Raw genomic sequence first — 92144 nt, 5'->3', positions numbered from 1 at the left:
GGTGATAATACAGTTACTCTTACCGTAACTGATGTTAATGGAAATAGCGCTAAAGCTACTGCTGTTGTAACTGTGGAAGATAACATTGCGCCTATAGCAAGTTGCTCAGCTCCATTTACAATTCAATTGGATGAAACTGGAAGTGCAACTATTACTGTCGATGACATAAACAATGGCTCTTCAGATAATTGTGAAATTGAAAGTTTAACTATAGATACTACTAATTTTGATTGTTCAAATATTGGTGATAATAATGTAACTCTTACTGTAACTGATGCTTATGGTAATAGTTCTTCTGTCACAACTGTGGTTACTATTATTGATGTAACTGATCCAATAGTAATTACTCAAAATATTTCTGTAGAGCTAGATGAAACTGGAAATGCTACCATTTCAGCTGAAGATATAGATGACGGTAGTTTTGATGCTTGTGGAATTGCAACACTAAGTTTGGATCAAACTACGTTTAGTTGCCCAACCTTAGGCGATACTACAGTAACCTTAACGGTTATTGATAATAATGGAAATTCAGCTTCGGAAATGGCTATTGTAACGTTTACTTCTGATGATCTAGATAACGATGGCATTGCTGATGTATGTGATGATGATTTAGATGGAGATGGAGTTGATAATGATATTGATAATTGCCCTACGGTTTCAAATCCTAATCAAGCGGATATAGACCGTAATGGTATTGGAGATGTATGTGACCAGGGTGAGTTAGAAATACCGAAAGGTTTCTCTCCTAATGGAGATGGGGTTAACGATGAGTTTATCATTGCAGGACTTCATAAATACCCAAATAACAGTATTCAAATCTATAACAGATACGGTAATATGGTATACGAATCCAATAACTATCAAAATTATTGGGATGGTGTTTCCTCTGGAAAAACCCGAAAATTACCAGCAGCTCCTTACTTTTATGTATTAAGTATTAATGGCGGTACTCAAATAGTTAAAGGCTGGTTATACATCAATTATTAAAAAAAATTATGAAAAATATATTTAAAAACTCAGTACTTGTTTTAATATTAGCAATCGGATTTGAAAGTTTTGCACAGCAAGATCCACTATACACTCAGTATTATAATAACTTTAGCTTAATCAATCCAGCCTATGCAGGTAGTCACGGATTGTTTACTGCTACGGCTAATATTCGTAGTCAATGGGCAGGTGAAGCAGGCAGTCCAGAAACACAAACACTTTCTTTACACGGACCTGTTGGTAAAAATGTAGGTTTGGGACTCTCTATTTTAAACGACAAGGTGTTTGTACTGAGTGAAACACACGTATATGCCGACTTTTCGTATTCTATTTATCCTTCAGAATATTCTACACTGGCTTTTGGTTTAAAAGTTGGAGGTAGTTTCTTAGATGTAAATTTACTAGAACTGGGAATTGAAAATGACAATTTATTTAGTGAAAACTTAAATGAATTTAATCCAAACATAGGCGCTGGTGCATTTTATTATACAAATCGCTTTTACGCAAGTGTATCTACGGTTAATATTTTACAAACCAAACATTATAACAAAAGTAATGCTGTTGTATCAAGTGCTTCTGATGAAATGATATTTTACCTTTCTTCGGGATATGTTTTTGATTTAAGTGATGATTTTAAAATTAGACCTTCTGTAATGTTAAGAGTTGTAAATGGAAGTCCGCTTTCTACAGATATTTCTACAAGTGTACTTTGGCTTGACAAATTAGAGTTTGGAATTTCACATAGAATTAATGAATCTATCTCAGGACTTTTTCAATTACGTTTAACCAATAATTTAAAAGTTGGTTATACATACGATGCTATTACATCTAACCTGTCAAATTACAATAATGGTTCACACGAGTTTTCTATTATTTTAAATATTGGTAAAAATAAAAACACCAGAAAACCCCCTTTTTATTGGATGAAAAATAAAAACTCTGAGGAAATCTTGAAAATGGAGAACGAAAATTAATTGTTTAAAATTTAATCGAAAATTTTTATTAATGAAAGAGCCACTCAATGAGTGGCTCTTTTTTGGTTTTTTTTGAGGTTTACTTTGAAACTTCTAAAACATCATTAATAATTTGTTCAAATTGGTGCTTAGGTAAAGCACCTTGCGCCATTTGAGGCTCAGCATTTTTTGGAACAAATAATATTGATGGAATACTTCTAATTCCAAAAGCAGCAGCTAATTCTTGTTCAGCTTCGGTATCAATTTTATAAACATTTACTTTCCCTTTATAATCATCACTTAATTCTTCTAAAATAGGAGCAACCATTTTACAAGGTCCACACCAATCTGCATAAAAATCTATAATACAAGGCAAGTCACCTTCAAATTTCCACTCTTTATTTTTTTCGAAATTAAAAACTTTTTCTAAAAAAGTTTCTTTTGTTAACATTTCAGTCATTTTTGTATTTTTAATATTAATAAATCAGCTTTTAAAGCTTTGTTATTTGACAACAAAGTGACACATAAACTTACAATTTTACAGTAACTTAAGTTACATCTGTAATTTATATTGTACATTAACGTCCAATTTAACTCAATATTAACTAAAACATTAAATTATGAATTCAAAATTACAAAAAGTCCTGAGGGTTGTATTGTCAATAATTTTATTGGTTTTTGGATTGAATAAGTTTTTTAATTTTATACCAATGGAAGCGCCTCCGGAAGGAAGTTTTATGCACGCTTTACTACAAACAGGCTATTTAATGCCGTTAATTGCAATTTCAGAAATTATACCAGGAATATTATTATTTATCAATAAGTGGACAGGATTGGCTTTGGTTTGGTTAGTGCCAATTTCAATAAATATTGTGCTTTTTCATTTAAAATATGATATTTCAACTATTGGTCCAGCAGCTTTAGTGGCAATTTTAAATGCAACATTAATTTATGTAAACTGGCGAAAATTTAAGACTCTCTTTTAATTTAAAAATATTCATCACATGAAAAATGAGTATTAATTGCAATGATTTGAGCGTTTATTATTTCTTGTAAAAACGATTCATCTCAAAAAACTCCTGAAAAATTGAACTATCCTACAACAAAAAAAGTTGATACTATAACTAACTATTTTGGAACTGAAGTTAAAGATTCGTACCGTTGGTTAGAAGATGATATGTCTGAAGAAACAAAAAATTGGGTTACCACTCAAAATGAAGTGACTTATAATTATTTATCAGAAATTCCTTACAGAGAAGAATTAAAATCAAGATTAGAAAAACTTTGGAATTATGAAAAAATCGGATCGCCATTTAAAGAAGGTGATTATACGTATTTTTTTAAAAATAATGGGTTACAAAACCAAAATCTTTTATACAGATTTAAAAATGAGGAAGAGCCAGAAGTATTTTTAGATCCAAATACTTTTTCTAAAGATGGCACCACTTCTTTAGGCGGTTTGTCTTTTTCTAAAGATGGGAAAAAATTAGCGTATTCAATTTCTGAAAGAGGAAGTGACTGGAGGAAAATTATTCTTATGGATGCTGAATCAAAAGAAATTTTAGAAGACACTATTATTGATGTGAAGTTTAGTGGAATAGCTTGGAAAGGTGATGAAGGCATTTTTTATTCTAGTTACGAAAAGCCAAAAGGAAGCGAACTTTCTGCAAAAACGGATCAACACCGTTTGTTTTATCATAAGTTAGGAACTGCTCAAAAAAACGATCCAATTATTTTTGGTGATATCGTAAAAAGAAGATATATAAACGGTTCAGTTACAGAAGATGGTAAATATTTAGTGATTTCAGCTTCAGAATCTACTTCTGGTAACGAATTATATATTAAAGATTTATCTAAAGAAGATAGTAAAATAATCACTGTTGTAAACAATTTTGAAAACGATACGTTTGTGCTAGATAATATTGGTGAAACACTGTTGTTAGGCACAAATTTAAATGCACCAAATAAACGAATTGTAAAAGTTGAAGCCGCTAAACCAACACCAGAAAATTGGGTTGATGTAATTCCTGAAACCAACAATGTACTGTCGCCATCTACAGCTAATGGTTATATTTTTACAAATTATATGGTAGATGCAGTTTCGCAAGTAAAACAATATGATTATACCGGCAAATTAATTCGTGAAATTGAATTGCCAGGCATTGGATCTGCAGGTGGATTTAGTGGTAAAAAAGATGAGGAATTAATTTATTATTCATTCTCAAACTATATCAATCCAGGATCAATTTATTCTTTTCAAACCGTTTCTGGAACATCTGAATTATACAAAAAACCAGCCATAGATTTTAATTCAGATAATTATGAATCGCATCAAGTATTTTATACTTCAAAAGATGGAACTAAAATTCCTATGATTATTTCCTATAGAAAAGGAATAATTTTAAATGGTAAAAACCCAACAATTTTATATGGTTATGGCGGATTTAATATTAGCTTAACTCCAAGTTTTAGTATTACAAATGCTGTTTGGATGGAACAAGGTGGTATTTATGCCGTTCCAAATTTACGTGGCGGTGGAGAATATGGAAAAGCGTGGCATAATGCCGGAACTAAAATGCAAAAACAAAATGTATTTGATGATTTTATTGCTGCAGCGGAATATTTAATTGCAAATAAATACACTTCTGCCGATTATTTAGCAATTAGTGGTGGCTCTAACGGTGGTTTATTAGTTGGCGCAACAATGCTACAAAGACCAGATTTAATGAAAGTTGCATTGCCCGCAGTTGGGGTTTTAGATATGTTACGTTACCACACATTTACAGCTGGTGCAGGTTGGGATTACGATTATGGAACTGCCGATGATTCTAAAGAAATGTTTGAGTATTTATTAGCTTATTCACCTGTACATAATGTAAAAGAAGGAGTTAATTATCCAGCTACTTTAGTTACTACAGGAGATCACGATGACAGAGTTGTACCTGCACATTCATTTAAATTTGCTGCAGAATTACAAGCAAAACATACTGGAAATAATCCAACTTTAATTAGAATTGAAACTAATGCCGGACACGGAGCTGGAACACCAGTTTCTAAAACTATTGAGCAATATGCAGATATATTTGGATTTACTTTATACAATATGGATTATAAAGATTTGCCAAATAAAACAAAAGTGAAAGGATAAATTTCCTTTTAAATAATTTTAAAAACCGCTCATTAGGGCGGTTTTTTTATGCGATATCTAAAATCTCAGCAGCATTAAATGGAATAATTTCACCAGTTTTTTTACCCAACAATTGTTTTCCAATAGGTGATTCTGTTGAAACAACAAAATAAGTTTCTTTATCAATAGTTACTTGTCCAACGCTTATTGCTAAAAAATAAGTTCCTTTTGTGGTTGTTACTAAACTACCAAGTTTTACGTTTTTAGTAGCATCTTCAATAGTTAATCGTTGCAAAGTTTCTTTCATCTGGTTTACAATTACTAATTGCTGACTGGCTTTTTCCATTTCTAATTGCAACATGGTGCGGCCAGTTTCGTGTTTATCACCTGCAGAACTTTTGGTTTCAGAAAATAAATCGTTTTTGTTAGAAACCATTGTTTCTAAAATTACCGTTTCCTTTTTTTGAACAAAATCAACACAAGTTTTAAGTAAAGTCTTTTTAATATTTTGAGAAGTGTCTTTCATAATTTTAATGGTAAAAATAACGCAATCCAATTAGTTTTAATAATTTTACGCCATGCAATTTACTGGAAAACGCTATTTAGATTATTCTTCATTTATAAGAGCTACGTTTGGAGAACGTGTTCAAAAAATATCATTAGACATCGGTTTTTCTTGTCCAAATAGAGATGGTTCAAAAGGCTATGGTGGATGTACATATTGCAACAATAACACGTTTAATCCGGATTATTGTGAACCTACTAAAAGTATTAAAGAGCAGTTAGAACAAGGCATTGCTTTCTTCGGAAAAAAATACAAATCAATTCATTACTTGGCTTATTTTCAAGCATATACAAACACGTATTCTGATATTGATTCACTGAAAAAAATGTATGAAGAAGCGTTAAATGTTTCTGGAGTTATTGGTTTGGTTATTGGAACAAGACCTGATTGTATTTCAGATGAATTGATTGATTATTTTGCATTTTTATCAAAAAAACACTTTATTTCATTAGAATTTGGCGTTGAAAGTACCAATGAAAAAACATTGTTAACAGTAAACAGATGTCATACTTTTGAAGAAACCAAAGCAACTTTTGAAAAATGCAAAAACAAAGGATTTCATTTAGGTGCACACATTATTTTAGGATTGCCTGGAGAAGATAAAAACGATTTACTAAATCATGCGAAAGAAGTTTCAAAATTACCTATTGACACCTTAAAAATGCATCATTTACAAATTGTGAAAAATGCTGTAATGGCTGTTCAATATAAACGGAATCCTGAAAAATTTAACTTATTTTCTTCGGAAGATTATATTGATTTTATCACCGATTTTATTGGAAATTTACGACCAGATATTATTATTGAACGCTTTATTAGCGAAACGCCACACAACCTTTTAATTGCTCCTAAATGGAATAATTTAAAAAACTTTGAAGTGGTTGCTAAAATTGATAAAAAACTAATGGAAAAAGATAGTTGGCAAGGAAAGTTTTATACCGCAAACTAATTTATTTTCCACCATTTGCGCGAAGGTCTTCAATACAAAAAGTACCTAATTGTGGAATTTGTTCTCCACCCAACCAATTAGAAAATTTAGTACCATTTTCAATTTGATAATTCATTAAACAATTTTCTGTTGTGCAATGTGCGCCATGAGTAGAATCTTGATGATTGTTAACCACTGAAGTTCCTATGTTTACCAATCCTAACAAATGACTAAATTCATGTAAAATTACAGTAGTTTCTAATACGTTTCTACTGGGTTCAAAGGCGCTATCTGAAAATGAATGTATAGTTTCTTCAAAAATTACAAAAGAAGTATTTCTGTATGCAGTACCTAATACAACGGATGTTTCTGTGTTGTTTATAGAATTTCCATTTAAAAAAATTGCCGAAATAACCAATTGGTTATCATTTGTAAATAAAGTTCTATTTGTATCCTCAATTTCTCTAACATCATCAATTGAATAGGCTTCCTTAGTTGTAATATTAATTAATCTTTCTTCTATAACAATATTAGTTTTATAACATCGGGCACTTATAAAGTTTTTAAGATTTGTTAACGTTGCTGATCTTGGCTTAAATCCATCAACATACATTACTTCTATTAAAATATTTGTATACAAATTGTTTGATAAGATATCATTAGCTGAATAACCAACTTGTTGTTTGTAAGGATAATTATCACTTATAAGATTGTCTAAATTTTCATTTTTTGAACAACCAAAGCTAAGAAAGATTAGGAGGGCAATACCGCTAAAAATATGTTTCATGTTGATAGTAGTTTTTATTTAATTACAATTGCTAATTATAGATTTAAACTGACTGTCATTAATTACTTCAATTGAAATATTATTATTTACAATTGCGTTTATTGGATATTGAACACTGTACACTTGTTGGTCTGATAAAGTATTTGTAAAACCAAACAACTCCTGATCGTTTTTTATAATGACATTTGAGGTTTGATCATTACTAATGTTAAATAAAGAAATAGTAATTGGGTAAACCAAATCTACACAAGTAATTGCATTTAAATTACTTGATATTAAATCACCACAACTATTGGCTAAATTATTTAATTGTTCTTGACTAGTAATTGTTGATTGTGTGTAATCATAATTTATAATGGTTATTGGGAAATTAAATTCAATTACATCAACATCAAAAGGAAATTGATTAAAAATATTTTCAACTAATTGATAATCGGTTGTATTTATAATATTTAACGCTATTCCGTTAGCCTTTAAAGAAACTGGTAATTGTACTGAAAAACAAGAAGTATTGTCAAGTAAATCATCAAAAGAACCATTATACATTCCAACTCTTTTATAATAATTGGTAGTTTCTGAATTGTTGTTGTTTGTATTTGGATCAGATCCTTCATTAACATCAATTTCTTGTTGGCAACTAATTATAAGAATTAAAAATAGATATACGAGAGATTTTTTAGCTATTGAACTCATTTTCAGTTTTGAAATTTAGAACAAATTTAAATATTAATTGATTAAATTTTAATTATTCCCCTTTAAGTTGATAAACTTGTAGACACTTACCATACAAAAAGGGGAATTTGGGGACTTATATTTTGATTAAAATATAAATCCTAATGACAGTTGTAACACATTGTTATATTCATTGGTGTTTTCATACAATTTTCCTAAACCATAATGATATCTTGCGCCTAGTATTAAACCTGTTTCAGTTTTAAACCCAAGCCCAATATTAGTCCCCCAATCTAAAGAGTGAGGATCAAAATTACTGTTACTGTCACCTATAAAAGTTTCTATATTTTCTTTATGAGATATTACATAACCAATTTGTGGCCCAGCTTCAAAATAAAAAGTTTTAGTAGGATATAATTTTAACATTAAGGGTATATTTAAATAATCAATTTTTTGAGTTAATTTAAAGTTGCTGTTTTCAACTACATATCCTTGTTGAGAGTAGGTTAACTCAATTTGTAAAGCTAAAAATTTAGTAATATTTGATTCTCCAAAAAAGCCAACATGTAAACCTTGTCGTTGATCGGTTTCATTTCCTTCTGAATTTCTAACCGACGTTAAATTATAACCTCCTTTTAAACCGAATGCTGAATTATTTTGTTCTTGTTTGTTTTCTTGCGCATGTATATTAAACGATACGATAAATGTCAAAATTATAAGTAAATTTTTCATAATAATTGTTTTAAATACTGGCTACACTTTTGTATGTAGCCAGTTGGTAATTGTTTTGATTTTAATAAACTTTTATTAACTTTTAGCTTTAAGTTTTACGGCAATATTTATGTTTAATGAAGTGTCTACTGAAATATTGCTTAAGTCAATTCCTGTAAGAGATTCTGCTTCTAAAAGTGTAGAAAACTCTAATTTTCCGTCATCATCTTCATCAGTATAAGATGCATAATGTAATTCGTAATCACCTGCTGCTAAAAAGTTTAATTCATATTTACCAGTAAAACTATTTACACTTGCGCTATTAAGTGCATTGGCAAATAATACGCCACTTCCTTGAGCTTTTGTTTCTTTTGATAAATTAAAGGTTCCTTTTGCATAAGCATATACAATTATTTTATCTGAAGTATTCTCGGTATCATTTACACTCCCTTTAATTTCTCCAGCTTCGGCTTCATTTATAGTTCTAATACTGTTAGCTAATTCACTTTTTGTAACAAATTTAAATTCATTTGATCCTTCAGCAACAATTGCTTTTCTTACATCAAAATCTAATACAATATTGTTTGTACTTGTTGCGAGTACTTCAAAAGAATCGTTAATTTTAATACTGTTAGAAGCATTTTGTAATGCTTTTACAGTTCCATCTATCATTAATACATACGAACCTGGCGCATTTCCATTTGCATCAGTTTCATTATCTAGTTCTAATGTAATGTTAGAATAAGTTCCTGCGTTTAATTCTAAATTACCTAATAATTTAGTCATACCATTTTGGTATTGCATTAAATCAACTGTAGTTTTTGAAAAACCTTCAATAGAAACTCCATTTACTTTTACATCTGCAACAGTTACAATTACGCCTTTAACATTTGTGTTATCGGTTGGCGCATCAGTAATATAAAAATTGGTAGCACTTTTTTCTCCTGATGGATAATTGTCATTATTATCATTTGAACATGACATTATAAAAGTTGTAAGCACTAATAAACTTGCAGCAATTGTTAAATTTAATTTTTTCATGATTCTTGATTTTTTAGTTATTATTGTTTTTTTAGTTATTAATTAAAACTCATTTGCGAGTTACACTAATAAGACAACACACTTTTAAAATACCCTACCTCATATTTTAAATTTTTTATTTTATATCATTATTTTATTTCTATTTTTACCATTATTACTTAATAAAAAACTTATGGATTTCAGCAATTTATGCGATGAAAAACAGTTTGATATTTTTTATAAACAACAGATTAACAATGTTTTTAGATTTATTCTTATAAAAAGTAAAGACAATGATGAAGCACTTGATATTGTTCAAGAAGCTTTTATAAAAATTTGGGAAAATTGCAATAAATTTAAGCTGTCTAAGGCAAAATCGTATTTATTTTCTATTGCAAATAATTTGTTTTTGAATGTAAAAAAGCATGAAAAAGTGGTAAGAAATTACGAAAACACTTCAACCAACCTTTATATTGATGCCGAAACACCTGAAGATACATTAAGAGGAAAAGAGTTTAAAAATAAGTTAGAAAAAGCCTTAAATGAATTAACCGATGGACAACGTGAAGTTTTTTTATTAAATAGAGTGGAAGGAAAAAAATACAGAGAAATAGCCGAACTACTAAACATTTCTGTTAAAGCTGTTGAAAAAAGAATGAGCAGTGCTTTAGTAGTTTTAAGAACTAAAATTGAAGAATTAAAATAATTAAAGTAGGGTAAAGCTAAATTTGGTTGTCATATATATAGTATGAAAAATAGTAAAAACATATCAAAATGGTTAAATAATGAAATGTCTGAAGAAGAATTCTCAGCTTTTCAAACTACCGACGACTATACGTTATATAAAGATATTGTTGAAACAGGTTCTAAAATTAAACTAACTTCTATCAATGAAGAGGTTGCATTAAAAGATTTTAAAGCTCGAATTAAAACTAGAACTAAGAAAAAACCACAGGTAATTTCATTAAAAAACAACTTTATTTTTAAAGTAGCAGCAAGTATTGCATTGTTAGTTGCCGTTTCTTATTTTCTATTAAATAACAGTCAAACAACTTTAAAAACCAATTATGCTGAAAATAAATCATTTACATTGCCCGATGAATCTATTGTTGATTTAAATGCTGTTTCAACCATAACTTATGCTAAATCGTTTTTAAAAAATAGAGAATTAGAATTAGAAGGAGAAGCTTATTTTAAGGTTAAAAAAGGAAGTTCTTTTACGGTAAATACAAGTCAAGGTTCCGTACAGGTTTTAGGAACAAAATTTAATGTAAAAAACAGAGAAAAAGCATTCAATGTTTTTTGTTATGAAGGTCGCGTAGAAGTAAAACACGGGACTGATAAAATTATTTTAACAAAAGGTGAAGGTGTTCAACTTGTAAACAACAACAAACTTATTAAAATTAATAACACAAGCCTAAATGAACCTTTATGGTTAAACAATGAAAGTTATTTTAACCAAGAAATTTATGATGAGGTTTTAGCCGAGTTTGAACGACAGTTTAATGTGAAAATTATAACTAACAATATAGATACCGGAGAGCTTTTTACTGGAGGATTTAATAATAACAATTTGGAAACAGCTCTTAAATCTATTACATTACCTTTTAATATCAACTACCAAATAAAAGATAATGAAATTGTTTTATCAAAATAAATTTTGGATAACGCTATTTATTTTTATCACTTGCTTTTTAAAAGTAAACGCACAGCAAAGTTTTTCTTTTTTACAAGAAATACAACAGCTTGAAACAAAGTTTGATGTTAAGTTTTCCTACGCAATTACAAGTATTGAAAATATTCAACTTCAACAAAAAATTTCAACTTCAACAACCTTAAATGAAGCGTTAATTTACATAAATATGCATACGCTTTTGGTAGCTGAAAAAATTGATGATCGGTTTATTTCTATTGCTCCGAAATTAGAAAACATAAAAGTTTGCGGTTTTATACTTAATAAAGAATCCAAACCCATTAGCAATGTGTCAATCTTAATTTCAGGTAAATTTTACGGAACAGTTTCTAAAGATAGTGGAGAATTTGTTTTAGAAAATTTAAAAATTACAGATATTATTGAGTTTCGATATTTGGGCTTTGCTACCCTTAAAAAAAATGTAAATGAATTAATTGCTCCAAATTTAAATTGTGTAACTATTATATTGTTTGAAGATGAAGTTGAACTAACAGAAGTTTTTATTCAAAATTATATCACCAAAAACTTATCAAAATCTAACGATGGAACTATTAGTTTAGATACAAAATCGTTTAATACACTTTCCGGACAAGTAGAGCCAGATTTGTTGCAAACATCTCAAATTCTTCCAGGTATTGAAAGTCCAAACGAATCTATTTCAAATATAAATGTAAGAAATGGAGTAAGCGATCAAAATGTTATTTATTGGGATTATATTAAAATGTACAATCCAACGCATTTTTTTGGACTTATTTCAGCCATCAATCCCAACTTAACTAAAAAAATTTCAATTATTAAAAATGGCACAAGTGCCAAATATATTGGTGGTGTTTCTAGCACTATGTTATTAGAAACTAACGCAACAATTTCTGATAATTTTAGCGGTGGAGCAGGTTCAAATTTTATTTATTATGATGCTTTTTTTAACATTCCAATTTCCAATAAAATTGAATTAAAAACGTCCTTTAGAAACTCTAATAATAATTGGTTTAACACACCAACTTATAAATCATATTTTAATAAAACATTTCAAAATACCGCTATAAACAATAATCAATCTAATTCTAATTTTAACTTTTATGATGTAAATGTGAGCGTATTATATACACCTACAAAATTTAGTTCAATAAAAGTCAATTACATAAAAATAAACAACAATCTTGATTATAATGAGTTTAATAACAACAATTTAACTGATAAAATAAATCAAAATTCAGATGCAATTGGAGTTCATTATGATTTTAAAGTAAATGAAAAAATGAATGCTTCGGTTTCAAGTTATTATTCAAAATATTCGTTGTTTTCTAACAATTATCAAAACAATCAAGAGCAGTTTGTAAATCACGAAAACGAAGTGCTTGAAAATTCTATTAAAACCTCTCTAAAATATCTTTTTAATAAAAATTTAAGTTTTGAAACAGGTTATCAATTAAATGAAACGGGCGTATTAAACAAAACGTATGTTAATATTCCGTTGTATAATAGAATTGAAAAAAATGTAATACTAAATCACGCTGCTTTTGCTGAAGTTAATTACCAAAATAATAATTGGTTTTTACGCTCAGGTATAAGTTTCAACTATTTTAGTAAAATAAATGAAACCTCTATTGAACCACGATTAAATTTGAGTTATTCGCTAGATAAAACTATGAGTTTAAATGCTCAATTTGAAAATAAATCGCAAAATACTTCACAAGTAATTGACTATTTAGATGATTTTTTAGGTGTTGAAACCAGACGTTGGGTTATTGCTGATGAAACTATTCCACTAGTAAAAAGCAATCAATTTTCTGTTGGAGGAACATATAAAAAAAATAATCTTTTAATCGATTTAAGCGTATTTTATAAAACTATTGATGGTATATTAATATCAGGTCAAGGTTTTCAAAATCAAGTAATAAACAAAAGATTAAGTGGTGAACAAAAATCGAAAGGCATTGAAATATTGTTGAACAAAAAAACAAAAAAAGCAGATTTTTGGATTGCCTATACTTTTAGTAAAAGTGATTTATTTTACAAACAGCTAAATCAAAATTATTTTCCGAGTAATAATGATATTAGGCACTCATCAACCCTCGGTTTAAATTATTATTTTAATAAGTATTTGAGTACTTCTATTAGTGGTATTTTAAAATCGGGAAAACCGTATACTACAATTAATAATCAAAATCAAACTATTGAAAATAATGGATCTGTAACCGTTAATTACAATATGCTAAACAGCGAACGATTAAAATCATATAATCGGCTAGACTTTTCCGTAAACTACCAATTTTTAGATTTTAAAAAAATACAATCAACCATAAAATTAGGGGTTTTAAATGCACTTAATAAAAGAAAAGATTTAGATGTATATTATGTTGTTGATAAAACCGATACTACAAAAGCCACAGAAATTACTGTTAAATCTATGGAGTTTACGCCTAATGTTTCTTTAAGAATTAATTTTTAGTTGCTTGTACTTTTATTGTAACTTTAATTGAAGTTTCAGTTAAAGCATTTTGGATTATTTACTATTATTTATTTTATTAGCACTAATTGCTGAAATATTTGGAACCATTGGCGGATTTGGTTCTTCGCTATTTTTTGTGCCAATAGCCAGTTTTTTTCTAGATTTTCATTCGGTTTTAGGAATCACCGCCATATTTCACGTATCAAGCAATATTACTAAAATTGCATTTTTTAGAAAAGGTTTTGATAAAAATTTGGTTATTTGGGTTGGTATTCCTGCTGTTATTTTTGTAATGATTGGAGCCTATATTAGTAAGTTTTTTCAAACAGTACTATTAGAAATACTATTAGCTATTTTTTTAATTATAATAAGTTTAGGATTTATAATTTTTAAGAATTTTTCCATTAAACCAACTATCAGAAATTCTATTTTTGGTGGTATTTTTTCAGGTTTAATTGCCGGTATTGTTGGAACTGGAGGTGCAATTAGAGGGATTACTTTGACTTCTTTTAATTTATCAATTCAAACATTTATTGCAACTTCTGCCATAATAGATTTAGGAATTGATGCTAGCCGAAGCGTTATTTATTATTTAAACGGTTATGTTCATAATCACGATTTGTATTTAATTCCAATTTTATTAATTACAAGTATATCAGGAACTTATATAGGTAAATTAATTTTAAATCATATTTCACAAGAAAAATTTAAACTTATTGTATTAATATTAATACTTGTAACTGGAGTAATTACATTTTTCAAATTTGTGTTTTTTTAATTGAACAAAATGGTTTCTTTTGTCAAAATATATTGTAATTTTAGTTACTAAATTCTTACATCTTCAGCAAGAATTTTAAATTCAAATTTTTATTTTTAATATTTCTTTTATGAGCAAAATACTTGTTTTAGGTGCCGGAATGGTTGGTAGCGCAATGGCTATTGACTTATCAAAAAAATATGATGTTTCTATTGCAGATTTTAACAAAAAAGCATTGTACAAAGTGTTAAAAAAATGCGGCGATTTAAACACCATAATTCTTGATTTTTTAAACATAGATGAACTTCAAAAAACAATTAAGCAGTTTGATTTAGTTGTTTGTGCCGTTCCAGGATTTTTAGGTTACCAAACTTTAAAAGCTATTATTGAAACTAAAAAAGATGTTGTTGACATTTCATTTTTTTCAGAAAATGCTCTAGAACTAAATGATCTTGCAAAAAAAAATAATGTCACAGCAATTGTAGATTGTGGTGTTGCTCCAGGAGTTGGAAATATTATTTTAGGGTATTACAATGAAAAACTAAAATTAACCGATTTTGAATGTTTGGTTGGCGGTTTACCTAAAGTTAAAAAATGGCCATTTAGCTATAAAGCACCTTTTTCTCCTATTGATGTAATTGAAGAATATACGCGACCTGCACGTTATATTGAAAATGGAAATATTGTAGTTAAAGAAGCGCTTTCAGATTGCGAATTTGTTGAATTTGATAAAGTAGGAACATTAGAAGCTTTTAACTCAGATGGTTTGCGATCTATTATTTATACAATGCCACATATTTTAAATATGAAAGAAAAAACCTTGAGATATCCTAATCACGTAGAGTATATTAAAGTTTTAAAAGCAAGCGGATTTTTTAATAATGAACCTATAAAAGTTAATGGCAAAAAAGTAATTCCATTAGAAATTTCATCAGCTATTTTATTTAATGAATGGAAACTAGAAAATAACGAAGAAGAGATTACTGTGATGCGTATTTCTTTAGATGGTTTTGATGAAAATGGTCGTTTTAAAAAAGTTGTATATAATTTACACGATGAATATTGCCATAAAACCAACACTTCATCTATGGCAAGAACCACAGGTTATACAGCAACTGCTGCCGTAAATTTAATTTTAAACAATATTTTCAATGAAAAAGGTGTTTTTCCACCAGAACTTGTAGGAAAACATGAAAATTGTTTCAACTTTATTTTTGACTATTTAAAAGAACGAAACGTTCTCTATACCAAGACAGAAAATTAATTTTTTTTATAATTATTTGGAGATTTAAAAAAATGCAATACATTTGTTGACTGATTAGTCAATTTAAAATGGACAAACGAGAATTATTATTAGAAGCAGCAACCAAACTTTTTGTTGAAAGAGGTTTACATGCTACTCCAACATCAGCAATTTCAAAAGAAGCGGGTGTTAGTGCAGGAATTTTATTTCATTATTTTAAAACCAAAGATGATTTAATTGATGAATTATATGTTTCCATAAAAAAGGAATTTACTGCTACTATATTAAATAATTTAGATAAAATAAATGCTGATCTTGGAAAATTGCGTTTAATCTGGTCAAATTCTTGGAATTGGGGGTTGGATAACGATTTGAAATTCAAGTTTTTATTACAATTAGACAATACAAGTTGTTCTGTAAGAGTAAAAAGTCATCCTGAAATTATTGAAAAGTATGAACTATTCAATAGTTTAATTCAACAATACATTAATAAAGAGTTGATTAAAAATATGGATACTCATTTTATTATGGGTACTATGTTTGGTTTAATTACGTCTATGATTACTTATTTAACGCAATTTCCTGAAAAAAGAAACGATCAAGTATTTATAGAACAAGCTTGGGAAATGTATTATAATTATTTAAAAGCATAAAAAAATTTGAACATTGTATTGAGTAAATAGTCAGTTTAATCAAAAAACAACATAATATTATGATTACCAAAACAGCTTTAATAACAGGCGCAAGTACTGGAATTGGAAAAGAGTTAGCTACTATTCATGCTTCAAAAGGAGGGAATTTAGTAATTGTTGCTCGTAATAAAAGTAAATTAAATCAACTTAAAACCAATTTAGAAAAGCAGTACAATATAAAAGTTATTGTAATTGCTAAAGATTTAAGTAATTTAAATGCGCCTCAAGAAATTTATAATGAAATAAAACAACAAGGTATTGAAATAGATTATTTAATAAATAATGCTGGTTTTGGAGCTTTAGGTAAATTTCACGAATTAGATTTAGCGCGACAAATTGAAATGATTAACTTAAATGTTACTTCATTAACAGCTTTAACACATTTATTTTTACCAGAATTTGTAAAACGGAACAGTGGTAAAATATTAAATACATCATCTACAGCTAGTTTTATGCCTGGTCCGCTACAAGCTGTTTACTTTGCAACAAAAGCGTATGTTACATTTTTTTCAAACGCACTTTCAGAAGAGTTACATGATACTAATATTACCGTTACCAATTTAATGCCGGGTGCTACCGAAAGTGAATTTGGAGCAACATCTGGTATGGATAAAACTGAAATGTTTACAAAAACAGCCACTGCATATTCGGTAGCTTTAGATGGTTATAACGGTATGTTAAAAGGAAAAATTGATGTTATTTCTGGGTTAACATTGTCTCAAAAAATAATGATGGCTTTCATACCTTTTATGCCTAAAAAAATGGTATTAAAGCAAGTTCGTAAAATGCAAGAGGTTAAATAATGATTAAATATATATTTAAAATTATTAAAAGAATTATGATAGGAATATTATCAGTTGTTGGTGTCATCACTTTAGTGGGGGTCACTTTTATAAATGTAAGTCCACAGTTTGGTGCAGGTGCAAAAGACTTAAGTTTAGAGCGCATTAGAAAATCTCCAAATTTTTTAAATGGCACATTTATTAACTCAGAAAAAACAGTTCAAAATACAGGTTTTAAATGGAGTACTATTCCAAAGTTTTTTACAGATGGTAATAATAAAAAACCTTCAAAAGATTTGCCAATGCAAAAGTTAACAAAAAGCTATTTTGAAAACAAACCGCAAAAACCAAGAATAACTTGGTTTGGTCATTCAGCCACATTTGTGGAATTTGAAGGTTTAAATATTTTTATTGATCCAATGTTAGGTGATGTTCCTGCACCACATCCATTACTGGGTTCAAAACGGTTTCAAAAAGAATTACCAATATCAATAGATTCTTTACCAAAAATAGATGTCGTGTTAATTTCTCACGATCATTATGATCATTTAGATTATGGTTCTATTATTAAGTTAAAAGAAAAAGTAACTAAATTTTATGTTCCTTTAGGTATTAAAGCACATCTAATTTCGTGGGGAATTTCAAAAGAAAAAATTACTGAATTTGATTGGTGGGAACGTATAAATTATAATAGCGTTGAGTTTATTTCAACTCCTGCACGTCATTTTTCGGGACGAGGAATAACTAATAGAAACAGTACTTTATGGTGTTCTTGGGTATTGAAATCTGAAAATTCAAATATATTTTTTAGTGGCGATAGTGGCTATGGAAAACACTTTAAAGAAATTGGCTCAACATATGGTCCTTTTGATTTTGCGATGCTAGAATGCGGACAATATAACGAACAATGGTCACAAATTCATATGACTCCAGAAGAAACCATACAAGCAAGTATTGATGTAAAAAGCAAGTTAACTATGCCAATTCACTGGGGAAGTTTTAATTTGGCGTTACATAGTTGGGACGATCCAATTGTAAGAGCTTCAAAAAAAGCTTACGAATTAAATATTAAATTAACAACACCAAAAGTTGGTGAAGCTATTGTTTTGGATGAAAGTAATTTCCCTTCTGAAAAATGGTGGAAATAAAAGATATTTTTAAATAAAAAAAGCAACTCAGTAAAACTGAATTGCTTTTTAGAAAAAAGAAAATTAGTTGTTAGTTTACTGCTACAATTTTTTCTTCAACATTTATAATTTTATTGTTATCATAAGTTACTAAATTTACTTTGCCGTCTTTAAAATAAGACCAAACGCCGTCTTTTTTACCATTGTTATAATATGCTATAGCTATTTTGTTTCCTTGCACATCATAACTCACCCACATTCCTTGTAATTTTTCATTTTTATTAAAAAATCCCTCTCTCTCAATTACTGTGTTATTATCGGCAAAATAATAGGTAGCTTTAATTAAATCATTATCTACTTTTTTAAATTCAACCTTTTGCTCTTGTGAAAATGCTGCTACACAAAACAACATTAAAATAATATTTACAACTGTTTTCATAATATATTTTATTAATAATTAACTCATTTTAAACTACATATCAAATGTAGTTTCTTTACTTTATATTAAGAATTAATTAACGTTAAGTTTACATTAAGTTTTTTAAAAAGTAATTTAAATAACTGATAATCAAACATATAATACATATTTCAAATGCACTCAAAAATTTGCATTATTCAAAAGCTTGTTTTATAAGTTTGTAAATTTTTGTTTAAAATTAAAAATTACTTGCGTTAAACTTTATTTATTAAATAACATCCACTTAACTTTAAATTAACATTAACATTGGTTATTTGCACTGACAAAAACTAATACATATGAACTGTAAAGCATTTTTTACACACTTTACTTTTTTAGATACTTCCATTTTAATTTTAAATGGTATGTACTTCTTTTTATGTTTTAATTTTTTCAAAAAAATAAAATAGACACTTATAATTAAGTGCTATTCGTTTAATTAAAATTTTAAAATATTTTCGTTTTAAACACGAAAAAAATTAAAACAGTATTACAATGAAAAAACAATTATTATTATTATTAAGTGCAATGCTTATTTCTATAGCTGCAATTTCTCAAAATTCTAGTGAAGATTTTAAACCAAGTGGTGATATTCAGTTTAAAGTATTTTGGAATTATCACGCAGATTTTAGTGACAACGCGACTAAAACAAGTGCTTTTGAGTTAACGCGCTCATATTTAGGTTATAAATATGCATTCACTAAAGATATTTCGGCAAAAATAACTTTTGATGTTGGTAGTAACTCTGCAGGAAGTGAATACACTGCATTTTTAAAAGCTGCTCAATTAGATTGGAAAGTTGCTAGTAGTGTAAAATTAAGTATGGGTTTAATTGGAATGAAACAATTTAATGATCAGGAAGATTTTTGGGGATATCGTTATTTGTTTAAATCTTTTATGGATGAAAATAGTTTTGGAAGTAGTGCAGATTTAGGTATTAATGCTGAGTTTTCACTAAGCAAAAATTTAAAAGCAAATTTTCTAATAGCAAATGGAGAAGGCTATAAAAAATTACAAGATACAGATGGGTATCAAAAATTTGGAGGAAGTTTGGTATTTACTCCAATAGAAGGTTTAACAACCAAAATTTATGCAGATAGTCAAAAATCTGCTACATCAAAAGCACTAACATCTGTGGCATTATTTGTAGGTTATGAAATGTCTAATTGGAGATTAGGAGCAGAGTTTAATAAATTACAAAATGGTAAAAAATACTCAAGCCCAATAGACAATCATAATTTAGATGGAGTATCATTTTATTCAACCTATGTAATTAATAAAAAAGTTGAAGTATTTGGACGTTTTGATCAACTAAGCTCTAATACTTTATCAGGTGAGTCAACTGCTTGGAATACTTCAAATGATGGAAACCAAATAATAGCAGGTATACAATACGCTCCAATTAAAGGATTAAAATTTGCATTAAACTACCAAGGGTTTAGTTTCGACAATGCTTCTTTAGATAATGAATCTTTACTGTTTTTAAATGCAGAATTTAAATTATAGTCAAATTAACGTAAAGAAATCAATATCAAACAAATAATTTTCAGTTAACTTAAACTTAACAATCAAATCATTCCTTTGTAAAACAATTAAAGAATATAAAAATGAAAAAATTAGTATTTATCATCTCTCTAGCAATTTTAGCAGTTTCTTGTGGAGAAAAAAAAGCAGAAAAAACATCAGAATTAACAGGGTCAATTGCAATTGATGGATCTGGAACAGTTTACCCAGTTTCAGAAGCAGTTGCAGAAGAATTCTTAAAAACGGAACCTAAAGTAAAAGTAACGGTAGGTGAATCTGGAACAGGTGGAGGATTTAAAAAATTCGCAACTGGAGTAACAGATATTAGCGATGCATCAAGAGAAATTAAAGGGAAAGAAATTGAACTTTGTAAAGAAAATGCAATTGAATATATTAAATTAACAGTTGCTTTAGATGGTATAACTGTTGTAATTAATAAAGATAATACTTGGGCTAAAAGTATGACTACTGAAGAACTTAAAAAACTTTGGGAACCAAACAGTACTATTAAAAAATGGAATGAAATTAGAGCTGAATGGCCAAATGAAGAAATCCATTTATACGGACCAAACACATCTCACGGAACGTATGATTTTTTTACAGAAGTAATTATGGGTGAATCAGGTGCAAGTAGAACAGATTATAATGCTGTATCAGATTACAATGTTGCAGTACAAGGAATAGAAAAAGATGTAAATGCTTTAGGTTACTTTGGATTATCGTACTATGAAGAAAATAAAGATAAATTAGGTGTTGTAGGTATAGACAACGGAAGTGGTGTTGTATTGCCAAGTATTGAAACTGTTGCAAACAACCAATACGCACCTTTATCAAGATCATTATTTATTTTTGTAAATACAAAATCAGCACAACGTCCAGAGGTTGAGAAATTTGTTAAATTTTATTTAGAAAATGCTCCACAATTATCGAAAGAAGTTGGTTATGTTCCAATGCCACAAAGTGGTTACGATGAACAAAAGGCTGCTTTTGAGGCAATTTTAATAAAAAAATAATTATTCAATTTAAATAAATATATGCCGATAAGTTTGCTTATCGGCTAATGTATTTTATGAAAATTAAAGAAAAAATAATTGAATTAGTTTTAAAGTTTTTTGCTTCTATTACAATTTTGACAACTGTTGGAATTATAGTGGTGCTACTTTTTGAAAGTATTGCTTTTTTTAAAAGTGTTTCTATTTTAGACTTTTTAACAGACACTCAATGGACACCACTTTATAGTGAAAAACATTTTGGTATTTTAGCGTTAGTTTCTGGAACTTTTTTAACTGCAGCAATAGCCATAGCAGTAGCTTTACCAATTGGACTAACAATTGCTATTTATTTAAACATGTATGCGCCAAAAAGTTTTAGAAAAGTATTAAAACCTTTTTTGGAAATTTTAGCGGCTATACCAACTGTTGTTTATGGTTTTTTTGCTTTAACCATTGTTACACCTTTTTTGCAAACTATTTACCCAGATTTAGAAACGTTTAATTCATTGTCTGCCGGAATTGTAATGGGAATTATGATTATTCCTTTTATTTCTTCATTAAGTGAGGATGCATTGCACGCAGTACCTAAATCGTTAAAATTAGCCTCTTTCGGAATGGGCGCTACTAGGTTTCAAACGGCTTTTAAAGTAATGGTTCCTGCAGCTTCATCAGGTATAATTGTTTCTATAATATTAGCAATTTCAAGAGCTATTGGCGAAACAATGATTGTTGCAATTGCAGCGGGCCAACAACCGCAATTAACATTAGATCCAACAGTGCCAGTTCAAACAATTACATCGTACATTGTACAAGTGAGTATGGGTGATGCACCTCAAGGCTCTATTGAATATAAAACAATATTTGCGGCAGGATTAACCTTATTCCTATTTACATTTATTTTAAATAGTATTAGTTTTTATATTAAGAAAAAATACCAGGAAAAATATGAATAATCTTCAGAAAAATAGATTTATAGATCAGGTGTTTAAAATATTAGGTATTTTATTTACAATGCTTGGGATTTTTATTTTAGGTGTTTTAATTTATAATATTTTAAAAGTAGGTGTCACTAGAATTAATTGGGATTTTTTAACTAGTTTACCTTCTAGAAGACCTGAAAAAGCAGGGATTTATACGGCTATTATTGGTACTTTAGATTTAATGTTATTAACCATAATATTTGCAATTCCAGTAGGAGTTGGTGCTGGTATTTATTTAGAAGAATATGCTAAAAAATCTAAATTTTCATCATTATTAGAAATTAATATCTCCAACTTAGCAGGGGTACCATCAATAATTTATGGACTTTTAGGTTTGGGAATTTTTGTTCGCTTTTTTGGGCTTGGTGGTAGTATTTTATCAGGTAGCTTAACTTTATCATTATTAATATTACCAATAATTATTGTAGCAACGCGTGAGGCTATAAAAGCTGTTCCACATTCTTTAAAAGAAGCGTCTTATGGTTTGGGTGCTTCTAAATGGCAAACAATTAAAAATGTTGTATTACCTTCATCTTTCGGAGGAATATTAACCGGTATTATTTTATCTTTATCAAGAGCAATAGGTGAAACAGCACCTTTAATTGTGGTTGGTGCCATGGCTTATGTGCCGTTTGTACCACATTCAGTTTTTGATACGTTTTCAGTACTTCCAATGCAAATTTTTAGCTGGACCACAAGGCCACAACAAGGATTTGCAATTGCAGCATCTGCAGCTATCATCATATTATTAATTATAACATTTGTAATGAATGGAATTGCTGTTTACTTTAGAAACAAATGGCAAAAGAAATTGAAATAACAATGGAAAACATAAAAAGCACAAAAATAGATTCACCTGAAATAGTGGATGAATCAACCCAGCAAAATGCTTCTAGAATTGAAACCAAAGGTGTAAAAGTTTGGTATGATGATTTTATGGCAATTAAAGGAATTGATATGGTTATTAAACCAAATACAATTACTGCATTTATTGGACCTTCTGGCTGCGGAAAATCTACATTTCTTCGTTTATTTAACAGAATGAATGACTATGTTGAAGGTTTTAAAATGGAAGGTAAAATAAAAATTGATGGCGACAATATTTATAAGAAAAAAGTAAATGTTGAACAGTTGCGTAAAGAGATTGGAATGGTATTTCAAAAACCAAATCCGTTTCCAAAATCAATTTTTGATAACGTTGCTTATGGTCTTCAAATTCAAGGAATAAAAGATAAAAAACTAATTAACGAACGTGTTGAAAAAGCATTAAAACAAGCCGATCTTTGGGAAGAAGTTAAAGATAATTTAAAAAAATCTGCCTTGGCTTTATCTGGTGGTCAGCAACAACGTTTATGTATTGCGCGCACACTTGCAGTACAACCTTCTATTTTGTTAATGGACGAACCAACATCGGCATTAGATCCTATTTCAACAGCAAAAATTGAAGAGTTAATTCATCATTTAAAAGAAGAATACACCATAATTATTGTAACACACAATATGCAACAAGCCTCTAGAATTAGTGATTATACAGCATTCTTTTACTTGGGTGAATTAATTGAATATGATAAAACGCGAAAGATTTTTACAAATCCAGAGAAAAAACAAACAGAAAATTATATTACAGGTAGATTTGGTTAAAAAATTATATTATGATAAATATTGAAGAACAAAGAGTTACTTTAAGTAAAATTGGAGAAGAAATGTTAAACTTGTGTCAAAACCAAGTAGAACAATCTTTTGAAGCATTTATCACTTTTGACACTGATATTGCAGAAGAAGTAATTTTAAAAGAAAATAGAATTAATGCGCTGGATTTAAAAATTGAAAGAGATTTAGACAATTTTATTGCATTAAATAATCCTGTAGCTACAGATTTGCGTTTTGCATTAGCATTGCTAAAAATTAATTATAATCTTGAACGCATTGGTGATCAGGCTTTTGATATTGCAAATCATACCATAGATTTAAACCAAAAATTAGCACCTGAATTAGTAGAAAAACTACAATTTAAAGTAATGTTTGAAACTTTAGAAAGTATGTTTAAAGATATTGTAACAGCATATACTGATGAAAACTTAAAAGCAGCCAGAAAAGTATTTAAAAAAGATAAAGTTATCAATCAAATAAATGCAAATACTTTTATTGTTGTTGAAGAAGAAGTTACCAAAAATCCCGCATTGGTAAAACAATATTTAATGGCCTTAGTTGTGATGAAAAAGTATGAAAAAATAGGAGATTTGTTAAAGAATATCTCTGAAAGCATTATTTATTATATTGATGCTAAAATATTGAAACACAAAAAGAAAAAGTAGTTTAAAAAGAGCGCAATTAAGCGCTCTTTTTTTATCTATAAAGTTTCCATTTTCAAATAAAGTATCTTTAGAACTATACAATAATTCGGCGACCTCAATAGTTTTTTTATAAAATCATTTACGTTAGAATAATCGTTAAAAATTGAAGAAGCCATTTCAAAAGTTATTAAATCTTTTCGTATTAATTTATCAATAAATTTATTATTTTGTTTAAATCTTTTACGTCTTTAATAATTTCCTCCATTTTTCTGTGGGCAATTTTTATTTCAGTAATAATATTATTTTGCTTTTTATTTATTTTTAAATCGTTTTGAGCCGTTGCAGCATAATCTAATAATTTCTCCACAAATATTTTTTACTTTTTTTAAATATACAGCATCAATACTTATTGGTAAATCCTGGATAGATTCATTAAACAAATAAAATGATGGCTAAAGCAATAAAAAAAGAAATTTTCGAATCATATTTTTTACAAAAGTAGAAGTAAACATACATTTTTTAATGATTAAATAAAAGACAATTTTTAAATGATAGTTTAAATAAATTTTAATAATTACTTAATATTTACATTACATGAAACTGTTTTAAATTTTCGAATTTTGACAAGAATTATTAGCTATAATAATTCCTTCATTTCATAAAGTCTATTAGTTTTTGTCAACAAGATTTTGAAATGCTCTGGCTACCAATTTCTTTGGTAGCCTTTTTTTATTTCATTACATAAAATAACATAATGTTAACATTAACTTAACATTAGAGTAGGTTCTTTGCAACGACAAAAACTAATAAAAAGTAGAGATAACATATTGTAAATAAACACAAAATCAGTTATTTCTAAAAAAACAATAAAACTAATTTATGGATAATATATATTTATTAATGATTATTGCCCTTGCTGTATTAGCGGTTGCCGATTTAGTTGTAGGGGTTAGTAATGATGCTGTAAACTTTTTGAACTCTGCAGTTGGTTCTAAAGCGGTATCAATGAAAACAATTATGATTGTTGCCAGTATTGGAATTGCGCTTGGTGCTATTTTTTCAAGCGGAATGATGGAAGTTGCGCGAAAAGGCATTTTTAACCCTAACATGTTTATGTTTGCGGACATTATGGTCATATTTATGGCAGTAATGATTACCGATATTTTATTGCTAGATTTCTTTAATACCATTGGTATGCCAACTTCAACAACTGTTTCAATTGTTTTTGAATTATTAGGTGCGGCAGTTGCAATTGCTTTGGTTAAAATTTATGCAGGTGGTGGCGGTTTTTCGGAAGTTGTAAATTATATTAACACCTCACAAGCCACAGAAATTATCATTGGAATTTTATTATCAGTAATAATTTCGTTTACTGTTGGGGCAATTGTACAGTATGTAGCACGATTATTATTGTCTTTTAATTACGATAAAAAAGCTGCTTGGGTTGGTGCTTTATTTGGCGGTATTGCATTAACATCTATGGTGTATTTTATTCTTTTAAAAGGAATTGGAGGAACAGGAATTGCCAAAGCTAGCTTTGCCATAACTGAAGGGAAAACTATCAAAGAATTTTTAGAAATACATGCAGTGCCAATTATTGCAATTAACCTAGCATTTTGGTCTGCATTCTCTTTTGTTATAATTCAGTTTTTAAAAGTTAACATTTATAAAATAGTTATTATTGTTGGAACTTTTGCTTTGGCATTAGCGTTTGCTGGTAATGATTTGGTGAATTTTATTGGAGTTCCAATCGCGGCATGGCAATCATATCAAGTTTGGGCTGTTTCAGGAATTCCAGCAACAGAATTTGGAATGTCCTTTTTAGCAGATAAAGTTCCAACACCAACATTATTACTTTTTATATCGGGAATTGTAATGGTGTTAACATTGTGGTTTTCAAAAAAAGCAAAGTATGTTGCGCAAACAGAAATCAACCTATCAAGAGAAGGAAATTCAAAAGAACGTTTTGAACCTAACTTTTTATCAAGAGTTTTGGTAAGAAGTTCAAAAGCTATCGCATTTTATTTTGATGCAAAAACCCCAAAATCAATTCAAGATAAAATTGAAAAACAGTTTGAAAAACCGCAAATTCAGATAGAGCATGCGAAAAATAAAGATTTACCTGCGTTTGATTTAGTTAGAGCCGCAGTAAATTTAATGGTAGCCGGAATTTTAATATCTATTGCTACTTCATACAAATTACCCCTGTCTACAACGTATGTAACTTTTATGGTTGCTATGGGATCATCATTATCAGATAGAGCTTGGGGAAGTGAAAGTGCTGTTTACAGAGTTGCTGGCGTAATGAATGTAATTGGCGGATGGTTTTTTACAGCTATAATTGCTTTTATTGCAGCAGCTACAGTTGCATATCTAATTCATATCGGTGGATCTGTAATGATAAGTGTTTTATTGCTGTTTTCAATATTAATTATTGCAAGAAATTCTTTAAACTATTTAAAAAAATCTAAAGAGCTTAAAGCTGAAGATAGTTTAAACAATGCCGAAAGTAATTCTGTTCAAGGAGTTATTGAAGAAAGTGCAAATAATATTTCAAAAGTATTAAAACGCGTAGACAAAATACAAAGTACTGCTATTGATGGGTTGGTAAAGGAAGATTTAAAAAAGCTTAAAAAAGCTAAAAATGATGTAAGTAAACTAGAAACTGAAATTGAAGATTTACAAAATAATATTTTCTATTTTATTAAAAACTTACAAGAATCATCCATTAGCGCTAGTTCTTTTTACATTGATGTAATAAAAACATTGCAAGATATTGCACAATCTATAGGTTTTATTTCAAAAATAAGTTATAAACATATTCATAATAACCATAAAGCTTTAAAAGAAAATCAAGCAAGTGAGTTAAAAGAAATTGAGTTACAATTAAATGAGATGTTTTCAAAAACACGCTCAGTATTTGAAACGCATTCTTTTAATCAAATACCATATTTAATTGAAGAACTTGAAAACCTTTTGGCAGAAGTTGGTAATTACACTCAAAAACAAGTTGAAAGAACTAGAACCACAGAATCTAGTCCTAAAAACACAACGTTATATTTTAGTATTTTACTTGAATTTGAAGATTTACTAAAAGCAAAAATAAATTTACTTGAATTATATACAAAAGTATAATTTTATAAAACTTTTTTAGAAGATTATTTAAGGGATTTAGGAAACTAAATCCCTTATTTGTTAAGAAATTATTAATAAAAAGGAAGTTTTAAATAGTATTAAAAAGAATTACTTACTATTTTTACCAAAATATAAAAAATCAACTAATTATATGGATAATTTATACTTATTAATGATTGTTGCATTAGCAATTTTAGCCATTGCCGATTTGGTAGTTGGTGTTAGTAATGATGCGGTAAATTTTTTAAATTCTGCAATAGGATCAAAAGCAGTTTCATTTAAAACAATTATGATTGTTGCCAGCATTGGTATTGCTTGCGGTGCCATTTTTTCAAGTGGAATGATGGAGGTTGCAAGAAAAGGTATTTTTAATCCTGGAATGTTTATGTTTAGCGATATCATGGTCATTTTTATGGCCGTAATGATTACCGATATTTTACTACTCGATTTTTTTAATACGCTTGGTATGCCAACTTCAACAACGGTATCAATAGTGTTTGAATTATTAGGAGCTGCTGTTGCTGTTGCATTAATAAAAATTGGCGCAGATTCAGGTAATTTTGCTGATGTTGTTACTTATATTAATACTGAAAAAGCAACGCAAATTATTTTTGGTATTTTACTCTCTGTAGTCGTCGCATTTTCCGTTGGAGCATTAGTTCAATATTTATCCCGTTTATTATTATCATTTAATTTTGAAAGAAAACCAAATTGGGTGGGCGCATTATTTGGCGGTATTGCATTAACCTCAATTATGTATTTTATTTTAATGAAGGGAATAGGTGGAACCAATTATGCAAAACAAAGTTTCGATTTTATTGGAGGAGAAACAATTAAAGATTTTTTAGAACATTATGTATTTGCAATTGTTGGGGTAAATTTAATAATTTGGTCTGCGTTAGCTTATGTGTTAATAGCATATTTTAAAACCAATATTTATAAAATAATTATTATTGTAGGAACTTTTGCTTTGGCATTGGCTTTTGCAGGAAACGATTTGGTAAACTTTATTGGAGTTCCGATTGCTGCGTGGCAATCTTATGAAGCCTGGGTTTCTTCTGGTGTTCCAGCCACTGAATTTGCAATGACAATTTTAGGTGAAAAAGTACCAACGCCAACTGTTTTATTATTTATTGCAGGAATGGTTATGGTTGTAACTTTATGGTTTTCGTCAAAAGCAAAAAGTGTTGTAAAAACATCTATAGATTTATCTAGTCAAGGTGAAACTAAAGAACGTTTTGAGCCAAACTTTTTATCAAGAGTACTGGTGCGCGGTTCTATATTAACTTCAAAATATTTTTCTGTTATTGTTCCAAATTCACTTCAAGAAAAAATTGAAAAACAATTTGAAAAACCTGTAATTGAATTAGTTCAAGGAAAAAAACATGAATTACCAGCGTTTGATTTAGTGCGTGCTGCTGTTAATCTAATGGTTGCAGGTGTATTAATATCAATTGCAACATCATACAAATTACCATTATCAACAACCTATGTTACATTTATGGTTGCCATGGGTTCGTCTTTAGCAGATAGAGCTTGGGGAAGTGAAAGTGCTGTTTATAGAGTTGCGGGTGTACTAAATGTAATTGGTGGATGGTTTTTTACTGCAATAAGCGCTTTTATTGCTTCTGGAGTTGCAGCATATTTAATTTATTTAGGAGGAGCCACTATGATTGCTATTTTGTTATTAATAGCCGTTGCCTTACTAATAAGAAACTCATTAAGTCATCTTAAAAAATCTAAAGAAATAAAAGCTGAAGATAGTTTAAACAGAGCTGAAAGTAAATCGGTTCAAGGAGTAATTGAAGAAAGTGCTGATAATATTGCAAAAGTTTTAAAACGTGTTAGTAAAATTCAGGAAAACACTATCAACGGTTTAATAAAACAAGAATTACCAACGCTTAAAAAAGCAAAAAATACTGTTGGAAAATTAGAATCTGAAATTGAAGATTTACAAAATAATATTTTCTATTTTATTAAAAATTTAGATGAATCGTCAGTAAGCGCTAGTACTTTTTATATTGATGTAATTGGAGATTTACAAGATATTGCACAATCTGTTGGATTTATTTCAAAAGTAAGTCATAAACATATTCATAATAATCATAAAGGGTTAAAAGTTAATCAAGCTAAAGAATTAAAGGAAATCAGTGAGAAACTGAATCACTTATTTGGTAAAATGAGAGAAATTTTTGATACGAGATCTTTTAATAAAATTGGAGCTATTATTGAAGAGAAAAAAGAGTTATTGATAGATGTTTCAAAATGTGCTCAAAAACAAGTTGAAAGAACTAGAACAACGGAATCTAGTCCTAAAAACACAACGCTTTATTTTAGTATTTTGTTAGAAACAGAAGATTTAATTAAAGCTACAATGAGCTTGTTAGAATTGTATGCAACTAAAAACAAGAAAAAATAGGTTTTAAATACCCTTATAAATTCAAAAACCCTTATCATTTAATTTGATAAGGGTTTTTTAGTCTTTGGGCAAAAAATATTAATATGATTATGAACCGCACATTTCACAATCATCAGGATTGTTTTGTGAAGCTATTAACATAGCTTTTAATTCTTCAGGTGTTAAAGGAATATCTTCTACTTTCTTTTCTTTTGAAACTGTAAATTGAATAGCGTTTACGGCACTTTTTGTACGTAAATAATACATTCCGGTTTTTAAACCACTTTTCCAAGCATAAAAATGCATAGATGTTAATTTGGCATAATTAGCGTCTTGCATAAACAAGTTTAAGGATTGCGATTGGTCAATAAAATAACCACGTTGTCGCGACATATCAATAATGTCTTTCATACTCATTTCCCACACAGTTTTATACAAATCTTTTAAGTTTTGAGGAATCACATCAATATGCTGAATAGATCCGTTAGCACGCATAATGCTTTCTTTCATTTCATTATTCCATAAACCTAATTCTACTAAATCTTCTAGCAAATGTTTGTTTACTACAATAAACTCACCACTTAAAACTCTACGTGTGTAAATGTTTGAAGTGTAGGGTTCAAAAGCTTCGTTATTTCCAAGTATTTGCGATGTAGAAGCTGTTGGCATTGGTGCTACTAATAATGAGTTTCTAACACCATTTTTTAGTACTTTTTTACGCAATGCTTTCCAATCCCAGCGTCCGCTTAAATCATCTTCTGAAACTCCCCACATATTAAACTGAAATTCACCTAAAGATATTGGCGATCCTTTATAAGTAGCGTAAGTGCCTTTTACTTTCGCCATTTCCATAGACGAAGTTACAGCAGCAAAATAAATGGTTTCAAAAATTTCTTCGTTCAATTTCTTAGCCTCATCACTTGTAAAAGGTATACGCAGCATAATAAATGCATCTGCTAATCCTTGAATTCCTAATCCTATTGGTCTATGACGGAAATTAGAATTTTCAGCTTCTTTTACTGGATAATAATTTCTGTCAATTACAGTATCTAAGTTTTTTGTGATTTTTTTTGTTACTGTAAATAGTTTTTTATGGTTGAAAAACTTTTCTCCTTTTTCATTCTCTTCTACAAACATTGGAATAGCAATAGATGCTAAGTTACAAACAGCAACCTCATCTTTTGCGGTATATTCCATAATTTCAGTACACAAGTTAGAGGAACGAATGGTACCTAAATTCTTTTGATTGGATTTTCTGTTTGCTGCATCTTTATACAACATATACGGGTTTCCAGTTTCAATTTGAGCTTCTAAAATTTTTTCCCAAAGTTCACGGGCTTTTATAGTTTTTCGACCTTTTCCAACCGCTTCGTAACCAGTATATAATTTTTCAAATTCATCGCCATAGGTATCAAATAAATGTGGACATTCATTTGGGCACATTAATGTCCAGTTTCCATCTTCTTCTACACGTTTCATAAATAAATCTGGAATCCACATGGCATAAAATAAATCACGCGCACGCATTTCTTCGGCTCCTGTATTTTTACGTAAATCTAAAAAGTTGAAAACATCGGCGTGCCAAGGTTCCATATAAATTGCAAATGATCCTTTACGTTTTCCGCCACCTTGATCTACATAACGCGCTGTATCATTGTACACTTTTAACATGGGTACAATTCCGTTTGATGTACCGTTTGTACCTCTAATATACGAACCTGTGGCACGTACATTGTGGATTGATAAACCAATTCCACCGGCAGATTGTGATATTTTTGCAGTCTGTTTTAAAGTATCGTAAATTCCATCAATGCTATCTTCTTGAATTTGTAATAAAAAGCACGACGACATTTGTGGTTTTGGCGTTCCGGAATTGAACAACGTTGGCGTAGCGTGTGTAAATATTTTTTTAGACATTAATTCGTACGTTTCAATTGCTTCATCAATATCTTCCATATGAATTCCAATAGCAACACGCATTAACATATGTTGTGGACGTTCAACTATTTCGCCATTTAACTTTAATAAATATGAACGTTCTAGGGTTTTAAATCCAAAATAATCATAGCCAAAATCTCGGTTGTAAATTATTGTAGAATCTAGTTTTGCAGCATTATTCATAATCACATTATATGTTTCATCTGATAATAATGGCGCTTTTTTTCCTGTACGCGGATTTATATAATTGTATAAATCCGTCATAACTTCTGAAAAAGTTTTTTTGGTGTTTTTATGTAAGTTAGAAACCGCAATACGTGCAGCAAGTTTTGCATAATCTGGATGTTGCACAGTCATTGTTGCAGCAGTTTCAGCGGCAAGATTGTCTAACTCTGAAGTTGTTACTCCATCATATAAACCTTCAATAACTCGCATTGCAACCTTTACTGGATCAACTAAATTATTTAATCCATAACACATTTTGCGAACTCTGGCAGTGATTTTATCAAACATCACAGGTTCTTTTCTTCCGTCTCTTTTTACTACAAACATAAACGATTCTTTTTTTGATTTATAAGGTAAGTTTTAAGCGTAAAATATACGTTATAACTTGCCTTTTTATATTAGTTGGTTTTTATAAAAATCTGATTTTTAGAAAATCAAAAGATATTTTGTAATTTAAAAATCAGCATCAAAGCTAATACTTCCTGTTCCTGAACCACTTTTTACACCAGCTTTTTGATATTCAGAAACACGTTTTTCGAAAAAATTTGTCTTTCCTTCTAAAGAAATCATTTCCATAAAATCAAAAGGATTTGAAACGTTATATACTGAATCGCAACCAAATTCCATAAGTAATCTGTCAGTTACAAATTCTAAATATTGCGTCATTAATTTGGCGTTCATACCAATTAAACTAACGGGTAATGATTCTGTTATAAATTTACGCTCAATATCTAACGCATCTACAATAATTTCTGTTATGCGTTCTTTTGGAACTTTATTTACAATATGGTTGTTGTGTAAATGCACTGCAAAGTCGCAATGCAAACCTTCATCACGAGAAATTAATTCGTTAGAAAAAGTTAAACCTGGTAATAAACCTCTTTTCTTTAACCAGAAAATAGAACAAAAACTTCCTGAAAAGAAAATTCCTTCAACCGCAGCAAATGCAATTAAACGTTCGGCAAAACTTGGACTTTCAATCCATTTTAATGCCCAATCGGCTTTTAATTTAATGGCAGGAAAAACTTCAATGGCTTTAAATAATTCGTTTTTTTCAACTTCATTTTTTACATAGGTATCAATTAACAATGAATACACTTCAGAATGAATGTTTTCCATCATTATTTGAAAACCATAAAAGAATTTTGCTTCGGAATATTGTACTTCGCTCACAAAATTTTCGGCTAAATTTTCGTTAACAATTCCATCAGAAGCTGCAAAAAATGCTAAAATATGTTTGATAAAATAACGTTCATCATCGGTTAATTTCTTTTCCCAATCTATTACATCTTGATGCAAATCAATTTCTTCAGCGGTCCAAATACTTGCCTCTTGTTTTTTGTACCATTCCCAAATATCTTGATGTTGAATGGGAAAAATTACAAATCGGTCTTTATTTTCTTGCAAGATTGGTTCTATAAACGACATTTTATCTCTGATTTTTTTAGGTTTTAAATAGTTGTAGTTCTTCTTGAAATAAGAAAAACAAAGATTGAAAAAAAACAGACAGGAAAAAAGGTCACTTATTCACAATTAACGGTAAGTTTTTAACATTTTACTGTTTTTTGAATAAACGATTAAATGGTATTAAATACTGATAATCAGATGCATACATTCGTTAAAATTAACTGAATTGCCTATTTTATTGAGGTTTAAGCAAGTAACAAATTAATGTTAAACTTAATTTTACTTTTTATAATTTTCAGCAGTTTTTTCAAGTTCAGCATACCAGTTTTTACCAAACTTTCTAATTAAAGCATCTTTTACAAATTTGTAAACAGGCACTTGCAATTCTTTTCCTAAAATACAAGCATCATCGCAAATTGGCCATTTATGGTAATTTACAGCAGTAAACTCGCTATATTCCATTAAACGTACAGGATATAAATGGCACGAAATAGGTTTTCTCCATTTAATTTTACCTTGATTGTAAGCTTCTTCTATGCCGCATTTTGCAATATTTTTTTCATCAAAAATTACATAGGCGCAATCTTTTTCATTAATCAAAGGCGTTTCGTATTCACCTTCATTGGTAATAAATAAGCCTTGATCTTCAATTGCTTTTATACCTTCTTCTCTTAAAAAAGGTTTTACTAAAGGATAAATATCTAATAAAATTTGAAGCTCACTTTCTTCTAATGGTGCGCCAGCTTCTCCATCAATACAACATTTTCCTTTGCAGGCTTTTAAATTACAGACAAAATCTTTTTCTATAATGTCTTCCGAAACTATGGTTTTTCCTAATTGAAACATTTGGCAAAATTAAACTATTTTTTTATACATTTTATGAAATCCTAAATTTCGATTGCCTAATTTTGTCCAAACCAAAAAAATAGTAAAATGGCATTAGATTTTAAGGAAATATTTACGGCAGTCATGATTTTATTTGCGGTTATTGATATTATTGGAAATATTCCAATTATTATTGATTTACGAGCTAAAGTTGGGCACATACATTCTGAAAGAGCCTCAATTGTTGCAGGATTAATAATGATTGCATTTTTATTTTTAGGGAAAAGCATATTAAATTTAATTGGTATTGATGTAAATTCTTTTGCTGTGGCAGGTTCTTTTATCTTGTTTTTTTTAGCGTTAGAAATGATTTTAGGAATTTCCTTGTATAAAGAAGAGCAAATAACTCCAAAAACAATATCTGTTTTTCCAATTGCATTTCCTTTAATAGCGGGCCCGGGAAGTTTAACAACCATTTTATCATTAAGGGCAGAATATGCTACAATTAACATTGTAATTGCTATTGTTATAAATATGATTTTTATGTATTTAGTTTTAAGAACTTCCAATAAAATTGAAAAATTACTTGGTGAAAACGGTATTAATATTTTAAGAAAAGTATTCGGTGTTATATTATTAGCGATAGCTGTTAAATTATTTGCTTCAAATATTCAAGGATTGTTTAAAATGTAACAATCGTAACTATTTTTTACAGAATATAATTTATTTTAGATTATTAAAATTTTATTGAAATATGAAAACTTTTGATGTGTTAATTATTGGTGGAGGTGCAGCAGGATTGTCTTGTGCCTTAATTTTAGGCTCGGCATTAACTAAACCTTTTGCTAATAATAAACATATAGCAATAATCACCCATCAAAAAAACTCGGCACTTCAAACGGCTGAACTAAATAATGTTTTAGGTTTTAAAAAAGGAACTAAAGGCAATGAAATTTTAGCGCAAGGACTGCAACAATTAGCGGATATATATCCTCAAGTTGTACAAATTGAAAAAGAAAAAGTAAATGAAATTATTACTGAAAGTGATTTTATTACGGTTGTTACAAATAAAAATACGTATACGGCTAAAAACATAGTTGTTGCAACTACACCTTCAAATTTATTTGATATTAAAGGGTTAATGCAATTTGTACAACCGCATCCTGCAATTCCTACAATTAAAGAAAAAATTATGCTTAAAAATATCAATCATGTGGTAAGTAAAGGCATTTATGTTGCGGGTGTTTTAGCGGGCTTTAGAAGTCAATACGCTATTGCAGCAGGAAGTGGCACTCAAGTTGCTACAGATATTTTAACGGAATGGAATGGTGGAAATCACACCATGGTTCACGATGTTATTGAATGAGAAAGTCTTTAATGCGTTATTTTTTTTCCTATAGTAGAAAAGGATAAACCTTGTTGCCCTGAAGTTGAAATCATTATGCCCTCAAATAGTGGTTCATTTGAAGTTTGTTTAATAGCCCAATCAAAAATAAAATTTGCACCTGTACCACCTTGTTTATCTAATTCATCAATTACAATTTCAACTGTTTCCATTGGTTTTAAAAATATTGGTTTGTTAAAATAAGTACGAATTAAATTTCCTTCGGTATCAAAATAAGAAGCATTATTAATAAAAATTGAATCGTTTAAATTGGTGTTTCGCATACTAACTGTTACCGTTAAGCTGTGAGTTCTGTGCTCAGTAGTACTGTAAATTTGAGAATAAACTGATAAATAAGATTTTCCTATTTGAAGAGAATCGCTAAGTTTGCTATTTAGAGTTCTTTTTTCCCAATTTATAGGCGCAATGGAACTAATTTCCTTGCTGTTTTCACAAGAAATAAAAAGGATACTTATACATAAAAGTAAGGTAATTTTTTTCATTGTTTTTTGATTAGAAAAGATGATGAACTTCAAATTTAATGAAAATTTCTTTTAGTATATAAAAAGTTAGTACGATTTGATTTTATTAGTAAAATTGCTTTCTACAATACAAAATATTAATATGCGATGTGAAGAATGAAGAAACTAAAAAGCCAGTGCATTGCACTGGCTTTTTTTTATTTTAGTTATTGTGTCAATTAAAATTTAGCCCAGCCTGCAGCCCAACTTGGTGCGTCAGATTTATTTCCTGCGCCTGTTGCGGTAGAAACTTCAGTAATAAATGTTGAAGATCCTGAATAGTCGGTTAATTTAAAATCGGTTGTATTGTTTGTAAATTGCACATTTGTCATCACTAATTTACCAGTTGCAATACGCGCAATAGCTGCGGCATCTGTACTTTTTACTTTTACACCTAAATTTACGCCATCAATATAAAAGTTATCAACCGTAAAATTTCCTCCACCTTCTTTAAAGTATAGTGCACCTTCAGTAACCGGACCAACTACAGTAATATTTTTTAATGTTGCAACAGTTACAGGTGTAGCATCACCGTTATCACCATTGTTAGAACCTTCTATTCCTGCTTTTGCAGCTCCTGTAATGTACCAATTTTCACCAGTTCCAGCCCAACCATCAGCAAAATCAATTCCATCATCTTGGCTATTTGTTGAGATTAAATATTTTCCGCTCACAGTTCCACCAAAAAACTCAATTCCATCATCACTACCTTCGTAAGATTGCACATATTCAACAGTAGTTCCAGATCCAACACCAAATAATGATAATCCATTAAATTCTTTATCTGGTGTAAAGTTAGCACCTGTGTATTCTAATCGTAAATATTTTATAGAACCTGAATTGTCGTTTGAAATTGTTCCACCGTAAGTTAGATCAGCAACTTCTGAAGTTGCTACTGAACCAACATTTGTTGGCGCTTTACCACAAACAACTAAGCCACCCCAATCAGCAGGATTTGGAGTTGCAGCACCTGAAGTCATAATTACTGGATTGTCAGCTGTACCATTTACGTAAATTTTTCCACCTTGTGCTACTGCAATGTAAGCAGATGTACCACCAGTTGCTTTAATTACTGTTCCTGCAGGAATAGTTAATGAACCACCATCTTTTACAACAAATGAACTTGTTAGCTTGTATGCTATACTTGCATTTAATGTTACATTACCTGTTACAACACCGGCTAAGTTTTCTGAAGTAACACCACTGTTGCTTAATCCTCTTGTCCAACCAGCAGTCCAATCTGGTGCAGCCGCCCCATTTCCAGCTCCTGTTGCGATACCTTCTTGTATAAAATCAGTGTTAGTACCAGTGTAATCTGTAAATGCAAACCCTGTGGTGTTAGATGCAAATTGAACATCAGTCATAACTAATTTATCAGTGTCAATTCTTGCGATGGCTGAAGCATCAGAGCTTTTTACTTTTACTCCTAAATCTACACTTGCAATATAAAAATTATCGATGTTAAAGTTTCCGCCACCTTCTTTAAAGTATAATGCACCTTCAGTTACTGGACCAACAACTGTAATGTTTCTTAAAGTAGCATTGGTTACAGGTGTAGCATCACCGTTATCGCCATTGTTTGAGCCTTCAATACCTGCTTTAGCTGCTCCAGAAATAAACCAGTTTTCACCAGTTCCTGCCCAACCATCTGCAAAATCAATTCCATCATCTTGACTATTTGTAGAAACTAAGTATTTTCCTTGCACTGTTCCTCCAAAAAACTCAATTCCATCATCACTACCTTCGTAAGATTGAATATATTCTACAACAGTTCCTGAACCAACCCCAAACAGTGATAAACCATTAAACTCTTTGTCTGGTGTAAAATTGGCTCCAGTATATTCTAAACGCAAATATCTGATTGAACCTGAGTTATCATTAGAAACTGTTCCACCATAAGTTAAATCTGCAACTTCAGAAGTTGCGGTTGCTCCCACATTTGTTGGTGCTTTACCACAAACTACTAAACCTCCCCAGTTAGCTGGTTCAGGAGAATCAGCACCAGATGTCATAACTACAGGATTGTCTGCAGTACCATTAATATATATTTTTCCACCTTGTGCCACAGCAATATAAGCTGCGGTACCTCCAGTTGCTTTAATAACAGTTCCTGCAGGAATAGTTAATGATCCACCATCTCTAACTATATAAGCTGCTGTGAGTTGGTAAACTAAACCAGCATCAAGAGTTACATTGTCCGTAACATCACCAGCTAAAGCTGTGTTTGCAGCACAAGGTTCGCAAGTAGAACCACCACAGTCAATACCGGTTTCATCACCGTTTTGAATTCCATCGCCACAGGTTGCAATTGGGTTATCATCATCATTGCTTCCACATGAAGTTATGAAAGCTGCACTGACAATTAGTATCATTAGCGTTAAAATTTGTTTTTTCATCATTTTTGTTTTTATTGATTTGTAAAAATTAGTTACTGTTTTTGTTAATTGTAATTTGTAAGTTTTAAAATGTATACGATAGTGATAGTTTTAAGTTTGTCCCTTTTTTAAAGGAAGAAACTATTACGTTCTGAGTTTCTTGAACTCTCTCTATTGATGGATTTAAAATGTTTTTTGCTGAAATACTTAAACCTAGCTTATCATTTAGTTTAGATTTTAAAATAAAATCTAATGAACCTGAACCTTGATCAACTAAATTTCCTTTTCCTTCGGTTCCTAAGGCAAAAATTCTATCAGAAAAATAATTATATGCTACAGTTGCTTGTATGCTTTTGTTGTTATTGAATTCTCTTTCAAAGCTGATGTCTGCGTTTAAAAGGAGGTTTGATGCGCCAGATAGGTTATCTTCAGTATTTGTAAAATCAACGCTAATTCCATATCCTGCAGCAGAAGTTTCATTTATAACTTTTTCTTTATCTAACTCTTGGTTGGAGTACATATAGGACGTATTAAAACCAATAGTTAGTTTATTATTGTTATTTAATAAACTTTTTCTAATTTCAAACTCTGCACCAATTACTGTTGCAGCATCACCCGAGTTTACATAGCTAATATCATTAGAAGCAGAGTTTATTACAACTTCATTTATTGGATTTTGTATGGATTTTCCAAAAACACCTAAAGCAATAATTTCATTAGATTTTGGAAAATATTCCCATTTAAAATCAGCGTTATAGTCTGTTGAAGCATATAAGTTTGGATTACCAACTGAAGATTGTGTTGCGCCTACAAATTGAAATAAAGCACGCTCAATATATTGAGGTAAAGTATATGATTTACTTGCTGCAAATTTTAAATTTTGTTGCTCGTTTACTTCATATTTTAAGGAAATCATTGGTAAAATTTCCAATTTATCTAATTTGCTTGATCCCGATGATAAAGAAGTATCCCAATTAATTGTTTGATTTATTTGCTCGGCTCTGGTACCTGCAACAACTGTTAGTTTTGGAGATATAATATATTCAACCGAAATGTATCCAGCGTGAATATCTTGAGGACCTCCAAAAGTTTGCGGACTTAAAGCATTTGCCTGACTTACATTACCTCTAAAAGTTTCAATACTGAATAAATTGGCATTTAAGTTAGCTTGATTAAAATAAGCATCTAAATTGTAAATATTTTCAACAAAGGGCTGGTCAACTCTTGTATTAATTCGTAAGTTAAATTGTGTTGCTTTAAAATCAACAGTTTTAAATCTGCCGCTATATCCTAAAGTTAATTTTCCTCTAAATTCATCGGTTTCATTTTTACCAAATTTGTAAGTAGTTGAAAAATTAGTCGCAATTTCTTCTTCTTCTAAATTTTGATAAAATCGATGATTATCTGAAGCGTTGTTTGTTTGTTGAAATGATTTTGGACCCTCTGGATTGTCCCAGTTATCTGGAGTTAAAATATTTTGTCTTCTGTTTGGTACAGCATTTTTAACAAAATTGTAGGATGCACCCCAATTTACATCTAATGCATCGGTTATTGTATGCTCGCCTAAAAGTTGATGTACAATAAGTTCGGTTCTTTCAAAAGTTGCTCTCTGTAAAAAAGCGCCACCTTCTGGAGCGTAATCAAAAATATCAACAGTACCATAATATTCATCTTGTTTTTGACTTGTTGAGTTAATGTATAAACCGTTGTATTTTAATGATTGATTTTTATGAGAAACACCAATATTACTCAGTAATGTAGTGTTCGTATCATAAGCATAGCTTGTAAAATCATAATCTTTTCTGGCTACACCGCCTACATTTACTGATCCACGAGAAACGCCTTCTTTATAAGAATAACCGTTATCAAAAGATCCAACAGCAAATATATTTACCTTGGTATCTTTACCTATATTAAAACTTTCACCACCTTTTATAGAAACGCTTCCATTAATAGGTGAATTTGCCTTTTCTCTATCCCAACTTGTTGTAAAGTTGTAATTACTTAACGGAAAACTTGGATACGATTTTGTGTAAAATCCTGAATAATTTGGACCATCATTTAAATAAAAATCTGATTGCGAAATAGCTTCAGAATTTGCTCCTGTTCCAATGCCAATCTCTAAGAACCCTGTTCCTTTGTAGTTTTTTGAAGCAATATTAACATTTGCTCCAGCAAAATCGCCGTAATTTTTTACTGTGTAGGTTTTGTCAATACCAATAAATTCAACAATATCTGTAGAGAAAATTCCTAAGTCTATATTCTTTTTTGATGGATTGTTTGATGGTAATGGTAATCCGTTTAAGGTGGTAATATTATATCTATCTCCAAGCCCACGAACAAAAACATTACCCGAACCTTCTTCTTTTGAAATTCCTGTTGTTTTAGTTAAAGCTGCAGCCACATCGCTAACACCTTTTCTGTTTAGTTCTTCCGCACCAATTTTTTGTTCAATTGTAGTTGCTTTACGTTGTTCTGTTAATAAAGCACTTTCAGACTCTTTACTTACACTTCCTGTAATTTGTATTTCGTTTAATGAAACACCTTCGCTTGCGCTCAATATTTGGTTAACTGTTGTGTTTTCGCCTTGTTTTACTTGTATTTTTGGTATTTCAACAGTTTTGTAACCTATAAAACTAAATACTAACGTGTAAATTCCAGCATCGGCTTTAAGCTCATATTTTCCATCAAAATCTGTGGTAGTTCCTATTGAAGTGCCTTTAATAAATACATTTGCAAATGGTAAGGCTGCGTTTTCAAATTCTTTGTCTAATACTATTCCACTTACCGTTCCTTTATTTTGACTAAATAACAATGTGCTAAATAATAAAAATATACCTATAATTGTCTTGTTCATTTTTGTCTTAAAATTTCTTGAGGCAAAGGAACAAGAGCTACGTAAATGAAAGGTTATGTTGTTATTATGAAAACTTAATAAAAGTGTTAACTAAATGTTAGCTTAAATTTAAGTACAATTTTATTGTAAACTTGCTATTGAAATTGAAGATGCAACTTTTAATGCGGGTAATGATTGTTTGATGTTGGTTGTGGTGTTTGAAATAACTTTAACATTGTCTATTTCAATTGTTTTATAGCCTATAAAGCGCACTTCTAAATTGTAAATACCTGGTTTTAAGTCAAATTTAAAAGTTCCGTCCATTGCTGATTCGGTTTTAGTCTCAGAATTTTTTACGATAATTTCAGCAAAAACCAAAGGTTCGTTATTATTATCTTCATCTAAAACTAGACCTTTTATTGTACCATTTTGTTTATTTTCAGAAAAAAATGAATCAACTTTTAATGATTGACTATATGTAAAAACAGTTGAAAAAATAGTAAATAATAGTACGAAATATTTCATTGGTAATATGTTTTATTTAATGCTCAAATAAACAAATACAGTGTTAATTAAAGGTTATTTAAAACTTATAGTTTTGTAACTATAATGTAAATATTTGACATTATTTTGGATGTATGAAAACTAATTTATTGAGTATATTGCAACAAATTATTTACAATGAAAATGAATTGGAGTCAATTATTATCACTTAAAAGATTTGGTGATACTCAAAAAAGATTAAGAAATGAACAAGATGAAACTAGATTGGGTTTTGAAGTAGACTATGATCGTATTATATTTTCAGATTCATTTAGAAGTTTACAAGATAAAACACAAGTAGTTCCACTTTCAAAAACAGACTTTGTTCATACGCGTTTAACACATAGTTTAGAGGTAAGTGTTGTAGCGCGTTCTCTTGGGAGAATTGTTGGCGAAAAAGTACTTTTAAAACATCCAAATTTAATTGAAGAAGGATTTAAAATGAATGATTTTGGTGCAATTGTAGCAACTGCTGCATTAGCACATGATATAGGAAATCCACCTTTTGGTCATAGCGGAGAAAAAGCAATTGGTGAATATTTTAAAAGCGGAAATGGTTTAAAATACAAAGAATATTTATCTGCAAAACAATGGCAAGATATTATTGATTTTGAAGGAAATGCTAATGGATTTAGAATTTTAAATGAAAGTAAGTCCGGAAGTATTGGAGGATTAAGATTATCCTATGCAACTTTAGGCACTTTTATAAAATATCCAAAAGAATCATTACCAAAAAAACCAACTTTACATATTGCAGATAAAAAATATGGAATATTTCAAAACGATATTGCTTGTTTTAAAGAAGTTGCTCAAGAATTGGGTTTAATTTCTTCAGGCAATACCGAAAACATTTCATACAGAAGGCATCCATTAGCATATTTAGTTGAAGCTGCAGATGATATTTGTTATACCATTATTGATTTTGAAGATGGAATAAACTTAGGATTAATTGAAGAAGATTATGCGTTAGAATATTTAATTAAACTGGTAAAAAATTCTATTGATTCAAAAAAATACCATCAATTAAAATTTAAAAAAGACAGGCTTAGTTATTTGCGTGCATTAGCAATTGGAACACTTATTACAGAAGCTTCAAATGTTTTCCTTGAAAATGAAGAGGCTATTTTAAAAGGAGAATACCAACATTCTTTATTAGACAAATGTTCTTTTGAAGCTCAAATTAATGATATTATTAAAATAAGTGTCGAAAAAATTTATAAAAGTAGGGAAGTAATTGAAAAAGAGTTGTTTGGATACAATATAATTGCTACATTGTTAGATGTATTTTTAACAGCACTAAATAATAGCTTTGAAAATAAGATTACAAATTACGATAAGTTAATTTTAAATCTATTGCCTGAAAGTATTCAAAAACCACAAGAAACAACGTATTTAAGAATTTTAAGTATTTGTGGTTTTGTGGCAAGTTTAACCGATGGTTATGCCTTGCAATTGTATAAAAAATTAAAAGGTTAGCTTAAAACCTATTAAACCTTATAGTAAACCCCATAATGAATAATAAAAAGTATTACATATTACTATTATTAGTACCTACTATATTACTAATATACCTTTTAAAATTTAATGAAGCTACAAATTCTTCTTTAACTATTTTAGAGTTAAGAGAAAAACATGCCAATTTTTTAGCAAATAGTCCTTTTAAAAAAACTCTAAAGCTTTCTAAAACCGAACGAAAAGCGTTACAGCTTCCTCCAAATAAATATTATGAAAGAGAGTGGGAGTTAACAATGAATCCAGCTACAGGAAAGCCTGAACCATTTAAAGTTTTTGAAATTCAAGAAAAAAGAAATAACACATCTAGAAGAGTGCCAGGCGATGGAACTTCTGGAAATGATTGGATTGATAGAGGACCAAATAATGTAGGAGGAAGAACCAGAGTTGTGTTATTTGACCCAAATGACGCAACAAATAAACGTGTATTTGCAGGTGGTGTAAGTGGAGGTTTATGGAAAAATGAAGATATTACCAACGCAAATCCATCATGGACACTTGTTTCGGGTGTGCCAAGTAATATGAACATTTCTTGTATAACTGTAGACCCAAATAATTCTGATATATGGTATATTGGTACAGGTGAACAATATACGTTTGGTGCAGCAGTTGGAAACGGTGTTTATAAAACTATAAATGGAGGAACAACGTGGACTCATGTTCCAGTTCAAATAGCTGGAGGCGGTAATCTTTCTAGTTCAACGTCTGATTTTTTAGCAGGAATTTATTATATAAATGATATTATTGCTTGGAATCATATGAATTGGGATGGTTTAGGAAATAATAGAACAGAAATTTTTATTGGTGTTGGAGGACATCTTTATGGAGATGCTGCAAATAAAAATAATTGGTTAGGGCTTCAATCTTCAGGTTTATATAAATCAGTAAATGAAGGCTTAAATTGGAGTAGAATAGAATCTGCAAACATGCAATTTACATGGAGTTCCATAAATTTTTATTATATCCCTAATGATTTTGAAATTTCTGCAGATAATAAATTGTGGATGGGAACAATAACAACTCCTGGTATTGGAGGCAGTGGTGGAGGAAGAGTTTTTAATTCTACAGATGGCTCAACTTTTACACAAAAAACAACTTTAGCTAATTCAAACAGAGTAGAGTTAGCTGTTTCAAAAACAAATGCCAATAAAATATATGCGTTAACGGAAGGAACAACCTCTGAAGGACCACACATTTATGCCACAACTAATGCTTTTACAAATATTACGGAACTTGCTAAGCCAAATGATGCAGATAATGGAATTCCTGCTAATGATTTTACACGTGGACAAGCTTTTTATGATTTGGTAGTTGAGGTAGATCCTTCAAATGATGATATTGTTTATGTGGGCGGAATAGATTTGTTTAGAACTTCACAAGGTATTAATACCAATTTAGCAAGTGAATGGGATCAAATATCAAAATGGTCTAACAATGCCAATTTAAACACTTTAAGTTGTTCATATGTTCATGCCGATCAACATGCATTTACTTTTAGACCAGAAAACAGTAATCAAGCAGTTATAGGTTGTGATGGTGGTATTTACTATGCGTCAAATTTATCTACTGCAGTATCTAACTCTAATGCAATATCTTCAAGAAATAAAGATTATAATGTAACCCAGTTTTATTATGGTGGTTACGGACAAAGTATTTCAAATGAATTGATTTTAGCTGGAGCACAAGATAACGGAACGCCATTTATAAATGGAGCTTCAGCAGGAGCAAATTCAAGTATTTTTGTTTCTGGTGGTGATGGCGCGTATAGTACTATAGATAAAGATGGAAATTATATGATAGCTTCTTACGTATATGGAAATCATTATTATTATAGTTTACCTTATCCAGGAACATCATATACTATTGATAATAATGATGATGAGGGAGATTTTATCAATCAGGCTGGTTTAGATCATAATTTAAATATTATGTTTTCAAATGGTACCAATGGTTCGTTTGCTATTAACAGATATATTTTAGGAAGTAGTAATGCTACAAAAAGTAAGTTAACAAACGCATTGCTAAATGCAGCTCCTACTGCTTTTAAAGTTTCACCTTTTACAACAACCAGCTCAATATTATTGGTTGGAACTGAAAATGGAAAATTATTAAAATTATCCAATGCGAATGAAACAAATACAAGTGTAATAAAATGGGAAGAAATTACAGGAAGCGCTTTTGTAGGAAGTATTTCTGCAGTTGAATTTGGTGAAACTGAAAATGATATTTTTGTAACTTTTCATAATTATGGGGTAAGTAATATTTGGTATTCATCTAACGGTGGTGTAAGTTGGGTGAATAAAGAAGGTAATTTACCCGATATGCCAGTAAAAAGTATTTTGCAAAATCCATTAGCAAGAAATGAAGTAATTGTTGGTACAGAATTAGGTATTTGGGTATCAAAAAACTTTAATGAAGCAAGTCCAACATGGACTAGTTCTTATAACGGAATGCGTGATGTTAAGGTTGTTGATTTAGATTTAAGAACAAGTGATAACAGTATATTAGCAACTACTTTTGGAAGAGGTGTATTTACTGGTCAGTTTACCAGTTCAACAAACTCAACATATACAATAGCTTCTACAAATAGTGTTTTAGAAGTTTGTACTGCATCTGCAAATGCAGTTTTTAATTTAGATTATAAAGCATTGGGTGGTTATGCAACTTCAACAAATATTTTGGTTTCTGGTGTTCCTTCTGGAGCCACATCAAATTTAAGTGCAAGTACATTTAATAGTTCGGATGCAAGTTTTACGTTGACTTTAACTAATATTAATGCTGTTTCTCCAGGAGAATATATAATTACAGTTACAGGAGTTGGAGGACCAACAGTTTCTAAAGAATTGTTGTTAGTTGTTAAAAATGAAGTTGGAGTTGTTACAACTTCATTACCTGCCGATGGTGCAAATCAAATTAGTATTAATGGAGCTAATTTAACATGGTTAGCAGATGTTCAGGCAACATCTTATGACGTTATAATTTCAACCGATGCAGGTTTTAATACTATAATTGAAACAAGCAATACGCCTAATAATTATTATAAAATAGGAACAATTTTAAACCTATCTACAGTTTATTATTGGAAAGTTAGAGCTAAAAACGATTGTAATACTGGTGATTACTCCGCAACAAAAAATTTTATAACTGCTGCAATTAATAATTGTGATAGACCTGCTGATATAAAAAATGCTAATACTGCTATTGATGATGGTATAATTACTACATCAACTATAAATATTGCGGATAGCTTTACAATTAGTAAAGTAAAAGTTTCGGTAGATATTACACATACGTATATTTCGGATTTTGATATTAAGTTAACATCACCAAATAATACTACCATTGTTTTATTTGATGGATCTTGTGGAGATACTGATGGTTTAGAAGTAACTTTTGATGATGAAGCAGTAAGTACAATAGTTTGTGGTTCACAACCCATTACTGGAACATTTATTCCAACGCAACCTTTAGCTGGCTTTGTAAATGAAAATTCAGTTGGAAATTGGACTATTGAAATATTTGATGCATATACGGGTGATACAGGAACATTAAATAGCTGGTCGTTGGAGTTTTGTTATGCGGAAAATATCACAAATTCAACTTTTACAAATAGCTCGTTAACAGTTGGAACAAATAGCACTTATATATTAAATCAGGCAGAAACGGAGGCCACAAGTATTGGTTCTACCGCTTTTGAACAAGTTTTTATGTTAACAGAATTACCAACTAAAGGAAGTGTGCGTTTAAATAATACAGCTTTGTTGCTTGGGGAAACATTTACACAAAACGATATAAATACAAGTAAAATTACTTATGTAAATAACGCAAGTAGCACTACAACAGATTACTTTAAAGTAGATATTACAAATGCAACCAGTGGTTTTTTACCAAACCAACAAATAAATATAAATATTGATAGCTCATTAGGAATTGATGATCAATTTTTTGAAAGAACGGGTACGTCTATTTTTCCAACAATATCCGATGGTCAATTTTTTATATCCTCAAGTCAATTAACAGGTAAAACAATTATTGAAGTATTTACTATTTCTGGCCAACCCATCTATAAAAATAGTGTGAATTTTGCTAGAGGAAATATTGAGCAAATTGAAATTTATGGAGTTTCTACTGGCGTTTATATCGTAAAATTAACAAGTGATAATGCTCAAGGAAGTAAAAGAATTTTAATAAAGTAAATTTTAAAAATTCACTTTTCTTAAAACTCTCACAGCTTCTTTATATTTAATATAGCTAGTTTTATCGTCTAAGTTTTTTAAATATTGTTTAGATTCTTTTAATCGTAAATAGGCATTTGGAATTCCATTAAATACACAAATCATATAATTTGTAGGCATTTCTAACACATCTAATTGTTCACTTTCAGAAAGCGGTACATTCTTTTTTAATTTTTGAAGAATGGTATTACAATTATTAAAAATATGATGTAAAACAACTTTATCAAATTGTGGAGGTTTAAATAATAATTCAGTAACTATATCATGTTTTCCATTTTCTTTAAAATGAATGATGGTTTTTTCTAAAGGATAATAATCAAATACTTCTTTTATTCTTAAATACACATATTCAGTTATGATGAATGATTGTTTATTAAATTCAATTTTAACTTCATCTAATGCAGAATAAAATAACCGAACTTGTTCATTAATTAACTCAATATCAACTCTTGAGTAAAATATTTTATCCTTTATCACTTTTTTTTGACCAGCCCAACACAATACAAATTGCTCATTAAAAACTTTATATGTTGGATGATATTCTTCGTGTCTTTTAAAAAAATCAAAAACGCCATCTAAAGTTAATTCAATATTGCTGCTTGCATTTTTTTCTATGGCTTCAACAATTTCTTTATTTGTGTTTATCAATTCAAATTTTCCTAAAGTAGACATTGAATTACTTCCTCTCCTAAAAAATATTCGGCCTTTTACATATTTCCAAATACCCTTTTTAAGCGAGGTAACTTTGTTGTTGGATTGGATGGTAACCAATCCAACAACTTTATACCTTGGTAAACTTGGAAAATGTATATTTTCGTATTGAACTTTAGGTGGATTTGCTAAATAAGAGTTTATTAAATTTTGAATTTTACTATCATCAAAAAAATCAACACCTTCTATTTTATTATATTGATCTTCAACTCCAATAACGATATATGAATTATTTTCGGGATTAGAATTAGAAAGTGCACAAACGTGTTTTAAAAATTTAGCTTTTCCTTCTTTATTGTCTAATGAAAGTTGTTGCTTTTTATCATAAAAGCTATTTTCATCAGTATAGGTAAGCAGATTTTTAATTAAAAGACGTTTATTAATCATTTTAATTTAGACTCTATTTAAAATTGTGGCACTTGCTTGTGCGGTAGGATATACAATTAAATCTTCAATATTTACATGTGCTGGTCTGCTAATTACAAAATATATAATTTCAGCAATATCATTAGCTTGCAAAGCGTTAAAGCCTTTATAAACATTTGCAGCTTTTTCTTTATCACCTTTAAAACGGACTTCAGAAAATTCAGTTTCCACAGCTCCTGGATGGATTGCTGATACGCGAATATTGTATTTATTTAAATCTAATCGCATTGATTTGTTTAAAGCGTTTACAGCGTATTTTGAGGCGCAATATACGTTTCCGTTTGGATACACTTCTTTCCCTGCAATTGAACCAATATTAACTATAAATCCAGTGTTTTTTTCTATCATTTTAGGTAAAATGGCTTTTGAAACGTACAATAAGCCTTTTACATTAATATCTAACATGGCATCCCAATCATCAGTACTTCCATCTTGTATGGTACTTAAACCATGGGCATTTCCTGCATTATTTATTAAAATATCTATATTTTGAAATTCTTGAGGCAAACTTTTAATGGCATTAAAAACATCTTCCTTTTTGCTAACATCAAATTGTAGGGCAGTAACTTTCGTTAGCTTTTCTAATTGTTCTTTAATTTTTGCTAATCGTTCGGCTCTTCTGCCGCATAGCACTAATTGAATATTATTTTTTGCAAAAATTTCTGCGGTAGCTTTTCCAATTCCAGACGTTGCACCTGTAATAAATGCTGTTTTAAGTTTCATTTTTATAATTTTTTTATAGTATAAATATACAAAAAAACCGTTCCTAATCAGGGAACGGTTTTGAATGGATGGTTATTTTACTAACCAACCAAAAATCAACTAACCAAACTTTATTTTAAATTTCTTTTAATTTTTGTTTCTCTTTCTACTTTAGTTCGTTTTCTTCCATCATTACTTACAACATTTTCACTTTTATTTGCCAAAGCAGATTTTTTATACTGAATATATCCTCTTCCTGTAAATTCATAGGTTGTTCCAGAACCTAAATGATATAAACTTATTTTTCTATCGTTAATAACGCTCAATTCAAACTCTTCATTGCCCCAAGAATCATAATCTAATGTTAAAATTTTTAAATTGTTATATCCCTGAACGTTTGCAACAAAATAATCACCTACATAATCCCAATAAATATTTGCAATATTTGTGCCATTATTGTCTTGCGAACTATAAAATGTTGTTATATTTTCTGGTGTAAATGCTAAAAAATTTTCATTGTCAAATTCATTAATTGTTCCTGAATTACTTGTATATGTTTTTTCCCAAGCATCATATTCTTGTAAAAAATATTCAATGTTGTCATAAAATATTTGATTGTAATCAAAATTGTATTTTTGATATCCTTCTAAATAATAGGTTACTTTATTGTAATTATCTTTTAGTTTAATTCTGTCATTGGATACTTGAATTATATCAAAATCATAATATCCATCTATATTGTGGTCAATTTCTAAAAAACCATTTAATGTATTGTAATATCCTATTTGAATTCCATATCCATTTCCAGTAGAACCAATACCAACTAAATTATTATTAGCATATAACTTTCCATTTATAAATGATAATGTAAATGCTTTTGATAAAAACGGAACATCACCAGTTCCAGCGGTTTGGTTGTAATCTATATACCATAAATCGTAAGCGGTTACAACATCTTCTAAGTTTACATAATTATCATGGTAATCATCTTCAACAACAACACAAGCCGTAAATGAGATACTAATAATAAGTGAAATATAAAGTAATTTTAAAGTTCTCATAATCATTAATTTTTTGGGTTATGTATTTAGAAATTCAATTTCCGTGCCAAAAAATTATTATGGATATTTAAAATAGTGTAAAAAGCTTAAAAACAGCTTGTTATCTATTGTTTTTTTAGAATTATTTTTTTATAAAATTTGGTATTATTAAAGTTGTATGATACTACCGCTTCGTTTGCTTTCAATTGAAAAGGAATATTATTTACTATATTAGGTGCTTGATTCCCATATTCTTTTTTTGGATCATCACTTAGTATAAAATCGGGAGATTTGCTGGTAGTTGTACTACAAATAAATGGTTTATTATTGCCAATTAAATCCTGTTTTAATGCTGTTTGTTTGTTTCTAAAATAAAGACTGTCTAAAGTAATGGTCGGATTATCTATAAATACTTTAATAGTAAGACCTTTAATACCTGGTTGACCTCCAACCCAATTTGTATAATAAGCATTTACAACCGAAAAATGTTTAGTAGAACTTACAAGATTACTAGTTTGTGCTTTTGAACTTTTACAGCAAGAAAATGATAAAAGAATTAAAGCAATTATTGATAAAGGGATAATTTTTTTCATGATATGTTTTTTTCTACAAGAGCAAAGTACGTACCAAACTTAAATAAAAAGAGCTTATCCAATTGGATAAGCTCTTTTTTAATATTATTTTTTAAAAAATATATCTAATTATTTAGTGCCTCAGCTCCTCCTACAATTTCTAATATTTCATTTGTAATTGCAGCCTGACGTGCTTTGTTATACGTTAATTTTAAATCGTTACGTAATTCAGTTGCATTATCAGTTGCTTTGTGCATTGCTGTCATACGAGCGCCATGTTCGGCAGCGAAAGAATCTCTTATAGCTTTATATAATTGTGTTTTTAATGATTTTGGAATCAATTCTAACACAATTTCTGCTTTTGAAGGTTCAAAAATATAATCAGTGTTAACTTTAACTGTTCCTTTAACAGGTTCAATTGGTAAAAATTGTTCAATTGTAGTAATTTGAGTAGCTGCATTTTTAAAATGATTGTACACTAATTCTACTTTATCAAAACGACCTTCGGCAAACAAGCTCATTATTTTTTCGGCAATAATAGCCACATTATCAAAAGTTAAATCGTCAAAAATTTCATTATCTTTTTCAATAACTTTAAAAGATTTACTTAAAATATCAAAACCTTTTTTCCCAATTGTTAAAAGAGCTACTTCTTTTCCTTTAAAATTATCTTCAATATGTTTTGCGGTTGCTTTAATTACTGATGAATTAAAACCACCACATAAGCCTCTGTTTGAAGTAATTACAACAATTAATACTTTTGATACTTCTTTTTGTTGTGAATAAACTCCACCTACTTCACCTTCAAGTGATGCACTTAAACTTTGTAAAAGTTCCGTAAGTTTTTCGGCATACGGACGCATTTGTGTAATTGCATCTTGCGCTTTTTTCAATTTTGCAGCAGAAACCATTTTCATGGCACTTGTAATCTGCATTGTTGACCCAATGGATGCAATTCTGTTACGTATTTCTTTTAAGTTTGCCATTCTAATTTTATTTGTCATTCCGCACTTGATGCGGAATCTTTATAAATGAACTTCAAATCATGAGATTCCCACTTTTATGGGAATGACAGTTTATATTTTATGCGTATTTTGCTGAAACTTCTTTTGCAGCACTTGTTAATACATCAATAACTTCATCAGTTAATTTACCTGCTTTTAAAGTATCTAATGTATCTCTGTGTTTTGCATTTAAATATTCAATATAATCGCTTTCAAATTCTTTTACTTTTTCAACAGGAACAGTTCTTAGTAAGTTTTTAGATCCTGCATAAATAATTGCAATTTGATCTTCAACTTTAAATGGATCTGCCTGATTTTGTTTTAAAATCTCAACATTACGTTGTCCTTTTGAAATTACATTCATTGTAGCTGCATCTAAATCGGATCCAAACTTAGCGAAAGCTTCTAGCTCACGAAATTGTGCTTGATCTAATTTTAATGTACCTGCTACTTTTTTCATTGATTTAATTTGGGCATTACCACCAACACGAGAAACCGAAATACCAACATTAATTGCTGGTCTAACACCTGAATTAAATAAATCTCCATCTAAGAAAATTTGTCCATCTGTAATAGAAATTACGTTCGTTGGAATATATGCCGAAACGTCACCTGCTTGTGTTTCAATAATTGGTAAAGCTGTTAGTGAACCTCCACCTTTTATTTTTCCTTGAAGTGCATCTGGCACATCATTCATTTGCGCAGCAATAATATCATTATTAATAATTTTTGCAGCACGTTCTAATAAACGAGAGTGTAAGTAGAAAACGTCACCTGGATACGCCTCACGTCCTGGTGGACGACGTAATAATAATGAAATTTCACGGTATGCAACTGCTTGTTTAGATAAATCATCATATACAATTAATGCGGGACGACCAGTATCTCTAAAATATTCTCCAATTGCAGCACCTCCCATTGGAGCATAAACTTGCATTGCAGCTGGATCCGATGCGTTAGCAGCAATTATGGTAGTATATGCCATTGCTCCTTTTTCTTCTAATAGATTTGCAATATTAGCAACTGTAGATGCTTTTTGACCAATTGCAACATATATACAATATACAGGAACACCAGCATCGTAAAATTCTTTTTGATTGATAATAGTATCAATAGCAACAGTAGATTTACCTGTTTGACGGTCACCAATAATAAGTTCACGTTGACCTCTACCAATAGGAATCATAGCATCAACAGCTTTTAATCCTGTTTGTAATGGCTCAGTTACTGGTTCACGAAAAATAACACCTGGAGCTTTACGTTCTAATGGCATTTCAAAAGTTTCACCTTGTATTGGGCCTTTACCATCAATTGGAAAACCTAAAGTATTTACAACACGTCCAACAATTCCTTCTCCAACTTTAAGTGAAGCAATTCTTTCGGTTCTTTTTACTGTCGATCCTTCTTTTATAGATTTAGAATGACCTAATAATACAACACCAACGTTGTCTTCTTCAAGGTTCAATACAATTCCTTCTAATCCATCTTCAAATTCAACTAATTCACCGTATTGAACATTTGCTAAACCATATACACGAGCAATACCATCACCCACTTGTAATACAGTTCCTACTTCGTTTAAAGAAGCTGAACCTTCAAATCCTGCTAATTGTTGTTTTAAAATTGCTGATACTTCAGCTGGTTTTATTGATGCCATTTTTAATATTTTTTAAAACTAAAATCTATATTATTACAATTTTGCTAAATAACTTTCGTCTGCAAATTGTCTTTTTAATACTTGTAATTTATTTGCAACACTTGCATCATATTGTACATCGCCTACACGAAGAATAAATCCGCCAATAATATCTGGATTTACAATATTTTCAATAGTTGCTTCTTTTCCTGTAATTTCTTTAACTTTATTTAAAACCTGTTTGTTTAATTCATCGGTTAAAGGAATTGCGGTAGTAACTTTTGCAATTTCTATACCTTTTAATGAATCAAAAATAATTGTATATTTTTTTGCTACCTCATCTAAAATTGGCAATCTTTTATTGTCAATTAACAGGTCTATTAATTTTTGTGATAATGAGGATATTTTAGTTGCAAATACTTCTTTAAGCGCTACTTTTTTTAATTCAGTTTTAACAACTGGATTTGTAAGCAATAATTGCAAATCTTTACTTTCATTAATGGTGTTTGCAATTAGCAACATATCGTTATTTACTTCAACCTCTTTTTGTTGGTCAAGTGCAAAACTTAGTATTGCTTTTGCATATCTTATTGCTGCTCTAGATCCGCTCATTTTTTATTTACTTATAGAGTTACTTCTTTTAACATATCTTCAACAAGCTTTGTTTGTTTTGCTTTATCAGATAATTCTCCTCTCACAACTTTTTCAGCAATGCTTAATGATAATTCAGCAACTTGGTTTTTTATTTCAGCAATAGCTGCTTGTTTTTCTGCTTGAATTGTAGCTTGTGCTTGTTCAATTACTTTAGTAGCTTGTATTTTAGCTTCTTCTTTTGCATCAGCTATCATTCCTTCTTTCATTTCACGTGCTTCTTTTAATAAAATATCACGTTCAGCACGTGCTTCTTTTAAAATACGTTCATTATCTGCAGTAAGGTTTTGCATTTCTTTACGTGCGTTTTCAGCTTCGTCTAATGCGTTTTTTATTCCTTCTTCTCTTTCATTAACAGCATTTAATATTGGTTTCCAAGCAAACTTTTTTAATAAAAGTACTAGCCCAATAAATAAAATTAGTTGCCAAACAAATAATCCTAATGAAAACTGTTCTATAAGTTTTTCCATATTATATGTGTTGTTATTTTTTAATTAATAGTTATTAAACAACAACTACAACCAACCGTTGTAGTTGTTGTTTAAATTTTCTTAAGCTGCAAATAAAGCAGCAAATCCAATTCCTTCAATAAGCGCTGCTGCAATAAGCATTGCTGTTTGAATTTTTCCTGAAGCTTCAGGTTGACGAGCGATAGCTTCCATTGCTTGTCCACCAATTCTACCAATACCAATACCAGCACCGATAACGATTAAACCAGCTCCAATGTAATTTAGACCTTCCATAATATATATATTAATTAATTAAACATTCAATTTTTAATGATGATCGTGTTCTTCTACTGCTGAACCGAAGTACAATGCAGATAACATAGTGAAAATATATGCTTGTAGCGCTGCTACTAATAATTCTAATAAGGAAAGGGCAAATGCCAATCCGAATGATAATGGACTACCTATCCAGTTTTTGAAAATAAACATTAAACCTATTATACTCATTAATACAATATGACCCGCTGTAATGTTTGCATACAAACGTATCATTAATGAAAATGGTTTAATAAATGTTCCTAATAATTCAATTGGAGCTAAAATAATTTTCATTAAAGTTGGCACTCCTGGCATCCAAAATATATGTTTCCAATAATCTTTATTTCCTGAAAATGTTGTAATAAAGTAAGTCATTAACGCTAATGCTAATGTTACTGCAATGTTGTTTGTTACATTAACACCAAGTGGTGTTAAACCTAATAAGTTTATAATCCACACAAAGAAAAAGATAGTTAACAAGTAACTCATATATCTTTTGTAGTGTTTTTTTCCAATGTTTGGGATAGCTATATCATCTCTTATATATAAAATTATTGGCTCTAATAATCTTCCAAGACCTGTAGGAACAGCACTTTTTTTGTAATTTTTAGCCATTTTGCTAAACATAAATAACATTAATAAACCAACTAAAAATATAAAAACAACATTTTTAGTGATAGAAAAATCTAAAGGTTTTGCATTTGTTGGGTGATGTGCTTCATCATAGGAAATTGTTCCTTCTGCATCAGTCTTATAAATTTTATTATGATAAACTTTATAGTAATTGCCATTTACTTCAGCTACAGTTTCACCGTGATTGAATTTTGATGAAGAAAACACTTGTAAACCACCATCCCATAAAATTACTGGTAATGGCGCTCCAATATATTTATGCTCACCAGCATCATTTGTGTAAGAAAACAATGTAAAATCGTAAGAATCTAACAAGTGATGATTTATATATTCTTTAATTTCAGTTTTTATATCCTTTCCTGAATGAGCATCTTCAACAGGAGTCTCATTATGAGTATCATGCTGTGCTTTTACTGAAATTGTTACAGTTAAAAGTAGTAACGTAAGTAGTTTAACTATGTTATTTCTGTGCATATCACTTTATTAATAGTGGTTTTCTTAAAAGATTTTGCAAATGTACGGTTTTATATTAAAAACTAAAAAATATTTTTTTATGCTTTTTTCTTTTGCTAAATAATATAATAACAGACCTTTATACCTTATTTATTTAAGAGTTTTATAAGGTAAAAAGTTTCGAAAAATAGGCATCCTGCATAGGGTACTAAAAATGCAGTTGCTTCAAATGAATTTATTGTTCCGTCTTCTTTGTAAAATGGGTAGAAAAAAATGAAGTACGCAACAAATTTTAATAAACTACCTCCCATAAATATAAATCCTAAAATATCTAAATATTTTTTTTTGAGTTTATATAAAGCGATATAAATAACCATTGCCAATAAAAAATTTACGAGATAAGCTAAAATAATTCTATTGCCAAATAAGGGAGTTTGTATAAAAGAAAGTATTAAAATATGAGCGCCAAAAATAATTCCAATAATCAGAAACAGTTTAACTCCAAAACTAATAATTGCATTAATCATATTTGTCATTTATACTTTTTAGTTGCGCTATTACACTATAAATTGAAATAACCAATGACACAAGTGTAAGAATGATGGTGTAGGTTTTATGAGTAGTTTGGAAATAAATATCTAGTTTTTTTCCAAAATAGACGCCTAAATAAATAGTTAATCCCATTTGAAAAGCTACACCAGTTAATTGCAGGTATTTATTAAGCTGTTTTTTCTTTTTTTGCTTGTTCATTGTTTAATTCCTTAACAGAATTTTTCATAGTGCAAGTTGCATTAAATTCTGCACCAGGCTCAACAGCTAGTTTAGAAATAACTACGTTTCCTGTAATTAATGCTGTAGTTTTTAATGTTAATAAATTTGAAGCAAATAGTTCACCGGAAAAACTACCTTCTATATCTGCTTCGGCACATTCAATTTTGCCTTTAATTTTGCCAGAAGCGCCAACAACAACTTTTCCTTTTGTTTTTACTGTTCCTTCAACTTTTCCCTCAATTCTAAAGTCGCCTTCAGAAATGATATCACCAATAATTGTGGTATTTTTTCCTATTACATTTATTTCAGATACGATAGGTTCATTTTGTTTTTTTTTGGATAACATACTTATTATATTTTTGTGAGGTTATTAAATTTTTGTTTTAATGGTTTCAATTACTTCAAGGGCTTTTTTCCCTTCTTCGGTATTTGGGTAATTCATAGCAACAAAATTTAATGCTTCTTTAAAGGCTAAAATTCCTTCTTTTTTTCCAATTGCATAAGCTTTTAATAATTCAAATTTTGGTATAATTTGGTCTCCTTGAAACTTAATAATTGCTTCGTTAGATTTTTCAATTACAGCATCAAAATTTTCATCTTTATAATCATAAAATACAAGTGCATATTCATTTTCAGCTAAATTAGTATCATTTAAAACTGCTACATTGGTAGGGTTTAAAATAATTTTTGCAAAGCTAGAATTTGGAAAATTTGCAATAATATCGTTTTTAAATTCTTCTGATTTTTTATTATTTTCTTCAGAATATATTTTATACAAGTGATATTTAGCAGGAAGAGAAAATGATGGATCTGGATTAAAAGTTAATAGTTTTTCTAGTTTCTCTTTTGCTAAATCAATTTCTTTAAATTGTTCTTTATAAATAATGCCTAATTTAAAATACGCATTATCTCTATTTATTTTTAGGCTATCAATTGTTTGTTTGTTTGATGGAATTTGATTTAAATAATACGATAATTCTAATAATTCAGAATTATTTACAACAATAGTATTTTCCTGTTCTTGAGTCGAAAAACCAGGGAAATTCATTTTAGTTTTATTACTTAATCTCCAATTATCTTCTAAAAGTCGATCTCCCCAAATTTGCCTAAATTCTTGTTCGCCAAAGCCAACAGTTTGATTGTTATAAAAATACCAGTTTCCTTTTACCGGCTTAAAATTGTTTGCTTGAATAGTTGTATTTAAACCTGTATTTATATTTTTTTGAAGTTCTTCTTCGGCAGTTTTTAATTTTTCTATGTAATTGTTGAAAAAAGTAGTGCGCTCATCGTTGCTCATTGCAACTAAATTCAATATGCTGTCATTTCTTTTAGCAATGTCTTCATATAAAATTACTTCATCTAAATTGGATCTTTTTCTTTTCAATCTAAAAATTCGTTTTGATGAATCATCTTTTGTTATTTGAAGAATACTATCATAATAAGCAGCCGCTGAAACAAATTGAGCTTTTTCAAAATATAAATTTCCAATTGCTTCGTAGGTTAATTCTTTTTGAAAATTATTTTTTATACTTGATTGAAGTGATTTTTTATAATTAGTCAACGCACTTTCAGGATCATTTGATTCTTCAACTTTACCTATATGATAATATAACTCATCTAAATAATTTTTATTAAAACGATCTTTAGTTAGGTTTTTTAAAACCTCAATTGCTGTAGTTTTATCTTGATTAGATAAAACGTTTTTGGCTTTTTCAATTTCAGCATGAATTTTATATTTAAAAGGTGCTTTTTTAATTTTTAGCAACGTATTAAATGCATAATTTGAAGAATCTATTTTATTTTGATGTTTATAAAGTTGTCCTAAAATAAATAAATTGCGCGCAGTTTGTTCGGCATTTTTTGTTGATAACACAGGTTTTACAACTGTTTTTTTATTAGTTGTAAACATAGCTTTTGTAATTACTTTGTTTTTTGGAGTAATTTTTATGGCTTTGTTTAAATGATTGATAACTAGCTGTGTACTATCTAAATTAAAATACGCCATTGCTATAGCTGTATTTGCATTTTCAATAGTTTTTTGATTTAAGTTATCAGATTTTAAAAGTGTTTTTAAATTTTCAATTGCTTGTTCTTCGTTTCGTAAACGAATGTATGTTTTAGCTTGCCAAATTTTAGTTTCATTTATTAAGTTAGCTCTCGGATAATTTAAAATCACATAATTAAATGCTTCTAAAGCAGGTACAAATCTTTTTGAGTAGTAACGAGATTTTCCTAATAATAAATAAGCATCGTCAATTTGTTTATTGCGTTCTTGACGTGCAATAAGCATTGAGTGTTTTTGAACTGCTTTAACCGCTTTTTCTTCAGCTTTTTCAAATGCTTGTGGAGAACTATCTTCATCTCTTTTAGCGCCAGGAAGCGCTAACTCATCAACTTTTAAAGGTTCTATTGGTAAAATTTCCCAATAATTATCTTCGTAATTTGCAGTTAATTGTTCAAACCCTTGTTTAAAAGCTTCATTTCCATTATATAAAATATTGTATTTTGTATTGATGGAGTGAAAATTTCTATTTAAAAATGCGTCTTTTTTTGTTGAGCATCCAACAAGTAAAAACATGCCAATAAAAGCAACAATTATTTTTACAGAATTATTCAAATTAATATATTTTACTTATCCCTTAACTTATTAAATATCACATTTATTGTAAGTGGGTTGTAAAAATACAAAAATCTAAGTATTTAATTTGTTTACACAGAAAAATACGCTTCTAATTCTTTTAAAGTTTCTTCAGATGTTTTAATGTCTTTAACAATATTTCCTTTTTCTAACACAACAATACGTTCGCAAACTTCGGTAACGTGACCTAAATCGTGACTAGAAACCAATAAAGTTGTTTTACTATTTTTAGTTAAATCCTTCAATAATTTTTTTAATCTGATTTGTGTTGTTGGATCTAAATTTGCAAAAGGTTCATCTAAAATAACTACTTCAGGATTTCCAATTAATGCGGCAACAATTCCTGCTTTTTTCTGATTTCCTTTTGATAAATCTCTCAAATATTTTTTTCTACCAATTATTTCTTCATTAAAAATTTCAGAAAACTGATTTAAAAAAGTATCAATATCAGCTTTATTCATTCCGCGAAGCTCACCAATAAAATAAAAATATTCTTCAGGAGTTAAGTAGCCAATTAAAAAACTTTCATCAATAAAAGCAGCTGTAAATGGTTTCCAATCTTCACTTTTATTTACCTGAATTTCATTATTTATTACTTTTCCGGTTGTTGGTTTAATTAAATCTAACAATAAATTAAAATAAGTAGTTTTTCCTGCGCCATTGTTTCCAACCAAACCAAATGATTGTCCTTTTGGAATTTCTAATGATGGTATATTTAAAACGGTTACATCACCGTATTTTTTTGAAAGTTCTGTAGATTTTATCATTGTAATATATTTTTTGTCGAGTAGTTAATTAATTGTTTTGATCAAAAGCACTGATCATTTTATGTTTTGAAGTTAAATACCGTTTGGTAATAAAATTCATTAATTTTTGATGAAAAATAATTCCGATTCCACCTAAAACTATTAAAGTTATAATACCAGCTTCAAAATTGATAAATTTATAAGGAATGTAAAAAAACAAAATTGGAATTAGTAATAAAGGAAATCCAATAAGCCATTGTACAGCTCCTGTTCCTTGATAATTAAACGCTGCACGTTGTGTTAAATCTATTTTCTTTCTGTTAAAAGAACCTCCAAACAATAATACGTGTGAGTTTACGCCAATATTGTACACCATTGCCGCAAAATGAATTGCTAAAATTTTCCATCCAAAATATACGTAAGGAATACTTAATACAAACATTATAACTGCACTTATAGTCATTAATGAATATTTTGAATTTAAATATTGTTTGTATTTAATATTTTGACTCATTAATAACTTGTAATAGCCGCTGTCCCAAGCTGGAATGAATTGACCAAAATTGATCATAAAAATTCCGGTTACAAATATTCCAACAAAAACAAACATTGCTGGCATATTTTGATAGGTTGGATTTGGGTAAAAAATTAATCCGTACAACAACCCAATTACTAAAATAAAAATGGTTGATCTCGGACGTTTATTTCTCCATAATAATTTTAAATCTAGTTGTAAAAAAGGAGCAATATCTCCAAATCTACGAGTCCAAGCTAAATCGGTAGTTGTTGCAACTGCGGCTTTTGCTTTTAAAGAACCATCTACATATAATTTTTTCTTTAGTTCTAAATAATTAAAAGCATACAAACCAACTAAAATTGCTAATGGAATTAAAATTAACAATGGGTTTGAAATAATACTGTTAACAGCGTTTCCTAATAAACTTGAAATTGAAATAATTTCAAAATAATTTAAAGCAAACAAGCCTGATGCAATGGCGATAATTGGTAAAAAGGATAGTTCAGTTTCGGCAGATTTGGCTTCAATAATAAAATTTAAAAAATTGATTATTAATGTAAAAATGTACATTAATAACATCCAAATTAATGCTGTTGTTGTGCTATAATCTTCAAAAATTAAAATGACACCAAACGGAATGATGGCAAAAAGTGGTAAAAAATTAAAAAATGAAATAGCAGATTTTCCTAAAACATAATTTAAAATGGAACTTCTTTTTATTGGAAGCGTTAACAACGGTTTAATATTTACTACTGGTAATTTTTGTAAGAAAAATCGCATGACTAAATCGCCTAAAAACCAGTAAAATAAAAATCCGTTTACTAAAATTAACGGATCAGATTCTGGAAATTGCTTTTTTAATAACGGATAAATACTTATTCCTAAAATTAAAAAAGTAAGCATAAAATACAAGGCTAAAAAGCCCATTAAAATATTTAAAGCAATACTTTTTTGCCAATATGATGAACGAAAAAATTGTTTCCACTCAAAATTTAAAAAATGTTTAATCATACGGTTTGGTTTATTGACTATGTTATATATGTGTTTGTTTAGTAGATTTTGTTACACTAGTTTATATTCTGGATAGTTTTTGGTTAGTAATTCTTCTGCTTTTTTTGGTAAAACTTCAATAACAACATAAAATCCAATTACTAAAAGAGTAAAAATGGCAGCGTAAAGTAAAGTGAACCAATTAGAATAAATCATATTTTCATCTAAATTAGAAAGATTAAAAATGTTTATTAAATTTATTGGTATCATAGTGAAGAAGCCCATTCCTGCACTAAAAATCATTTCTTCTAACATCCATTTTTTACCTGTTGATTTTATCCTTTTTTTAAAATTGTTTTTTAATTGAAATGCTTTTATTAATCCATAAACACACATTATCATTAATGAACTAAATAAAAAATATTCTCCAAATTTGCTTCTACAAGCAATGGTGAATAAAGTAAAAATAAATATGGTTAAAATAATTTTTGGCAATTGAAACCAATCTTTAGCAAAACTCCAGATTATTTTCCAATATTTTTTGCTTAATGCTTTTTGGCGTTCACCAACTATATCCATAAAACCAAAAACGCCAAATTTTTTAAATGAAATATTTCTGGCATCTTCAAAAGAAAGATTTGGTTGTGTTTTCCAAATTTGTTCAATATCATTTGCTAAATGATCTACCAACTCGGTTTGTACATCAAAATGTTCTACATAATGTTGCCGCGTAAAAATGTAGAGTTGTTGTATTTGTTCTAGAGTTAGTTTCATAGTAAAGCAATTTTTTAAGCCAATTTTGGATTTACAATTGTTTTCATAGTTGCAATAAACTCCTCTAATTCCGCCAATCTGTTTACCGTTTCTTTGGTGCCGTGTTCCGTAAGTTTGTAATATTTACGCAAACGGTTATCAACGGTAGTAACCTCAACGTCTAGCAATCTTTCGGCTTCCAATTTGTGCAATGCTGGGTACAATGCACCTTCGGTAATAGACAATTCTCCTTTGGTTAATTCCTTTACTTTTTGGGTAATTTCATAACCATACATTTTATCATTTTCTTCTAACAATTTTAGTATAATTGTTTGTAAAGATCCTTTGTATAATTTTTGATTTCCCATGATAATTGCATTATAAACTATAGGTTGCAGTTTAATTAGTAGGATAAATATATGCATAATTTTCTTATGTATAACTTTGTTAGGTATGTTTTTTAACAAAAAATTGTATTTAGATTCTTTACTTTTGTAGTCTTAAACTTTTTGAAAATGTCGAAATTTCACACACTAACTATTAAAGAAATTAAAAAAGAAACTAAAAATGCCGTATCTATTTTATTTGATATTCCTAACGATTTAAGGTCTGAATTTCAGTTTACAGCGGGACAATACATCAACATAAAAAAAGAAATTGCTGGGTTAGAGTTGCGCAGAGCGTATTCTATTTGTTCATCACCCAAAAGTGGTGACTTAAGAGTTGCAATAAAAGCGATAGATAACGGAACATTTTCTGTTTTTGCAACAACAATTTTAACAACAGGTACAAATTTAGAGGTTTCAAAACCAGAAGGAAAATTTGTTTTAGAAACAAATTCAACAAACAAAAAAAATTACCTAGCCATTGCTGCCGGAAGCGGAATTACACCAATTATGGCAATGATAAAAGCTGTTTTAACTGAAGAGTCAGCAAGTACTTTTACGTTAATTTATGGCAATAAAACAACTGCAGATACTATTTTTAAATCAGAAATAGATATTTTGCAAAAAGCGTATCCAACAAATTTTAATGTGCAATATGTTTATAGTCGAGAAAAAATTGAAGGTGCTTTATTTGGTAGAATTGATACTGGAAATATAAATTTTGTAGTTAAAAATAAATTTAAGGATATTAGTTTTGATAATGCTTTTTTATGCGGACCAGAACCAATGATTAATATTGCAAAAGAAACACTTATTGAAAATGGAATCAATGAAAACGCTATTCATTTTGAGTTATTTTCTTTGCCAATTTCTATTGAAGAAACTTCCAAAAATGAAATTTTTGATGGTGAGTGTGAAATTACTGTATTAGTTGATGATGAGGAAACTACCTTTACAATGGATGCTAAAACTACCATATTAACAGCGGCTTTAAAAGAAGGTTTAGACGCACCATATTCTTGCCAAGGAGGAATTTGCAGTAGCTGTTTAGCAAAAGTTACTGAAGGAAAAGCTGCCATGGATAAAAACACTATTTTATCTGAAGCAGAAATTAATGATGGATTTATTTTAACTTGTCAGGCGCACCCAACTACTTCAAAAATCATAGTAGATTACGATGATGTTTAATTAGAATGTAGTATTTTCACAGATTTAACACCAAAAAATGACTTTTAACGAAATTAAAGAAGCAGTATTTATCGGTTTTTTTTTAGCCTTTATGATTGGTCCTGTTTTTTTTATGCTTATCCAAACCAGTATTATTAAAGGCGCACGTGCCGCAATAATGTTTGATTTGGGTGTAATTTTAGGTGATATAGCTTTTATTTTAATTGCCTATTTTGGAAGTAAAAGTTTGTTAGAAGAAATTAAAGACGATCCAAGGCTCTTTTACATTGGTGGATTAATTTTATTGGTATACGGAATTATTACTTTTTTAGATAAAAGCCAGAAAGCTGCTATTCAAGATGAAACGTTGGTGCTCCCAGAAAAAACGAACTATTTTAAACTTTTTGCCAAAGGATTTTTGCTCAACTTTATAAATATTGGTGTTTTAGCTTTTTGGCTTGGAATGATTGTAGTTGTCGGATCAAATTTAGAAATGAATCCATCAAAAATATTTAATTATTTTACTGTTATATTAATCAGTTATTTTATTACAGATATTGGTAAAATAACGTTAGCCAAACAATTAAAAAGACATTTAACACCTAAAGTTACCTACAAAATTAAACGCGCAATGGGTATTTTACTAATGATTTTTGGTGTGGTTTTAATTTTAAAAGGATTTATTCCTAAAGAAAAATTAAATTTTAAAAGCGTTATTGAAAAGACTCAGTAAATAGCATTTAAAATATTCTATGGAAAATAAAAAACTGCAAGGAAGCCAACGAAAAAACATACAAATAGGTTCGGAAGTTGAAATTGTTCAAAAAAATCATCAGCGCACAGGCAAACTTACCGAAGGAATTGTGCAGCGTATTTTAACCAATTCTGTATCGCATCCACACGGCATAAAAGTCCAATTAAAAACTGGTGAAGTTGGTAGAGTAAAGTGGGTAATTCTATAGCTTAAAATAAGTTGCTTTAAAAAGTACTAATGAATATTGTAATTTTTAGAGAATTCTTCTAAAGACATTGGTTTTAGGCATTTTAACTCGTAATGTTTTAAGTATGTTTTATAATTTTTTAAAATCACACTCGAAAAATTTTCAGATTTGAAGTTATTTAATATTGAATTTGTGTTCATCATATAAAAGTTTGGGGTTCATAATCTTTTATGTAATTCTAATTTTAAGGACAAAAATCGAAATTAGAATAAAAAATTTAAAAATCCAAAAAAATAACCATTTGTTTTATAAAACAAACCTTTTGTTTGTTAAAAATAACCATTTATTATTTTGATATTGAGAATATTTTAAAGTTTTTCAAAAATATTATTACTTGTATCAATATCAGCCATAAAGCCTAAAGGGTCAATTTTAACCGATTTTATTTCTTTTGAAACATTAAAAGTATATGTTGAATATGCCCAAGCCCAATTTTTTAAAATCGTAGCTTTTGTAGGTTTTTCTCCCAACATCATGCGTAAAGGAATATAAAATGATTCTTTAGTTTCATCGGTATAAACGACTTTCAAATCAATTGGCATTGGCATTTTTCCAACTCTTGCTAAGGTGATAGTTTTGTCAACAACATTTGCCACAGCATAATCTATGGTATGATCGGTTTCAATCCATTCGTTTAAATACCAATCAAGTTGTATTCCAGATACTTTTTCAGCAACTCTTTTAAAATCGTTTGGTGTTGGGTGTTTAAATTTAAAATCGGAATAATATTTTTTAATTGTTTCCTTTACATTTTCTTCACCAATAATATAGTTTAGCTGACTTAAAAACATACTACCTTTTGTGTAACTTCCAATACTAAATGCAGCATTTGTATTAAATCTATCAGCATGCGTTGTAAGTGGCTCATCTAAATCATTTTTAACTGCATAAAAATATGCTGCATAATTTCTTCCTCTAGGAATATTATCAATACCTCTCATAATTTTATTAGAAGCTAATGAAGAAATGTAAGATGTAAATCCTTCATCCATCCAAGAGTGTTTACTTTCGTTTGTTGCTAAAATATGTTGAAACCAAGAATGTGCAAATTCATGAAAAACGGTTCCTCTAATACTATTTAAGGTTTCACCACCTGAAATAAAAGTGCACATAGCGTATTCCATTCCGCCATCTCCAGCTTGTATTACAGAGTATTGCTTGTAAGGATAATTTCCAATATTCTCATTAAAATAATTCAACGCTTTTTCGGTATAAGGTTGTACTTCTTTCCAGGCTTGTTTATACTTTTCATCATTTTTATATAAAAAATGAAGTTCTGTGCCAAATTTGGTTTTTAAAATATCATGTGTATAATTTGGATCTGCAGCCCAACTAAAATCATGAACCATGGGTGCAATAAAATGCCAACTTAAAGTATTTCCTTTTTTTATTTGAAGTTTTTTTGATGGGTTTTCATAACCGTGCCCAATTTCTTGTGGATTTTGAAGATATCCAGTACCGCCAACTGTATAGTTTTTGTCGATAGTTAAAGTAACATCAAAATTTCCCCAAACGCCATGAAATTCACGTGCAATATATGGATTGGCATGCCAACCTTCAAAATCATATTCAGCCATTTTTGGATACCATTGCGCCATAGAAATAGCTACATTATCTTCATTATTTCTTCCGGCTCGTCTAATATGAACAGGTAATTGCCCTTCAAAAACCATATCAAAAACTACAGTTTCTCCAGGTTTTATAGCATTGTTTAAACTAACTTTTAAAATGGTTCCTTCTACTAAATAGCTAACGTTTTCTCCATTTTGTTTTAGTGAAATTACATTTAGATAGCCAGTTTCATGAGGTTTTAATTTTGAAATTCTGCTTTCATATTTAGGGTTTAATTTTGTTCCAATATTGGTTACCATTCTTTCATCAGGATCTGGAACAGTGTGCAAGCGTGCGTCCATTTCACTACCAGGTTGAAAAGCGTTGTAGAATAAATGATAAAATACGTTATCTAACTGATCAGGAGAGTTATTAGTGTATTCTAATTTTTGAGTTCCTTTATATTGAAATGTTTTTACATCAAAATCAACATCCATTTTATAATTAACATGTTGTTGCCAATAAGTATAATTATTTTGTGAAAAAAGTGTAATTGTAAAAATATAAAATAGTAGAAATAGGGATTTTTTCATTGTAAAAATTATTAACAGCGCAATATAGCTATAACTATATAAAACAAAAAAGCACACTCTTTTGAAGTGTGCTTTTTTAACAGAAAATTATAATATTATTTACCGTTTACCATTCTATCAGCTAAAACTAAAGCATTGTAAGCGTTTGCTACTTTTCCAGAAATTGATAATTCTGAAAAATTTGCTTTTTTACCTTTTTCGCCTGGCACTAATACGTCCATATCTATTTTAGTTCCAGAATTCATAATAATATGTTTTACTTGGCTTGCAGATAATTGAGGATAGTAAGATCTTACCAAAGCAGCAACACCAGCAACTTCAGGAGATGCCATTGATGTTCCGTTGTATTTTGCATATTCATTTTTAGGAACTGTAGAATAAATTTGTACTCCAGGAGCAAAAACATCTACATTTGTTTTTCCGTAGTTTGAGAAAGGCGCTGGTAAATTCTCATCGTAATTTAAACTCATAGCGCCAACTGTTAATACATTATCAGCATATTCTACAACTTTGTCTTCAGAATCATTTGGCCAGTTAGGTTTCACATCAATATCTTTATTGTCGTTACCTGCAGCATGCACAAGTAATACGTCGTGTTCTTCAGCATATTTAATAGCATCAAAAACCCATTCTTTATTAGGAGAATAATTTTTACCAAAGCTCATATTAATAACTTTTGCACCGTTATCAACAGCATAACGAATTGCTAAAGCAACATCTTTATCACGCTCATCACCATCTGGCACAGCTCTAACTGACATTAATTTTGCATTTGTTGCAACACCATTCATTCCAACTCCATTGTTTCTTGTTGCTAAAATAATTCCTGAAACGTGTGTTCCATGAGATTCTTCATCTTTTGAACCAATTACATTTCCATTACCATAAACATTGTCGTTTATATCTTCAGGGTTATCTCCAACAATTGCTCTTCCGTCAAAATCAAAATCGTAGTTTTTGTTTTTCTTTTGAGTTTCGTAGTATTGGTAAAATTCTTCTTCATTTAAACCTCTTCCAAATAAAGTTATTAATCCTTGTACTTGCCCTTTTAAAGTTTCATCTTCAGTTTCAATGGCTTTTAAATCTTCTAAAGTAAGTGTACTTTTTTTAGTGTGTTTTTTTACAGCGTTAATTGTTTCTTCTATTTGAGCTAAACGTTCTAATGTTGTAAAATATCTAGATCCTGAAGCTTCGTATGCTTTTACGTATTCTTGATATTTTTCAAAATCAGCTTTATCTTCTGGGCTAATTTCATCAATTGTTTTTCCTTTAAAACGAGGGTTCATTTTGGCAAGAATACGAGTTATTTCAAGTTGTTCTGGAGCTGCAACTCCATTTCCACCTAAAAAATTCCATCCGTGAATATCATCAATAAATCCGTTTTTATCATCGTCAATTCCATTTCCTGCAATTTCTTTTGTGTTGGTCCAAAGAACGTCTTTTAAATCTTCATGTTCAATGTCAATGCCAGAGTCAATAACTCCAACTATTACGGTTGTCCCTTTTTTTCCTTCTAAAAATTTATAAGCTTTATCTAAGCTCATTCCTGGTATTGTGTCTGTAGCTAAATCTGCATGAGCCCAATGTTTAGATTGCTCTTCAGTTACTGTTCCCTTTTTGGCTGATGTTATATTTACAGCTGTATCCATAGTTGGAACTGCCATATTTTTAACAGAACCACAACTTGTTAACGTTAGTGTAGCTACTGCTACCAAATACGTGTATTTAAAAATTCTCATTGTGTTATTTATTAGTTAATTAAAAACTTCTTTAAATTTATATGTTTCGTTTAATCGTACTCCTTTTTCGGTATGTTTTAGTGTACACAATTCGTTAGTTGCATCGTGTTCTAAAAACAATAAAAAATTATTATCAGCTGCGTTGTTTAAAAATTTAGCTTTTTCGTCCATTGTTAACAATGGTCTTGTATCATAACCCATAACATATGGTAACGGAATGTGTCCAACTGTTGGTAGTAAATCAGCCATAAAAACGATGGTTTTATTTTTATACTGAATATGTGGAATCATTTGTTTTTCGGTATGACCATCTGCAAATAAAATATCAAAACCAAGTTGGGTGTTTTGTGCAAAATCTCCTGTAGGAATGTTTACAAAATTTAATTGCCCACTAGCTTCAATTGGGTTGATATTTTCCTTTAAAAAAGATGCTTTTTCTCTCACATTTGGATTAACAGCCCATTGCCAATGGTTTTTGTTGCTCCAAAATTTTGCATTTTTAAAGGCTGGTTCGTAACCAGTTTTATCTTTATTCCACTGAATTGCGCCTCCGCAATGGTCAAAATGTAAATGTGTTAAAAAAACATCAGTAATATCATCTCTATGAAATCCAAGTTTTGCTAAGGATCCATCTAATGAGAAATTTCCAAAAAAGTAATAGTAACCAAAAAATTTATCAGATTGTTTGTTTCCTGTTCCTGTATCAATTAATATAAGTCTATTTCCGTCTTCAATAAGCATACAGCGCATGCTCATATCAATTAAATTATTAGCGTCAGCTGGGTTTGTGCGTTGCCAAATAGTTTTAGGAACTACACCAAACATGGCGCCTCCATCTAATTTAAAGTTACCAGTTTCAATAGGGTAAATTGTCATAGGCATTATATAAATTTAAACAAAATAGCTAAAAACATTCAGTACTATATCGTTTTCAGCTAGGTTTTTGTTTTTACAAAGATACATTTTTTTAAATCTATCTATATGTTAAAGAAATCAAAAAAACCTAAGCGTTAACTTAGGTTTTTTTTGGAGGCATCGAGCGGATTCGAACCGCTGTAGGAGCTTTTGCAGAGCCCAGCCTAGCCACTCGGCCACGACGCCTTAATTGGATTGCAAATTTAACCAATTTTAATAAGTTGGCAAGTATTTTTTTTATTATTGTTGAGTACTCTTGATTTTTAACGGTTTAGCAATTAAATTAATCTCGATTTTTACACATTTCAATGGTGACCATTTCAACATTTCCCCCAATTGGTGGATTTAATTTTGAGACGGCTACTATAGCTTGTTTAACAATCGGTATTTCTACTAAAATTCTATCTAAAATGCGTTTAGCAACTTCTTCTAATAATTTTGATCGGATAGCCATTTCTTGTTTTACAATTTTATTTAAATGTACATAATCTACTGTATCTTCAAGGTTATCAGTAACGGCGCTTTTAGATAAATCAGCTTTAACTTTTAAATCTACTCGGTAATCTGATCCAATTTTACCTTCTTCAATTAAACAGCCATGATATGCGTAAACGCGTATATTTTTAACTTTTATGGTTCCCATTTTAAAAATTTTACACAAAGATAACTTGTTTTTACTAAATGATTTGTTTTTTGTGTTAGTGGTTGAGCACTTTATTTGAGCTTTTTCTGCTCGAAAAAAACAAATAGTAAAAACCTAACTTGTAATAGAACACCCTAATTTATGTTTACAAAGAGGTCTGTGTTTATTTTTGTTGAATTGCGGAAAAAAATCAATATTTTTGTAGCTTATTATTGAAATTATGAATGAAGAAAAAAAATCGCTGAATTTTTTAGAGCAAATTATTGAAGAAGATTTAGCCAATGGTTTACCTAAAGAAAAATTACGTTTTAGATTTCCGCCAGAACCAAACGGATATTTACATATTGGGCATGCTGCATCAATTTGCTTGAATTTTGGTTTGGGTTTAAGATACAATGCGCCAGTTAATTTGCGTTTTGATGATACAAACCCAGCAAAAGAAGAACAAGAATATGTAGATTCTATACAGCACGATGTACAGTGGCTTGGTTTTAACTGGGATAAAGTGTTGTATTCCTCAGATTATTTTCAGCAATTATATGATTGGGCAATTGAGTTTATTAAAACAGGAAAGGCATATGTAGACAATCAAACTTCTGAACAAATGGCGGCTCAAAAAGGTACGCCAACAGAACCTGGAACGGATAGTCCAAATAGAAATAGAACTATTGAAGAAAACATGGAGCTGTTTTTAAAAATGAGAAACGGTGAATTTGAAGAAGGCTCTCATGTATTGCGTGCAAAAATTGATATGAAACATACCAATATGCATATGCGAGACCCAATTATGTATAGAATTCTAAAAAGACATCATCATAGAACTGGTGATAAATGGTGTATTTACCCAATGTACGATTGGACACATGGTGAAAGTGATTATATTGAACAAATATCGCATTCCATTTGTACTTTAGAGTTTAAAAGTCATAGAGATTTATACGATTGGTATTTAGATCAAGTAGTTGATGCAGATAAATTACGACCAAAACAACGTGAATTTGCGCGTAGAAATTTGAGTTATACAGTAATGAGTAAGCGTAAATTACTGCAATTGGTTGAAGAAAAAATTGTTACTGGTTGGGATGATCCAAGAATGCCAACAATTTCTGGATTACGTAGAAGAGGTTATTCACCAGAATCTATCAGAAATTTTAGTGAAATTGCTGGAATAGCAAAGCGTGATAACGTTACTGATGTTGCTTTGTTAGAATATTGCATTAAAGATCATTTAAACAAAACAGCACCAAGAGTTATGGCTGTTTTAAATCCAGTTAAACTAGTTATTACAAATTATCCTGAAGGAAAAGAGGAATTTTTAGATGCCAGTTATAACGATTATGAAGATGGTTTTGGTAGTAGAGCAATCCCTTTTTCTCGTGAAATTTATATTGAACAAGAAGATTTTAAGGAAGATGCTAACAAAAAATTCTTCCGCCTTTCTTTAGGAAGAGAGGTACGTTTAAAAAATGCATACATTATTAAAGGAGAGTCAGTTGTAAAAGATGCTGATGGTAATGTTACTGAAATTCATTGTACGTATGATGAAGATTCTTTAAGTGGAAGTGGAACAGAAGCTAGTAAACGAAAAGTAAAAGGTACGTTGCATTGGGTTTCTATAAAACATGCCATAAAAGCCGAAGTTAGAGTGTACGATCGTTTATTTACTGATGAAGCTCCTGATAGTTATAAAGACAAAGATTTTAAAGAATTTTTAAATCCAGATTCATTAAAAATCATTGAAGCATTTGTTGAACCTAGTTTAAAAACAGCAAAGGTTTTAGATAGGTTCCAATTTCAACGTTTAGGTTATTTTTGTGTAGATAAAGATAGTACTGCTGAAAAATTAGTTTTTAATAGAACTGTACCACTAAGAGATAGTTGGGCAAAAATGGGAGAATAAAAAATAAAAAAAGAGGCAATTTAAAGCCTCCTTTTTTATTTTTATAAGATAAATTATTTATTCAACAGTAACTGATTTTGCTAAATTCCGAGGTTGATCTACGTTGCAACCTCTCATTACAGCAATATGATACGAAAGTAGTTGTAATGGAATTGTAGATAATAAAGGTGTAAAAGGTTCTACTGTTTCTGGAATTTCAATTACGTGATCAGCAATTTCTTTAACAATAGTATCACCTTTAGTAACTATTGCAATTAACTTTCCATTTCTTGATTTAATTTCTTGAATATTACTGACAACTTTATCATAATGTCCTTTTTTTGTAGCGATTACTACAACAGGCATATGTTCGTCAATTAGTGCTATTGGACCGTGTTTCATTTCAGCAGCAGGGTAACCTTCGGCATGGATATAGGAAATCTCTTTTAATTTTAAAGCGCCTTCTAATGCCACAGGAAAATTATAACCTCTTCCTAAATATAAGCAGTTTGTTGCATCTTTATAAATTGCTGCAATTTTTTCAATTTCAGAATTTATTTTTAATAACTCTTCTACTTTTGAAGGTATTAAGGTCATTTCTTGTAAAAATGTATTAAATCTTGAATTTGAAATTTCTCCTTTTAAGTTTCCTAATTTTAGTGCCATTAACGCCAACACAGTTATTTGGGTTGTAAAAGCTTTTGTAGAAGCAACGCCAATTTCAGGTCCAGCATGTGTATAAGCTCCAGTATCTGTTTCTCTTGCAATAGACGATCCTACTACATTACAAACACCAAAAACAAAGGCTCCTTGAGATTTTGCTAATTTAATAGCTGCTAAAGTATCGGCAGTTTCACCAGATTGCGAAATAGCGATTACTACATCATTTTTATTAATTATAGGGTTTCTATATCTAAATTCAGAAGCATATTCTACTTCAACAGGAATTCTTGCTAAATCTTCAAATAAATATTCTGCTACTAAACCTGCGTGCCATGAAGTACCGCAAGCAACAATAATAATTCTATTTGCATTTAAAAATTTACCAATATTATTATCCACACTACCCATTTTAATAATGCCTTTACTTGCTAAAAGTCGCCCTCTATAAGTATCTTGAATGGCATGTGGTTGTTCGTGAATTTCTTTTAACATAAAATGTTTAAATCCACCTTTTTCAATTTGTTCTAAATTAAGTTTAAGTTCTTGAATATGAGGTTCAACAAAAGAATCATCTTTAATTTTTCTAATTCTTATTTCTTTTCCTAATTTAATAATTGCTAATTCTTCATCATCTAAATAAATAGCATCTTTTGTGTACTCAATAAAAGGAGAAGCATCTGATGCAACAAAAAATTCTTCATTATTTTCTCCAATTCCAATTGCTATTGGACTTCCAAGTCTTGCTACAATAATTTCAGTTGGTTCATTTACATCAAAAACAGCAATTGCATAGGCTCCAACAGCAGTTGAAAGTGCCATTTGCACTGCTTTTCCTAATTTGCAATTGTTTTTAATTTTTACTTCTTCAATTAAGTTTACAAGTACTTCGGTATCAGTATCACTTTTAAAAGTGTAACCTCTGGCGATTAATTCTTTTTTAATAGTATCGTAATTTTCTATAATACCATTGTGTACAATGGCAATATTTCCTGAATTTGAAAAATGAGGATGGGAATTTTCATCATTTGGAATTCCGTGTGTTGCCCAACGTGTGTGTCCTAAACCAAGATTTCCATGAACATCGTTTTTTTCGGCAATTTTTCTTAATGATGATACTTTTCCTTTGGTTTTGTAAAGCTTTACATTTTTCTCGTCTGCTAATACAATACCAGCGCTATCATAACCTCTGTATTCTAACCTTTGCAATCCGTTCATTACAATAGGATATGCTTCTCGATGTCCTAAATAACCTGTTATGCCACACATAAATTTATTTATTTAATTCAGTATAAGAAATTTCTAATTTTACTCTTTTTTCGGCTGCACTTGCGTTGTGGTTGTATAGTACAACTCCTTTAGGAGTCCAACTTACTTCTCTAACTATTAAGTCAGAAACACTAACAGGAGCATCTGTTGGATTGTTATAAACTTTAATACCTAATTTAACTAAATCTAGCGGTTCATCAGATTTTAATAGTTCAGAAATATAGTCTGTAATTTTAAATACATATTTATAAGGTTTACCATCATCATCATATTCAAGATAGCCACCAACTACACTTGTTCCTTCTGTAATCATGTCTGTAATTTGGCTATTTTCTTGGTAGTTATAAATCATTAATTGTTCTGGTGCAATATCGCTTGATGCGTTTTGGTCTACATAAAAAGTAAGGTTGGCATCATTTATTAGCCAATTTTTGTTTTGTAATTCGCTTAAGTTTTGTCCAACAAATAAATCTATTGTAGCTAATGAACCCGCTGCACCTTGAACATACAATCTGTCAGCACCACTTTGTTTAGAGTTGGTATAAGATCTATCAAAATAATTTGCTTTAAGGTTTCCAAATAAAAATGCATAATTGTGGCTTGTTCTAACCCCAGTTTCTCCTTTTGTGCCATTTCCGTCTAAATCTTGGTCGGCAGTTTCGTCAACAGTTTTAGAATAATAAATAGTCATTTTAGCATTTGTCATGCTTAGTGATACTAAATGTGCATTATCATTTGTAGATGTCTCTGCTTCAATATATAATCCTCTAAAATAATGTGTAAAATTATCTATAGAACTAAATTCTGTATTGGCTGCATTATCTACAAATATTTGTTTAATTAATGCTTTATTAAGTGGAATTTTAATTGTAGGTTTTGAGTCTGTTTCTTTAATGGTGTCAGTTTTTACAACAGTTGTACCATCAAAATCGTATCTTTTTATATATGCAACTGTATCATTGGGATTTACTTTAAAATCACCTGAATATAAAGGTATATCTCCTTTTTGAAATACTTTGTCTGAATAATATACGGCCGTTTTACTAGGATCATTAGGATCTAATGTGTTTAAAAAGGTTTTTAATTCATAAACACTTAATTTAAAACTGGTTTCTTTATTTCCAAAAACTGAATCTATAGAAAATTTTGGTTTTCCATCGCTATAATCATCTTCTACGGTTGTTTGGTATGGAATATTTATTAAAACGGAATCAATTGTAGTGTTTGTGCCGTAACCATTAGCATAAGTTTCTCCGGTTGTTGGTAATATTAATTGTGTTGCAATAGATGCTTTTAATGTTCCAAATTCATTATCAGAATAAACACCTAACAAGTATTGAGAATTGCCATTTGTAGGAACTCTGTCAATATTAACATTTTCAGAAGTTACTTCTGTTACAAATACATCTTTGTTAAAAACATTATTATCAATAAGGTTTACTCCAATGCTTTCAATTTCTTTTTCACAAGAAATGATACTTAAAACAAAAAGGGCTAAAAGCCCAAAATTTTTAAATTTTTGTACAACTTTTGTTGTCATATATAAAATGCTGTTTTTGTTATAATTTATAATACCTCTGTTAAATAAAAATTTGTGTAGGCACTATCAAATTCGTCTGCTGAAAAGTATTCTAAGACTGGGTTTTTATAATTTTTTAAATAATCTGTTAATTCAGTTGCTAACTCTGGACTTGCTTTAATAACTGCATCAGAGTTTTCAATTGCATTAATTAAAATATTTGTATGATTAGGTTTTGTAAGCGATTCTACTTTTGAATCACTAATATTATCAAACTTAACTTTATTAGCAAATTCATTATTTAACGAACCTTCAAAACCATTATTATATAATGAAGTAATTATTTTACTATTAGCAAATAAAGCATCATCTTTATAATATTCTTTAATATACAAAGGTAAAAGTGATGCCATCCAACCATGTACATGAATTACATCTGGTGACCAGTTTAATTTTTTAACAGTTTCTACAACTCCTTTGGCAAAAAATATAGCTCTTTCATCATTGTCATCAAACAATTTATCTTCTTCATCTGTAAAAAGTGCTTTACGTTTAAAATACTCGTCATTATCAATAAAATAAACTTGCATTCTTTCTTTTGGAATTGAAGCAACTTTAATAATTAATGGCATATCCATATCATTAATTACTAAATTCATTCCAGATAAGCGGATAACTTCATGTAATTGATGCCTTCTTTCATTAATTAAACCATAGCGTGGCATAAAAATTCTTGTTTGCCCGCCTTTGTCGTGAATCATTTTAGCTGCTTCAAATGAACTTGTTGAAAGCTCATTTTCAGGTAAATAGGGTACAACTTCTGAAGAAACAATCAATACTCTCTTATCTCTCATAATCAAACTCTTTATTTTAAAGATTATGCAAAATTACGAAAATTTATGTAGATTTTGACTTGAAAAATGTAAGTTTGCACGCTTTTAACGTTTATTAACAAATACCTTATGTTAGTTTTTGCTAAAATAAAATCGATTCAACAAAAAATAAAATCGTTACCCAAAGGAACTAGTATTGGTTTTGTGCCTACAATGGGAGCGTTACATCAAGGTCATATTTCTTTAGTTGAAAAGGCAAAAAAAGAAAATGATATTGTTGTAGTGAGTATTTTTGTAAATCCAACTCAATTTGATAGAGAAGAAGATTTGGTCAATTATCCTAAAACTATAGATAGTGATTTATCTCTTTTAAAAGCTGTTTTTTGCGATTTGGTTTTTACACCTACTGCCGAAGAAATTTATGCAAACAATATTCAATCTGCCAATTTTAATTTTGATGGTTTAGAGCATCAAATGGAAGGCAAGTTCAGGCAAGGACATTTTGATGGTGTTGGAACCATAGTTAAAAGATTGTTTGAAATTGTAACACCTACAAAAGCTTATTTTGGCGAAAAAGATTATCAACAATTACAAATTATCAGAAAAATGGTTCATAAAAGCCAACTATCTGTAAAAATAATTCCTTGCGATATTTTTAGAGAAACTGATGGTTTAGCTATGAGTTCTAGAAATACAAGGCTGACAAATGAACATAGAAATGTAGCACCGTTTATTTATAAAACATTAAAACAAGCTAAAATTAAATTTGGCACAGAAAATGCTTTAGAAGTAATTAAATGGGTAGAAAATGAATTTAAAAAGGAACCACTTTTAGAATTAGAATATTTTGAAATTGCAGATGAAGAAACGCTTTTACCAATAAAAACTAAAAATGAAAAGCAAAAATATAGAGCTTTTATAGCTGTTTTTGCTGGAAATATTAGACTTATCGATAATATAAGTCTATAAAAACTAACATATTAACACAAAATTATTAATTTTGCACCATGCAAATACAAGTAGTAAAATCAAAAATTCATAGAGTAAAGGTTACTGGAGCCGATTTGCAGTATATTGGCAGTATAACCATTGATGAGGATTTAATGGATGCGTCAAACATTATTCAAGGAGAAAAAGTACAGATTGTTAATATTAACAATGGGGAACGACTTGAAACATACGCAATTCCTGGTCCTAGAAAAAGTGGAGAAATTACTCTAAATGGTCCAGCTGCTAGAAAAGTAGCTAAAGGAGATATTGTTATTATTATTTCATACGGAGTTATGGATTTTGAAGAAGCAAAATCGTTTAAGCCAACCCTTATTTTTCCTAATGAAAATGATAATTCATTAACGTAGTTTGAAAGTAAATTTTAAAAAAATAATTTTTTTGATACTCCCAATACTCTTGGGAGTATTTTTAATTTGGTACTCTTGGTCTCAGCTTACTTCTAATGATATTCTTTCTATTAAAAACTCTTTTAAAACAGCTAATTACTGGTGGGTTGTTTTATCATTAGTTTGCGGCGTTTTAAGCCATGTTTCTAGAGCATATAGGTGGCAATTTTTATTAGAACCACTAGGTTACAAACCAAAACTGGCCAATAGTGTTATGACTGTTTTAATGGCGTATTTATTAAACTTATTTGTACCAAGATCTGGTGAGTTTGCCAGAGCAGCAAGTATAAAAAAATACGAAAACATTCCTTTTGAAAAAGCTTTTGGAACTATTGTTGCTGAAAGAGTTACAGATGTAATTATGTTACTTATTATAATGGGAATTGCATTTTATTTGCAAACCGATTTATTAAGTAGTTATATTTTTAAAGATGATGGGCAAAGTAGTTTTTACTCAAAAATTATCATTTTTGTGGTGTTACCAATCATTGGATTTGCAACGTTTAAATCTCTTCAAAAATCATCAAACCCCATAATTCATAAATTAATAGAATTTATTAATGGGTTGTTAGATGGTGTAAAAAGCATTTTTTCAATGAAAAAAAAGTGGAAATTTCTTTTTCATACACTTTTTATTTGGGCAATGTATTTACTAATGTTTTATGTAGTAACTTTTGCATTGCCAGAAACAACTAATTTACCCTTTGGCGCTATAATTGTTGGTTTTGTGGTGGGTGGTTTAAGTATGGCTTTAACCAATGGAGGTTTAGGATCTTACCCAATTTTTGTTGCAAGTGCGCTTATTTTATATAAAGTTGATGAAAATCCTGCGCGTGCTTTTGGTTGGATAATGTGGACCGCACAAACCATTATGGTTATTTTATTTGGTGGTCTTTCATTTTTACTAATTCCAATTTATAATAAGTATAAGAAGTAATTCTTCTTTTCTTACTATATTTACTTTTTTCAATAAAAATTTAAAATGGCTAAAGCAAAAACAACTTTTTTTTGTCAAAACTGTGGTACTCAATATGCAAAATGGCTTGGGCAATGTAATTCTTGTCACGAGTGGAATACCATTGTTGAAGAAGTAATTCAAAAAGAAGAAAAAAGAAATTGGAAGCAAACTTCAACCGTAAGAAAAATAAATAAAGCGTTAAAAATAAACGAAATTCCATTTGATAAAGAAGATAGAATTTCAACCTTAAATAATGAATTAAACCGAGTTTTAGGAGGTGGGTTGGTAAAAGGATCTATGACACTTTTAGGTGGCGAACCAGGTATTGGGAAATCTACTTTATTACTACAAATTGCTTTAGGAATACCAAAAAGAGTGTTATATGTTTCTGGTGAAGAAAGTCAATCTCAAATTAAAATGCGCGCAGAACGACTTAAAAGCAACAATACTAATTGCCTAATTTTAACAGAAACAAATACTCAAAATATTTTTAGAGCCATTGAAGTAGTGCAGCCTGAAGTTGTGGTAATTGATTCCATTCAAACATTACATACCGAATATATTGAAGCTTCACCAGGTTCCATTTCACAAATTAGAGAAACTACGGCTGAATTTATAAAATTCGCCAAAGAAACAGCTACTCCGGTATTGTTAATTGGGCATATCACTAAAGATGGCACAATTGCTGGTCCAAAAATTTTAGAGCATATGGTAGATGTGGTTTTGCAATTTGAAGGCGATAGAAATCATACCTACAGAATATTAAGAGCTAATAAAAACAGATTTGGTTCAACTGCTGAGTTAGGAATTTACGAAATGCAAAATTCAGGCTTACGTGAAGTTGAAAATCCTTCTGAAATATTAATTTCACAAAAAGAAGGCAATTTAAGCGGTACTGCAATTGCTGCAACCTTAGAAGGAATGCGACCATTAATGATTGAAGTTCAGGCATTGGTTAGTACAGCTGTTTATGGAACTCCACAACGATCAGCAACAGGGTACGATACTAAAAGATTAAACATGTTATTAGCTGTGTTGGAAAAACGTGCTGGATTTAGATTGGGCGCAAAAGATGTGTTTTTAAACATTGCCGGTGGTATAAAAGTAGATGATCCTGCAATTGATTTGGCGGTAATTTCAGCAATTTTATCTTCAAATGAAGATGATGCCATTCCGCAAGATTATTGTTTTGCTGCCGAAATTGGTTTGGCTGGTGAAATTAGACCTGTAAATAGAGTAGAACAACGTATTTTAGAAGCCGAAAAATTAGGATTTCATAAAATATTTATTTCAAAATTTAATAAAATTAGCAAATCTTTTACATCTATTAAAATAGTTAAAGTGGCAAAGGTTGATGATATTTATGCAAACTTATTTACATAAAAAAAACCGAGTTTAACTCGGTTTTTTTAAAATATTTTAAATCTTATTTTTTATTAACTTCAGTAATGTATTTTTCCAAAGCCATTGTCATTGATGGCGTTTCAGGTGTTGGAGCTGGAATATTAATTTTTAAACCAGCATCAGTAGCAGCTTTAATTGTTGAATCACCAAAGGCAGCTATACGTGTATTGTTTTGTTGAAAATTTGGAAAATTTTTAAATAACGAGTCAATTCCTGAAGGAGAAAAGAATACTAAAACATCATAAAATACATCAGTTAAATCAGAAAGATCACTCATTACAGTTCTGTAAAAAATACCTCTATCCCATTTTACGCCTAAATCATTTAATGTTTCAGGAACAATATCTTTTAATTTATCTGATGATGGTAAAAGAAATTTTTCATCTTTATACTTTTTTATAATTTTTGCTAAATCACCAAATGTTTTTTCACCAACATAAATTTTACGTTTTCTATATACTACGTATTTTTGAAGGTAATATGCAACAGCTTCTGATTCGCAGAAATATTTCATATCATCAGGTACTGTAAATCTCATTTCTTCGGCAATTCTAAAAAAATGATCAACAGCATTTCTACTTGTTAAAATAATTGCAGTATAGTTTTTTAAATCAATTTTCTGTGCTCTTACCTCTTTAGCTTGAACACCTTCAACATGAATAAAAGGTCTAAAGTCAATTTTAACTTTTTGTTTTTCTATTAAATCGGAATAAGGTGAGTTTTCGGCTTTTGGAGCTGGTTGAGAAACCAAAATTGTTTTCACTTTCATAAACTTCAATTTTGTCTTTAATTGGTTAGTTTTAAAATAATCACAAAAGGTGCTATTTCAAGTGCGCAAAGGTACAAAATAAAATAAAATATGTTATTAAAAATTAGGTTTTTATTATTGTATAAAAGTAAGCCATAACGTATTGCTAATAAAAGTAGTGAAAGAAAGAATAAAATATTAAAAAAAAACGTGTTAAAACTATGCGTGTATGTGTAAATAATTAAAAATGGCAACACCCATAAAATTAGGTTATTGAAATAACTTATTTTTTCATAGACTATTTTGTTGTAAATTTTTCCGAAGTTTAAAGTTTCAGCAATAAAAGCACCAATTAAGTAATGAAATAAAAAGTAAATTACAACACCGCCTAATAATATACTATAACCTTTTAAGCCATTTATATTTTCATAAATTTTAAAAAAAACATTTATATGATATGCTATTAATGAAATTACCAATATTTTAATTAAAAAAAAGATAACTTGAAAAAGATTGAAAACAACACTTTTTTCTTTATTATAATAAATTAATAAAAATCTTTTTTGAAGAAACAGAGTACTGGTATGTAAAATTCTGTCGTTAAAAAACAACTTATTAAGTGTTAAAAGAAATAAAATAATTAAAAAAACGAAAGCCATCCAATCGTTATTTTGTGAAATTATTTTTGTTGCTTCAAACATTAACTTAGTTATTAAAACACAAAATTAGCAATAAATTGTTTTATCTTTGCGCATAATTTTGCTATATGTCAAAAACACTTGTAATAATACCAACATACAACGAAAAAGAAAATATTGAAGCTATTGTAAGAGCCGTTTTCTCTCAAGAAAATAATTTTGACATTTTAATTGTTGATGATAGTTCACCAGACGGAACTGCTGAAATTGTAAAACAACTACAATCAGAATTTTTAAATTTATTTTTAGAAGTAAGAAAAGAAAAGAATGGTTTAGGAACTGCCTATATTCATGGTTTTAAGTGGGCATTAGTTAATGGGTACGATTATATTATGGAAATGGATGCGGATTTTTCGCACAATCCATCAGATTTAATAAAATTAAACAATGCTTGCAAAGTTGATGGAGCAGATTATGCTATTGGGTCAAGATACGTAAATAATAAAATTAACGTTGTACAATGGGATTTTAAGCGATTATTTTTATCATATTTTGCTTCAAAATACGTTAGAATAATTACAGGGATCCCTATTTATGATACAACTGCAGGATTTGTTTGTTATCATAAAAAAGTATTAGAAAGTATTGATTTAGATAAAATTGAATTTGTAGGGTACGCTTTTCAAATTGAAATGAAATTTAACGCTTGGAAAAAAGGATTTAAACATAAAGAAGTTTCAATCATTTTTACTGACCGCAAAAGAGGAACATCAAAAATGAGCTCATCAATAATTTCAGAAGCTATTTTTGGTGTAATTAAAATGAAATTAAAAGGATTGCAATCATAAAGAAAAAAATATGAGTTTAACACTTATTAAAAATGCTCAAATTGTTAATGAGGGAAAAATATTTGAAGGTGATGTATTAATTGATGGTGAATATATTGTTGATATTGATGCATCTATAAGTTTAAAATCTTCAAATACCACTGTAATTGATGCTGAAGGAAAATATTTATTTCCTGGAGTTATTGATGATCAAGTTCATTTTCGCGAACCAGGATTAACTCACAAAGCTACTATAGAATCTGAAAGTAAAGCTGCTGTTGCAGGTGGGATTACTTCTTTTATTGAGATGCCAAATACAGTTCCGCAAGCTACAACACAAGCTTTATTAGAAGAAAAATTTGAAATTGCATCAAATTCATCGTATGCAAATTATTCGTTTATGTTTGGAGGAACTAATGATAATTTAGAAGAATTATTAAAAACCGACCCAGAAAATGTTGCAGGAATAAAATTATTTTTAGGCTCATCAACAGGTAATATGTTGGTAGATAATGAAGAAGTTCTTGAGAAAATATTTTCTTCAACAAAAATGTTAATTGCTGTACATTGTGAAGATGAAGCCACTATAAAAAAGAATTTAGAAACCTATTTAAAAGAATATGGTGAGGAAATTCCTATTGAATTACATCCTAAAATAAGAAGTGAAGAAGCTTGTTATTTATCTTCTTCAAAAGCTATAAAACTAGCTAAAAAAACAGGGGCTCGTTTACACGTTTTTCATTTATCAACAGAAAAAGAAACGCATTTATTTTCCAATAAAACACCGTTAGCTAAAAAACAAATTACGGCTGAAGTTTGCGTACATCATTTATGGTTTGATGAGGAAGATTATAAAACAAAAGGAACGCTAATTAAGTGGAATCCAGCAGTAAAAACCCAAAAAGATAAAGAAGGACTTTGGAAAGCATTGCTTGAAGATAAAATTGATGTAATTGCAACAGACCATGCGCCACATACACTTGAAGAAAAACAACAAAGCTATACAAAAGCGCCAAGCGGAGGTCCTTTAGTGCAACATGCATTGCCAGCTATGTTAAAAGCATATAAACAAGGGCTTATTTCTATTGAAAAAATTGTAGAAAAAATGTGTCACAACCCAGCTATAATTTTTAATATTGAAAAAAGAGGATTTGTAAAAAAAGGATATTATGCCGATTTAGTTTTGGTTGATATAGCATCACCTTGGACAGTAAATAAATCTAACATTTTATACAAATGTAGTTGGTCACCATTTGAAGGAGATACTTTTTATTCAAAAATTACACATACATTTGTAAATGGACATTTAGTATACAAAAATGGTATAATTAATGATACTTTTAAAGGACAACGTTTGAAGTTTAACAGAAAAAATGAATAGATTTTTAAGCATATTATTTTTAAGCATTATTTTAATTAATTGTACCAGTAATACAATTATTAAAAAACCAGACCATTTAATTCCGGAAAATCAAATGGTAGATTTATTAACAGATTTGTTATTGGCTTCTGGAGCTGAAAATGTTAAAAATTTACAACTTAAAAGAAAAGTAAATTATTACCCATTAGTTTTTGAAAAATACAATATTGATAGCACTCGATTTAAAGAAAGTAATTACTATTATTCTACAAAAGTTGATGAATATGACCAAATTATTAGAAAAGTTGAAACTCGTTTAAATGAAATGTTACATAAATACGAAAAGGAGAAAAGAGTACAAGATTCTATTAAAAATTATAAAAGAACAATAGACGAAAATGAAGGTGATGCTTTTGTAAAATAATCACACCTAATTTACTTTTTTATATAATTCACTTACATATTTTATTGTATTTGAAACAGTTTCAAAATTATAATGTAGCATGTTTTTCACTTTTTCTGAAGCATAAAAGTGCTTATTATGAATTGATTTAGCAGATTGTTTGGTTAATAATGGAGGTTTGTTAGTTATAAAAGCTTTTATCCATTCTAATCTCCAACCAATTTCACTTAATAATTTTGTTACTTTAATAGAAGGCGCTTTTTTGTTTAAATTTTTTGCAATTTCATTAAAAACAGTTTTAAAACTAATATTTTCAGCAACTAAAATAAAACGTTCGTTTTTAATAGTACTTTTCATGAGTTGTATCATAATTTTTACAACATCCCTAACATCAACAAAACCAGTAATTCCTTCAGAGTAAAAAGGCATTCCGTTATTAATTTTAGAAAACATAGCTCCAGATCCGGTTTTCCAAAAACCAGCACCTAAAATAACACCCGGATTTACAACTACAACATCTACATTTTCTTGTGAAGCTCTCCAAACTTCCATTTCAGCACCGTATTTTGTAATAGCGTACCCATAATTATTTTTTTCAATATTCCATTCGTTTTCTTCAGTAATAATTTTTTTATTTACTGCTTTTTCAATGGTTGCAATGGAACTTACAAAGCACAATTTTTTAATAGAATTAGCAATACAAAAGTTTACAATATTTGAAGTTCCTTCAATATTAATTTTACGCATTTCCTTATAATCAGCAGGATTAAAAGAAACTAAAGCAGCACAATGGTAAACTTCTGTAATGTTTTCAAAAGCAATTTCTAATTGACAAATATCTGTTATGTCAGCTTTAACCCAATTAATTTTTGCAAACAATTTTTCAAAATCTTTAGTATAATAACTAAAAACATTTTTTACGGCTAATAAATCACTATTTTTTCTGTGAATAGCCTTAATTATATCATTTTCTAACGAAAGATGATACAATAAATGTGCGCCAACTAAACCTGTTCCTCCAGTAACTAATATCATAAAACGAAAATAGGAAAAATGTTGGTTTATATGGTAAATTAAACTCACAAAAAACTACTTGTTTAAATAGTTAACTAGAAGTAAAATTTTATCTTTGCCTAAATTAAAAATTTTGATAATGAATTTTGTTGAAGAACTACGTTGGAGAGGCATGTTACACGATATAATGCCCGAAACTGAAGAATACTTATTAAAAAATAAAACTACAGGCTATATTGGCTTTGACCCAACTGCCGATTCATTACATATTGGAAGTTTAGTGCCAATTATTATTTTAATGCACTTTCAAAAAGCTGGGCACAATCCAATTGCTTTGGTTGGTGGCGCAACAGGTATGGTTGGTGATCCTTCGGGAAAATCAGATGAGCGTAATTTGTTAGATGAAGAAACGTTAAACAAAAATGTTGCGGGAGTTAAAGGTCAGTTAGCACGTTTTTTAAATTTTGATAGCAAATCTGATAATGCAGCTGAATTGGTAAACAACTACGATTGGATGAAAGATATTTCATTAATTGATTTTGTGCGTGATGTAGGAAAGCATATCACTGTAAACTATATGATGGCTAAAGATTCTGTTAAAAAACGTTTAGATGCCGATTCGCAATCTGGAATGAGTTTTACAGAATTTACCTACCAATTATTTCAAGGATACGATTTTTACCATTTATTTAAAGAAAAAAACTGTGTGCTTCAAATGGGAGGTTCAGACCAATGGGGAAATATTACCACGGGAACTGAATTAGTAAGAAGAAAAGCACAAGGAAAAGCATACGCATTAACATGTAAATTAATTACCAAAGCCGACGGAACTAAATTTGGAAAAACAGCTGGTGGAAATGTTTGGTTAGATGCTAATAGAACATCACCTTATAAATTTTACCAATATTGGTTAAATTCTTCGGATGAAGATGCAGAAAGCTACATTAAAATATTTACGTTTTTAGATAAAGAAATCATTGAGGCTTTAATTGCAGAACACAAGCAAGCACCACATTTACGTATTCTTCAAAAGAAAATTGGTGAAGAAGTGACTAAAATGACGCACGGTGAAGAGGCTTATGAAAATGCTATAAAAGCATCAAATATTTTATTTGGAAATTCAACTGCTGATGATTTAAAAAGTTTAAATGAACAAACATTTTTAGATGTTTTTGATGGAGTTCCTCAAGCCGAAATTGAGCGTTCAGTTATTGAAAATGGATTAGAAATTGTTCCTGCTTTTGCCGAAACAGGATTTTTAAAATCTAACGGAGAAGTAAGAAGAGCTTTAAATGAAAATTCAATTTCAGTAAATAAAGAAAAAGTTAAAGAAGATTTTGTAATTACCACTTCCGATTTAATTGCTGATAAATTTGTGTTATTACAACGCGGTAAAAAGAGTTATTTTTTATTGAAAGTTGTATAAATTTTAAATAAAATTTTATAAAAAAAAGACTGTCGAAAGATGGTCTTTTTTTGTAAAACAAAAGTATTAATATTCTAAACTGTTAATAGGAATTCTGGTTAATTCAACGTCTTCCTTATTCGTAGCGTATGAAACATACAAGTAATTATTCCAAATTACACTTTTAGGATAGCTGTAACCTATTCTTTTATACTTTCCTTTAAACCGCAGGGGTTGTAAATCGCTTTTCTCACCACTTCTTAACAAATAAGCTGTATCAAATACAAAACCATCCTTACTCAATGTGATTGCTAAAGGAAATCTATTTTTATTTCCCGAAGGGTTATTAACCATAAACGCTGTTCCATTTGGTAAATTTCCCGCACTTTGTTTGGCTCTAGAATCTGGTGTATCCACAATTTGTGGAGTAGTCCAAGTGTTTCCATTATCAAAACTAACAGATGCCAATTTTTTAAAAGTACTTTGCTGATCTCTAAAAATCATTACTACGGCACTGTCTTTTTTTCTATAAAACCAGCTAGGTTCTAGTTCTCTGCTCATGTTTTTGTCTGAAGGTAAATTTTTCATAGTTCCAGCAGTCCAACCCAAAACTCCTAATGGATCATCTGTAAAGAAAGGAGTTACTATTAAACCTGGTTGCATATGAAAAGCTGTAATAATTCTGCCATTTGGTAGTTTATGAATATCCTGTTCAATAATTCCAAGCACAGGTTGTCCTTCTTTATTTTTCACTTTTTTAGGCGAAGTCCACGCTGTCCCATTTATTGAAGTTCTATATTCTGTATATCCTTCTTTCACATTTTCATCAGCATTTGGCCATACGCATATATATGCAATTAACGTTTCTCCGTCACTCCACCAACCACCACTTGTTTTAATTCCATTTTCATATATAGAAGTTAAAGCAATTGGTTTACTCCAATTTTTTCCATTTTTACTTTGCGCATAAAATATTTGAGTATCAGGTCCGTCCTCATCAATTGAGGAACTTTGCCATTGTGCATATAGCATGTTTTTAAATGGAAACAACACAACACCATGGTTGTATTTATTGGCATTTTTATGAGGAGAAAATATAGTAATTGTTTCTTTATTTTTCACAATTGGTAACCCTAAAGTTTCTGGTTTGTTAAAATCAAAAAGAGGATCAACTTTAAAAGGGATGCTGTCATTTTGAGCATAACCTAAAAAGGAGATTAAAAAAAATATACTAAATTTTAATGTTTTTAAATTGAAACCTGCAATCATCTATTCACTTTTTACTTTAATAACAATAAATTACAACCTCTAATGTCTGAATTATCAAAACGCCCTAAAACTTCAAAAGTTCCGTTAGCATAAGTTTTTCCTAAATCTTGAGTAGCAATAAACGAGCACGAATTTTTGTTTGCTAAATCTATTATATTTATTCCACCTGATTTTCCTGTGGATAAAATGGTTAAGGCATCTTCAGTATCTCGCGTTAAAATTTTCATCCAAGGCGGACATTCAAAAATACCATTTCCTTTAGAATATGCTTGGCTTAATAATTCGGTCATTCCATATTCTGAATGGATTTCTTTGACTCCAAAACCTTCTTTTAAAATTTGGTGTAATTCTTCTCTAATCAATTCTTTTCTTCTGCCTTTCATTCCACCAGTTTCCATTATTATGGTGTTTTTTAGCTGAAACTTATAGGTTTCAACTAAATCTAGCAAAGCAAAAGAAACACCAATAAGTAGTGTTTTTTCACCTTTTTTATCTAATTCTTTTAAATTTTTGGCTAATTCTTCTAAATTATTCAGATAAAATCCACTTTTTGGTTTTTTAGATTTTTTTATAAAATCATCCACCATATAAATTAAAGAGGAGCCTTCACGTTCTAAATAAGCAGGTAACAATGCTAAAACTGTGTAATTTTCAATGTTTCCATAAAAAATTTTGAAACCATTTAAATAGCTTTCTTCATACAAAGAAATATCTGTAACAAAGTGTTTGCTTTGCTGCATTCCTGTTGTTCCGCTACTTAAAAATGTTTGTTGAATTTTATTTGTTGTTGCAACAATTTTATGAGATTTAAAAAATTCAATAGGTAAAAAAGGAATGTTAGTTAGCTTTTTTATTGTAGATGGTTGAATATTTAATAGTTCAATAAATTGTTTGTAAACTGCGTTATTTTTTGCCTGAAATTGAAATATTTCAAGTGCAAGTTTCTCGAAATCAGGAGAATTATTTGAATTTATACTGATAATTTTTTTCATAAAATTGTGAAACATCGCAAAAGTAATGTAAATTTACGCAACCTATTATCTTTTTAGGTATCTTATTAACAATTAAAACGCTAGCATTTGGGTTTAAATAAACTCATAAAACAATGTGCGAAGAATGATCAAAGGGCACAAAAAGAAATTTACCAACTTTTTGCGGGTAAGTTGTTCTCTATATGTCTAAAATATTCAAAAAACAAACAAGAAGCTCAAGATAATTTTCAGGATGGTTTTATTACCATTTTTAATAAAATTGGGCAATTTAATTTTGAAGGATCATTTGAAGGTTGGATTAAACGCGTTATGGTTAACACGATTTTATTAAAATATAGAAAAAAAACCGTGTTAAATATTGTTACAGAAGAAATTCCTGATGAGGTGATTGTTGACGTTGATGACGATGAAATTTCTTTAGATTTTTTACTGAATCTAATTCAAGAATTACCAGATAGATACAGAATGGTTTTTAACCTGTATGTACTTGATGGTTGTTCTCATAAAGAGATTTCAGAAATGATGCAAATTGCTGAAGGAACATCAAAATCTAATTTAGCAAGAGCACGTGCAATTTTAAAGCAAAAAATTGAGATACATCAAAGTGGTCAACAATCTGTTTAAGATAAAAGGTAAAAGTGAGAGATTATAAAAACATTGATAGAATATTTCAGGAGAATTTAAAAAACCTTGAAGTATTTCCCCCTAACAAAGCTTGGAATGCAATTGAAAAGCAAATTGTTGTTCAGCCTGTAAAACGCCGTATTCCTTTTTGGGTGAAACTTTCCAGTATTGCAGCATTATTTGTGTTATTTTTTAGTGTTGGTACTATTTATTTAATGCCTGAAAGTAGATTTTCAAAAAACTTTTTATTAGATAGAAGCATAAAAAAAGATACTATTGAGCCTGAAACAAATACAGTAACTACTGTACAAAGTAAAAAAACGATTATTAAAACTCCAGCAACTAAAGATTTAAATTTAGAAGGATCGAAATCTAACCAAAACATTGTACAAAATGATAATGAATTTGAAAATGAAGCTGAAGAAACAAATACAAATAGCACTTTAAATAAAGTTAATAAATTTTTATTATCAGATGCAAGTGAACATTCTTTTAAAAACAGAAATGACGCTGAAAAAGCAACTAATAAAAACGGAAAATTTACGGTAGCTACTATTTTTGCACCTATTTATGTCAACTCTTTAGGTGATGGTTCTGGTGTAGATTCTCAATTTAGTAATAATTCATCGTCAGGAAATTCATCATATTCATACGGCGTAAAATTTGCCTATGAGTTAAATAATAAATTCACATTACAATCGGGAGTTAACCTAATTAATTTAGGATTTACAACCAATAATGTTTATGTTAATTCTGCAGTTTCAGTAATTGGTTTTTCAAATATATCTGCAGAACCTATGTTATCAAGAAACGCTTCAACTGCAGTAACTAAAAGCAACTCAATTGATGTGAATAAAGCAAGTTTAAATCAAGTATTTGGTTACGTGGAAATACCTGTTGAGTTAAAATATAATGTTACCGATGGTAAATTTGGTATAAATTTAGTTGGTGGTTTTAGTACATTATTACTTAATAGAGATGAAGTTTTTATTGAAACTAATGATTTTTCACAAAGTTTAGGTTCATCAAACAATTTAAGATCCGTTAATTTTAGTGGAAATATTGGGGTAGATATAGATTATTTAATTCATAAAAATCTATACATTAACGTATCACCAATGTTTAAAATGCAAACAAATACCTTTTCAAAAAACTCAGGTAGTTTACAGCCTTACTATTTAGGAGTTTATACAGGATTAAATTATAAGTTTTAGTTGGTTTATTATTTGGTTGGTTACCAAATATTGAATGTTAAAAGCCGTTTCAAATTTGAAATGGCTTTTCTTTTCATGCCATTTATTATTTGTAAATTTGTTACAACCAAATTATATAAAAAATCCAATTATGGAAACTTCAAAACTTCAAAAATCACTTCAAAAATTAAACATACAAGATGTAAATAAAGGAACATCAACAGGTTCAAAATCTTTTGGAAATGGCGAATTAATAGCATCTTATTCTCCAGTTGATGGAAAATTAATAGGTAAAGTGATATCTACTACAAAGCAAGATTACGAAAAAGTAATTGAAAGCGCTCAAAAAGCTTTTACAACTTGGAGATTAGTACCAGCACCTCAAAGAGGTGAAATTGTACGTCAGTTTGGCGATAAATTACGAGAATTAAAACAACCTTTAGGTGAGTTAGTTTCTTATGAAATGGGAAAATCTTTGCAAGAAGGCTTAGGTGAAGTACAGGAAATGATAGATATATGCGACTTTGCTGTTGGCTTATCGCGCCAGTTACACGGCTTAACTATGCATTCTGAAAGACCAGGACATAGAATGTATGAACAATACCATTCTTTGGGAATTGTTGGTATTATTTCAGCTTTTAATTTTCCAGTTGCTGTTTGGAGTTGGAAT

General features: G+C 29.5%; 85 protein-coding genes and 1 tRNA gene (1 of these 86 cut by a window edge). 40 read left to right on the top strand and 46 right to left on the bottom strand.

What is annotated here, in order from left to right; translation table 11 throughout:
• Window positions 1-987: T9SS type B sorting domain-containing protein (locus BM335_RS15670; RefSeq protein ID WP_177219153.1), on the top strand; the 987-nt coding region annotated here is incomplete at its 5' end.
• An 8-nt stretch (window positions 988-995) separates the two neighbouring features.
• Entirely contained in the window at window positions 996-1961 is a 966-nt protein-coding gene (locus BM335_RS04290) for a PorP/SprF family type IX secretion system membrane protein (RefSeq protein WP_090223507.1), read from the top strand.
• A 79-nt stretch (window positions 1962-2040) separates the two neighbouring features.
• On the opposite strand, the gene trxA is transcribed toward BM335_RS04290, so the two are convergent.
• Window positions 2041-2400 (bottom strand): thioredoxin, encoded by a 360-nt coding sequence (trxA, locus tag BM335_RS04285; protein ID WP_090223506.1) that lies wholly within the window; start codon window positions 2398-2400, stop codon window positions 2041-2043.
• A gap of 160 nt (window positions 2401-2560) precedes the next feature.
• Here trxA and BM335_RS04280 point away from each other — a divergent pair, with 160 nt between their 5' ends.
• Both BM335_RS04280 and BM335_RS04275 read left to right on the top strand, forming a co-directional pair.
• Window positions 2561-2926 (top strand): DoxX family membrane protein, encoded by a 366-nt coding sequence (locus BM335_RS04280; RefSeq protein ID WP_090223505.1) that lies wholly within the window; start codon window positions 2561-2563, stop codon window positions 2924-2926.
• Window positions 2927-3027: 101 nt separating this feature from the next.
• On the top strand, window positions 3028-5088 hold the full coding sequence (locus tag BM335_RS04275) for a prolyl oligopeptidase family serine peptidase (protein WP_394332773.1): 2061 nt from the start codon (window positions 3028-3030) through the stop codon (window positions 5086-5088).
• 46 nt (window positions 5089-5134) lie between these two features.
• Here BM335_RS04275 and BM335_RS04270 read toward each other — a convergent pair whose 3' ends face one another.
• Complete coding sequence (locus BM335_RS04270) at window positions 5135-5593, bottom strand: GreA/GreB family elongation factor (protein WP_090223503.1); 459 nt, start codon at window positions 5591-5593, stop codon at window positions 5135-5137.
• A 52-nt stretch (window positions 5594-5645) separates the two neighbouring features.
• Here BM335_RS04270 and BM335_RS04265 point away from each other — a divergent pair, with 52 nt between their 5' ends.
• On the top strand, window positions 5646-6581 hold the full coding sequence (locus tag BM335_RS04265) for a tRNA modification radical SAM protein MnmL/YtqA (RefSeq protein WP_090223502.1): 936 nt from the start codon (window positions 5646-5648) through the stop codon (window positions 6579-6581).
• A 1-nt stretch (window position 6582) separates the two neighbouring features.
• On the opposite strand, the gene BM335_RS04260 is transcribed toward BM335_RS04265, so the two are convergent.
• From BM335_RS04260 to BM335_RS04245, 4 genes are all read right to left on the bottom strand, one after another.
• A complete protein-coding gene (locus tag BM335_RS04260; RefSeq protein ID WP_090223501.1) occupies window positions 6583-7347 on the bottom strand; it encodes a hypothetical protein in 765 nt (254 codons plus the stop codon).
• A gap of 18 nt (window positions 7348-7365) precedes the next feature.
• Complete coding sequence (locus tag BM335_RS04255) at window positions 7366-8040, bottom strand: hypothetical protein (RefSeq protein WP_090223500.1); 675 nt, start codon at window positions 8038-8040, stop codon at window positions 7366-7368.
• A 126-nt stretch (window positions 8041-8166) separates the two neighbouring features.
• Entirely contained in the window at window positions 8167-8751 is a 585-nt protein-coding gene (locus BM335_RS04250; protein WP_090223499.1) for a porin family protein, read from the bottom strand.
• Between the two features lie 75 nt (window positions 8752-8826).
• A complete protein-coding gene (locus tag BM335_RS04245) occupies window positions 8827-9771 on the bottom strand; it encodes a DUF4382 domain-containing protein (protein ID WP_245780603.1) in 945 nt (314 codons plus the stop codon).
• Window positions 9772-9943: 172 nt separating this feature from the next.
• Here BM335_RS04245 and BM335_RS04240 point away from each other — a divergent pair, with 172 nt between their 5' ends.
• From BM335_RS04240 to BM335_RS04205, 8 genes are all read left to right on the top strand, one after another.
• Entirely contained in the window at window positions 9944-10456 is a 513-nt protein-coding gene (locus BM335_RS04240) for an RNA polymerase sigma factor (protein WP_090223498.1), read from the top strand.
• A 42-nt stretch (window positions 10457-10498) separates the two neighbouring features.
• Window positions 10499-11407 (top strand): FecR family protein, encoded by a 909-nt coding sequence (locus BM335_RS04235; protein WP_090223497.1) that lies wholly within the window; start codon window positions 10499-10501, stop codon window positions 11405-11407.
• Window positions 11385-13895: a TonB-dependent receptor gene (locus BM335_RS04230; protein WP_090223496.1), complete on the top strand. Its 2511-nt coding sequence runs from the start codon at window positions 11385-11387 to the stop codon at window positions 13893-13895. Before BM335_RS04235 ends, BM335_RS04230 begins: the two co-directional genes overlap by 23 nt.
• A 49-nt stretch (window positions 13896-13944) precedes the next feature.
• Entirely contained in the window at window positions 13945-14673 is a 729-nt protein-coding gene (locus BM335_RS04225; protein WP_317041020.1) for a sulfite exporter TauE/SafE family protein, read from the top strand.
• Between the two features lie 109 nt (window positions 14674-14782).
• Window positions 14783-15916: a saccharopine dehydrogenase family protein gene (locus BM335_RS04220; RefSeq protein ID WP_090223494.1), complete on the top strand. Its 1134-nt coding sequence runs from the start codon at window positions 14783-14785 to the stop codon at window positions 15914-15916.
• A gap of 68 nt (window positions 15917-15984) precedes the next feature.
• The gene (locus BM335_RS04215) at window positions 15985-16548 is read left to right on the top strand and encodes a TetR/AcrR family transcriptional regulator (RefSeq protein ID WP_090223493.1); all 564 of its coding nucleotides are present in this window, start codon (window positions 15985-15987) and stop codon (window positions 16546-16548) included.
• A gap of 59 nt (window positions 16549-16607) precedes the next feature.
• A complete protein-coding gene (locus BM335_RS04210; RefSeq protein ID WP_245780602.1) occupies window positions 16608-17390 on the top strand; it encodes an SDR family NAD(P)-dependent oxidoreductase in 783 nt (260 codons plus the stop codon).
• Between the two features lie 35 nt (window positions 17391-17425).
• Window positions 17426-18517, top strand: coding sequence for an MBL fold metallo-hydrolase (locus BM335_RS04205; protein ID WP_245780601.1), 1092 nt, complete (start codon window positions 17426-17428; stop codon window positions 18515-18517).
• A 70-nt stretch (window positions 18518-18587) separates the two neighbouring features.
• Here BM335_RS04205 and BM335_RS04200 read toward each other — a convergent pair whose 3' ends face one another.
• A complete protein-coding gene (locus tag BM335_RS04200) occupies window positions 18588-18935 on the bottom strand; it encodes a toxin-antitoxin system YwqK family antitoxin (protein WP_090223491.1) in 348 nt (115 codons plus the stop codon).
• A 513-nt stretch (window positions 18936-19448) separates the two neighbouring features.
• Between BM335_RS04200 and BM335_RS04195 the strand changes: the two genes are divergently transcribed.
• The 6 genes from BM335_RS04195 (at window position 19449) to phoU (ending at window position 24764) form a co-directional block, all read left to right on the top strand.
• On the top strand, window positions 19449-20459 hold the full coding sequence (locus tag BM335_RS04195) for a hypothetical protein (RefSeq protein ID WP_090223490.1): 1011 nt from the start codon (window positions 19449-19451) through the stop codon (window positions 20457-20459).
• A gap of 101 nt (window positions 20460-20560) precedes the next feature.
• Entirely contained in the window at window positions 20561-21490 is a 930-nt protein-coding gene (locus BM335_RS04190) for a PstS family phosphate ABC transporter substrate-binding protein (RefSeq protein ID WP_090223489.1), read from the top strand.
• Between the two features lie 56 nt (window positions 21491-21546).
• On the top strand, window positions 21547-22422 hold the full coding sequence (gene pstC, locus BM335_RS04185) for a phosphate ABC transporter permease subunit PstC (protein WP_090223488.1): 876 nt from the start codon (window positions 21547-21549) through the stop codon (window positions 22420-22422).
• On the top strand, window positions 22415-23269 hold the full coding sequence (pstA, locus tag BM335_RS04180; RefSeq protein ID WP_090223487.1) for a phosphate ABC transporter permease PstA: 855 nt from the start codon (window positions 22415-22417) through the stop codon (window positions 23267-23269). The genes pstC and pstA overlap by 8 nt, the downstream gene beginning before the upstream one ends.
• Entirely contained in the window at window positions 23248-24090 is an 843-nt protein-coding gene (pstB, locus tag BM335_RS04175) for a phosphate ABC transporter ATP-binding protein PstB (protein ID WP_262493856.1), read from the top strand. Before pstA ends, pstB begins: the two co-directional genes overlap by 22 nt.
• Before the next feature lie 11 nt (window positions 24091-24101).
• Entirely contained in the window at window positions 24102-24764 is a 663-nt protein-coding gene (gene phoU, locus BM335_RS04170) for a phosphate signaling complex protein PhoU (RefSeq protein WP_090223486.1), read from the top strand.
• Window positions 24765-24945: 181 nt separating this feature from the next.
• Here the strand turns inward: phoU and BM335_RS15665 are convergent, their stop codons facing one another.
• Window positions 24946-25110: a hypothetical protein gene (locus BM335_RS15665; protein WP_177219152.1), complete on the bottom strand. Its 165-nt coding sequence runs from the start codon at window positions 25108-25110 to the stop codon at window positions 24946-24948.
• 512 nt (window positions 25111-25622) lie between these two features.
• Between BM335_RS15665 and BM335_RS04165 the strand changes: the two genes are divergently transcribed.
• Window positions 25623-27878 carry an inorganic phosphate transporter gene (locus BM335_RS04165; RefSeq protein WP_090223485.1) on the top strand — a complete coding sequence of 752 codons (2256 nt, stop codon included), beginning with the start codon at window positions 25623-25625 and terminating at the stop codon, window positions 27876-27878.
• A 151-nt stretch (window positions 27879-28029) separates the two neighbouring features.
• Window positions 28030-30297: an inorganic phosphate transporter gene (locus tag BM335_RS04160; RefSeq protein WP_090223484.1), complete on the top strand. Its 2268-nt coding sequence runs from the start codon at window positions 28030-28032 to the stop codon at window positions 30295-30297.
• An 87-nt stretch (window positions 30298-30384) separates the two neighbouring features.
• Here BM335_RS04160 and BM335_RS04155 read toward each other — a convergent pair whose 3' ends face one another.
• The 3 genes from BM335_RS04155 to BM335_RS04145 form a co-directional block, all read right to left on the bottom strand.
• Complete coding sequence (locus BM335_RS04155) at window positions 30385-32766, bottom strand: ribonucleoside-diphosphate reductase subunit alpha (RefSeq protein ID WP_090223483.1); 2382 nt, start codon at window positions 32764-32766, stop codon at window positions 30385-30387.
• 126 nt (window positions 32767-32892) lie between these two features.
• Window positions 32893-33867, bottom strand: a complete 975-nt coding sequence (locus tag BM335_RS04150; RefSeq protein WP_090223482.1) for a ribonucleotide-diphosphate reductase subunit beta — start codon at window positions 33865-33867, stop codon at window positions 32893-32895.
• A 258-nt stretch (window positions 33868-34125) separates the two neighbouring features.
• Complete coding sequence (locus BM335_RS04145) at window positions 34126-34692, bottom strand: DUF3109 family protein (protein WP_090223481.1); 567 nt, start codon at window positions 34690-34692, stop codon at window positions 34126-34128.
• A gap of 87 nt (window positions 34693-34779) precedes the next feature.
• Between BM335_RS04145 and BM335_RS04140 the strand changes: the two genes are divergently transcribed.
• Window positions 34780-35364: a MarC family protein gene (locus BM335_RS04140; RefSeq protein ID WP_090223480.1), complete on the top strand. Its 585-nt coding sequence runs from the start codon at window positions 34780-34782 to the stop codon at window positions 35362-35364.
• Between the two features lie 61 nt (window positions 35365-35425).
• Window positions 35426-36037 carry an FAD-dependent oxidoreductase gene (locus BM335_RS04135; RefSeq protein ID WP_090223479.1) on the top strand — a complete coding sequence of 204 codons (612 nt, stop codon included), beginning with the start codon at window positions 35426-35428 and terminating at the stop codon, window positions 36035-36037.
• Between the two features lie 8 nt (window positions 36038-36045).
• Here the strand turns inward: BM335_RS04135 and BM335_RS04130 are convergent, their stop codons facing one another.
• The 4 genes from BM335_RS04130 to BM335_RS04115 form a co-directional block, all read right to left on the bottom strand.
• Window positions 36046-36558 (bottom strand): DUF3124 domain-containing protein, encoded by a 513-nt coding sequence (locus BM335_RS04130; RefSeq protein WP_090223478.1) that lies wholly within the window; start codon window positions 36556-36558, stop codon window positions 36046-36048.
• Between the two features lie 197 nt (window positions 36559-36755).
• On the bottom strand, window positions 36756-38948 hold the full coding sequence (locus BM335_RS15660) for a hypothetical protein (protein WP_177219151.1): 2193 nt from the start codon (window positions 38946-38948) through the stop codon (window positions 36756-36758).
• An 88-nt stretch (window positions 38949-39036) separates the two neighbouring features.
• Complete coding sequence (locus BM335_RS04120; protein ID WP_090223477.1) at window positions 39037-41808, bottom strand: TonB-dependent receptor; 2772 nt, start codon at window positions 41806-41808, stop codon at window positions 39037-39039.
• Between the two features lie 120 nt (window positions 41809-41928).
• Window positions 41929-42312, bottom strand: a complete 384-nt coding sequence (locus tag BM335_RS04115) for a carboxypeptidase-like regulatory domain-containing protein (protein WP_090223476.1) — start codon at window positions 42310-42312, stop codon at window positions 41929-41931.
• A gap of 162 nt (window positions 42313-42474) precedes the next feature.
• Here BM335_RS04115 and BM335_RS04110 point away from each other — a divergent pair, with 162 nt between their 5' ends.
• Window positions 42475-43806 (top strand): deoxyguanosinetriphosphate triphosphohydrolase, encoded by a 1332-nt coding sequence (locus BM335_RS04110; RefSeq protein ID WP_090224046.1) that lies wholly within the window; start codon window positions 42475-42477, stop codon window positions 43804-43806.
• A gap of 35 nt (window positions 43807-43841) precedes the next feature.
• Complete coding sequence (locus BM335_RS04105) at window positions 43842-48038, top strand: proprotein convertase P-domain-containing protein (protein ID WP_090223475.1); 4197 nt, start codon at window positions 43842-43844, stop codon at window positions 48036-48038.
• Between the two features lie 3 nt (window positions 48039-48041).
• Here BM335_RS04105 and BM335_RS04100 read toward each other — a convergent pair whose 3' ends face one another.
• The 18 genes from BM335_RS04100 to BM335_RS04015 form a co-directional block, all read right to left on the bottom strand.
• The gene (locus BM335_RS04100) at window positions 48042-49175 is read right to left on the bottom strand and encodes an ATP-binding protein (protein ID WP_090223474.1); all 1134 of its coding nucleotides are present in this window, start codon (window positions 49173-49175) and stop codon (window positions 48042-48044) included.
• A 6-nt stretch (window positions 49176-49181) separates the two neighbouring features.
• Window positions 49182-49937, bottom strand: coding sequence for an SDR family NAD(P)-dependent oxidoreductase (locus BM335_RS04095; protein ID WP_090223473.1), 756 nt, complete (start codon window positions 49935-49937; stop codon window positions 49182-49184).
• Between the two features lie 110 nt (window positions 49938-50047).
• Complete coding sequence (locus BM335_RS04090) at window positions 50048-50977, bottom strand: hypothetical protein (protein WP_090223472.1); 930 nt, start codon at window positions 50975-50977, stop codon at window positions 50048-50050.
• A 104-nt stretch (window positions 50978-51081) separates the two neighbouring features.
• On the bottom strand, window positions 51082-51549 hold the full coding sequence (locus BM335_RS04085; RefSeq protein ID WP_090223471.1) for a hypothetical protein: 468 nt from the start codon (window positions 51547-51549) through the stop codon (window positions 51082-51084).
• Window positions 51550-51653: 104 nt separating this feature from the next.
• The gene (gene atpG, locus BM335_RS04080; protein ID WP_090224044.1) at window positions 51654-52514 is read right to left on the bottom strand and encodes an ATP synthase F1 subunit gamma; all 861 of its coding nucleotides are present in this window, start codon (window positions 52512-52514) and stop codon (window positions 51654-51656) included.
• Window positions 52515-52611: 97 nt separating this feature from the next.
• Window positions 52612-54189 carry a F0F1 ATP synthase subunit alpha gene (atpA, locus tag BM335_RS04075; RefSeq protein WP_090223470.1) on the bottom strand — a complete coding sequence of 526 codons (1578 nt, stop codon included), beginning with the start codon at window positions 54187-54189 and terminating at the stop codon, window positions 52612-52614.
• Window positions 54190-54222: 33 nt separating this feature from the next.
• Window positions 54223-54780, bottom strand: a complete 558-nt coding sequence (gene atpH, locus BM335_RS04070; protein ID WP_090223469.1) for an ATP synthase F1 subunit delta — start codon at window positions 54778-54780, stop codon at window positions 54223-54225.
• An 11-nt stretch (window positions 54781-54791) separates the two neighbouring features.
• Window positions 54792-55289: a F0F1 ATP synthase subunit B gene (locus BM335_RS04065; RefSeq protein WP_090223468.1), complete on the bottom strand. Its 498-nt coding sequence runs from the start codon at window positions 55287-55289 to the stop codon at window positions 54792-54794.
• Between the two features lie 81 nt (window positions 55290-55370).
• Window positions 55371-55562 carry an ATP synthase F0 subunit C gene (gene atpE / locus BM335_RS04060; RefSeq protein ID WP_090223467.1) on the bottom strand — a complete coding sequence of 64 codons (192 nt, stop codon included), beginning with the start codon at window positions 55560-55562 and terminating at the stop codon, window positions 55371-55373.
• A 33-nt stretch (window positions 55563-55595) separates the two neighbouring features.
• Window positions 55596-56693 (bottom strand): F0F1 ATP synthase subunit A, encoded by a 1098-nt coding sequence (gene atpB / locus BM335_RS04055; RefSeq protein ID WP_090223466.1) that lies wholly within the window; start codon window positions 56691-56693, stop codon window positions 55596-55598.
• A 125-nt stretch (window positions 56694-56818) separates the two neighbouring features.
• On the bottom strand, window positions 56819-57208 hold the full coding sequence (locus BM335_RS04050) for a hypothetical protein (protein WP_245780600.1): 390 nt from the start codon (window positions 57206-57208) through the stop codon (window positions 56819-56821).
• On the bottom strand, window positions 57192-57422 hold the full coding sequence (locus BM335_RS04045; RefSeq protein ID WP_090223465.1) for an AtpZ/AtpI family protein: 231 nt from the start codon (window positions 57420-57422) through the stop codon (window positions 57192-57194). Before BM335_RS04045 ends, BM335_RS04050 begins: the two co-directional genes overlap by 17 nt.
• The gene (locus tag BM335_RS04040; protein ID WP_177219150.1) at window positions 57391-57789 is read right to left on the bottom strand and encodes a bactofilin family protein; all 399 of its coding nucleotides are present in this window, start codon (window positions 57787-57789) and stop codon (window positions 57391-57393) included. Before BM335_RS04040 ends, BM335_RS04045 begins: the two co-directional genes overlap by 32 nt.
• 24 nt (window positions 57790-57813) lie before the next feature.
• Entirely contained in the window at window positions 57814-60060 is a 2247-nt protein-coding gene (gene porW / locus BM335_RS04035) for a type IX secretion system periplasmic lipoprotein PorW/SprE (RefSeq protein ID WP_090223463.1), read from the bottom strand.
• 92 nt (window positions 60061-60152) lie between these two features.
• Window positions 60153-60848 carry an ABC transporter ATP-binding protein gene (locus tag BM335_RS04030; RefSeq protein WP_090223462.1) on the bottom strand — a complete coding sequence of 232 codons (696 nt, stop codon included), beginning with the start codon at window positions 60846-60848 and terminating at the stop codon, window positions 60153-60155.
• Window positions 60849-60876: 28 nt separating this feature from the next.
• Window positions 60877-62355 (bottom strand): DUF5687 family protein, encoded by a 1479-nt coding sequence (locus BM335_RS04025; protein ID WP_090223461.1) that lies wholly within the window; start codon window positions 62353-62355, stop codon window positions 60877-60879.
• Between the two features lie 51 nt (window positions 62356-62406).
• Window positions 62407-63108 (bottom strand): hypothetical protein, encoded by a 702-nt coding sequence (locus BM335_RS04020; RefSeq protein WP_090223460.1) that lies wholly within the window; start codon window positions 63106-63108, stop codon window positions 62407-62409.
• A 14-nt stretch (window positions 63109-63122) separates the two neighbouring features.
• Complete coding sequence (locus BM335_RS04015; RefSeq protein WP_090223459.1) at window positions 63123-63455, bottom strand: PadR family transcriptional regulator; 333 nt, start codon at window positions 63453-63455, stop codon at window positions 63123-63125.
• Between the two features lie 147 nt (window positions 63456-63602).
• Between BM335_RS04015 and BM335_RS04010 the strand changes: the two genes are divergently transcribed.
• From BM335_RS04010 to BM335_RS04000, 3 genes are read left to right on the top strand one after another with little or no spacing between them, the layout of a single operon-like run.
• Complete coding sequence (locus tag BM335_RS04010; protein ID WP_090223458.1) at window positions 63603-64661, top strand: ferredoxin--NADP reductase; 1059 nt, start codon at window positions 63603-63605, stop codon at window positions 64659-64661.
• 37 nt (window positions 64662-64698) lie between these two features.
• Window positions 64699-65373 (top strand): LysE family translocator, encoded by a 675-nt coding sequence (locus tag BM335_RS04005; protein WP_090223457.1) that lies wholly within the window; start codon window positions 64699-64701, stop codon window positions 65371-65373.
• Between the two features lie 19 nt (window positions 65374-65392).
• Window positions 65393-65602 carry a YwbE family protein gene (locus tag BM335_RS04000; protein ID WP_090223456.1) on the top strand — a complete coding sequence of 70 codons (210 nt, stop codon included), beginning with the start codon at window positions 65393-65395 and terminating at the stop codon, window positions 65600-65602.
• 347 nt (window positions 65603-65949) lie between these two features.
• Here BM335_RS04000 and BM335_RS03995 read toward each other — a convergent pair whose 3' ends face one another.
• From BM335_RS03995 to folB, 5 genes are all read right to left on the bottom strand, one after another.
• On the bottom strand, window positions 65950-67785 hold the full coding sequence (locus BM335_RS03995) for a M1 family metallopeptidase (protein WP_090223455.1): 1836 nt from the start codon (window positions 67783-67785) through the stop codon (window positions 65950-65952).
• A gap of 95 nt (window positions 67786-67880) precedes the next feature.
• Entirely contained in the window at window positions 67881-69524 is a 1644-nt protein-coding gene (locus tag BM335_RS03990; RefSeq protein WP_090223454.1) for a S8 family peptidase, read from the bottom strand.
• Between the two features lie 15 nt (window positions 69525-69539).
• Entirely contained in the window at window positions 69540-70400 is an 861-nt protein-coding gene (locus tag BM335_RS03985) for an MBL fold metallo-hydrolase (RefSeq protein WP_090223453.1), read from the bottom strand.
• A gap of 151 nt (window positions 70401-70551) precedes the next feature.
• Window positions 70552-70625: transfer RNA gene (locus BM335_RS03980), tRNA-Cys, on the bottom strand.
• Between the two features lie 97 nt (window positions 70626-70722).
• The gene (folB, locus tag BM335_RS03975; RefSeq protein WP_090223452.1) at window positions 70723-71082 is read right to left on the bottom strand and encodes a dihydroneopterin aldolase; all 360 of its coding nucleotides are present in this window, start codon (window positions 71080-71082) and stop codon (window positions 70723-70725) included.
• A 220-nt stretch (window positions 71083-71302) separates the two neighbouring features.
• Between folB and BM335_RS03970 the strand changes: the two genes are divergently transcribed.
• Window positions 71303-72982, top strand: a complete 1680-nt coding sequence (locus BM335_RS03970) for a glutamine--tRNA ligase/YqeY domain fusion protein (RefSeq protein ID WP_090223451.1) — start codon at window positions 71303-71305, stop codon at window positions 72980-72982.
• Window positions 72983-73039: 57 nt separating this feature from the next.
• Here the strand turns inward: BM335_RS03970 and glmS are convergent, their stop codons facing one another.
• Genes glmS through BM335_RS03955 form a run of 3 tightly spaced genes read right to left on the bottom strand, consistent with a single transcriptional unit; the run spans window position 73040 to window position 77263 of the window.
• Window positions 73040-74890 carry a glutamine--fructose-6-phosphate transaminase (isomerizing) gene (gene glmS / locus BM335_RS03965; protein WP_090223450.1) on the bottom strand — a complete coding sequence of 617 codons (1851 nt, stop codon included), beginning with the start codon at window positions 74888-74890 and terminating at the stop codon, window positions 73040-73042.
• Window positions 74891-74894: 4 nt separating this feature from the next.
• A complete protein-coding gene (locus tag BM335_RS03960) occupies window positions 74895-76430 on the bottom strand; it encodes a DUF4270 domain-containing protein (protein WP_090223449.1) in 1536 nt (511 codons plus the stop codon).
• A 26-nt stretch (window positions 76431-76456) separates the two neighbouring features.
• Window positions 76457-77263 (bottom strand): glycogen/starch synthase, encoded by an 807-nt coding sequence (locus tag BM335_RS03955; RefSeq protein WP_090223448.1) that lies wholly within the window; start codon window positions 77261-77263, stop codon window positions 76457-76459.
• Between the two features lie 108 nt (window positions 77264-77371).
• On the opposite strand from BM335_RS03955, the gene panC reads away from it, so the two are divergent.
• The 4 genes from panC to radA are packed head-to-tail and all read left to right on the top strand — an operon-like array spanning window position 77372 to window position 80980.
• On the top strand, window positions 77372-78211 hold the full coding sequence (gene panC / locus BM335_RS03950) for a pantoate--beta-alanine ligase (protein WP_090223447.1): 840 nt from the start codon (window positions 77372-77374) through the stop codon (window positions 78209-78211).
• Between the two features lie 38 nt (window positions 78212-78249).
• A complete protein-coding gene (panD, locus tag BM335_RS03945; protein WP_090223446.1) occupies window positions 78250-78600 on the top strand; it encodes an aspartate 1-decarboxylase in 351 nt (116 codons plus the stop codon).
• A 1-nt stretch (window position 78601) separates the two neighbouring features.
• A complete protein-coding gene (locus tag BM335_RS03940; RefSeq protein ID WP_090223445.1) occupies window positions 78602-79576 on the top strand; it encodes a lysylphosphatidylglycerol synthase transmembrane domain-containing protein in 975 nt (324 codons plus the stop codon).
• 45 nt (window positions 79577-79621) lie between these two features.
• Window positions 79622-80980 carry a DNA repair protein RadA gene (gene radA, locus BM335_RS03935; protein WP_090223444.1) on the top strand — a complete coding sequence of 453 codons (1359 nt, stop codon included), beginning with the start codon at window positions 79622-79624 and terminating at the stop codon, window positions 80978-80980.
• Window positions 80981-81023: 43 nt separating this feature from the next.
• On the opposite strand, the gene BM335_RS03930 is transcribed toward radA, so the two are convergent.
• Together BM335_RS03930 and BM335_RS15985 are read right to left on the bottom strand one after the other, a co-directional pair.
• Window positions 81024-81770: a uroporphyrinogen-III synthase gene (locus tag BM335_RS03930; protein ID WP_090223443.1), complete on the bottom strand. Its 747-nt coding sequence runs from the start codon at window positions 81768-81770 to the stop codon at window positions 81024-81026.
• 17 nt (window positions 81771-81787) lie between these two features.
• On the bottom strand, window positions 81788-82408 hold the full coding sequence (locus BM335_RS15985; RefSeq protein WP_394332775.1) for a DUF4271 domain-containing protein: 621 nt from the start codon (window positions 82406-82408) through the stop codon (window positions 81788-81790).
• Window positions 82409-82515: 107 nt separating this feature from the next.
• On the opposite strand from BM335_RS15985, the gene BM335_RS03920 reads away from it, so the two are divergent.
• From BM335_RS03920 to BM335_RS03910, 3 genes are read left to right on the top strand one after another with little or no spacing between them, the layout of a single operon-like run.
• Complete coding sequence (locus tag BM335_RS03920; RefSeq protein WP_090223441.1) at window positions 82516-83235, top strand: polyprenol monophosphomannose synthase; 720 nt, start codon at window positions 82516-82518, stop codon at window positions 83233-83235.
• Between the two features lie 10 nt (window positions 83236-83245).
• The gene (locus tag BM335_RS03915; protein ID WP_090223440.1) at window positions 83246-84595 is read left to right on the top strand and encodes a dihydroorotase; all 1350 of its coding nucleotides are present in this window, start codon (window positions 83246-83248) and stop codon (window positions 84593-84595) included.
• Window positions 84588-84998, top strand: a complete 411-nt coding sequence (locus tag BM335_RS03910) for a DUF4296 domain-containing protein (RefSeq protein ID WP_090223439.1) — start codon at window positions 84588-84590, stop codon at window positions 84996-84998. Before BM335_RS03915 ends, BM335_RS03910 begins: the two co-directional genes overlap by 8 nt.
• Before the next feature lie 6 nt (window positions 84999-85004).
• On the opposite strand, the gene BM335_RS03905 is transcribed toward BM335_RS03910, so the two are convergent.
• Complete coding sequence (locus BM335_RS03905) at window positions 85005-86012, bottom strand: NAD-dependent epimerase/dehydratase family protein (protein ID WP_090223438.1); 1008 nt, start codon at window positions 86010-86012, stop codon at window positions 85005-85007.
• 112 nt (window positions 86013-86124) lie between these two features.
• Between BM335_RS03905 and tyrS the strand changes: the two genes are divergently transcribed.
• Window positions 86125-87417 carry a tyrosine--tRNA ligase gene (gene tyrS, locus BM335_RS03900; protein ID WP_090224039.1) on the top strand — a complete coding sequence of 431 codons (1293 nt, stop codon included), beginning with the start codon at window positions 86125-86127 and terminating at the stop codon, window positions 87415-87417.
• Window positions 87418-87483: 66 nt separating this feature from the next.
• Here the strand turns inward: tyrS and BM335_RS03895 are convergent, their stop codons facing one another.
• Both BM335_RS03895 and BM335_RS03890 read right to left on the bottom strand, forming a co-directional pair.
• A complete protein-coding gene (locus tag BM335_RS03895) occupies window positions 87484-88665 on the bottom strand; it encodes a sialidase family protein (RefSeq protein ID WP_090223437.1) in 1182 nt (393 codons plus the stop codon).
• Window positions 88666-88676: 11 nt separating this feature from the next.
• The gene (locus BM335_RS03890; protein ID WP_090223436.1) at window positions 88677-89657 is read right to left on the bottom strand and encodes a LuxE/PaaK family acyltransferase; all 981 of its coding nucleotides are present in this window, start codon (window positions 89655-89657) and stop codon (window positions 88677-88679) included.
• Window positions 89658-89744: 87 nt separating this feature from the next.
• On the opposite strand from BM335_RS03890, the gene BM335_RS03885 reads away from it, so the two are divergent.
• From BM335_RS03885 to amaB, 3 genes are all read left to right on the top strand, one after another.
• Window positions 89745-90281: an RNA polymerase sigma factor gene (locus tag BM335_RS03885; RefSeq protein ID WP_090223435.1), complete on the top strand. Its 537-nt coding sequence runs from the start codon at window positions 89745-89747 to the stop codon at window positions 90279-90281.
• A 14-nt stretch (window positions 90282-90295) separates the two neighbouring features.
• On the top strand, window positions 90296-91495 hold the full coding sequence (locus BM335_RS03880; RefSeq protein ID WP_090223434.1) for an outer membrane beta-barrel protein: 1200 nt from the start codon (window positions 90296-90298) through the stop codon (window positions 91493-91495).
• A gap of 130 nt (window positions 91496-91625) precedes the next feature.
• Window positions 91626-92144, top strand: the beginning of a protein-coding gene (amaB, locus tag BM335_RS03875) for an L-piperidine-6-carboxylate dehydrogenase (RefSeq protein ID WP_090224037.1). It continues 1023 nt past the right edge of the window; 519 of the gene's 1542 nt are visible here — the first part of the coding sequence; it begins with the start codon at window positions 91626-91628; its stop codon lies off the right edge, out of view.

Origin of the sequence: Lutibacter maritimus (assembly GCF_900116115.1) — a bacterium.
Taxonomy (GTDB): Bacteria; Bacteroidota; Bacteroidia; order Flavobacteriales; family Flavobacteriaceae; genus Lutibacter; species Lutibacter maritimus.
Note: the sequence above shows the minus strand (reverse complement) of the source record. Positions and strands in the feature narration are given on the sequence as shown.

What these genes read in the sequence shown, in the direction of transcription:
- BM335_RS04290 (WP_090223507.1), top strand. Translation starts at nt 996, where the DNA reads ATGAAAAATATATTTAAAAACTCAGTACTTGTTTTAATATTAGCAATC.
- trxA (WP_090223506.1), bottom strand. Translation starts at nt 2,400, where the DNA reads ATGACTGAAATGTTAACAAAAGAAACTTTTTTAGAAAAAGTTTTTAAT.
- BM335_RS04280 (WP_090223505.1), top strand. Translation starts at nt 2,561, where the DNA reads ATGAATTCAAAATTACAAAAAGTCCTGAGGGTTGTATTGTCAATAATT.
- BM335_RS04270 (WP_090223503.1), bottom strand. Translation starts at nt 5,593, where the DNA reads ATGAAAGACACTTCTCAAAATATTAAAAAGACTTTACTTAAAACTTGT.
- BM335_RS04265 (WP_090223502.1), top strand. Translation starts at nt 5,646, where the DNA reads ATGCAATTTACTGGAAAACGCTATTTAGATTATTCTTCATTTATAAGA.
- BM335_RS04260 (WP_090223501.1), bottom strand. Translation starts at nt 7,347, where the DNA reads ATGAAACATATTTTTAGCGGTATTGCCCTCCTAATCTTTCTTAGCTTT.
- BM335_RS04255 (WP_090223500.1), bottom strand. Translation starts at nt 8,040, where the DNA reads ATGAGTTCAATAGCTAAAAAATCTCTCGTATATCTATTTTTAATTCTT.
- BM335_RS04250 (WP_090223499.1), bottom strand. Translation starts at nt 8,751, where the DNA reads ATGAAAAATTTACTTATAATTTTGACATTTATCGTATCGTTTAATATA.
- BM335_RS04245 (WP_245780603.1), bottom strand. Translation starts at nt 9,771, where the DNA reads ATGAAAAAATTAAATTTAACAATTGCTGCAAGTTTATTAGTGCTTACA.
- BM335_RS04240 (WP_090223498.1), top strand. Translation starts at nt 9,944, where the DNA reads ATGGATTTCAGCAATTTATGCGATGAAAAACAGTTTGATATTTTTTAT.
- BM335_RS04235 (WP_090223497.1), top strand. Translation starts at nt 10,499, where the DNA reads ATGAAAAATAGTAAAAACATATCAAAATGGTTAAATAATGAAATGTCT.
- BM335_RS04230 (WP_090223496.1), top strand. Translation starts at nt 11,385, where the DNA reads ATGAAATTGTTTTATCAAAATAAATTTTGGATAACGCTATTTATTTTT.
- BM335_RS04220 (WP_090223494.1), top strand. Translation starts at nt 14,783, where the DNA reads ATGAGCAAAATACTTGTTTTAGGTGCCGGAATGGTTGGTAGCGCAATG.
- BM335_RS04215 (WP_090223493.1), top strand. Translation starts at nt 15,985, where the DNA reads ATGGACAAACGAGAATTATTATTAGAAGCAGCAACCAAACTTTTTGTT.
- BM335_RS04210 (WP_245780602.1), top strand. Translation starts at nt 16,608, where the DNA reads ATGATTACCAAAACAGCTTTAATAACAGGCGCAAGTACTGGAATTGGA.
- BM335_RS04205 (WP_245780601.1), top strand. Translation starts at nt 17,426, where the DNA reads ATGATAGGAATATTATCAGTTGTTGGTGTCATCACTTTAGTGGGGGTC.
- BM335_RS04200 (WP_090223491.1), bottom strand. Translation starts at nt 18,935, where the DNA reads ATGAAAACAGTTGTAAATATTATTTTAATGTTGTTTTGTGTAGCAGCA.
- BM335_RS04195 (WP_090223490.1), top strand. Translation starts at nt 19,449, where the DNA reads ATGAAAAAACAATTATTATTATTATTAAGTGCAATGCTTATTTCTATA.
- BM335_RS04190 (WP_090223489.1), top strand. Translation starts at nt 20,561, where the DNA reads ATGAAAAAATTAGTATTTATCATCTCTCTAGCAATTTTAGCAGTTTCT.
- pstC (WP_090223488.1), top strand. Translation starts at nt 21,547, where the DNA reads ATGAAAATTAAAGAAAAAATAATTGAATTAGTTTTAAAGTTTTTTGCT.
- pstA (WP_090223487.1), top strand. Translation starts at nt 22,415, where the DNA reads ATGAATAATCTTCAGAAAAATAGATTTATAGATCAGGTGTTTAAAATA.
- pstB (WP_262493856.1), top strand. Translation starts at nt 23,248, where the DNA reads ATGGCAAAAGAAATTGAAATAACAATGGAAAACATAAAAAGCACAAAA.
- phoU (WP_090223486.1), top strand. Translation starts at nt 24,102, where the DNA reads ATGATAAATATTGAAGAACAAAGAGTTACTTTAAGTAAAATTGGAGAA.
- BM335_RS04165 (WP_090223485.1), top strand. Translation starts at nt 25,623, where the DNA reads ATGGATAATATATATTTATTAATGATTATTGCCCTTGCTGTATTAGCG.
- BM335_RS04160 (WP_090223484.1), top strand. Translation starts at nt 28,030, where the DNA reads ATGGATAATTTATACTTATTAATGATTGTTGCATTAGCAATTTTAGCC.
- BM335_RS04155 (WP_090223483.1), bottom strand. Translation starts at nt 32,766, where the DNA reads ATGTTTGTAGTAAAAAGAGACGGAAGAAAAGAACCTGTGATGTTTGAT.
- BM335_RS04150 (WP_090223482.1), bottom strand. Translation starts at nt 33,867, where the DNA reads ATGTCGTTTATAGAACCAATCTTGCAAGAAAATAAAGACCGATTTGTA.
- BM335_RS04145 (WP_090223481.1), bottom strand. Translation starts at nt 34,692, where the DNA reads ATGTTTCAATTAGGAAAAACCATAGTTTCGGAAGACATTATAGAAAAA.
- BM335_RS04140 (WP_090223480.1), top strand. Translation starts at nt 34,780, where the DNA reads ATGGCATTAGATTTTAAGGAAATATTTACGGCAGTCATGATTTTATTT.
- BM335_RS04135 (WP_090223479.1), top strand. Translation starts at nt 35,426, where the DNA reads ATGAAAACTTTTGATGTGTTAATTATTGGTGGAGGTGCAGCAGGATTG.
- BM335_RS04130 (WP_090223478.1), bottom strand. Translation starts at nt 36,558, where the DNA reads ATGAAAAAAATTACCTTACTTTTATGTATAAGTATCCTTTTTATTTCT.
- BM335_RS15660 (WP_177219151.1), bottom strand. Translation starts at nt 38,948, where the DNA reads ATGATACTAATTGTCAGTGCAGCTTTCATAACTTCATGTGGAAGCAAT.
- BM335_RS04120 (WP_090223477.1), bottom strand. Translation starts at nt 41,808, where the DNA reads ATGAACAAGACAATTATAGGTATATTTTTATTATTTAGCACATTGTTA.
- BM335_RS04115 (WP_090223476.1), bottom strand. Translation starts at nt 42,312, where the DNA reads ATGAAATATTTCGTACTATTATTTACTATTTTTTCAACTGTTTTTACA.
- BM335_RS04110 (WP_090224046.1), top strand. Translation starts at nt 42,475, where the DNA reads ATGAATTGGAGTCAATTATTATCACTTAAAAGATTTGGTGATACTCAA.
- BM335_RS04105 (WP_090223475.1), top strand. Translation starts at nt 43,842, where the DNA reads ATGAATAATAAAAAGTATTACATATTACTATTATTAGTACCTACTATA.
- BM335_RS04100 (WP_090223474.1), bottom strand. Translation starts at nt 49,175, where the DNA reads ATGATTAATAAACGTCTTTTAATTAAAAATCTGCTTACCTATACTGAT.
- BM335_RS04095 (WP_090223473.1), bottom strand. Translation starts at nt 49,937, where the DNA reads ATGAAACTTAAAACAGCATTTATTACAGGTGCAACGTCTGGAATTGGA.
- BM335_RS04090 (WP_090223472.1), bottom strand. Translation starts at nt 50,977, where the DNA reads ATGAGAACTTTAAAATTACTTTATATTTCACTTATTATTAGTATCTCA.
- BM335_RS04085 (WP_090223471.1), bottom strand. Translation starts at nt 51,549, where the DNA reads ATGAAAAAAATTATCCCTTTATCAATAATTGCTTTAATTCTTTTATCA.
- atpG (WP_090224044.1), bottom strand. Translation starts at nt 52,514, where the DNA reads ATGGCAAACTTAAAAGAAATACGTAACAGAATTGCATCCATTGGGTCA.
- atpA (WP_090223470.1), bottom strand. Translation starts at nt 54,189, where the DNA reads ATGGCATCAATAAAACCAGCTGAAGTATCAGCAATTTTAAAACAACAA.
- atpH (WP_090223469.1), bottom strand. Translation starts at nt 54,780, where the DNA reads ATGAGCGGATCTAGAGCAGCAATAAGATATGCAAAAGCAATACTAAGT.
- BM335_RS04065 (WP_090223468.1), bottom strand. Translation starts at nt 55,289, where the DNA reads ATGGAAAAACTTATAGAACAGTTTTCATTAGGATTATTTGTTTGGCAA.
- atpE (WP_090223467.1), bottom strand. Translation starts at nt 55,562, where the DNA reads ATGGAAGGTCTAAATTACATTGGAGCTGGTTTAATCGTTATCGGTGCT.
- atpB (WP_090223466.1), bottom strand. Translation starts at nt 56,693, where the DNA reads ATGCACAGAAATAACATAGTTAAACTACTTACGTTACTACTTTTAACT.
- BM335_RS04050 (WP_245780600.1), bottom strand. Translation starts at nt 57,208, where the DNA reads ATGACAAATATGATTAATGCAATTATTAGTTTTGGAGTTAAACTGTTT.
- BM335_RS04045 (WP_090223465.1), bottom strand. Translation starts at nt 57,422, where the DNA reads ATGAACAAGCAAAAAAAGAAAAAACAGCTTAATAAATACCTGCAATTA.
- BM335_RS04040 (WP_177219150.1), bottom strand. Translation starts at nt 57,789, where the DNA reads ATGTTATCCAAAAAAAAACAAAATGAACCTATCGTATCTGAAATAAAT.
- BM335_RS04030 (WP_090223462.1), bottom strand. Translation starts at nt 60,848, where the DNA reads ATGATAAAATCTACAGAACTTTCAAAAAAATACGGTGATGTAACCGTT.
- BM335_RS04025 (WP_090223461.1), bottom strand. Translation starts at nt 62,355, where the DNA reads ATGATTAAACATTTTTTAAATTTTGAGTGGAAACAATTTTTTCGTTCA.
- BM335_RS04020 (WP_090223460.1), bottom strand. Translation starts at nt 63,108, where the DNA reads ATGAAACTAACTCTAGAACAAATACAACAACTCTACATTTTTACGCGG.
- BM335_RS04015 (WP_090223459.1), bottom strand. Translation starts at nt 63,455, where the DNA reads ATGGGAAATCAAAAATTATACAAAGGATCTTTACAAACAATTATACTA.
- BM335_RS04010 (WP_090223458.1), top strand. Translation starts at nt 63,603, where the DNA reads ATGTCGAAATTTCACACACTAACTATTAAAGAAATTAAAAAAGAAACT.
- BM335_RS04005 (WP_090223457.1), top strand. Translation starts at nt 64,699, where the DNA reads ATGACTTTTAACGAAATTAAAGAAGCAGTATTTATCGGTTTTTTTTTA.
- BM335_RS04000 (WP_090223456.1), top strand. Translation starts at nt 65,393, where the DNA reads ATGGAAAATAAAAAACTGCAAGGAAGCCAACGAAAAAACATACAAATA.
- BM335_RS03995 (WP_090223455.1), bottom strand. Translation starts at nt 67,785, where the DNA reads ATGAAAAAATCCCTATTTCTACTATTTTATATTTTTACAATTACACTT.
- BM335_RS03990 (WP_090223454.1), bottom strand. Translation starts at nt 69,524, where the DNA reads ATGAGAATTTTTAAATACACGTATTTGGTAGCAGTAGCTACACTAACG.
- BM335_RS03985 (WP_090223453.1), bottom strand. Translation starts at nt 70,400, where the DNA reads ATGACAATTTACCCTATTGAAACTGGTAACTTTAAATTAGATGGAGGC.
- folB (WP_090223452.1), bottom strand. Translation starts at nt 71,082, where the DNA reads ATGGGAACCATAAAAGTTAAAAATATACGCGTTTACGCATATCATGGC.
- BM335_RS03970 (WP_090223451.1), top strand. Translation starts at nt 71,303, where the DNA reads ATGAATGAAGAAAAAAAATCGCTGAATTTTTTAGAGCAAATTATTGAA.
- glmS (WP_090223450.1), bottom strand. Translation starts at nt 74,890, where the DNA reads ATGTGTGGCATAACAGGTTATTTAGGACATCGAGAAGCATATCCTATT.
- BM335_RS03960 (WP_090223449.1), bottom strand. Translation starts at nt 76,430, where the DNA reads ATGACAACAAAAGTTGTACAAAAATTTAAAAATTTTGGGCTTTTAGCC.
- BM335_RS03955 (WP_090223448.1), bottom strand. Translation starts at nt 77,263, where the DNA reads ATGAGAGATAAGAGAGTATTGATTGTTTCTTCAGAAGTTGTACCCTAT.
- panC (WP_090223447.1), top strand. Translation starts at nt 77,372, where the DNA reads ATGTTAGTTTTTGCTAAAATAAAATCGATTCAACAAAAAATAAAATCG.
- panD (WP_090223446.1), top strand. Translation starts at nt 78,250, where the DNA reads ATGCAAATACAAGTAGTAAAATCAAAAATTCATAGAGTAAAGGTTACT.
- radA (WP_090223444.1), top strand. Translation starts at nt 79,622, where the DNA reads ATGGCTAAAGCAAAAACAACTTTTTTTTGTCAAAACTGTGGTACTCAA.
- BM335_RS03930 (WP_090223443.1), bottom strand. Translation starts at nt 81,770, where the DNA reads ATGAAAGTGAAAACAATTTTGGTTTCTCAACCAGCTCCAAAAGCCGAA.
- BM335_RS15985 (WP_394332775.1), bottom strand. Translation starts at nt 82,408, where the DNA reads ATGGCTTTCGTTTTTTTAATTATTTTATTTCTTTTAACACTTAATAAG.
- BM335_RS03920 (WP_090223441.1), top strand. Translation starts at nt 82,516, where the DNA reads ATGTCAAAAACACTTGTAATAATACCAACATACAACGAAAAAGAAAAT.
- BM335_RS03915 (WP_090223440.1), top strand. Translation starts at nt 83,246, where the DNA reads ATGAGTTTAACACTTATTAAAAATGCTCAAATTGTTAATGAGGGAAAA.
- BM335_RS03910 (WP_090223439.1), top strand. Translation starts at nt 84,588, where the DNA reads ATGAATAGATTTTTAAGCATATTATTTTTAAGCATTATTTTAATTAAT.
- BM335_RS03905 (WP_090223438.1), bottom strand. Translation starts at nt 86,012, where the DNA reads ATGATATTAGTTACTGGAGGAACAGGTTTAGTTGGCGCACATTTATTG.
- BM335_RS03895 (WP_090223437.1), bottom strand. Translation starts at nt 88,665, where the DNA reads ATGATTGCAGGTTTCAATTTAAAAACATTAAAATTTAGTATATTTTTT.
- BM335_RS03890 (WP_090223436.1), bottom strand. Translation starts at nt 89,657, where the DNA reads ATGAAAAAAATTATCAGTATAAATTCAAATAATTCTCCTGATTTCGAG.